The 92389-nt window shown below is 62.0% G+C and carries 73 protein-coding genes, 6 pseudogenes and 1 riboswitch (1 of these 80 only partly in view); of the genes and pseudogenes, 30 read left to right on the top strand and 49 right to left on the bottom strand.

The annotated features are described in order from the left end of the window. From K6M89_RS22305 to minE, 10 genes and pseudogenes are all read left to right on the top strand, one after another. Nucleotides 1-157 (top strand): annotated as a pseudogene (locus tag K6M89_RS22305) (bifunctional methylenetetrahydrofolate dehydrogenase/methenyltetrahydrofolate cyclohydrolase); the annotation flags it as partial. A 91-nt stretch (nucleotides 158-248) separates the two neighbouring features. Then, entirely contained in the window at nucleotides 249-1382 is a 1134-nt protein-coding gene (locus K6M89_RS22300) for an aminomethyl transferase family protein (RefSeq protein WP_222140999.1), read from the top strand. A gap of 11 nt (nucleotides 1383-1393) precedes the next feature. After that, a complete protein-coding gene (locus K6M89_RS22295) occupies nucleotides 1394-1999 on the top strand; it encodes a dimethylamine monooxygenase subunit DmmA family protein (RefSeq protein WP_222140998.1) in 606 nt (201 codons plus the stop codon). Continuing rightward, nucleotides 1996-2961, top strand: coding sequence for a PDR/VanB family oxidoreductase (locus tag K6M89_RS22290; RefSeq protein ID WP_222140997.1), 966 nt, complete (start codon nucleotides 1996-1998; stop codon nucleotides 2959-2961). The genes K6M89_RS22295 and K6M89_RS22290 overlap by 4 nt, the downstream gene beginning before the upstream one ends. Before the next feature lie 24 nt (nucleotides 2962-2985). Then, nucleotides 2986-4026: a heme-dependent oxidative N-demethylase family protein gene (locus K6M89_RS22285; RefSeq protein ID WP_222140996.1), complete on the top strand. Its 1041-nt coding sequence runs from the start codon at nucleotides 2986-2988 to the stop codon at nucleotides 4024-4026. A gap of 50 nt (nucleotides 4027-4076) precedes the next feature. Beyond that, entirely contained in the window at nucleotides 4077-5414 is a 1338-nt protein-coding gene (locus K6M89_RS22280) for a trimethylamine monooxygenase (protein WP_222140995.1), read from the top strand. 199 nt (nucleotides 5415-5613) lie between these two features. Then, nucleotides 5614-6186, top strand: a complete 573-nt coding sequence (locus K6M89_RS22275) for a methyl-accepting chemotaxis protein (RefSeq protein WP_222140994.1) — start codon at nucleotides 5614-5616, stop codon at nucleotides 6184-6186. A gap of 210 nt (nucleotides 6187-6396) precedes the next feature. Then, nucleotides 6397-7122 carry a septum site-determining protein MinC gene (minC, locus tag K6M89_RS22270; protein ID WP_097582330.1) on the top strand — a complete coding sequence of 242 codons (726 nt, stop codon included), beginning with the start codon at nucleotides 6397-6399 and terminating at the stop codon, nucleotides 7120-7122. Nucleotides 7123-7153: 31 nt separating this feature from the next. Then, nucleotides 7154-7969: a septum site-determining protein MinD gene (gene minD, locus K6M89_RS22265; protein ID WP_097582328.1), complete on the top strand. Its 816-nt coding sequence runs from the start codon at nucleotides 7154-7156 to the stop codon at nucleotides 7967-7969. Then, complete coding sequence (gene minE, locus K6M89_RS22260; protein ID WP_097582326.1) at nucleotides 7966-8226, top strand: cell division topological specificity factor MinE; 261 nt, start codon at nucleotides 7966-7968, stop codon at nucleotides 8224-8226. Before minD ends, minE begins: the two co-directional genes overlap by 4 nt. A 38-nt stretch (nucleotides 8227-8264) precedes the next feature. On the opposite strand, the gene K6M89_RS22255 is transcribed toward minE, so the two are convergent. Together K6M89_RS22255 and K6M89_RS22250 are read right to left on the bottom strand one after the other, a co-directional pair. After that, nucleotides 8265-8645: a DUF6481 family protein gene (locus K6M89_RS22255; protein WP_222141009.1), complete on the bottom strand. Its 381-nt coding sequence runs from the start codon at nucleotides 8643-8645 to the stop codon at nucleotides 8265-8267. A gap of 464 nt (nucleotides 8646-9109) precedes the next feature. Further along, the gene (locus tag K6M89_RS22250; protein WP_222140993.1) at nucleotides 9110-11479 is read right to left on the bottom strand and encodes a trimethylamine N-oxide demethylase; all 2370 of its coding nucleotides are present in this window, start codon (nucleotides 11477-11479) and stop codon (nucleotides 9110-9112) included. A 248-nt stretch (nucleotides 11480-11727) separates the two neighbouring features. Here K6M89_RS22250 and K6M89_RS22245 point away from each other — a divergent pair, with 248 nt between their 5' ends. Beyond that, nucleotides 11728-13512 carry a trimethylamine N-oxide permease gene (locus tag K6M89_RS22245; RefSeq protein ID WP_097582363.1) on the top strand — a complete coding sequence of 595 codons (1785 nt, stop codon included), beginning with the start codon at nucleotides 11728-11730 and terminating at the stop codon, nucleotides 13510-13512. 135 nt (nucleotides 13513-13647) lie between these two features. Here K6M89_RS22245 and K6M89_RS22240 read toward each other — a convergent pair whose 3' ends face one another. Beyond that, nucleotides 13648-14679 carry an aldo/keto reductase gene (locus K6M89_RS22240; RefSeq protein WP_222140992.1) on the bottom strand — a complete coding sequence of 344 codons (1032 nt, stop codon included), beginning with the start codon at nucleotides 14677-14679 and terminating at the stop codon, nucleotides 13648-13650. 225 nt (nucleotides 14680-14904) lie between these two features. Next, nucleotides 14905-16173 (bottom strand): flavin monoamine oxidase family protein, encoded by a 1269-nt coding sequence (locus K6M89_RS22235; RefSeq protein ID WP_222140991.1) that lies wholly within the window; start codon nucleotides 16171-16173, stop codon nucleotides 14905-14907. 115 nt (nucleotides 16174-16288) lie between these two features. Here K6M89_RS22235 and K6M89_RS22230 point away from each other — a divergent pair, with 115 nt between their 5' ends. The 5 genes from K6M89_RS22230 (at nucleotide 16289) to K6M89_RS22210 (ending at nucleotide 20631) form a co-directional block, all read left to right on the top strand. Further along, nucleotides 16289-17269 carry a 3'-5' exonuclease gene (locus K6M89_RS22230; RefSeq protein WP_222140990.1) on the top strand — a complete coding sequence of 327 codons (981 nt, stop codon included), beginning with the start codon at nucleotides 16289-16291 and terminating at the stop codon, nucleotides 17267-17269. Nucleotides 17270-17454: 185 nt separating this feature from the next. Beyond that, the gene (locus K6M89_RS22225; protein ID WP_010026285.1) at nucleotides 17455-17601 is read left to right on the top strand and encodes a DUF1127 domain-containing protein; all 147 of its coding nucleotides are present in this window, start codon (nucleotides 17455-17457) and stop codon (nucleotides 17599-17601) included. Between the two features lie 591 nt (nucleotides 17602-18192). Further along, nucleotides 18193-19029 (top strand): 5-dehydro-4-deoxy-D-glucuronate isomerase, encoded by an 837-nt coding sequence (gene kduI / locus K6M89_RS22220; RefSeq protein ID WP_222140989.1) that lies wholly within the window; start codon nucleotides 18193-18195, stop codon nucleotides 19027-19029. Beyond that, a complete protein-coding gene (kduD, locus tag K6M89_RS22215) occupies nucleotides 19026-19790 on the top strand; it encodes a 2-dehydro-3-deoxy-D-gluconate 5-dehydrogenase KduD (RefSeq protein WP_280953073.1) in 765 nt (254 codons plus the stop codon). The genes kduI and kduD overlap by 4 nt, the downstream gene beginning before the upstream one ends. A gap of 94 nt (nucleotides 19791-19884) precedes the next feature. Then, a complete protein-coding gene (locus tag K6M89_RS22210) occupies nucleotides 19885-20631 on the top strand; it encodes a FadR/GntR family transcriptional regulator (protein WP_097582313.1) in 747 nt (248 codons plus the stop codon). Nucleotides 20632-20633: 2 nt separating this feature from the next. Here the strand turns inward: K6M89_RS22210 and K6M89_RS22205 are convergent, their stop codons facing one another. The 3 genes and pseudogenes from K6M89_RS22205 to K6M89_RS22195 all read right to left on the bottom strand — a co-directional run. Next, complete coding sequence (locus tag K6M89_RS22205; RefSeq protein WP_222140988.1) at nucleotides 20634-23921, bottom strand: GH36-type glycosyl hydrolase domain-containing protein; 3288 nt, start codon at nucleotides 23919-23921, stop codon at nucleotides 20634-20636. A 105-nt stretch (nucleotides 23922-24026) separates the two neighbouring features. Beyond that, a pseudogene (locus tag K6M89_RS22200) lies at nucleotides 24027-25567 on the bottom strand (DHA2 family efflux MFS transporter permease subunit). Nucleotides 25568-25659: 92 nt separating this feature from the next. Further along, nucleotides 25660-25878 (bottom strand): annotated as a pseudogene (locus K6M89_RS22195) (flagellin N-terminal helical domain-containing protein); the annotation flags it as partial. 339 nt (nucleotides 25879-26217) lie between these two features. Here K6M89_RS22195 and K6M89_RS22190 point away from each other — a divergent pair. Beyond that, nucleotides 26218-28239, top strand: a complete 2022-nt coding sequence (locus tag K6M89_RS22190) for a beta-N-acetylhexosaminidase (RefSeq protein ID WP_222140987.1) — start codon at nucleotides 26218-26220, stop codon at nucleotides 28237-28239. On the opposite strand, the gene K6M89_RS22185 is transcribed toward K6M89_RS22190, so the two are convergent. Beyond that, on the bottom strand, nucleotides 28187-29107 hold the full coding sequence (locus tag K6M89_RS22185) for a helix-turn-helix domain-containing protein (protein ID WP_498072976.1): 921 nt from the start codon (nucleotides 29105-29107) through the stop codon (nucleotides 28187-28189). The genes K6M89_RS22190 and K6M89_RS22185 overlap by 53 nt on opposite strands. A gap of 154 nt (nucleotides 29108-29261) precedes the next feature. On the opposite strand from K6M89_RS22185, the gene K6M89_RS22180 reads away from it, so the two are divergent. Next, the gene (locus K6M89_RS22180) at nucleotides 29262-30176 is read left to right on the top strand and encodes a DMT family transporter (protein WP_222140986.1); all 915 of its coding nucleotides are present in this window, start codon (nucleotides 29262-29264) and stop codon (nucleotides 30174-30176) included. A 17-nt stretch (nucleotides 30177-30193) separates the two neighbouring features. Here the strand turns inward: K6M89_RS22180 and K6M89_RS22175 are convergent, their stop codons facing one another. From K6M89_RS22175 to K6M89_RS22155, 5 genes and pseudogenes are all read right to left on the bottom strand, one after another. Then, the gene (locus tag K6M89_RS22175) at nucleotides 30194-31396 is read right to left on the bottom strand and encodes an ROK family transcriptional regulator (RefSeq protein ID WP_222140985.1); all 1203 of its coding nucleotides are present in this window, start codon (nucleotides 31394-31396) and stop codon (nucleotides 30194-30196) included. Nucleotides 31397-31471: 75 nt separating this feature from the next. Beyond that, nucleotides 31472-32695: pseudogene (locus K6M89_RS22170) on the bottom strand (MFS transporter). A gap of 49 nt (nucleotides 32696-32744) precedes the next feature. After that, the gene (locus tag K6M89_RS22165; protein ID WP_222140984.1) at nucleotides 32745-33521 is read right to left on the bottom strand and encodes an SDR family oxidoreductase; all 777 of its coding nucleotides are present in this window, start codon (nucleotides 33519-33521) and stop codon (nucleotides 32745-32747) included. 25 nt (nucleotides 33522-33546) lie between these two features. Continuing rightward, nucleotides 33547-34410 carry a MurR/RpiR family transcriptional regulator gene (locus K6M89_RS22160; protein ID WP_222141007.1) on the bottom strand — a complete coding sequence of 288 codons (864 nt, stop codon included), beginning with the start codon at nucleotides 34408-34410 and terminating at the stop codon, nucleotides 33547-33549. Nucleotides 34411-34432: 22 nt separating this feature from the next. Further along, nucleotides 34433-34822 (bottom strand): RidA family protein, encoded by a 390-nt coding sequence (locus K6M89_RS22155; protein ID WP_004672940.1) that lies wholly within the window; start codon nucleotides 34820-34822, stop codon nucleotides 34433-34435. 111 nt (nucleotides 34823-34933) lie between these two features. Here K6M89_RS22155 and K6M89_RS22150 point away from each other — a divergent pair, with 111 nt between their 5' ends. Genes K6M89_RS22150 through K6M89_RS22140 form a run of 3 tightly spaced genes read left to right on the top strand, consistent with a single transcriptional unit; the run spans nucleotide 34934 to nucleotide 38024 of the window. Further along, nucleotides 34934-35416, top strand: coding sequence for a hypothetical protein (locus tag K6M89_RS22150; protein ID WP_222140983.1), 483 nt, complete (start codon nucleotides 34934-34936; stop codon nucleotides 35414-35416). 31 nt (nucleotides 35417-35447) lie between these two features. Then, nucleotides 35448-36923, top strand: coding sequence for a M81 family metallopeptidase (locus K6M89_RS22145; RefSeq protein WP_222140982.1), 1476 nt, complete (start codon nucleotides 35448-35450; stop codon nucleotides 36921-36923). Next, nucleotides 36924-38024, top strand: coding sequence for a D-TA family PLP-dependent enzyme (locus K6M89_RS22140; protein ID WP_222140981.1), 1101 nt, complete (start codon nucleotides 36924-36926; stop codon nucleotides 38022-38024). It begins immediately after the preceding gene. Between the two features lie 180 nt (nucleotides 38025-38204). On the opposite strand, the gene K6M89_RS22135 is transcribed toward K6M89_RS22140, so the two are convergent. Then, a complete protein-coding gene (locus K6M89_RS22135; protein ID WP_222140980.1) occupies nucleotides 38205-38963 on the bottom strand; it encodes an SDR family NAD(P)-dependent oxidoreductase in 759 nt (252 codons plus the stop codon). Between the two features lie 172 nt (nucleotides 38964-39135). Here K6M89_RS22135 and K6M89_RS22130 point away from each other — a divergent pair, with 172 nt between their 5' ends. Next, nucleotides 39136-40035, top strand: coding sequence for an AraC family transcriptional regulator (locus K6M89_RS22130; RefSeq protein WP_222140979.1), 900 nt, complete (start codon nucleotides 39136-39138; stop codon nucleotides 40033-40035). A 331-nt stretch (nucleotides 40036-40366) separates the two neighbouring features. Here the strand turns inward: K6M89_RS22130 and K6M89_RS22125 are convergent. After that, nucleotides 40367-40684: pseudogene (locus K6M89_RS22125) on the bottom strand (TOBE domain-containing protein); the annotation flags it as partial. Between the two features lie 55 nt (nucleotides 40685-40739). Next, complete coding sequence (locus K6M89_RS22120) at nucleotides 40740-41726, bottom strand: MBL fold metallo-hydrolase (protein WP_222140978.1); 987 nt, start codon at nucleotides 41724-41726, stop codon at nucleotides 40740-40742. 136 nt (nucleotides 41727-41862) lie between these two features. On the opposite strand from K6M89_RS22120, the gene K6M89_RS22115 reads away from it, so the two are divergent. After that, on the top strand, nucleotides 41863-42759 hold the full coding sequence (locus K6M89_RS22115) for a LysR family transcriptional regulator (protein ID WP_222140977.1): 897 nt from the start codon (nucleotides 41863-41865) through the stop codon (nucleotides 42757-42759). Between the two features lie 174 nt (nucleotides 42760-42933). On the opposite strand, the gene K6M89_RS22110 is transcribed toward K6M89_RS22115, so the two are convergent. The 5 genes from K6M89_RS22110 to K6M89_RS22090 form a co-directional block, all read right to left on the bottom strand. Beyond that, nucleotides 42934-44067, bottom strand: coding sequence for an ABC transporter ATP-binding protein (locus K6M89_RS22110; protein ID WP_222140976.1), 1134 nt, complete (start codon nucleotides 44065-44067; stop codon nucleotides 42934-42936). A gap of 83 nt (nucleotides 44068-44150) precedes the next feature. Next, nucleotides 44151-45356 carry an ABC transporter substrate-binding protein gene (locus K6M89_RS22105; protein WP_222141006.1) on the bottom strand — a complete coding sequence of 402 codons (1206 nt, stop codon included), beginning with the start codon at nucleotides 45354-45356 and terminating at the stop codon, nucleotides 44151-44153. A 71-nt stretch (nucleotides 45357-45427) separates the two neighbouring features. Next, nucleotides 45428-46285 (bottom strand): carbohydrate ABC transporter permease, encoded by an 858-nt coding sequence (locus K6M89_RS22100; protein WP_097582279.1) that lies wholly within the window; start codon nucleotides 46283-46285, stop codon nucleotides 45428-45430. Then, nucleotides 46282-47166, bottom strand: a complete 885-nt coding sequence (locus K6M89_RS22095; RefSeq protein ID WP_222140975.1) for a carbohydrate ABC transporter permease — start codon at nucleotides 47164-47166, stop codon at nucleotides 46282-46284. Before K6M89_RS22095 ends, K6M89_RS22100 begins: the two co-directional genes overlap by 4 nt. 13 nt (nucleotides 47167-47179) lie before the next feature. After that, nucleotides 47180-48337 carry a Gfo/Idh/MocA family protein gene (locus K6M89_RS22090; RefSeq protein ID WP_222140974.1) on the bottom strand — a complete coding sequence of 386 codons (1158 nt, stop codon included), beginning with the start codon at nucleotides 48335-48337 and terminating at the stop codon, nucleotides 47180-47182. Nucleotides 48338-48669: 332 nt separating this feature from the next. On the opposite strand from K6M89_RS22090, the gene yghX reads away from it, so the two are divergent. Further along, nucleotides 48670-49557, top strand: coding sequence for a YghX family hydrolase (gene yghX / locus K6M89_RS22085; RefSeq protein ID WP_222140973.1), 888 nt, complete (start codon nucleotides 48670-48672; stop codon nucleotides 49555-49557). Nucleotides 49558-49618: 61 nt separating this feature from the next. Here the strand turns inward: yghX and K6M89_RS22080 are convergent, their stop codons facing one another. Next, nucleotides 49619-50059 (bottom strand): DMT family transporter, encoded by a 441-nt coding sequence (locus K6M89_RS22080; protein ID WP_097582272.1) that lies wholly within the window; start codon nucleotides 50057-50059, stop codon nucleotides 49619-49621. Next, on the bottom strand, nucleotides 50056-50541 hold the full coding sequence (locus K6M89_RS22075) for a DMT family transporter (RefSeq protein ID WP_097582357.1): 486 nt from the start codon (nucleotides 50539-50541) through the stop codon (nucleotides 50056-50058). Before K6M89_RS22075 ends, K6M89_RS22080 begins: the two co-directional genes overlap by 4 nt. Nucleotides 50542-50742: 201 nt before the next feature. Between K6M89_RS22075 and K6M89_RS22070 the strand changes: the two genes are divergently transcribed. Both K6M89_RS22070 and K6M89_RS22065 read left to right on the top strand, forming a co-directional pair. Then, nucleotides 50743-51555, top strand: a complete 813-nt coding sequence (locus K6M89_RS22070) for a pirin family protein (RefSeq protein WP_222141005.1) — start codon at nucleotides 50743-50745, stop codon at nucleotides 51553-51555. Nucleotides 51556-51803: 248 nt separating this feature from the next. Continuing rightward, nucleotides 51804-52028, top strand: a complete 225-nt coding sequence (locus K6M89_RS22065; protein WP_064684578.1) for a hypothetical protein — start codon at nucleotides 51804-51806, stop codon at nucleotides 52026-52028. A gap of 314 nt (nucleotides 52029-52342) precedes the next feature. On the opposite strand, the gene K6M89_RS31655 is transcribed toward K6M89_RS22065, so the two are convergent. After that, complete coding sequence (locus tag K6M89_RS31655; protein ID WP_097582271.1) at nucleotides 52343-52543, bottom strand: hypothetical protein; 201 nt, start codon at nucleotides 52541-52543, stop codon at nucleotides 52343-52345. 664 nt (nucleotides 52544-53207) lie between these two features. On the opposite strand from K6M89_RS31655, the gene K6M89_RS22055 reads away from it, so the two are divergent. Continuing rightward, entirely contained in the window at nucleotides 53208-54350 is a 1143-nt protein-coding gene (locus K6M89_RS22055; protein ID WP_222141004.1) for a helix-turn-helix transcriptional regulator, read from the top strand. An 86-nt stretch (nucleotides 54351-54436) separates the two neighbouring features. Here the strand turns inward: K6M89_RS22055 and K6M89_RS22050 are convergent, their stop codons facing one another. Both K6M89_RS22050 and K6M89_RS22045 read right to left on the bottom strand, forming a co-directional pair. Next, on the bottom strand, nucleotides 54437-55561 hold the full coding sequence (locus K6M89_RS22050) for a Fic family protein (protein ID WP_222140972.1): 1125 nt from the start codon (nucleotides 55559-55561) through the stop codon (nucleotides 54437-54439). Nucleotides 55562-55779: 218 nt separating this feature from the next. Further along, a complete protein-coding gene (locus tag K6M89_RS22045; protein WP_222140971.1) occupies nucleotides 55780-56187 on the bottom strand; it encodes a carboxymuconolactone decarboxylase family protein in 408 nt (135 codons plus the stop codon). A 295-nt stretch (nucleotides 56188-56482) separates the two neighbouring features. On the opposite strand from K6M89_RS22045, the gene K6M89_RS22040 reads away from it, so the two are divergent. Further along, nucleotides 56483-57412: a TauD/TfdA dioxygenase family protein gene (locus tag K6M89_RS22040; RefSeq protein ID WP_222140970.1), complete on the top strand. Its 930-nt coding sequence runs from the start codon at nucleotides 56483-56485 to the stop codon at nucleotides 57410-57412. A gap of 46 nt (nucleotides 57413-57458) precedes the next feature. On the opposite strand, the gene aspA is transcribed toward K6M89_RS22040, so the two are convergent. The 12 genes from aspA to K6M89_RS21980 all read right to left on the bottom strand — a co-directional run bounded on the left by aspA (nucleotide 57459) and on the right by K6M89_RS21980 (nucleotide 71585). Next, a complete protein-coding gene (gene aspA, locus K6M89_RS22035; protein ID WP_222140969.1) occupies nucleotides 57459-58886 on the bottom strand; it encodes an aspartate ammonia-lyase in 1428 nt (475 codons plus the stop codon). Between the two features lie 101 nt (nucleotides 58887-58987). Further along, a complete protein-coding gene (locus K6M89_RS22030) occupies nucleotides 58988-60082 on the bottom strand; it encodes an asparaginase (protein ID WP_222140968.1) in 1095 nt (364 codons plus the stop codon). 71 nt (nucleotides 60083-60153) lie between these two features. Continuing rightward, nucleotides 60154-61626 carry an amino acid permease gene (locus K6M89_RS22025; protein ID WP_222140967.1) on the bottom strand — a complete coding sequence of 491 codons (1473 nt, stop codon included), beginning with the start codon at nucleotides 61624-61626 and terminating at the stop codon, nucleotides 60154-60156. Between the two features lie 238 nt (nucleotides 61627-61864). Then, nucleotides 61865-62572 carry a FadR/GntR family transcriptional regulator gene (locus K6M89_RS22020; protein WP_222140966.1) on the bottom strand — a complete coding sequence of 236 codons (708 nt, stop codon included), beginning with the start codon at nucleotides 62570-62572 and terminating at the stop codon, nucleotides 61865-61867. 52 nt (nucleotides 62573-62624) lie between these two features. Then, nucleotides 62625-63344 carry a FadR/GntR family transcriptional regulator gene (locus K6M89_RS22015; RefSeq protein WP_097582353.1) on the bottom strand — a complete coding sequence of 240 codons (720 nt, stop codon included), beginning with the start codon at nucleotides 63342-63344 and terminating at the stop codon, nucleotides 62625-62627. Between the two features lie 85 nt (nucleotides 63345-63429). Then, entirely contained in the window at nucleotides 63430-64251 is an 822-nt protein-coding gene (locus tag K6M89_RS22010) for a bifunctional allantoicase/(S)-ureidoglycine aminohydrolase (RefSeq protein ID WP_222140965.1), read from the bottom strand. Nucleotides 64252-64324: 73 nt separating this feature from the next. After that, nucleotides 64325-66160, bottom strand: a complete 1836-nt coding sequence (locus K6M89_RS22005) for an ABC transporter ATP-binding protein (RefSeq protein ID WP_222140964.1) — start codon at nucleotides 66158-66160, stop codon at nucleotides 64325-64327. A gap of 34 nt (nucleotides 66161-66194) precedes the next feature. Then, nucleotides 66195-67391, bottom strand: a complete 1197-nt coding sequence (locus tag K6M89_RS22000) for an aminotransferase class V-fold PLP-dependent enzyme (protein WP_222140963.1) — start codon at nucleotides 67389-67391, stop codon at nucleotides 66195-66197. Between the two features lie 70 nt (nucleotides 67392-67461). After that, complete coding sequence (locus K6M89_RS21995; protein WP_037144659.1) at nucleotides 67462-67974, bottom strand: RidA family protein; 513 nt, start codon at nucleotides 67972-67974, stop codon at nucleotides 67462-67464. Between the two features lie 54 nt (nucleotides 67975-68028). After that, complete coding sequence (locus K6M89_RS21990) at nucleotides 68029-68898, bottom strand: ABC transporter permease (protein ID WP_222140962.1); 870 nt, start codon at nucleotides 68896-68898, stop codon at nucleotides 68029-68031. Next, nucleotides 68898-69839: an ABC transporter permease gene (locus tag K6M89_RS21985; RefSeq protein ID WP_222140961.1), complete on the bottom strand. Its 942-nt coding sequence runs from the start codon at nucleotides 69837-69839 to the stop codon at nucleotides 68898-68900. Before K6M89_RS21985 ends, K6M89_RS21990 begins: the two co-directional genes overlap by 1 nt. A 219-nt stretch (nucleotides 69840-70058) precedes the next feature. Further along, entirely contained in the window at nucleotides 70059-71585 is a 1527-nt protein-coding gene (locus K6M89_RS21980; protein ID WP_222140960.1) for an ABC transporter substrate-binding protein, read from the bottom strand. A 227-nt stretch (nucleotides 71586-71812) separates the two neighbouring features. On the opposite strand from K6M89_RS21980, the gene K6M89_RS21975 reads away from it, so the two are divergent. Next, nucleotides 71813-72397 (top strand): DUF1349 domain-containing protein, encoded by a 585-nt coding sequence (locus tag K6M89_RS21975; protein WP_222140959.1) that lies wholly within the window; start codon nucleotides 71813-71815, stop codon nucleotides 72395-72397. Nucleotides 72398-72969: 572 nt separating this feature from the next. On the opposite strand, the gene K6M89_RS21970 is transcribed toward K6M89_RS21975, so the two are convergent. The 11 genes and pseudogenes from K6M89_RS21970 to K6M89_RS21925 form a co-directional block, all read right to left on the bottom strand. After that, nucleotides 72970-73707 carry a hypothetical protein gene (locus K6M89_RS21970; protein ID WP_222140958.1) on the bottom strand — a complete coding sequence of 246 codons (738 nt, stop codon included), beginning with the start codon at nucleotides 73705-73707 and terminating at the stop codon, nucleotides 72970-72972. A 29-nt stretch (nucleotides 73708-73736) separates the two neighbouring features. Then, nucleotides 73737-77117, bottom strand: a complete 3381-nt coding sequence (locus tag K6M89_RS31650) for a hemagglutinin repeat-containing protein (RefSeq protein WP_313141009.1) — start codon at nucleotides 77115-77117, stop codon at nucleotides 73737-73739. A 185-nt stretch (nucleotides 77118-77302) separates the two neighbouring features. Then, nucleotides 77303-77941 (bottom strand): hemagglutinin repeat-containing protein, encoded by a 639-nt coding sequence (locus K6M89_RS31645; protein WP_313141054.1) that lies wholly within the window; start codon nucleotides 77939-77941, stop codon nucleotides 77303-77305. A gap of 35 nt (nucleotides 77942-77976) precedes the next feature. Next, nucleotides 77977-78447, bottom strand: a complete 471-nt coding sequence (locus K6M89_RS31640; RefSeq protein ID WP_313141064.1) for a hypothetical protein — start codon at nucleotides 78445-78447, stop codon at nucleotides 77977-77979. After that, nucleotides 78413-78689 (bottom strand): annotated as a pseudogene (locus K6M89_RS21955) (transposase); the annotation flags it as partial. The pseudogene K6M89_RS21955 and the gene K6M89_RS31640, both read right to left, overlap by 35 nt. Nucleotides 78690-78873: 184 nt before the next feature. Further along, a complete protein-coding gene (locus K6M89_RS21950) occupies nucleotides 78874-79134 on the bottom strand; it encodes a hypothetical protein (RefSeq protein WP_222140957.1) in 261 nt (86 codons plus the stop codon). Continuing rightward, entirely contained in the window at nucleotides 79131-87284 is an 8154-nt protein-coding gene (locus K6M89_RS21945; RefSeq protein WP_222140956.1) for a hemagglutinin repeat-containing protein, read from the bottom strand. Before K6M89_RS21945 ends, K6M89_RS21950 begins: the two co-directional genes overlap by 4 nt. Before the next feature lie 91 nt (nucleotides 87285-87375). After that, the gene (locus tag K6M89_RS21940; protein WP_097628993.1) at nucleotides 87376-87930 is read right to left on the bottom strand and encodes a hypothetical protein; all 555 of its coding nucleotides are present in this window, start codon (nucleotides 87928-87930) and stop codon (nucleotides 87376-87378) included. A 44-nt stretch (nucleotides 87931-87974) separates the two neighbouring features. Beyond that, nucleotides 87975-88442: a hypothetical protein gene (locus K6M89_RS21935; RefSeq protein WP_097664060.1), complete on the bottom strand. Its 468-nt coding sequence runs from the start codon at nucleotides 88440-88442 to the stop codon at nucleotides 87975-87977. 13 nt (nucleotides 88443-88455) lie between these two features. After that, entirely contained in the window at nucleotides 88456-90177 is a 1722-nt protein-coding gene (locus K6M89_RS21930) for a ShlB/FhaC/HecB family hemolysin secretion/activation protein (RefSeq protein ID WP_222140955.1), read from the bottom strand. A gap of 13 nt (nucleotides 90178-90190) precedes the next feature. After that, nucleotides 90191-90784 carry an invasion associated locus B family protein gene (locus K6M89_RS21925; protein WP_222140954.1) on the bottom strand — a complete coding sequence of 198 codons (594 nt, stop codon included), beginning with the start codon at nucleotides 90782-90784 and terminating at the stop codon, nucleotides 90191-90193. Between the two features lie 677 nt (nucleotides 90785-91461). Further along, nucleotides 91462-91558: riboswitch (TPP riboswitch) on the top strand. Nucleotides 91559-91600: 42 nt separating this feature from the next. On the opposite strand from K6M89_RS21925, the gene thiM reads away from it, so the two are divergent. Beyond that, a protein-coding gene (gene thiM, locus K6M89_RS21920; protein WP_222140953.1) for a hydroxyethylthiazole kinase crosses the window boundary here: on the top strand, nucleotides 91601-92389 show its 5' portion. Its footprint extends 15 nt past the window's final position; only the first 789 of its 804 coding nucleotides appear in the window; the start codon lies at nucleotides 91601-91603; its stop codon lies beyond the right edge, outside the window.

The following is a 92389-nucleotide window of genomic DNA, read 5'->3' as shown; positions in this document are numbered from 1 at the left end:
GCTCGTCGGCGACGTCGCCTTTGCCGAGGTCTCTGCTGTCGCCAGCACCATCACCCCGGTTCCCGGCGGGGTCGGGCCGATGACCATCGCCATGCTGATGGCCAACACCGTCATCGCAGCCCACCGCACCGCCGGGCAGGTGCCGCCGAAGTTTTGAGTGGAATGCCGCCTGGCGGGCTTGTCATGGCGCGAAAGATTTATATAGTCAGGAAACAAATATTCCGTAGAGGAAATAAGAGGAAACGGAAATGACTCTATCATGGCGTTTCTCCGCCTTGGCGGATCGGCATCGCGCTCTGGGATCGAAGCTCGAAGACTGGAGCGGCATGGGAACCGCCTGGACCTACGAGAAGGACATGTCGGAAGAGCATGTCGCCGTCCGCACCAAAGCCGGCATCATGGATGTCTCAGGGCTGAAGAAGCTGCATCTGGTCGGCCCGCACGCCATCGCCGTACTCGACTACATCACCACCCGCGACCTGACGAAGATCTATCCCGGCCGCTCGGTCTACGCGACCATGCTGAACGACCGCGGCCACTTCACCGACGATTGCATCGTCTATCGCACCGGCCCGAATTCCTGGATGCTGGTGCATGGCTCCGGCTCCGGCCACGAGGAAGTCGTCAAACAAGCGGCGGGCCGCAATTGCGCGGTGCTTTTCGACGACGACCTGCATGACCTGTCGCTTCAGGGGCCGCTTGCGGTCGATTACCTCGCCAAATATGTGCCTGGCATCCGCGACCTCAAATATTTCCACCACATGCAGACGACGCTGTTTGGCGCGCCCGTGATGATCTCGCGCACCGGCTATACCGGCGAACGCGGCTATGAGATTTTTGTGCGCGGCCAGGACGCCGTCATGGTTTGGGACCGGATTGTCGATGACGGCAAGGAGTTGGGCATCATCCCCTGCTGCTTCTCGGTCCTCGACATGCTGCGCGTCGAAAGTTACCTGCTCTTCTATCCCTACGACAATTCGCAAATGTATCCCTTCGCCGACCAGCCGCCCGGCGACAGCCTCTGGGAACTCGGCCTCGACTTCACCGTCAGCCCCGGCAAGACGGGCTTCCGCGGTGCCGAGGAACATGCCCGCCTCAAGGGCAAGGAGCGCTTTAAGATCTTCGGCATGCTGATCGACGCCGACGGACCGGCCGATCTCGGCGACGAGGTCTTTGCCGACGGGAAAAAGGTCGGAGTCATCACCTGCCCGAGCTATTCCTCACTGACGAAGAAATCCATGGCGATCGCCCGCCTCGACGTTGACAAGGCGGTGCACGGGACGAAACTCGAAGTCCGCGGCAAGATCGTCAAGGCAGCCGCCACCGCCCATACGCTTCCCTTCGACGATCCGGAAAAGAAGAAGAGGACAGCCGTAGGTTAAGGAGCACGCCAATGCTCGTTGCAGGCATCAAGAGCCGACCAGTCTACAAGGGCCTGACCATCGAGCCGCGCGCCCAGCGGCACATTTTCGCACTCGAGGGGGAGGGCGCCAAGGCTCTCCTCGATCAGCAGCCAGCGCTTGACGAAACGGCTCTTTCCCGCAGCGAGATCCTCTATGTCGCCCGCGGTTCTCAAGGGTCCGGCCTCGATGAGTCCCTGCGCCGGCTCGGCGCCGACATGTTCTTCACGGCGCCGACGATCGCAACGCTACTGTTCCGGTTGAAGGGATCGCTCGCCACGGCCCATATGGGCACTCGGCTTTATATCTCCGGCACGGAGGGCTTCATCGGCCAGGCGATGCTCATGGCGCTTGACTACGGCATGGACCACGCCTCCATCATCACCGAGCATCGCGGCTCGCTGGCCAGGCGGGTGCAATGCGTCCATTGCAAGGGCATTACAGACGACGTCACCATCAGTCCCTTCGCCTGCAGCCATTGCGGGCTGACGCTTCTCGTCCGCGATCACTATTCGCGGCGGCTCGCCGCCTTCCAGGGCGTCAACATCGACGCGGAAGAACCCGGCAGCGCGCCTGAGCCAGAGGAGTTGTTCCTTTGAGCGGCGGCACCGAAATTCCCGTGCGCGTAGTGCGGATCACTCCGATCGCCGAGCGCGTCAAGCGTTTCCGCTTCGAGCGCCTCGATGGCGAGCCGATGCCCTATTTTTCCGGCGGCGCCCATATCATCGTCTCGATGAACGATGGCGGCCATATGCGCCGCAACGCCTATTCGCTGATGTCTCCCCCGCACGACTGCGCGGCCTACGAAATCAGCGTGCTGCATGTAGAGGATTCACGCGGCGGCTCCACCTTCATGCATCAGAAGGTCAACGAAGGTGACGAACTGAAGGTCAGCTATCCCGTCAACCTCTTCCAGCCCGACTGGCGCGGGCGCAAACATCTTCTGATCGCCGGCGGCATCGGCATTACCCCTTTCATTGCGATGATGGAGCAGTTTTCCCGCGAAGGCGCCGCCTTCGAGCTGCATTACGCTATCCGAACGCGCGACCGCGGCGCCTACTGGCGGGAACTCCTGGAGCGCTATGGTCCGCATCGCATCAAGATCCATTGCGACGCCGAAGGCAGTGCCATCCCGCTGACGCGCCTACTCGACTGCCAGCGGCTCGGGACGCATCTTTATGTCTGCGGTCCCTCCGGCATGATCGACGGCGTGATCAAGGCGGGGCTCGATGCCGGCTGGCCGGAGCAGAACCTGCATTCGGAACGATTTCTTTCCTCTTTGCCCGGAAAGCCCTTCACGATCGAGCTTCTACGTTCCGCCAAGACGGTGAAGGTCGGCCATCACGAAAGCATGCTGGAGGCGATCGAGGCGGCCGGCGTCGACGCCCCCTTCCTCTGTCGCGGCGGCGCCTGCGGTCAATGCGAAACGGCGGTCGCCGTCTGCGAGGGCAAACTGCTGCACAACGACGTCTATCTGACAAGCGAAGAAAAGGCATCCGGCAGCAAGGTGATGATCTGTGTTTCCCGCTTCGAGGGAAACACGCTGCATCTTGATCTCTGACGGCATCGAAAAAGGAGACCGGACATGGCAATCGCCTTCAAGCAAGAAACATTCCGGGACGATTTCAGCTACCGGAACAGCCCGGGGAATATCCGTCGTTTCCCGTTTCCCTTCGACCGCGACGAATACATGTATTCCGTCAATATGGAGCCGCATGTGCACGGCCGGGCGGGAACCGTCTACGAAAGCCTGATCGACGTCGACGAGCATTATGTCGCCGAGATGCACGACCGGGCGCTGGTGCTGAAGGAAGATCCGCTGCGCTACCAGGCGCTGCCGCATATGATGAGCGCGCAGTGGGACACGCTCGAACTGTTGATGGAACAGCAGGCGGCAGGGTACCCCGATCATTTCACGCTGATCCGCAACGGCGACCAATGGCGCTGGATCAACCGCCCGCTCGGCATCGACGACAGCTTCACCTTTGGCGATGCCTCGACGCTGCCCTATGAGCCCTTCGAATATATCACCCGCCAGGCCCAGGGCGACTTCTGCATCGTCGATCAACGCGACGGCAATCTCTGGATGGATGCCGGCATGGTGACGACGCAGGCCGACTGGTCGCTCGATTTCGATATCGGCATGAACTTCATGGAATGGCACGGGCCGGTGCCGCTCGCCCACCAGATCGGCGTCTTCGACAGGGCGCTGAAATTCCTGCTGAACCTGCAGCAAGGCAAGCCGACACGGCGCTTCAACTGGACGATGACGATCAATCCGCGGCTCGACACCAGCCCGGAGAACTATCACAAATGGGGTCCGGATCGCACGACGGTGACGCCTGACAATGTCGGCCAGAAGGTGCATCTGCGCGTCGAGCTGCAAAGCCTCTGGCGCCTGCCGCGCTCCAACGCCATCCTCTTCGTCATCCGCTGCTACCTGATGAACATGGAAGAGCTCGTCACCGTGCCGAAATGGGCGCGCCGCTTTCCGCGCGTGCTGAAAACGCTGCCGCCGGAGCTCATCGACTACAAAGGCCTCACCCGCTTCCGCGAGACGACGATCGACTGGCTTTCCAAATATGACGACGGGGCGCCGACCAGCCCCGGCATCTATCCGGACTGAGGTGCAGCGATGCACCCGATGAAACGATATAATCAAGAGGGGAATGCTTCATGACAAGAGTAGCCGTCATCGGCGCCGGTCCTTCCGGGCTGGCGCAGCTGCGCGCCTTTCAATCGGCCGCCCAGAAGGGCGCCGAAATCCCCGAAATTGTCTGCTTCGAAAAGCAGTCGGACTGGGGCGGGCTCTGGAACTATACCTGGCGCACCGGGCTCGACGAATATGGCGAGCCGGTCCACGGCAGCATGTATCGTTACCTCTGGTCGAACGGCCCGAAGGAATGCCTCGAATTCGCCGATTATTCTTTCGAGGAGCATTTCGGCAAGCCGATCGCTTCCTATCCGCCGCGCGCCGTGCTCTGGGATTATATCAAGGGCCGCGTCGAGAAGGCGAACGTCCGCCACTGGGTGCGCTTCAGCACGCCGGTGCGCATGGTTCGCTTCGACGATCAAACGAAGAAATTCACGGTGACGGCGCATAACCGCATCGAGGACCGCATGTATGACGAGGAATTCGATTATGTCGTCGTCGCCACCGGTCACTTCTCGACGCCTAATGTGCCCTATTTCGAGGGTGTGAAGACCTTCAACGGCCGCGTGCTGCACGCTCATGATTTCCGCGATGCGCTCGAGTTCAAGGGCAAGGACATTCTGATCGTCGGCCGCAGCTATTCGGCCGAAGATATCGGTTCGCAATGCTGGAAATACGGCGCGAAATCAGTGACGACGAGCTATCGCTCGAAGCCGATGGGCTTCAAATGGCCGGAGAATTTTGAAGAGCGGCCGCTGCTGACCAAGCTCGAAAACCGCACGGCGCATTTCCTCGACGGCTCGACCAAGGCGGTCGACGCCCTGATCCTGTGCACCGGATACCAGCACCATTTCCCCTTCCTGCCCGACGATCTCCGGCTGAAGACGGCCAACCGCCTGTGGGCCGACAGCCTCTACAAGGGGGTGATCTTCGACAAGAACCCGCAGCTTTTCTATATCGGCATGCAGGACCAGTTCTATACCTTCAACATGTTCGACGTTCAGGCCTGGTGGGCGCGCGACGTGATGATGGGCCGCATCACCCTGCCGCCGGAAGCGGAACTGAAGGCGAATTTCGACATGTGGAGGGCGCGCGAGGAGACGCTCGAAGATGCCGAGCAGATGATCTGGTATCAGGGCGATTACGTGAAGGAACTGCTCGCCGAGACCGATTATCCCTCCTTCGACATCGAAGGCACCAACCAGACCTTCATGGAATGGGAACATCACAAGGCCCACAACATCATGGGCTTTCGCGATCATGCCTACCGGTCGCTCATGACCGGCAACATGTCGCCGAAGCATCATACGCCGTGGGTCGAGGCGCTCGACGATTCCATGGAGGAATATCTGCGCAACTGATGGCGGGATGCCGCATAATTTATGAGATCCGAATCGATTTCTGGATAAATCATGCGGCAATTCAAAGTGCTACGGCCCCGCATGGCAGGAAGAGAGCCGTTCGTTGCGGCTCCTTCCAACCTTTAAAGTGAAGTGAGTAATCCAATTCGCAACTCCTCCTTTCGGCCTCACCGATTTTCAAACAAGCATTCTCGGGCGCATGAGCGGTTTTCTTTACCGCTGCCGCGCCGACGAAAACTACACGATGCTTGAGATGACCAACGGCATCGAGCGGATCTTCGGTTACCCCGCCGACGAAATCATCGGCAACAGGACACGGACTTTCACCTCGATCAGGTACGAGGAAGACGTGCCTTTGATGGACGATGTGGTGGGGCGGGCGCTCGAGGGGCGGACGGACTGGACGATGGAATACCGCATCCGCCACGCCAGGGACCATCTCATTTGGGCGACCGAGACCGGTGGCGGAATCTGGGACGAGAAGGGTGAACTTCTCTATCTCGAGGGCAGCATCATCAATATCGAATCGCTCTATCAGCGAATCGACGAACAGACCGCCGACATGCGCGTCACCGCCTCGAAGACCAACGAGATCCTGCAATCGCTGCGCTACCAGAAGCTGCTCGCCGTCAATGCCGGCATCGAGGCGGCCCGTGCCGGCACGGCTGGGTCAGGCTTTGCCGTGCTTGCCGCCGAGATGCGCACGCTCGCCAACTCCTCGGAAGAGGCCGCACGCGCCATTTCCGACGCCCAACGCAAGGCGCAAGGCTGAACGTTACCCAAGCGACGGTTGAATTTGCGGCTCGCGATGAAAGCTGTCCGGTTAACTGTGCCGAACATCTTATAATTGCGCTGCAATTCCAATCGCTTGCCATAATCCCGTCCACGAAAAACCTCCTGCCGTTGCTTGTAATATTCAGGCCGCGTTAACCTTTTGTTAACCATACCGGCGGTAGACATGGTCAACGATTTCTTCACATAGATGACCAAAGTGCTAACAGACGCTCGCTCTATCCGCATCAAGGGCCGCTCTTTCCTGGCGGTCATGCTGTCCCCAGATCTGCCGATTGATGATTGGCTGACCAGACTGGACGATCTGGCTGCCCGTTCGGCCGGCTTCTTCCTCGGACGGCCTGTCGTGCTCGATCTGACGGACCTGCAAATCGACCGGCCGCAGCTGAAGGACCTCATCGCCGAACTTGCCAAGCGCAATGTCAGCATTATGGGGATCGAGGGCGCCCGGCCGTCGATTCTGGGCGCGGGCATGCCTCCGGCGCTGAAAGGCGGCCGCTCCGCCTCCGACATCGAGGTTCAGCCGAATGAACCTGCCGATCCGGTCGGCAAGCCGGCAGCGACCGAGACCCGCCCAGCAACGACAACGCAATCGATCGTCATCAGGGAACCGGTGCGCTCGGGGCAGTCGGTGATCTTCCCGGAAGGCGACGTCACCATAGTTGGCTCGGTCGCCTCGGGCGCCGAGGTGATCGCCGGCGGCTCCGTCCATATCTACGGCGCGTTGCGCGGCCGGGCCATGGCGGGCTCCATCGGAAACGCATCGGCGCGGATCTTTTGCCGCAAGCTCGAGGCTGAGCTCGTCGCAATCGACGGCATCTACAAAATGGCGGAAGACATGGCCCCCAATCTTCGTGGACAGGCTGTTCAGCTCTGGCTCGAAGAGGACGCGATCATGGCGGAAAAACTGATCTGACCCGGCTGCGGCCACGGCAAAGGAGAGAGAAATGGGGAAAGTGATCGTCGTCACGTCAGGCAAGGGCGGGGTCGGAAAGACGACCTCGACCGCCGCTTTGGGAGCGGCGCTGGCGCAACGCAATGAAAAGGTCGTCGTCGTCGATTTCGACGTTGGCTTGCGCAATCTCGACCTCGTGATGGGCGCAGAGCGGAGGGTCGTCTACGACCTGATCAACGTCATCCAGGGCGACGCGAAGCTTACCCAGGCGCTGATCCGCGACAAGCGGCTGGAGACGCTGTTCCTGTTGCCGGCCTCCCAAACTCGCGACAAGGACAACCTGACGGCCGAGGGCGTCGAGCGCGTCATCAACGACCTGAAGCGCTATTTCGACTGGATCATCTGCGACAGCCCTGCCGGGATCGAGCGCGGCGCGACACTTGCCATGCGCCATGCCGACGTTGCCGTCGTCGTCACCAACCCGGAAGTCTCGTCGGTGCGCGATTCCGACCGCATCATCGGCCTGCTCGACGCCAAGACCGCCAAGGCCGAACGCGGCGAGCGGATGGAAAAGCATCTGCTTCTCACCCGCTACGACGCCAACCGCGCCGAACGCGGCGACATGCTCAAGGTCGACGACGTCCTGGAGATCCTTTCGATCCCGCTCCTCGGCATTGTGCCGGAAAGCATGGACGTGCTGCGCGCATCCAATATCGGTGCGCCGGTAACGCTGGCCGAGAGCCGCAGCCCGGCTGCTATGGCTTATTTCGATGCCGCCCGCCGGCTCGCCGGCGAGACACTGCCGATGGCGATCCCTGAGGAAAAGCGGAATATCTTCGGCAAACTCTTCGGACGGAGGGCAGCATGAATATTTTCCGTCTCTTCAACAAGCAAAGAACCGCCCCTGCCGCGCGCGAACGCCTGCAGGTACTTCTCGCCCATGAGCGCTCTTCGACGGGCTCGGACCTGGTCTCTCTGCTGCGCGAGGAAATCCTTGCAGTGATCGCCAAGCACGTGCAACTCGACCACGACAAGGTGCAGGTGACGATCGACCGCAACGAATTCGTCTCGACCCTGGAAATCGACGTGGAAATCCCGCTGAATGCAGCCGTACAGGCTGCTTGAAAGACGGCGCTGCCTGTTGTGACGGGCAGCGCCGGCAATTACGACTTTCTGGCTTTTCGATTGGCGTAACGCAGGTCTCGCGCGGCCTTTCGGGCGGCTTCATCCGCAATCACGCGAGCGATCCGGTCTTTGTCCGCCGCTTCGCGCGCGTCGACATCGGCTCGGGCCGCGGCCTCGGCAACAGCCTGGCGTTCTGCTTCCGCGGCTTGAGCCCGCGCCTGCTCCTCAAGCTTTACCCGTTCCCGCTCCGCGCGCCGTTCTTCCCTGGCAGCCGCTATGGCCTGACGCTCTGCCTGCTTTGCGAGCCGAGTGGGTTCGGCCGATTCCTTGGCGCTGCGATAGGCACTGAGAAGAGCCGCCTTGGCTTCGGCAGCTGCGCTGCGACGATCGGAAAGCTCGTTGTTTCTGCTGTTTTTCAAATCTGATTCCTGATTGTTTGACATCAAACCTGGACGATTTCAGGCCAATCCACGCGTAAAATCATCCGGATCCAGCGTCAGATATTCTTTTTTCGCTTCTCGGCAGGATCAGTGGCTGCCGCCAAGCGATCCTGCAACTCCTTGGCCTCAGGCGCTTGGCGTAACCTCGAGGTCTATTCCTCGCGCCGCCTGCTTGCGTGCCTTGCTGAGTGTCTCTGTCTATCCGTTCCAGGTTCCATGTGCTGCTTAGAGCATGACGCCGAAAAGCGTAAGCGCTTTTCGAACGACATTATCCTGTTCCAACTCTTCAATTCAGAACTGGTTTCCGGATGTTGTGCCGATCCGGCGGAAATCATCCCGTTTTAAAGCCTGTCGCGAAAAGCTGTGCAGCGATTTACGATCACGACATTCATAATAACAAAAACATAGGCGTGGCAAACGAATCTAAAAGCTTGCGATGCGCTTTAAGAGCGCGGCCGCGTCTTCTGCGGGTCGTAATGCGAAAGCGGCACGACCGTCGCCGGCAGGCGTTTCTGGTGGCCGTCGAGCTTGCCGATTTCGACCTCGGTGCCGGGACTTGCATGCGTCACGTCGATACGGGCGAGCGCGATCGTCTTGCCGAGAATAGGCGAGCGCATGGCGCTGGTCACGACGCCGACCTGGGCCCGGCCGATATGGATGCAATCGCCATGGCCGACGGCCTCGTTGGCCTGGATATCGAGGCCGACGAGCAGATGGCGCGGATGCTCCTTGCGCCGGATCAGCGCGTCGCGGCCGATGAAATCGTCCTGCTTGGATTTCAGCGGCACGGTGAAGCCGATACCGGCCTCGAACGGATCCGTCTGGTCGGTGAAGTCGTGATGGGCGAAAATCAGGCCCGCCTCGATGCGGACCATGTCGAGCGCTTCCAGCCCCATCGGCTTCAGCCCGTGCGGTTGGCCTGCCTGCCAGACGGCGTCGAACACCGTCAGCGCATCCTTCGGATGACAGAAGATCTCGTAGCCGAGCTCGCCGGTATAGCCCGTGCGCGAGATGACGACCGGGGCGCCCTCGAATCCGCCGATGCGGCCGACGCTGAAGCGGAACCACTCGAGCTCGCCGATCGCGGGCTGGCGCGGCGCCGTCCAGATGATCTCCTTCAGGATATCGCGGCTCCTGGGGCCTTGGAGGGCGATATTGTGCAGCTGATCGGTCGATGAGCGGACCCAGGCCTTGAAACCCTTCTTCTCGGCTTGCTGACGCAGCCATATGCCGCTGAAATCATCGCCGCCGATCCAGCGGAAGTTCTTGTCGCCGAGCCTGAAGAGCGTGCCGTCGTCGATCATGCCGCCATTTTCGTAGCACATGGCGGAATAGACGACCTGGCCGGTCGAGAGTTTTCGTACGTCGCGCGTCAGGCAGTATTGCAGCAGTTCCTCGGCGTCCGGGCCTGTCACCTCGAATTTTCGCAGGGGTGAAAGATCGATGACGGCGGCGCGCTCGCGGCAGGCCCAGTATTCCTCAACCGGACCCTCCGACGAGAAGCGGTTCGGCAGCCAATAGCCGCGATATTCCGTATAATCTCGCGTTAACGCCGAAAGGCGTGGATGGAAGGCTGTTTCGTGCGTCAGTTCTGCGTCGGCGTCTGGGGTCATGCGATAGGCTACCGCTCGTGAGAATTTCTCTTTTCCGGAAAAGGTGCGGACGTGAATATCCGTCGGATCCCAGCCGTTCGCCGCATCGATATCGTCAGGGCAGGACGAGGAGACGCAGACGAGATCGGTCAGCGCGCGCATCAGCACGTAATCGCCGGGGCGCGACCAGGGTTCGTCGAGATAGAGCTGGTTGTTGTGGTCGATATTGGTGTTGTAGAAATAGTTCAGCGCTTCCCAGCCTTTGCGCCCGGCAATGCCGTAAGGCGCCAGCGCTGCGTTGAAATTGTCCGTGCAGTTGACGTGGCCGGGATAACCCATGTCGTCGTAATAGCGCGAATTGCAGGCGGTCGCGAAAGCGTCGTGGCGGCCGACCGTATCCTGGACGATCTCGACCAGCGGCTCGAAGTCGCGGTCGAAAGCCTTGGAAGGCAGGCCGGGCGTAGGATAGCTGCGACCGAGCAGCGTGCGGGTGACGGTCGAATCGAGCGCGAGATCGAGGCCCTTATCGACCTTGCGGGCGGCAAAGGCCTGGAAATCGGTACACTGGCGCCCATAGACGTCGATGATCTGGATGAATTCGCCGGCGCGCACGAAATAGGCGGCGGCGCTCGCCGCCCGGATGCGGATATCCTCGATCGGATCGGCTGCCGGTTCGGGCAGGGCTGAGGCATAGTCGCGGATCAGCAGGCTGCGCTTGATCCGGATCTCGATCGGCGTAGCCGTGTCCTGTGCTTCCGGCGACATGGCGCCGGCGGGTGCCGTAACGATCAGCAGACCCTTCATGGCAATCGTGAACTCCGCCCGGCTGCCCGGGCTCGATCCCGCCCCGAAGACGCGGAGCGCTCCGGCCGCTGCGAGATCGGCGCCGCGCCGCTGAAGTGCCGCGCGCGTGCGGGCAGCACCCTCATCCTCGGCCTGAAGAATGGTCTTCAAACCATCCGCTGAATTGCTGAATGCCGTTCCGAGACCGGCTGCCTGGAAGCGACCTTTTTCGTCAAGGAAGGAGAGTTCGCAGATCTGCCCGCCTTCGCTGTCGATGACGCTCACGCGGTCACCCGCCTCGACGCGCACGACGACCGATCCGCCACCCTTTGCCCGGTAGCGTTCAGTGCCCTCTGGCAGAGCTGGAATACCGGGATAGTGGACGAGGCTCGGAACGACCGTTCGCAGGCCAGGCATGACAGGATGAAGTTCTCGCATTCTACCCTCATGGAGGATCGGCATGCCCTTGGGCACACACCCAGACAGGTTACAAAATGCCTGTCGAAAGTAAAGGGATGTTGACTAAAAAGAAAATATCTTCACTATGCATCAAGAGTTCAGACTCGGAGAATCCGTCGGGAGCGCGGATCGCCAAAATCATTCGAGCGGGCTTGAGACTGTCAGGGAGACACGTTCAGGGAGACGTACAGAGATACGTCCGGAACAATCGAATGGGGAATTCACCGATGACAGATGTTGTGGAGGCCGGAATTGCATCCGGCACCGAAGGTAAGCTTATACGCGCGCTCGACTGGAAGGGCGCATTCTGGGTGGCCGCGGGCGTGCCGCCGCTCGTTCTATTCTCCATCGGCGGCATCGCAGGCACGACGGGCAAACTCGCCTTCGTCGTCTGGATCATCTCGATGGTGATGGGTTTCCTGCAATCATTCACCTATGCCGAGATTGCCGGCATGTTCGCCAACAAATCCGGCGGCGCCTCGGTGTACGGCGCGACCGCCTGGCTGCGCTATTCGAAGTTCATCGCGCCCCTGTCGGTCTGGTGCAACTGGTTTGCCTGGTCGCCCGTGCTGTCGCTCGGCTGCGCCATCGCCGCCGGTTATATCCTCAATGCATTCTTCCCGATTCCGGCGGCGGATTCGCAGATCGTCCTCGACTGGATCGCCGCGCATGCCGCTTCCGTTACGGCCGACAGCCCCCGCGTCGCCGAATATATCGCAGCCCATGCCGGCACGACGCCTGATGATGCCGTCAAGGCCTTGCTCGGCACCGACGGTGTGGCCGCTTTGACGCCGGCGATCCGCAACTGGTCGCTCGCAAGTTTCAGCATCCCCTTTCTTGCTACCGCCAATATCAATGCCACCTTCTTTATCGGCGGCATCCTGATGCTGATCATCTTCGCGATCCAGCATCGCGGCATCTCCGAGACGGCAAGCGTGCAGAAGTGGCTGGCTATCATCGTGCTGGTGCCGCTACTCATCATCGGCCTCTATCCGATCGTCAGCGGCCAGATCGTTTCCGCAAACGTCACCGGCCTCGTGCCGCCAACGGCGGCCTATGCCGCCAGCGACGGCAGCTGGAGCAATGGCGGCTGGACGCTGTTTCTCGGCGGTCTCTACATCGCCGCCTGGTCGACCTACGGTTTCGAGACGGCGGTCTGCTACACTCGCGAACTGAAGAACCCGAAAACCGACACCTTCAAGGCGATCTTCTATTCCGGCCTGGCCTGCTGCCTGTTCTTCTTCCTGGTGCCCTTCGCATTCCAGGGCGTTCTAGGCCATGCCGGCATGCTGGCCCCCGGCATCGTCGACGGCACGGGCGTTGCCGAAGCGCTTGGCGGCCTGATCGGCGCCGGCCGGGTCATCACCCAGCTGCTCGTCATATTGATGATCCTGGCGCTCTTCCTCGCCATCATGACGGCGATGGCCGGTTCCTCACGCACGCTCTACCAGGGTTCGAGGGACGGCTGGCTGCCGAAATATCTCGACCACGTCAACGAGCATGGCGCCCCGACACGGGCGATGTGGACCGATTTCGCCTTCAATCTCTTCCTTCTGGCGATCGCATCGGACGTCGGCGGCTATTTCTTCGTGCTCGCCGTCTCGAATGTCGGCTACATCATCTTCAACTTCCTGAACCTCAATTCCGGCTGGATCCACCGGGTGGATTCCGGCCATATCGAACGCCCCTGGAAGGCGCCGAGCTGGCTGATCGGCCTCAACACCGTGCTCGCCTTCGTCAACGCGCTCTTCCTCGGCGCCGGCGCCAAGGTCTGGGGTTACTCCAACGCGCTCTGGGTCGGTTTCATCTTCGCCGCTCTGATCCTGCCGGTCTTCGCCTATCGCCACTATGTACGCGACGGCGGCAAGTTCCCGGCCGGCGCGATGGAGGATCTCGGCCTCATCGGCCAGGATCTCGGGGTCAGAAAAGCCGGCATGCTGCCCTATCTCGCACTCGCAGGGGGCCTCGCGATCGTCCTGATTGCCAACTGGTTCTTCCAGCTCCCGGCCTGAATAGCCTCCCAAGGCCGAAGAGTCGCCATGGAAACATGGCGGCTTTTTGCATTGATGAGGCCCTGACATCGGCGAATGATCCGTCCGCTTCGGCAGGAAGCGGACGGTGTCGCTGCAAAAACGAGGCCGAAAGGCTCAGCGGCCGCCCTCGATCTTGCGATGGCGCTGATTGATGCCGCCCTTGCCATAGGGATAGTCCTGAGGCTGGGGAGCGCTGACCTCGTTCAGCATGGCCATCTCTTCCTTGGAAAGCTCGAGCTTCATGGCGCTGAGATTGTCGGCGAGCTGCTCGGGCGTGCGAGCGCCGAGAATGACCGAGGTGACGGCCGGCTGCGCCGCCGTCCAGGCGAGCGCCACCTGCGCCATGCTGACGCCGCGCGCCCGGGCGATCTCCTCGACAGCGCCGATGATCGCCCAGGTGCGTTCCTGGGCATTGCGCGGCGCATAGGATTCGCTGCCGCGGTTGGGGTTCTCGCCGAGGCGAGTGGCGCCGGTCGGCATCTCGTCGCGCTTGTACTTGCCGGTCAGCCAGCCGCCGCCGAGCGGCGACCACGGCAAGAGGCCCATGCCGGCATCCTGGCAGGCGGCGACGATTTCGAGCTCGATGTCGCGGGCGAGCAGGCTGTATTGCGGCTGCAGCGTCACCGGCCGCGTATAACCGCGCGCCTTGGCGATCTCCGACGCCTTGGCGATGTGCCAGCCGACATAGTTGGAGAAGCCGTAATAGCCGATCTTGCCTGATGAAACCGCATCGTCGAGGAAGCGCAGCGTCTCTTCGATCGGCGTCAGCGCGTCCCAGGCATGCATCTGGTAGAGATCGATCTGTTCGAGGCCGAGGCGGCGCAGCGAATCGTCGAGCGCCTGGCCGAGATGCCGGCGCGACAGGCCGATATCATTGGGTCCGTTGCCCATCGGAAACCGGCCCTTGGTGGCGACGATCGCCTGGCGGGCCTCGGTCGGGCGCGCCTTCAGCCAGCGGCCGATGATCTCTTCCGACTTGCCGGCGCTGTAGACATCCGCCGTATCGATGAAATTGCCGCCCCAGGCGAAATAATCGTCGAGCAGCTTGTGCGAGGCCGTCTCGTCGGCCTCCGCGCCGAAGGTCATGGTACCCAGGCAATAGGCGGTGACGACGGCCCCGCTGGGACCGAGCTTGCGATAATCCATTTATTCCTCCTCATGCGGATACCCGCAGCCGACGCGCAAAATCGCCGGGGTAGAAGCCGGGGCTTCCGCAATCCAATGACAATATCGAGCTTGAGGCGGCCTCTGCCGCCGGATGACGTCTGGCGCCCTGGGCTCATCCAGCGCAGGGGCGAGGGCAGCATAACCAATCCCGCCCGTGCCACAAGTGGGAAAACATATTCCCGCCTGCCGCGCAGCCGGCGACGGTTACGCTTTACTCGAAAACGAGCCGGCGATCAGATCGGCTGCGGCGATACCGGTCTCGTAGGCACCGTGCGCCGTCGAATAACGCGAATGCGAGCAGGCTTCGCCGGCAAAGAAGATTCGCCCATCATGCGGTGCGGCGAGGACGCCGCGCAGATCCGAGGCGCCGGGCTCGGCATAGGAATAGGAGCCGCCAATATGGGGTGCAGCGGCCCAGGCCGAGATCGCCGCCACCGACAATTCCCGGCGGATATCCGCGCCGAATTCCGCCGCCAGCTCATCAGAGGCGAAGGAGAAGGCGGCGTCTCTGCCCTCCCGTTCCAGATCATGGGCGAGGTCGCCGGCAAAATAGGCTTCGACGACGCCAGCCCCCAACGGCCGGAGCTGATAGGTGCCGGTGGCGCCGCGGCTGATGGAACCGAGCATATGCGTATCGGCCGGCAGCGCCTGCGGATGCGCGAGCCCGAGGAAGAGTTTGTCGGCAAGCCCGAGCGGCAAACGGGCGGCCGCCTCGGTTTTGTCAGGCAAGGGCGGATCGAAGGCGATCTTTTCAGCGGCAAGCATATTCGTCGAAACGGTCACGAGCACGGCGCGGGCGCTCAGCACGCCTTGGTTCGTCTCGATGCCGATGCGGCCGGCATGGCGATGATCGATACGCCTGACCTCGACGCCGAGCCTTGCCGGAACCGGCCTGCCATAGAGCGAGATCAAGGTTCCATAGCCCTGGCGCACCCGCCAGTCGGGGCCAAGGCCCGGGTCATATCTGTTGTAGTCGACGACCGAAGACCGTTCCAGTTCGGCGCCGGTGATGTAGGTGCCGATTGCCCGGATCTGGCCGTTCCAGGCATTGCCGGGTTCGAGCATCGCGGCCAGATCGGTATCATCGCCTTCATGGCTGTCGAGGCGCTCGAAATAGCCGCCGATCGCCTCCTGCGCAGCATGGATGTCGACGCCATCCCGCTGAAGCCGCCGCCCGCCGTTCCAAGGCGCCGGCGTGCGGTCGACCGTCAGTCCCACCTCCTCGGCAATCGCCGTCCAGGCATTGGTCCGCGCCCCGTGCAGCCAGCCGCAGCCGAGATCGAGCGCGATGTCGGACGCTCCCGGCAGCCCGACCGTCCAGGCCCGGCCGCCAAGACGGTCGCCGGCTTCCAACAGAAGGATCGAAAGATCCGGACGGATTGCCTGCAGGCGGCGGGCAGCAGCAATGCCGGCAGCACCGGCGCCGATGATGACGACGTCCTCGTCGGCCCCCTTGCCGTTGTCACCAGACATGTCTTCTCCTTTGGCTGCGCATGCCCAGCTAAACTTTGATGTCCACAAAAGGCAAGGGCTGGGGATAGCGCCTCGCGCGGTGGATTAAACCGCGTTTGCGTGACATACAGGTCCGATGAGCGTGCAGAGAGATTCGCAACTCGACATGTTTGCCAAGGCATCGCCGGCGGTCGCCAAGGCGCGGGCTCCATCGCGCCGGCCGCCGTTGGAGCCGGCCGGCCGTTCCGACGAAGATATGGCGCGCACGCTCGAGGAGAGCGGCAACTATCGCATCCTGAGGAAATTGACGGCCCGGCCGATTGCCTCGGTCAGACGGCCGCAATTTTCGCGGCTCGGCGTCGTTCTCGACACGGAGACGACGGGCCTCAACCATCGCAGCGACGAGATCATCGAGATCGGCGCCGTCGCCTTTACCTTCGCCGACGACGGCACGGTCGGCGATATCGTCGGCATCTATGGCGGCCTGCAGCAGCCGTCGCGGCCGATCCCGCCCGAGGTCACCCGGCTGACGGGGATCACCGATTCGATGGTCGAGGGACAGGTGATCGACATCAGGTCGCTCAGCGATCTGATCGAACCGGCCGATCTGATCATCGCCCACAATGCCGGTTTCGACCGGCCGTTCTGCGAGGCCTTCTCGCCGCTCTTCACCGGCAAGGCCTGGGCATGTTCGGTGTCGGAAATCGACTGGAGCGCGCGCGGCTTCGAGGGCACCAAGCTCGGTTATCTCGTCGGCCAGGCCGGTTATTTCCATGAGGGCCATCGCGCGGTGGACGACTGTCACGCGCTCCTGGAAATCCTCGACCGGCAGCCAGGTGAAGGTGAAAGCCCGTTTGCCGAGCTCTACCGGGCCAGCCAGCGCTCGCGCATCCGCATCTTCGCCGAACACAGCCCGTTCGAAATGAAGGATCATCTGAAGGCGAGGGGCTATCGCTGGTCTGACGGAAGCGACGGCCGCCTGAAATCCTGGTGGATCGAAGTCGGCGAAAATGACCTCGGTGACGAACTCTCCTATCTGCGCTCGGAAATCTACCGATGGAGAGAGGCGGATCCGCCGACCGTGCGGCTGACGGCCTTCGATCGTTTCAAACTCTGACCGCGAAAGCGGTTCGGATCCTGAGCAAACCCTTCCTGGCACGACCCATGCAAAGACCGCATAGGTGCAGTGATGCATTGGCGCTGCAACAATCGCGCGTCTCATATTATATACGGCTCATCGAAGCGAACGAAGCGCCAAGGACTGGCAGCTAGGCTTCGAAAGCCCACGGAAAGGGGATCATCATGAACGTAGCACGCTCTTTCAACAATTGGCGCAAGTACCGTCAGACGGTCGCTGAACTGGGCCGTATGACCACGCGCGAACTGGACGACCTCGGCATCGGCCGCGGCGAAATCCGCAACATCGCCCGTGCAGCCATCGGCCGCTAACGGCCTGACAGACGACCATCTTCGAGCCTTGCCCAGCGCCTGCTTCTCCCGAGCGGGCGCTTTGCTTTTGCGGTGCCTGCCAGCCATGAGCATTTCGCATAATGCATGGCTGCCTTGCAAAGAAATGCCTATCAACTGGGCACAAAATAAGTATGATTATTTCTATCGAAGCGATGCATCTCCTCCCGCATCCCTTCGATATGCAGGCGCCTATCCTCCTCCCAAGGTCGCCTGCGGGAACGGCAGCACTCCTCCTCCCAGCTGTCGTTCGGTTCTTTTCGAAAAGCCTGCCGCACCTCCTCCCGCGGCAGGCTTTTTCGTTTTGGCCACCGGACCGCGCCGAGAGCGGCCGCTTGCGATGGGGATGTCGTCGTCAATCCCAGGCAATTTCTCCTGTCTGTTCTCAACTCTCTCGAATGCTCTTGCCGCCTCCCTCTCCTCGGGCAAGGCGCCGACAAAGCTGTTGACACCGAACTTGTCGTACAACTATGTAACCAGACGGATACCACCGCAGCGGAAAACCGTCTGATATGACCAGCTTTCCGCAATAGCGGTACCGCCTGACGACAATGAAGCTGAAGGAAAATTGACATGCAGATCGACGTGAGGCACGCCTCCCATCCCGAGGCCGTGCGCGGTTACGACACCGAAACGCTGCGGCGTCACTTTCTGGTGGAAACCATCTTCGAAGGCGGCGAGATCCGGCTGACCTATTCCCATTACGACCGCATGGTCATCGGCGGCGCCACTCCGCTCGGCACCGGGCTGACGCTGACGGCGCCGACGGCGATCGGACAGGAAACCTTCCTTGCCGAGCGTGAACTCGGCGCGCTGAACATCGGCGGCGCCGGCCGCATCATCGTCGACGGCACCAGCTACGATCTTGCCAAATATGATTGCCTCTATGCCGGCAAGGGTGCCAGGGACGTCAGGTTCGAGAGCGCGGATGCCGCCAATCCGGCCAAGTTCTATCTGGTCTCGACGCCGGCCCATCAGACGCATCCGACCGTGCTGCTCACCCGCGAAAAGGCCCGCCACCTGACGCCGGGCGAAGGCGCGACGGCCAACAAGCGGTCGATCTACCAGTTCATCCACCCGGAGGTCTGCCATTCCTGCCAGCTCACTTTGGGCTTCACCATGATCGAGCCGGGCAGCGTCTGGAACACCATGCCGGCCCACACGCATGACCGGCGCATGGAAGCCTATCTCTATTTCGATCTCGAAGCCGAGCAGCGCGTTTTCCACTTCATGGGCGAGCCGCAGCAGACCCGGCATATGCTCGTCGCCAACGAGCAGGCGGTCATCTCGCCGCCCTGGTCGATCCATTCGGGCGCCGGCACCAAGAATTACAGCTTCATCTGGGCGATGGCCGGCGACAACAAGAGCTTCATCGACATGGATCACATCGCCATTGCGGATCTGAGGTGAGCGCCGTGGCCAATCCCTTCGATCTTTCCGGCAAGACGGCCGTCGTCACCGGCGCCAATACCGGCATCGGCCAGGCCATCGCGGCCGCGCTAGCTGCGGCCGGCGCTTCGATCGTCGCCGTCGGGCGCTCCTCGATGGACGAAACCGAAGCATTGGTGAAGGAAGCGGGCAGCCGCTTCCATGTCATCAAGGCCGATCTCGGCACGATCGAACCGGTCAAGGGGATCGTCGCCGAGGCCATCCAGACCTTCGGCGGCCTCGACATCCTCGTCAACAATGCCGGCATCATCCGCCGTGCCGATGCGCTCGACTTTACCGAGGAAGACTGGGACGCAGTGATCGACGTCAACCTGAAGACGGCATTCTTCCTGTCGCAGGCGGCCGGCCGTCACATGGTCGACAAGGGCAGGGGCAAGATCATCAACATCGCCTCGCTGCTGTCCTTCCAGGGCGGCATCCGCATCCCCTCCTATACCGCCTCGAAAAGCGGGCTTGCCGGCCTGACCAAGCTGCTTGCCTGCGAATGGGCCGGCAAGGGCGTCAACGTCAATGCCATCGCGCCGGGTTACTTCGTCACCAACAATACGACGGCGCTGCGCGAGGATCCGGATCGCAATGCCGCTATCCTCGCCCGCATTCCGGCCGGGCGCTGGGGGAAGCCTGATGAACTCGGCGGTGCGGCCGTCTTCCTGGCATCGTCGGCATCCGACTATGTGCATGGGACGGTGCTGCCGGTCGATGGCGGCTGGCTGGCGCGGTGATCCTCGCGGGTCGTTTTTGCCTTTCCCGCCGGCATGCGTTAGCAAAGGGACAGCGGTCGGCGCAGCCGCGCCGACAGGCAGGATTTCGATCGGGATGATGGACAAGGACAACGCGCTCTTCAACACCATTCGCCAGCCGCCGAACCTGCGCAGCGGCCTTGCCGATACGCTGATGGCGCAGATCGAATCCGGCGACCTGAAGCCCGGCCAGCGCCTGCCGACCGAACAGGCGATCATGGCGGCGACCGGCGTCAGCCGGACGATCGTGCGCGAGGCGCTCGCCACCCTGCGCGCCAAAGGCCTGATCACCACGCATCAGGGCCTGGGGGCTTTCGTTTCGAACGATCCCAACCCGCGATCCTTCTCGATCATCCCCAACGACCTGCAGTCGATCGACGAGGTCCTGCGTGTGCTGGAGCTGCGCATCGGGGTCGAATACGAAGCCGCCGGTCTTGCCGCGCTGCGGCGCACGCCGGAGGACGTCGAGCGCATGCAGGACCGCCTCGATGCCCTCGACAAGGCGCTGGAGAAGGGCGGATACGGCGCGCAGGAGGATTACGCCTTCCACAGGTCGATCCTGGTCGCGACGCAGAATTCCTATTACAGCCGCCTCTTCGACACGTTCGGCGACATTATGGTGCCGCGCCAATGGGCGCGCCTCGACAAGATGACGAGCTTCGAGCGCAAGCGCCATGCTGCCCGCATGCGCAGGGAACACCACGCCATCTTCGCGGCGATCCGCGATGGCAACGAAGCGGCCGCGCGCCGCGCGATCCGCAGCCACCTGTCGAAGAGTGCGGCGCGTTTCGAAGAGCTGCGCGACGCGACCAACTTATCCTGAATTCATATTTGCGGCTTCGGCTTCATCAACCGCCACCAGGCTGCGTGATCCGTCCTCAGATCGACAGCGGCGTGCGCCGCCGGCAGAAGCGGTTTGCGGCTGCGCCGGCCGAAGCGTCGTTTGAAGCCCAGGATATTTTCCACGAAACTCCTGGTGTAGAGGCCGGGGCCGCTTGAATAGATGCGCCATCCGCCGTCGACGGCGATCTTGCCCGCCTTGACGCGCGCCCAATCATCCGCCGCCTGATAGCGGTCATGGAAGGCCGCGTCGCTGCTGCTGAAATAGGTATTGCGCTGGCGCAGCGATGCCTGCGGCAAGGCCGTCGTGACGGCGATCGGATTGACGACGGCGATCGCCTCCCAGAGCGCGTCCGCGGCAGCGTCCAGGGCAAGCGTTTCGCAATAACGCAGATGTGCATGCACATACATCAGCCCGATCTCGCGGCCAAAGAAGGAGGAGGATTCGGCCCGGCGGAACAGCGTTTCAGGCCCGCCGGCGTAGGTCGCGGGCTTTTCCATCAGCCGTACGCCGTCGGGGAAAAGCAGATGCTCCTCGATCAGCCGCATATGATCGCGCCGCTGCGCCGGCGTGAACAGCTTGCCGAGCATCGCCTGCGTCATCGCGATCAGCGAGAAGGAGAGGCCGGTGCGCGTGTCGCTCGGATGCAGCAGCAATTCGACGCCCTCATGGGCCGGATCGAAAATGCCATAGCCGGCGACGACGCCGTCCCGCACGAGATGGCGGTTGAAATCCCGGCGCATCGCCATGGCGATCTTCCTCAGGGCCTTGGCTCTCTCGCCAAGGCCGAGACGGCGCAGGATGGCGGAATAGCGGACGATCTGCTCGTAGAGCAGGGCGACGGTCCAGCTGCTGACCATCCAGTCGCGCAGATGCGGATCGGCCGGCTGCAGGGAATCGTTCCAGTCGCCCTCGCCATAACGGATCAGATGGGTTCCCGGGATGAAGCGTTCGCGGACGGAATCGAGCAGTTTCTCGACATGGACGGTGATGGTGTCGGCTTCCGGCGCCTTCTGCATGGTCTTTTCATCGCGCCAGGACACCTTCTCGTCGAGAATGGCGAGATCGCCGGTCGCTTCGATATAGTCGCACAGCGCCTTCAACGGCCAGACGATGATATCGCCATGGCAGTCACCCGCCCGGATGTTGGCATAGGGCTCCAGCATGAACCATTGCGGCCAGTCGCTTTTTTCCAGGTACTGTTCGCTGAAGACGGTTTTCAGCACTTGCCTGGCCTCGCGGTCATGTTCATAGGCGAGCAGGAATTCGATCGGCCCCTGGCAGGCGTCGCGCGTGCCCCAGGCCGCACCCGTATATTGCTCCAGCCCATGCGGCACGCTCAGATGCACGATGGCGTCATGTGCAAGCCAGGGCAGCAGGGTTGCCTGGGCGGCAAGATCGGGCGAAGCGCTGTCGATCCGCATGCCGCGCACGGCGTTGCGCCAGAATGCCGATGCCGGCGCGAGCATGGCCTCATCGCTGACCCCGGCCTCATAACGTTGCGCCAGCCGCTCGGCGTCTTCGGCATCGGTCATCGAGCCGACGACGGCGAAGGAGAGCGCCTGCGTCGGCTGCGAGCGCAGCGCCACGAAAGCGCCGTTGCGCGCGAGGCCATCGGTATAGAGCAGCTCGTCGCCGCCGATCTCGTCGATGGCATCAGGCGTCGAACTCACCAGCCAATAGACGGCATCGGGGTAACGCCCGCCCCAGAGCCAGGCGGGGTCGGGCCGGAAGGAGACGCGTTTGCGCGAGGGGTCGAAGTCGATCTGCCCGCCGGCGTCATATTCGCGCTCGCCGAGCACGACATGACCGAAGACCAGGAAGCGGCACGGCTTGCCCTCGACGGAGAGGCTCCATTGCATCGCCGCATCCTCGCCGGAGGCGACGGCCGTGACGATGATCGTCTGCTCCGGGCATTGATAGATCCAGCGGCAGTCGCTCAAACCCATCTCGAAAGCCGACGGCACCGCCAGAAGCTGCCAGCCCGCGCCGACATCCGCCATGATGCGCAGTCCGCTGGCGCGCGTCAGATTGTAGGGATCGCGCGAGACGGAAAAGAGCTTGTGGAAGGACGTGTTGCCGATCGTCAGCTGCGCGGCAAAAATGCCCTGCATCCAGCAGGTGGCGGCAAGCGTGGCATCATCCAGCAGCATGTTCTGGCCGCTTCGGACAATCGCGCCGTGGCGCCGCGCGACGACGAGCTCCTTGTCGCGCAGCACGACATGGCGGTTGAGAGCACCGTCCGGCACGAAAAAAGAAAGTAGTTTTCCGTGGCCGCGCTCTTCCAGGCTCCGCTCGGGATAGAGCCGGCCGATCGCCTTTTTATCCAGCGTCTCGACTTCCAGCAGAGGAGCGTCCTGGAGCAGGCTGCGAACCGGTGCTGCCGCCTCCTGACGAGCGGCCGCATCGTCCGGCTGCTTGATGCCGTCGAGCCGCGAAAGATCGGCATCGCTCGACGCCTCGGGATGATCGGCGGCGAACAGGGCAAAGAAAGTCGCCGTCGCGCCATCTGGTGTGACCGAGAGCGATCTCGATTGAACGGCCGGGCAGGCGGTCTCCTGCTGCCGCCGTTGGCTCGGCAGCGGCGTGCCGAAGGCGCCGACCAGCAGGTCGTCGAGCCGGCCCTTTGCCTGCACCAGCTGGATCGCATCGGTGGCATAGGCGACAGCCCCGTCGAGGCAGCCTTGCGCCAGCCAGGGATTGCGGCCGCCCGACTGCTTGAGATTTTGCCGGTTTATCACGACGCAACCATAGGTCTTGTGGTCGGCAATGTGGTGATCGACATATTGCGAGGCATAGGCCTCGCTGTTCATCAGAAAGCCGCGATCGCCGAGGCCGACATCCTGGATCAGCACCAGATCCGCCGGCAGCGTTCCCTCTCTCAGATGCCGGATCGAGGCATGCCAGAACCATGCCGTCTCGGAGGGATGAAGCGCGAGGCGGACGTCGTAGGCGATATCGCCTGTCTTGCCGCTCCAGCAGAAGCTCGTCGCATCATAGGCGAAACTGCCTTTGGCACGCGGCCCGACGATCTCGACGACATCGGGGCGGGCGCCGCCGGCGCGCAGATAAAGGCGGCCAATGCCACCGATGAGCGGCGAGCCCTGGATCTGGTTGATCTGCACGGATCCCTTGTCGTCGGCATAGTCGATGGCAAACAGCGTCCCGTTCGGCAGCGCCGATATCGACAGGCCGGAACCGTTGCTGATCGCAAAGAGCCCAAGCTCTTCGCGTCGTGGCATTTGCAAGCTGCGCGTCCGGTTGGGGGCCATGGAGATCTCGTCGATGAGTGCCAGAGGGGAATCAGAGGATGGCGCAAAAAGAGTGAGAGAAATCTTACCGGTGATCGGCAGATCGACAAGGTCTCGTGACGCTCGTCACCCCGGCGCCGGCCGCCTGGCGATGGGCACGCACAGCAGGGCGCAGCCGGTCAGGATGGCGACGACCATCCAGGCTTCGTTGATGGCCTGGACGCTTGCCGCCGTCTGGATCAGCGGATCGAGCAGCGCCGTGGTATCGGCATCGAAGCTGCCGGTATGTCCCGATATCGCCTGAAGTGGCGCGCCGACGAAGGCTGCCGCCTCGATGTCGCCGGCCTGAAGGCGCGCCACAGACCTTGGCCCAGCGGCTCCGAGCGGGTGTAGATGATGGTGTCGATCAGCGCGATGCCGATGGCACCGCCGAGATTGCGCATCAGATTGAAAAGCCCGCTGGCATCGGGAATGCGATCGGCCGGCAGCGTGCCGAGCGCCAGCCGCGTCGGCGGCAACAGGCAAAACATGATGGCGACGCCGCGGACGATCTGCGGCCAAAACATCGCATCGTAGTCCGAACGCGGATCCTGAAAGGCGCTCATGCCGACACCGATCGCAAACAGGGCAAAACCGGTAGCCGACAGCAGCCGCGCATCCATGCGCTTCTCCAGCGCGACCGCAACCGGCGCGGAGATCAGCTGGGCGATGCCGGTGACCAGCATGGTCACGCCGATTTCGAGGGCATCGTGGCCCCTGACGAAAGCGAGAAAAACCGGCATGAGATAGACCGAGCCGAAGAGGCCGATGCCAAGCACGAAGCTCAGGACCGAGCCGACGAGAAAGTTGCGATCGGCGAAATTGCCGAGATCGACGATCGGCCGGCGCCGACGCAGCGTCCGGCTGATGAACGCGCCTCCCGACACAAGACAGACCGCCAGCAGGCTCAGCACATAGGCCGAAGTCCAGCCGCTGGTCGGCGCCTCTTTCAGGCTGAGTTCCAGCGTCGTCAGCGCCGTCGCCATCAACAGCAGCGACAGGCCGTCGAGATGCCTGAGTTCGGACGGATCGGCCGCCTGCCTGGGCAGGAAGCGGGCCGCCAGGATCGCCGAGGCAATGCCCGGAAGGATGTTGATCAGGAACAGCCAGTGCCAGGAATAGGTTTCGGTCAGCCATCCGCCGACGATCGGCCCGACGGTCGGCGCCAGCACGGCCAGCACGCCGGCGATCGTCGTCGCAAGCGCCTGCCGCTCGTTCGGGAACAGGATGAAGACGGCCGAAAACACCGAGGGGATCAGGGTCCCGCCGGAAAAGCCCTGAAGCACCCGCCAGGCAACCAGCGTGCCGAAACTGCCGCTGGCGGCACAGCCGGCCGACGCGATCACGAACAGGGTGATGGCGGCAACGAACAGCCATCGCATCGTCAAGAGCCGCGTCAAGAGGCCGGTGAGCGGGATCGCGATCACCTCGGCGATGAGGTAGGCCGTCTGTATCCAGCTCATCTGATCCGGATCGATATCGAGCGCCGACTGGATGGTCGGCAGCGAAGTCGCCACCACCTGGACGTCGAGGATGGCCATGAACATGCCAACGCACATGGCCAGGAAGCCGAGCCAGACGATGGCGGGCGTTCCGTCAGGACGAGCAGCTTCAAGTCCTTCCGACATGCGATGATCCCGCCAGCACGGCATTTCTGCGGTGAGAATATCCAAGGCCGTCATGTTTGCGATCGAAACGATCGGCATGTCAATCGGCAAGCTTGAGCAGCGGCGGCACATGCCGAGGGGGAGACGGCCGAAAGGGCCTTGTTGTCGGAGCGCGTCGTGGTGGCGATCGACCAGTAGGCAGCATTGTCGGATGCGGTGTCGACGCGATAACCGGTGGAAACGCTGTTCTGCGTCGATTCGAGGTTGGAGTTGATGCTGCGCAGCGTCTGAAGGGCAGCCATTGCGGAATTGTTCGTATTGATGCTCGTCATTGGAAATTCGCCTGGTTCGGAAGTTGGATGGGTTGCATCCCGGGAACATCCGGGCCGTGGCGAGCAGCCTCATGCTTATCGACCCGTATCGAGCGGTCGGCGGCCGGCCGAAATTTTTTCCCGAAATGCGACACCTCGACCATGGGGAGCTTATCCGCCGATCGGCGGCCGGCATTGGCCCTGGAGGTCGGCCGCAGAAATTCCGCATCGCCGATTGACGCCGCGGCGAAAAACCGACTATCAATATTAAATCAATTTGATTGACTTCAACCGCCATGCCGATCCCGGCGCCTGCGGCGGAACGCTCAAAGACCTGTTTTCCCTCAAGGAAGAGTGATGATGTCGACACCGCGACCGAACGCCCTGCGGCTTGAAACCCTCTGGAACCCGCCCGCCGACGGCAAGGAATTCTCCTACGCCCTGCGCCTCAAGAACCTCGGCAGCGAACCGCTTTCGAATTTTTCTCTCTGCGTCAGCGGCCCAGGCCGTGTCGACCCCGCCGGCCGCGTCGAAGGCGCGACCGTTTCGCAACGGCTTTCGAATTTCACCGAGTTCCGGCCACCGGCCGATTTCGTGCTCGGCGCCGGCGAGACCTGGACAATCTCCGTCTATGCGCTGAGCTGGCAGTTCCGCCACTGGACGGACGGTGCGACGAGCGCCTATCTCGCGCTTTCCGATGGCAGCACCATCGTGCTCGGCATCGAGCCGACGCGCTCTTCGGTCAGCAACGCGGCCCTGAAGCGCGGCGCCGAGATCTATCCGGTTCCCGCCAACGCGCCCGTCCAGATTTCGGTCATCCCCTGGCCGAACCATGTCGCGGTCGCCTCGCGCCGTCCGCTGCCGGCCGGTTTTGCGCCGCAGGCGCAGAGCACCGAAGGGGAGGCGGCGGCGAAAGGCTTCGCGGCGCTGGTCGACCATCTCTTCGCCGTCGAAGGCATCGGGCGCACCGAGGCGGAAGGCGCAGTTCCCGTCATCCTGAGGGATGCCGCCGGCTTCGGCCCCGAAGCCTATCGGCTGAGCTTCGACGAGGAAAACCTGACGGTCGAGGCGAGCAGCCGAACCGGCTTTCTCTACGGCCTCGTCACGCTCGGCCAGATCTGGCGTGGCGCCAGGCTGCATCCCGGGGTCTTCCAGTTTCCTGGAGCCGGCGAGATCGTCGACGAACCGGCAATGGGCTGGCGCGGCCTGCATCTCGATGTCGCCCGCCAGTTTTACGGCGCCGCCGAGGTCAAGAAGCTGCTGGCAGTGCTGGCCTGGAACAAGCTCAACCGCTTCCACTGGCACCTTTCCGACGACGAGGCCTGGCGCGTCGAGATCGACGCCTATCCCGCCCTGACCGAGATCGGCGCCTGGCGCGGCCACGGCCTTGCCGTGCCGCCGCTGCTCGGATCAAGCCCGGCGCGGACGGGCGGCTACTATAGCAAAGCCGTCATCCGCGAGATCGTCGCCCAGGCAAAGAGCTTCGGCATCGAAATCGTGCCTGAAATTGACATGCCCGGCCACTGCTACGCCATGCAGCAGGCGATACCGGAGCTGCGCGATCCGGCCGAGAAGGGCAGCTATTACTCCGTCCAAGGCTTTCCCGACAATTGCATCAACCCGGTCCGCGAGCAGACCTACGAGATCGTCGAGACCATTCTTTCCGAACTGATCGAGCTCTTCCCGTTCAAGGTCATCCATCTCGGCGCCGACGAGGTGCCGCTCGGCGCATGGTCCGGCTCGCCGGCAGCGCTCGATCGCCTGCGCACTGTCGCCGGCGACGCGGTTGCCGATGCGCATGCCCAGCGGCTGAATGTCGTCACCAATACGCATGGCGCCGACGACATTCACGGCTCGGGCGCGGCGATCCTGCAGGCGGAGTTCCTGGAGCGCGTGCAGCGTTTCCTGGCGAGCAAGGGCTGCATCACCGGCGGCTGGGAAGAGGCGGCGCATGGCGACGTCATCGACAAGGAGAAGAGTTATCTCTGCAGCTGGCGCAATGTCGAGGTCTCGGCCGAACTCGCCGAACGCGGCTATCAAATGGTCGTCTGCCCCGGCCAGGTCTATTACCTCGACATGGCGCTGAGGCCGGATTGGGACGAGCCGGGCGCCAGCTGGGCGGGGAATTCGGACGCGGAAAAGCTCTACAACTTCGATCCGGTCGGCGGCTGGACGGCGGCGCAGAAACAGAAACTGCTCGGCATCCAGGCCTGCATCTGGTCGGAACCTATGACGGACCGCGCCGTTTTCGACCGTCTCGTCTTCCCGCGCATCTCAGGGCTTGCCGAAACCGGCTGGACGAAGCCGTCGGCCAAGTCCTGGGAGCGCTTCAAGGCGCTCGCAGGGCTGATGCCGCTGCTTTACGGGCTGCAACAGTCGTAAGGCCGGCCTTCACCTGCCGGTAGGCGGAGGGTGTGACGCCGGTGCCCAACTTGAAGGCCCGGGTCAGGTGGCTCTGGCTGCTGAAGCCGCATGCCGATGCGATCTGCGCGATCGGCTCCATGCCTGATAGCATCGATTTGGCGCGCTCGACACGCCGGTGCGCCACCCAGCCATGCGGCGACACACCGAAGCATGCCCGGAACATCCGCTGAAAATGAAAAGCGCTGAGCTGCCCGATATCAGCCAGATCCTGCAAGCGGATCGTCTCACCGAGATGGGCCTCGATATAATCCAGAGTTCGGCGCCGCACATGCGGCGCAAGCCCGCCGCTGATCGCGCAGGCGCGCATGCCTCCATAACACGGATCAACGAAGAGATCGTTGATCGCCTGCGTCATCGCTTCTTCGGCCAGCAGATGGCCGCCCGCCAACATCGCTTCCGTCATCTGCCGAAGCCTCAGCGCCAGGGCGGGCGCATCGGCGAAGGTCACCTCGGGAAGAGCCATCAGCCGCGCATCGCGGTCAAACGTCTCGGCAAACATCCGACGCATCTGATCGTCGGGAACATATAGATGGACGAATTCGAAGAAGTCGGTGATTTCCCATTCGGACGAATGCCCCTGCGGCATGATGCACAGCACCCCAGGACGGCCGCGCGCGTCGGGGCCGCCATCCAGCCGACGCGTTCCGGCGCCGCCGCTGAGATAAAGACTGAACGTATGACCGTCCGGCCGCTCATAGCTCATCCGGTCATGCGCATTGCTCCAGATGGCCGCCGATCGCCCGAAACCGAGATCGATCGACTGTGACATCCGCGCCTTGGGAGATGCGGACAAAAACCTGAATACCGAGAGGCGGCTATCTTTCACCAGTTCTTTCCCACAGCTGGCCACGCGTTCAGAATAATACGGAGAGACGCCTGACATGGCGAGGGGGAAGTCCGGGCACATCGATTTCATAGCAAGAATCTGCAAGAGACCTGCTGACCGTTTGCCTATTCGTGGAGAAAACGAGGATTACTCCATGGCAAATGCCGTTCTTTTCATCGCGACCGTCCTCATATGGGGGACGACCTGGATCGCCATTGCAATGCAGGTGGGTCCCGTGCCGGTCCTGGTCTCGGTCTTTTACCGATTTGCGCTGGCAGCGGTGATCCTCGTCGCCATCCTTGCTGTCATGGGCCGACTCAAGGTCCCTGCCTTGCGCGATCAACCTTTCATCCTTGCGCAAGCGCTCTGCCTGTTCAGCCTCAATTTCATCTGTTTCTACAACGCCGCCGCCTCGATTCCTTCAGGGCTGATCTCGGTGATCTTCTCGCTTGCGACGATCTACAATGCCGTCAATGCACGCCTCTTCTTCGGCGACCGCATAACAGGCCGCACGCTGCTCGCAGCGGCGCTCGGCGCCACCGGCCTTCTCCTGCTGTTCGGAGAGGAGGTTGTCGTCGATTTCGATATGGACACGTTGAAAGGGATCGGGCTCGCAGCGCTCGGCACGCTGTTCTTCTCGCTCGGCAATATGGCGTCGCGCCGCAACAGCGCCGCCGGAATCTCACCGCTGACCGCCAATGCCTGGGGCATGACCTATGGCACGATCATCCTCCTCGTCCTGATTGCCGTGACGCAGACGCCGATCGTGGCACCATCAGGCATCACCTATCTTGCCGCACTGCTCTATCTCTCGGCCATCGGATCGGTGATCGGCTTCACCACCTACCTGATGCTGGTGTCCCGCATCGGCTCCTCACGCGCAGCCTACGCCACCGTGCTGTTCCCGATCGTCGCCCTGTCGCTGTCGGCGGTCTTCGAGGGCTATCACTGGACCGGTCTCGGCCTGATCGGCCTGGCGCTGACGCTTCTCGGGAACGTGGTCATCTTTGCGCGACCTCTCGCCCGCCGCCCGCCGCAACCAGATGCCGGCCTGCCGGCACGCGGCTGAAGGACGCCCGACATGCGCTAGCCGACCGGCTTCTGCAGCACGTCGAAGCGCGGATTGGTTTCGGAGAAGATCGGCAGGGCGGCGGCGCCGAGGATGGCGGTATCCTTGCCGGTCATGCCAATCATCACACGCGGCACCGTCCGCTGCCGGCCGGGGTCGATCGGATCGTGCAGCGGCTCCAGCCGCTCGGCAAGCCGGCGCATCAGCGATGGCGGCAGGCTGCCGCCAAGCACGATGGTCTCAGGATCGAAGGCGAGCTCGAGGAAATCGACGGTCTGCCGCAGCGGCTGGACGGCCTGGTCGAGCCAGGCGTCCAGACCGTCGTTTCCCCTTTCGATCAGCGCGTCGAGCGCGCCGGGCGAAAGCGCGCCTGTATTGGCGATGCCCATGAATTCATAGGCGACCGACGCCGAGATGTAGCGATCGAGGCAGCCGCGCTTGCCGCAGCTGCAGAGCCTGCCATGCGGCTCGACGATGATATGGCCGATCTCGCCGGCATTGTTGCGGCTGCCCTTGTAGAGATGGCCGTCGAGGAACATGCCGGCGCCGATGCCGCCACCGCCGGCCAGAAACAGGTAGACGAAGCTGGCCAGACCGCGGGCGACACCATGAAGCCGCTCGCCGATCGCGGCTGCCGTCGCATCGTTCTCGACCAGCACCGGCACGTTGAGCCGCTGTTCCAGCTCGTGACCGACGGGAAAACCTTGCCAGCCGGGCAGGCTCTGGGGGCTGAGAGAGGTGGTGCCGCCCTCGGCATAGCGGCCGGGCAGGGCGAGGCCGACGCCGAGCAGCCGCTCCTGATCGAATGCGAAGGCCTGTTTGAGATGCTCGACGATCGACTGTAGGACCGGCATCGCCCCCTGCGGATCGGGATGTTCGACCTGGCGTTCGACGCGCGCGCAGACGGCGCCGGAGAGATCGGTCAGCACGCCGCTCGCCCGCTTGCGGCCAAGCTCGAGGCCGATCGAATAGGCGCCGGCCGGATTGATCGAATAGGGGATGATCGGCTGGCCGCGCGCCAGCTTCTGCGCCTCGGCGGCGACGAGCAGATGCGACTTCTCCAGCTCCTCGACAATGTTCGACACCGTCTGCGGCGTCAGCGCCGTCATCCGGGCGATAGCCGCCCGCGACAGGGAACCGTGCGTGCGGATCAACTCGATCACCACCCGCCGATTGTGAGACTTGGCCTGCTCGAGATTCGTGCCGGAGATCGCCTTCATGTCGCCTTCAGAGGAAATGCAGTCTCACCCTTGTCACAAGACGGGTAGCGATGAAAGCCAGATTTTTCGTCCGGCTTACTGAACCTCGGCGTCCGCAAGGGCAACGGCATTGCGCCGCTGCAGCAGCCCGAGGAGGGTGATGCCCGACAGGCCGGTGACGGCGCTCAGAATGGCGGTTCCGGAATAATTGCTCAGCCACGTGCCGGCGGCGAAGACCAGCGCACCGATCCCCGCACTTGCAAAGACATTGACGGAAATGAGCGCGCTGCCGAGCCCCGGCCGGTCGGCGATGAGATCCTGCAGATAGGTGATCGGAATGCTGATGATCGCCGCAGCACCTATGCCGGCGATCAGGGTCAGTGCATAAAGGTGCCACGGCGCGGAGGCAAAGCCGAGAAGGCCGAGGAACAGCGCATAGATGAAGGTGCCGGCGGCCAGCGCCGTCATCTACCCGGTCTTCCGCGCGATCCGCGACCAGACGATGATGAAGACGACCTCCAGCAAGGCGACGATGCCGACAAGAATGCCGACGTCGCTGAGCCGGCCATGCGCCGCGCCGGTGGCGATCAGCGGCAGCAGCGCGTCGTTCAGATGCAGCGTGCTGGTGATCAGCGCCACGCCTGCGATATGCGCGGAAATCCGCGGCGAAACCACCTGCCTGAGCGCGCCGAGATAGGTGAGATGATGAGCCGCCCCCATTTCCGTTCCGACCCGCTTCGGCAGGGCGAAGAGGATGATGCCCTGGCACAGCACGCAGGAGAGGCCGGCGAAGAGATAGGCCGGCAGCATGCTCGATGCACCCGAGAGCACAAGGCCTGTGATGCCGGGGATCAGCACCCAGGAGAGCGAGATCATCGCCCGCACGCCCGAGTTGGCCGTCACCATGTCATTCCGGCTCATGCCCTGCATTGCCGCGCGCGCATTGGCAAACAGCAGCGAATTCAGCGCCCCGTAGATCGGCATCGGCAGCAGCGCGCTGACGGCGAAGATCGCCGCGCTCGGAAAGGCATAGATCATGCCGTAGCCGACGATGCCGAAGAGGCAGGCGCCGATCATCGCCGAACGGTATTCGCCAAGCCGGTCGGCAAGATTGCCGAGCAGGACGCTGATCACCACGTTCACCGCCGCCGAGGCGAAGGCGAGGAAGGAATAGAGCCCGTCGCTCAAGCCCAATTCGCGAATGCCGACGATCGAACGATAGGGCGCGGTCATCGCCCCCGCCATGCCGAAGGTGAAAATGGCGATCATGCTGGCGCGGATCGCCGGATTGCGGAAGACATCAGGGAAGAGGCGGCTCATCGGGTCGTCAATCGTCAGGGAAATCGGCAGGCGCGGCCACGCCTGATAATCAATAATGCTCCGATTGGGAGAAGGTCCGCGCCAGCTCGGCCTGGCCTGCCGTCAGGCCGCAATCGACGGGCAGGCAGACGCCCGTAATGGCGGCGGCGAGCGGGCCGGCAAGGAAGGCCACGGCATTGGCGACATCGCTGGGATCGACGACGCGCTGCAGCGGATACCACCGGCGCGCTTCCTCGAAAACATTGGGATTGGCGGCGGCGCGCGCCTCCCAGGCCTGCGTCTTCACCGTGCCGGGCGCGACGGCATTGGAGCGGATGCCGAACTTGCCGTATTCCACGGCTACCAGCCGGGTGAAGTGCAGAAGGCCGGCCTTGGCGGCGCTATAGGCCGGGTGCCCGAAGACATGCATGCCGTTGACCGAGGCGATGTTGACGACTGACCCTTTGGACGCCTTCAGCATCGGCTCGAAGGCGCGGAAGCATAAGAAGGCGGCTTCAAGATTGAGCGCATTGTCCGCCCGCCAGATCTCCGGCGTCGTGTCGTGCAGGCTGGTCGCCCGCGCCGCGCCGGCATTGTTGACGAGGGTTCGAACCAGCCCGGCCTCGGCGGCGCGTCTTGCCAATTCTGATATGCTCGTCTCGCTGGTCACATCGCAGCCGACGGCCACGAAACGGCCGGCCGGCCCGAGCTTCGACGCGACGGCGGCCGCAGCCGCGGCATCGATATCGGCGAGCAGCACGATGTCGTGATCATCGGCAAGGCGTGCGGCGATTGCCGCGCCGATATCGCCCGCCGCACCCGTGACGATGGCTGCCGATTGGGTCATTTTCCCGCACTCCCGCTCACAAGTTTCAATCTCCAAGCAATTGCCGGTCGTCGCCGTCGCGGTGGATGACGAGTTGCTGCTTGATGCGCCGCAGCGTGGTCGTCGCCTTCGGCTGAACCGCATAGGCGACCAGGCTCGAGAGAATATCGACCGTGGCGATATAGGCGATGCGCGTCGAGGTCGGACGGTAGATATTGTTGCCTTCGGGAAGGTCGATCGGCACGACGATTTCGGCCGCCCTGGCAACCGGGCTGTCCGTCTGGGTCAGCGCGATCGTCTTCACCTTGGCCTGGCGGGCAAGCTCGAAGGCCCGCACCAGCTCCATATTCCGCCCCGAGAAGGACGAGCCGATCAGCACATCGCCCGGCCTGGCCGCCGCCGCCATCATCAGCTGCATGCTGTGATCGGAACTGGCGGTGATGCGAAGCCCGAGACGGAAGAGGCGGTTCTGCAGCTCGTCGGCGATCATCGACGAATTGCCGCCCGAGCCGAAGGCGTAGATCATGTCGGCCTTGGCGATATGGGAAACGGCCGCTTCGATCGCCGCCAGATCGAGCGAGCGGTGCAGGAGAAACAGCGCGTTCTGAGCCTTGGTGATGATATCCTGGGCGACATCGGCCGGATCGGTGCTTTTCGATTCCGGCTTCAGATAGCGCACGCCGATATGGGCGGTGCGGGCGAGCTGCACCTTGAAATCGGAAAAGCTCTCGCAGCCCAGCCGCCGGCAGAAGCGGGTGACGGTCGGCGGCGAAACCTCGGCCCGCTCGGCGAGCTCGATGATCGAAGCATTCACGGCAAACTCGAAATCGTTGACGATGATTTCCGCGATGCGGTTTTCCGAAGGAGAAAGCCGGCTCTTATCTTCCTGCAATGTCGAAAAGATATCCAAACCGACTCCCACCGATTTTTCCCTATGCGTCCTTCTTCTTATAGGCCACGCAGTCGATCTCAACCTTGCAATCGACCATCATCGACGATTGCACACAGGCGCGTGCCGGCGGATGCTCGCCGAAATACTCCTGGTAGATCTTGTTGAAGGTCCAGAAGTCGCGCGGATCGTCGAGCCAGACACCGACGCGCACGACATCTTCGACGCCGTAGCCGGCCTCCTCGAGAATCTCCAGCACATTGGCGATCGTCTTGTGGGTCTGGGCGATGATATTGCCGTCGATGATTTCGCCGTCTTCCATCGCAACCTGGCCGGAAACATAGAGCCATCCGTCGGCCTCGACCGCACGCGCGAATGGCAGCGTCTTGCCGCCGGCGCCCGTTTGAACCGTGCCATAGCGCTTGATGGGCATGCTGAAGTCCTTGCAAATTATTTTCTTGATACGTTGACAAATGACCATAGAAAGCAGAATTTGACCAGTGAAAAACGCGATTTATGAAAAGAATTTCAATCCTGGGCAGACATGCGCGATCCTTTTCAAAACCCTTTCCCCTCCGACCGCGCCCGGCACGCCATCTGGGAAATGCTCGTTTCCCGCGATATCGATGCTTTTCTCGCCGCCGACTGGTCGCTGGTCGAGCATGACTTCGTCGAAGAGGGCTTCATCGGCATCGACGGCCGCAAGGAGGTCAACCCCGACAATTGGCGGCTCGCCTTTCCCTCGCTGTCGGCCTATCGCGAGGAGTGGCTGAGGCAGGCAAGAGATTTTGCCGGGCAGAGCTTCGCCGAAGATCCGCGCACGGCGATCTTCACCACGACGACGCTCGAAGATATCGAGATCGAAGGCGACACGGCGCTGGTCCGCAAGAAATTCGACGGCGGCATTACCAAGGCCGACGGCACCCGCGATGTCCTGCAATGGCAGACGCTCTATTATTGCAGACTGCACGAGGGACGCTGGAAAATCTCAGGTTTCACCGGCTACCTGCCGAACCCGATGGGGTGAAGCGGGGGCCTGCAACACGAAGGCCACTTTCTTGCGCATATTCACGGCAGCACTGGCGACCGAGACCAACACCTTCTCCCCGATCTGCGTCGATCGTCGCGCATTCGAAGCCTCGCTTTACGCCCCGCCCGGCCAGCATCCCGAGACGCCGACGCTCTGCACCGCGCCGATCACCGTCGGCCGGCGCGTCACGAGGGAAAAGGGCTGGGAGCTGATCGAGGGAACCGCCACCTGGGCCGATCCGGCAGGCCTCGTCAACCGGACGACCTATGAGGACCTGCGCGACGAAATCCTCGACCAACTCAAGGCGGCCATGCCCGTTGATGCCGTCGTCATGGGCCTGCACGGCGCCATGGTCGCGGCCGGCTACGAGGACACGGAAGGCGATCTGCTCCAGCGCATGCGCGAGATCGTCGGGCCTGATGTCCTGATCTGCGCCGAGCTCGATCCGCACAGCCATCTCACCGCAAAACGCGTCGCGGCGCTTAATTTCGCCGTCTATTTCAAGGAATTTCCGCACACGGATTTCGTGGACCGCGCCGAGGATCTCTGGCGCATCGCCGTCGACACGCTCGAAGGCCGGGCCAAGCCCGTCATGTCGGTGTTCGACTGCCGCATGATCGACGTCTTCCCGACCTCGCGCGACCCGATGCGCTCCTTCGTCGACAAGATCATACGGATCGAAAAGGACGACCCCGAGATCCTGTCGATCTCGGTGATCCACGGCTTCATGGTGGGCGACGTTCCCGAGATGGGAACGAAGCTGCTCGTCGTCACCGACAACAAGCCGGAGAAGGGTGCGGCTCTAGCGCGCGACCTCGGCCTCGAGCTCTTTTCCAAGCGCGGCACCTTCATGGTCCCGCAGATCGACGAGAGGCAAGCCGTCTCGCGCGCGATTGCCGCCACCGCCTGGCCCGTGGTCATCGCCGATGTCTGGGACAATCCGGGCGGCGGCACGGCCGGCGATGCGACCGTCATCCTCGCCGAGCTGATGGCCCGCGGCGTTAGCAGTGCGGCGATCGGCACCATCTGGGATCCGATGGCGGTGCAGATCTGTTTTGCGGCAGGCGAGGGGGCGGAAATCCCGCTGCGCTTCGGCGCTAAGTCGGCGCCCGGCACCGGCAATCCGATCGACGGCATGGTGAAAGTCGTCAGGCTGGTCAGGAATGCCGAGATGCAGTTCGGCGAGAGCCTGGCCCCCTTCGGCGACGCCGCCCATATCGTGCTCGATGGCATCGACATCATCCTCAATTCGACGCGCGCCCAGAGCTTCGATCCGAGCCTGTTTTCGGTGATGGGCATCGATCCGACGAAGCAGAAGATCCTGGTCATCAAATCCACCAATCATTTCTTCGCCTCCTTTTCGAAGATCGCCGCGGAAATCCTTTACTGCTCCGCCGGAACGCCCTATCCCAATAATCCGGCGACGACGCCGTATCGGCGGGCGCCGAAGACGATTTGGCCGATCGTGGCCGATCCACATGGGTTAAAACGCGGAGCCGCCTGAATGCCTGATCGCAGCTTTGCCGTCGTCGCCAGGGCAGGAGACCGGATCGCCGATCTCTCGACGCCGCGCCCCGTGATCGACGAAGACCGACTGGCCGCCAATATCGCCCGCGTTCAATCCTATATGGATGAGCACGGGCTGAACTTCCGCCCGCATATCAAGACCCACAAGATCCCGGCGCTCGCTGTCGCCCAGGTCGCCGCCGGCGCCAAGGGCATCAATTGCCAGAAGGTCACGGAAGCCGAGGTTTTCGCCGCAGCCGGCTTCAACGACATCCTCATCACCTTCAACATCCTCGGACAGCAGAAGCTCGAGCGCCTCGCCAGGCTGAACGCGCGCATTTCGGCCCTCAAGGTCGTCGCCGACAGCGAAGTGACGGTCGACGGGCTCGCAGCGCATTTTTCCGGCCACAAGCCGCTGACCGTGCTGGTGGAATGCGACACCGGCGGCGGCCGCTGCGGCGTGCAGACACCTGATGAGGCGGCCTCGCTCGCCAGGCGCATCGCCGCCGCCGACGGCCTCACCTTCGGCGGCATCGTCACCTATCCGAAGCCGCAATCGGCCGCCGCCGTCGAAGCCTTCGCCGCCGAGACGCTGGACCGCCTGCAATCCGACGGCATTGCCTGCCCGATCGTCAGCAATGGCGGAACGCCGAGCCTGTTCGAGGCGCATCTCGTCCCCTCCGCCACCGAACACCGCGCCGGCACCTATATCTACAACGACCGCCAGATGGTGCGCATGGGCCATTGCACCGAGGATGATTGCGCCATGCACGTGCTCGCCACCGTCGTCTCCCGCCCGACCGCCGACCGCGCCGTCATCGATGCAGGCTCGAAGGCGCTGACCTCGGATCTCCAGGGCTTCAGCGATTACGGCCTGATCGTCGGTTATCCCCAGGCTCGGATCACCAGCCTCTCGGAAGAACACGGGGTGATCGATCTCTCAAATTGCACCGGCCCGCGGCCGCAGATCGGCGAAAAACTCTTCATCATCCCGAACCACACCTGCGTGGTGTCCAACCTGTTCGACACGATGGTGTTCCACCGTGGCGGCATCGTCACCCGCGTCGAGGACGTCGCCGCCCGCGGCCTCGTCTGGTAGGGGGCGGTTCCGGTTGAGGGCGAATGGCCTGCCGGCCAGTTGTGCGGCGCTGAGACCAGCCATTTGGACGTCGCTTGCAAGCCGTGCGACCGGCGTGGAGGCCCTCTCTTTATCGCGCGGCAATAAGCCTTGGCGCGCGACGAACGCTCCACGCCTCCCTCGCGCAGCCGGGGCAGCGGTTTACAGCATCTGGCCACCCGAAATATCGAAGCAAGTGCCGTTCGCCCAACCCATGTCGTCGGAGAGGATCGCGGCGACCGCGCTGCCGATATCGTCCGGCAGGCCGACGCGGCCGAGCGCGATGCCCTGCGCGACGAAGGCGTTAACGGCCTCGTTATCGCGTACCGCGCCGCCGCCAAAATCAGTCGCGATCGCGCCGGGGGCGATGGCATTCACCCGGATCCTGCGCTCACCCAGTTCGAGAGCCATGAAACGCGTCAATACCTCGGTCGCCGCCTTCATTGCCGCGTAGACGCTATAGCCGGGCAGAGTGAAACGGACGAAACCGGAAGAGACATTGAGGATACGGCCGCAGTCCTCGATCAGCGGCAATAGCTTTTGGGTGAGAAAGATCGGACCGCGCAGATGTGTCGCCACCAGGGCGTCGAACTGTTCTTCCGTCGTTTCCGCGAAATTGGCGAAGACGCGGATGCCGGCATTATTGACGAGATAGTCGAACTGCTGACAGCCAAAGGTGTCGTCCAGCGTCGTGGCCACTGCTTCGACAAAGAGCGGAAAGCCCGACGTGTCAGTCACCTCGAGCGGGATCATGGCGGCCTTGCCGCCCTTCGCTTCGATTTCGTGCTTCAGCGTATCGGCTTCGGTCGCGCCGGTGCGGTAGGTGCCGATGATGCCGACGCCACGGTCGGCGAGGTGAAGCGCCATGGCGCGACCGAGACCACGGCTGGCGCCGGTGATGAGAGCGATTCTGTCAGTCATGTTCTGCCTTTCAGAGAGAATATTGGCGAGCGGCAAATCGCGTGCGATGAGCGCCGCCTGCCTCTGCAAGGTAGCGACAAGCCTTCACCTAAACGCGCCTGATCGGATCAACATCTTGCCCAATTGTCTCAACTGGCTTGCCCGGCGCCAGAGGTGCTGACATAGTCCCGGAATGACCGAAGTCTTCGAACAGCATCTTGAAATCGCCTTACGCCACGCCAAGCCTGATACGCTGCTCACGCCGATCCCGCGCGTCGAGCTGCTGGTCGGAGATCGCCCGACCGGTGAGACGCCTTGCCTTTATCGGTCGATGGTCTGCTTCATCCTTCAGGGCTCCAAACGCGTCGCCTTCAACGACAGCGTTCTGAGCTACGACAGCTCGCAATATTTGATCAGTGCCCTCGATCTGCCGCTGATGGGCCAAGTTTTGGACGCCGGCCAGCATCGCCCTTATGTCGCCGTCTCATTGACACTCGATCCCGCCTTGCTGGCAGAACTGGCGGCTGCCATGCCGCCCAAGCGGGAAACCGATGGCGAGCAGATCGGGCTGTCGATCAACCCGATGACGGTCCAGCTTCGTGACGCGCTTCTCCGATTGCTTTCGCTGCTGGACAAGCCCGCCGAGATCCCAGTTCTCGCGCCCATGGTTGAGCGGGAATTGCTTTATCGTCTCCTGCAGGGCCCGCAGGGGCGCCTTCTCCGCCAGATCGCGCAGCCGGAGGGGCCGCTGGCCCGCATCCGCCGCGCCATCGCATGGATCAGGGACAATCACGACCAACAATTGCGGATCGATGCCCTGTGCGAGGCGAGCGGCATGAGCCGAGCGAGCCTGCACCGGCACTTTTCGGCGATCACGGGCTTCAGCCCGCTGCAATACCAGAAGCAACTTCGTCTGCAGGAGGCACGCCGGCTGCTGCTGGGAGGCGAGTATAGCGCATCGGGCGTCGCCTTCGCGGTCGGCTATGAGAGCGCATCCCAGTTCAGCCGCGAATACCTCCGGCAATTCGGCGCGCCGCCCGCCCGCGACATCCGCCAGATGCGGAAACATATCGACGCCGCATCGGCCAACTGATCGCCCCCTAAATGCCGCCGCCGTCGAAGCCTTCACAGCCTAAAGTTGGGGTGGCGGACGGCGTTTCCTGGATAATGCCAACTCGGCACTCTCAGCATGATCGCTTGCGGCTGCCAAATCCTTGTATTTCCAAGGCTCAAACTGTCCGTTCTCGTCCTTCTTCCGGATCGGTAGATCGAGCCACGCTGTTTCCTAGTAGGACCAATCTTTGGTCCAGTAGTCGTTCGCGCCCCATTACTCTTTCCGCAGCCGCGGCGGCGTAAATTGCTCGACCGGTAGGTTCCCATATGCTCGGCTGGACTACGTCTAGGTATGGGCCGTGGTGCGCGCTTCAAGCCGCCGTCGGGTTGATCACGTTCATATCGATTTCCGTCAGCTCCACACGCCGCTCGAAGGCGATGCCGGCCTCGTCGAAGAGATGGCAGTCGGCAGCATTGATGCCGGTTGACACAGGCGCGTCGGGGCGGATGCCGACGCTGCCGGGCAGCATGGCGCAGAAATTCTCGGCCTCGCCGTTGAGCGAGGCATAGGCGACCGTATTGGCGCCGAGGCGCTCGATGACGGTCGGGGTGACGGTGAAGACGATATCGCCGCCGTTCAGCTGGATATGCTCCGTCCGGATGCCGAGCGTTAGCGTCTTGCCGGTCATCCGTCGCGCGCGGAGGCGGTTACTGGTTACTACCTCGCGACCGCCGGAGCGGACGTCAGTTCTGCAAGGCCCAGTCCGCGATCTGCCAGCGCATCTGCCCACGGTCGGCAACGACACGGCCGAGCCCTGGGAAAGGCATGTGCGTGGCGGCGATGAGGGCGCCCTCCAAAGCGGCGCGAGGGAAAAACCGGTCGCGCATCGCTTTGGCCGCGGCAGGATCCTGCTCGAACAGGAAGAACACATCGGTCGCCCCGGGATGCACGACGGGAAAGATCATATCCGAAACCATGATGAGGCTCTGTCCGCCATCTTCGACCCGCACGCCGATATGGCCGGGTGTATGGCCGGTCAGATCGACGATCGAGACGCCCGGCACGATTTCCCGCTCTCCGTCGATCGCTTGAATTCTCGGGTAAAGGCGCACGACCTCCTCGGCCATCTTGAAGCTGGTCTGCAGATAATCGGGCGCACCATTGCGCTTGGCCGGATCGGTCCAATGGGCGACGTCGCGGCGATCTATGTAGAGTTCCGCCTTGGGATAGTTGTTCTTGCCTCCGAGAATCAGACCGCCCATGTGGTCCTGATGCATATGGGTCACGATCACCGCGTCGATCTGGTCGGGCCGCACGCCGAGCGTTGCGAGCGCCTGCGGCAATTGGCCGGTTTGCCCGATCGAGCCTGCCGCACCGGCGTCGATCAGGATGCGCCGTTCGCCATCCTCGACGAGATACTGGTTGAAGAGGAACCGCACGCCGCTCGGGCGGGCTGTGAACTGCGCGACTGCCGCCTGTTCAACCTCCGCAGCGGTGCGCCCGGGAAAATACTCATAGGGCATATCCGCATACCCATCCGTCAGCGCTGTCACCGTGAAACGGCCGATGCGGATCTGCGCGAGCGGCGTAACACTGACCGGCGCTTCTGCGGTATCCTGTGTCGCGGCAAGCGCAGACGCGCCTTCAATCATTCCTCCGCCGAGGAAGCTTCCCCCGAGGAGGCCGAGAGGGAGAGCGCTTGCAAAGGCACGACGCGAAAATTTGGGCATGATGTCCTTCCTGATCATTTGGCAAATACGGGGAACCGGGCAGCGCCCTTGAACGAAGGTGAAGCTATGACATCCACAAACAGTGGGGTATCCTGCCATTCTGGGAACTTTCCTCTCATATTGCGGAAGGATTTGGATGGACCGTTTTGACGCGATGTCGGTACTGCTGGCGGTGGTCGACGCCGGCAGCCTTTCTGCCGGGGCGCGGCGACTGCATGCACCTCTTGCCACGGTTAGCCGCAAGGTCGCGGATCTTGAAAAGCACCTCGGCGTGCCCTTGGTGCTGCGCACTCGCCGGGGCCTCTCGCTGACCGAGGAGGGGCGCGCCTTCGTCGCCGCCTCACGGCGTATCCTTGAGGAGCTGGACGCGGCGGAGCGGCAGGCGAGCGGCGAACATGGGGCGCTGCGTGGCGGGCTTCATGTGACCGCACCCGTTGCTTTCGGCGAGCGTCATCTGCTGCCAATCGCGCTGGAATTCTTGAAGGAGCAGCCCAATATCAATCTGCGCCTGACGCTGGTTGATCGGCAGATCAATCTGGCGGACGAGCAGGTTGACGTGGCTCTTAGAATTGGCCACCTGACGGACAGTGCACTGATCGCAACGCGCGTCGGCAGTGCCCGACGGGTGATCTGCGCTAGCCCCGACTACCTCGCCCGCCGAGGCGTCCCGCGTCGGCCGGAAGATCTTGTACGGCATGACGGCATCAGCTTCCAGGGCTTTGCGACCGCGCCGGAATGGCGCTATCGCCGGGACGGTCCAGCCTTCACCATCGAGCCGCGCCCCAAACTCGCTGTCAACACGACGGAGGCGGCCGTCCAGGCTGCACTCGCAGGAATCGGCATCATCCGCGTGCTGTCTTACCAGATTTCCGAGCAGCTGCGCTCCGGTGCTCTGCAGGAACTGCTGACGGAGTTCGCGCCGGAACCGCTGCCGGTGAACGTTATGCATGGACCGGCCGATCCCCTGTCGCAGAAGGTGCGGTGCTTCCTCGACTGGATCGTGCCCCGCCTCCGCGCGCAGATGGCGTACTAAAGCACCCATCGCCTCGGCTCGATTAATGACAGACAGGCGCCCCGGTCCGAATGATTCGGGGCGCGGCTGGCCTTACCAAGCTCGTAACATCTCGCTCTCCTGGAAAGAGCTGAACGAGCGGCGCACTGCAGCCATACTCCCGAAGCCCGAACCGCTGAAACAGAGCCAGTCGCCTCAAGCCGCCGTCGGGTTGATCACATTCATATCGATTTCGGTCAGCTCCACCCGCCGCTCGAAGGCAATGCCGGCCTCGTCGAAGAGATGGCAATCGGCGGCATTGATGCCGGTTGCTACAGGTGCATCGGGGCGGATGCCGACGCTGCCGGGGAGCATGGCGCAGAAATTTTCGGCCTCGCCATTGAGCGAGGCATAGGCGACCGTATTGGCGCCGAGGCGCTCGATGACCGTGGGCGTCACGGTAAAGACGATATCGCCGCCGTTGAGCTGGATATGCTCGGGGCGGATGCCGAGCGTCAGGGTCTTGCCGGCCATGCCGTCGCGCGGCGTCACCGGCAGAACGGCGGTCTGGCCGAGATAATCCACTTCGACGCCGGCGGCGCTGACGCCCGTGCAGGTCACGGGCAGAAAATTCATTTTCGGGTTGCCGATGAAGCCGGCGACGAACTGGTTGGCAGGCTTGTGATACAGCTCCAGCGGCGCGCCGGTCTGCGAGATATTGCCGGCGTCGAGCACGACGATGCGGTCGGCCATCGTCATGGCTTCGACCTGGTCATGCGTCACATAGATCATCGTCGCCTTCAGCTGCCGGTGCAGCTTGGCAAGTTCGATGCGCATGTCGGCGCGCAGCGCCGCGTCGAGGTTGGAGAGCGGCTCGTCGAACAGGAAGATCTTCGGTTCGCGCACGATGGCGCGGCCGATCGCGACGCGCTGGCGCTGGCCGCCGGAGAGCATGCCGGGTTTTTGCTGCAGCCGCTGGTCGAGGTGCAGGATGCGCGCGGCGTTTTCCACCTTGGCCTTGAGCTTTTGCTCTTCCATCTTCTCGACGCGCAGCGGGAAGGCGATGTTCTCGAATACCGTCATGTGCGGATAGAGCGCGTAGGACTGGAACACCATGGCGATGCCGCGCTTGACCGGCGGCAGGTCGTTGACCCTGACGCCATTGATGATGATGTCGCCCGCCGTCGTCGCGTCGAGGCCCGCGATCATCCGCAAGAGCGTGGACTTGCCGCAGCCCGACGGCCCGACGAAGACGACGAATTCGCCGTTCCGCACCTCGAGCTGCACGCCCTTCAGAACTTCGTAGTCGCCGTAGAATTTCTGAACATTGTTGAGAAGGAGCTGTCCCAAAAATCTGTCTCCGCCGGCGGCCTTCGTCGCACATTCGATAGAGGGGAGGGTCGCGGCATATGCCGCGACCCCAGGAAGAGAGTTTACTTGAAGGCTTCGATTTCGCCGGCAGCCTTCTTCAGCGCGGCTTCCGGTTCGGCCTTGCCCGTCACCACGGACTGGATCATCTCGATCATCGAGTTCTGGAAGCCCTTATAGTCGGTGAAGAGCGGCTCGGGACCACCATAGCTGATGCCCTCGATGAGCGGCTTCCAGTAAGGATCCTTGGCGACGAATTCGTCGACCTTTGCCGAGGGGCGCAGCGGGGTGAGGCCGGCGCCGCCCTGCAATTCGTATTCCGACTGAACATCCGGCGAGGTGATGAACTTGGCGAATTCGGTCGCCTTGTCCTCGACGCCCGAACCCTTGAAGATCGCCAGGCTGTCGGTGATCAGAAGCGTGCCCGGGCCCTTGGCGTTGGGACCGAGCGGCAGCGTGGTGATGCCCCAGTTGATCTTTGTCTCCTTCAGGCGGGAGGCCGCACCCGATCCGGCCTGGATCATAGCGACCTTGCCGTCGAGGAAGATGGCGCGGACTTCGTTCTGCTCATAGGCCGTCGGGCCTTCTTCGGAGTAGGGGACGATATCCTTATAGGCCTTCAGCGCGGCGAGGATCTCGGGGCTGTCGAGCGTGACCTTGCCGTCGGCGTCGATCACCTTACCGTTGTTGGTGTAAACCCAATGCATGAACTGGTGCATGGTGTTGTCGAAGGTCTTGGCGGAGAGACCGAAGCCCGGAATGCCGGTCTTTTCCTTGATGGTCTTTGCCATCTCGATTTCTTCGGCCCAGGTCTTCGGCGGCTTCTCGGGATCGAGGCCCGCCTGCTTGAACAGGTCCTTGTTCCAGTAGAGCGCCTTGGTGGAGAAGGCGATCGGAACGCCCCACTGGTTGCCCTCGAAGGTCACGGTGTCGACGATATTGGGATAATAGGACTTCTTCTCATCATCGGTCATCGGCACGGGGACGATGAGGTCGTTCTGGGCGAACTCCTTCAGGGTGCGCGAGCCGACATAGGCCATGGCAACCGGCGTGCCGGCGGCGGCCAACGTCGTCGCCTTGTCTTGGCACTGCGCCCAGCCGACGACCTCAGGCGTGACCTTCCAGCCGGCGTTCTTTTCTTCCCAGTGCTTGATGTATTTGGTGTGGACCGGGTCGATCGTGTCGCCGCAATAGATCCAGCTGATTTCCTTGTCGGCGGCTTGAGCAGTGACCGCGGTCAGTGCCGTCGAGCCGAGCAGGGCGAGCGCCATAAGGCCTGTCTTGATTGTTATGCTCACGTCGTGACTCCCATTCTTGGTTAGCTGTTCACTCGTTTTTGCTTTTATTGTTTCACCGCACCGGCGGTTAGGCCGCCGACAAGGTAACGCTGAAGGAAGAAGATGACGACCATCGCCGGCGCGATACCGACGAAGGAAGCCGCCATCAGTTCGTTCCAGATGACCTCCTGCTTGCCGAAGTAAGCAAAGAGCCCCACCGGCAAGGGCATGTATTCGGTCTTCGAGTTGAAGGTCAGCGCGAAGATGAATTGCTGGGCGTAAGCGCCGATGAAGGTGGTGATGGCGACGACGATGATTCCCGGCATCGCGATGGGCAGGATGACGCGACGAAGCGTGTAGAAGTGGCTGGCGCCATCCATATAGGCGGCTTCGTTGAGTTCCTGGGGAATGCGGATCATATAGGTGCGCAGCAGCCAGATCGCCGACGGGATGAGGAAGGCGACTCCCGGCACGATCATGGCGAGATAGGTGTTGAGCACGCCCATGCTGCGCATCAGCCGGAAGAGCGGGATCAAGAGCACCGCGCCGGAGAACATGTTCACCGTCAGGAAGGCGCCGAGCAGGATGCCCATGCCCCTGAATTCGAACTTGGCGAAGGCATAGGCGGCCGGAATGACGAGGCAGAGCACGATCAGCGTGACGATGATCGAGATGAAGAAGGAGTTGAAGATATAGCGCCCGAAACCCGGCACGCTGATCCACATCGTCCGGTAGGCTTCGAACGAGCCGTTCTCCGGCCAGAAGCGGTAGGGCGAGGAGAAAAGTTGGGCGAGCGGCTTCAGCGACACCAGGAAGCCCTCGACGAAGGGCGCCAGCACGAAGAACAGGAACAGCGCGATGCCGCAATAGATCAGGATGATCTCCCACCAGCGGTAACGGTCGATCATGGCAGCATTGCTCATGCGCGCTTCTCCGGGTTGAGGCGGCGGGTGACGCGGAAATAGGCGAAGCAGAAGAGCGACAGGAAGATGCAGATCAAGACGGCGCGCGCCGCCCCTTCCCCGTATTTCTTCGAGCCGATCGCGGTCTGGTAGGTATCGATGATCATCGTCGTCGTCTCGCCGCTCGGGCCGCCCTGCGTCAGGATCCAGATAATGTCGAAGGAGTTGAAGGTGGCGATCAAAGACAGCATCGACATGGTGATGATCGCTGGCACCATCAGCGGCAGGGTGATGCGGCGGAAGCGGTACCAGCGGCCGGCGCCGTCGGTCCAGGCGGCCTCGTAGAGATCCTTCGGGATCGACTGGATTGCGGCCAGAAAGTAGATCGTCACCAGCGGCACGCCGATCCAGACGTCGGTGATGATCGTTCCCCAGAAGGCGGTGCTGCCATAGGCGAGGAAGGCGACCGGCCCGTCGACGAGACCGAAGCGCTGCAGCAGGCCCGAAATCATCCCGAACTGGCCATTATACATCCAGCCCCACATGAAGATGCCGATCGCCATCGGCACGATCCATGGCGGCATGGTCAAAAGCCGAAACAGCGAGCGGCCGGGCACGGCGGCATTCAGCATGCAGGCGCCGAAGGTGCCGATCACCATTTTCAGGGCGACCGAGAAGAAGGTCCAGACGAAGGTGCGGAAGATGACCTCGGCAAAGGTGGCGTTGAAGATCTTCTCGTAGTTGACCCAGCCGACCCAATTGGTGGTCTTCTTCAACGACGCATCGGTGAAGGAGAGAATGAAGGTGTCGACCAGCGGATAGGCGACGATGGCGAGAACATAGAGAACGGCCGGAAGGAGAAGGATCCAGGCAAAGATGAAGGCGCTTCTTTGGACACTCATCTTGCCGCCGTCCTCAAGCCGCTCTTGCGTGAAGGGCTTCGTCGAAGCGGTCCCAAATGGGACGCAGGTCGACGACGGTTTTCTTCATCCTCGCTTCGTCCATCGCCAGCGCCAGGATGCCGGCTTCGAGCGCGTTCAGCGTGGACACCGGCAGCTCGAGCCCGGTGCGCACGCTTTCCAAGAGGTCGCTCGCCATCTGTTCATCGGCGCCGTAATGCTGCGAGAGTTCGGTGGCGGCATATTTGTTTTCGACGATCTTGTTGCCGGTCAGCTGCTCGTGCACGTCGAGATAGCCGCGCACGAAATCGCCTTCGGCCATGCCGCGCGAGCCCATGATGGCGAAGCGGCGGAACTGGTCGGGCACGTTCAGATTGGTGTGGAAGTTCATGCCGACGCCATTTTCATATTCGACGATCGCCACCTGGTAGTCGATGATATCGGCGTCGCTGTCGAAAACCTTGTCGGAGCCCATCCAGCCGCTCGGCTTGCGGTGGAAAAGCTCCAGGTCATTGATGCCCTCGCGGGCCGGGTCGTTGGCCGGAATGAAGCTCTTGCGGCCGCCGAAACTGGCCACCCGCTCCGGCCTTGCGCCGACGACGCCATTATAAAGGTCGAGGTCGTGGCAGCATTTCTCCAGCATGAAGCTGCCGGAATAGCGCTCGTAGCGGCGCCAGTCGCGCATGAAGAAGGCGCCGTGATAGGGCTCGATATGTTCGGAAGCCTCGATCGAGACGATCTGGCCGAGCTTGCCCTCGGCCTGGATGGCGCGCAGATCCTTGTAAAGCGGGGAATAGCGCAGCACGAGGCCGACCATCAGCCGCTCATGCCCGAACTTCGCCATCAGATGGGCAAGCTCAATGCTTTCGGCGATCGTCGTGACGATCGGCTTTTCGCAGAAGACCTTGAGGCCGGCTTGCAGCCCGAGCCTGATGTGATCGAGATGCATGTGATTGGGGGAGCCGATCATCAGCAGATCGAGCTTCTCGGAGGCGATGAGCTCTTCCGGCGAAGCATAGGCCTTGCCGGCGGAAATGCCCTTTTCCTTCAAACCGGGAAGGCCGGCGGGATCGGGATCCACATAGCCGACGATCTCGAAGCTGCTATCGATCGCTTTGAAGACATAGCCGAGATAGCCGAGCCGGAATCCGAGCCCGATGATTCCCACTTTCATGCCGATCAAGTTCCCAATTTAAGTAATTTATTTTCTTTAAGTTGGGACAAAAATCGGAAGGCGTCAATAGAAAACGGGCCGCAAGACGCGAGCATGAAATTAATTTTCATAAGTCGGTAGGCGGCTGCCGTTCAGGCGCTTCAATCGGCTCGGATGCGGAGGCGCCGGATACAGCAGACGTATTTTTGAAGCCCCGAAGCTCGAGGCCAGGCTTCATTGCAACTGACGGCAATCGCGCCGGCAAGCTCACGCGAATCTCGCGAAATGTTGAAAAGAGCCACGCGCTTACCTGTGTAGGATGCTGCGAGAAGCCGAGGCCAGGAGGAGCCATCATGACCCGCATGACAGCCAAGGATTTCCCACAGGAACTGCTCGAACTCTACGATTATTACGCGCATGGGAGGATCACCAAGCGCGAGTTTCTCGACCGCGCCGGCAAATTCGCCGTCGGCGGCGTGACCGCAGCCGCCATTCTGGCGTCGCTGAGCCCGAATTATGCGCTGGCGACCCAGGTCGAGGCCACCGATCCGGATATCTCCGCCGAATACATCACCTATCCCTCGCCGAAGGGAAACGGCGATGTCCGCGGCTATCTCGTCCGCCCCAAAAACGCCACCGGCAAGGTCGCCGCCGTCGTGGTCGTGCATGAGAACAGAGGCCTCAACCCCTATATCGAGGATGTCGCGCGGCGGGTGGCGAAAGCCGGCTTCATCGCGCTTGCGCCCGACGGCCTCACCTCGGTCGGCGGCTACCCCGGCAATGACGAAAAGGGGCGCGAGCTTCAGCAGAAGGTCGACCCGGAAAAGCTGATGAACGACTTCTTCGCGGCGGTCGAGTTTCTGATGAAGAGCGACCTCACCACCGGCAAGGTCGGCATCGTCGGCTTCTGCTACGGCGGCGGGGTCGCCAACGCCGCGGCGGTCGCCTATCCCGAGCTTGCCGCCGCCGTGCCGTTCTACGGCCGGCAGCCGCGCGCCGAGGACGTGCCGAAGATCAAGGCGCCGCTGCTGATCCACTATGCCGGGCTGGACAAGGGCATCAACGAAGGCTGGCCGGCCTACGAAGCGGCGCTGAAATCGGCCGGCAAAACCTATGAGGCCCATATCTATCCCGACGTCAATCACGGCTTCCACAATGATACCACGCCGCGCTACGACGAAGCGGCCGCCAAGCTCGCCTGGCAGCGGACGGTCGATTGGTTTACCAAATACCTTGTTTGAATATGCAGCGCCCTGACGCGGCGGGGAACGATCCCCGCCGACTGGCATACGTCGTGTCCGGCTATTGCGAACGGTCGACCTTGCCCCGTCCCCGGCTGACCATCATTCCGCCGACGATGAGGAGAATTCCGCCGGCGTTCGCCCAGAAGGAGGCCGGCACGGCACTGATATAATCAAACGCCACTCCCGTGACCATCTGCCCGCCGATGATCAGGAGAGCCGAATTGACCGCGCCGATCCGCGCAATCGCCCAGCTGCCGGCCGCCACGAAGACAACGCCGAGCGGACCGCCGAGATATGCATACCAGGGCGCCTCGGCGGCACCCGCAGGAAGCAGGCCGCCGACGAAGAGGCCGAGGCAGGTCAGTGCGGCAAAGCCGACGGCGTGATTCCAGAAGGATGCGATCAGCGGTGTCGTCGAGATGCTCAACCGCCCATTCAGCTGACGACTGAGGCCGACGAGCACGCCGCCGAGGCAAGCGAGGAGAACGAAGAACGTCACGCCGCACCTCGCCCGAACAATATGATCAGTGCCGCTCCCGTAACGACCAGGCCGAGCGCCGCGATATCACGTCTATCGGGATGGCGCTTTTGCAGGCCGAACAGCCCCCAGCTGTCGGCCGCGAGGCTGAAGACGACCTGGCCTGCCAGCCCCAAAGCCAGGGTTCCGGAGAGCCCGAGCGGGGAGTTGACCGTCGTCGAGGTCAGCATGACCGTTGCCGCGCCGGAGAGCCCGCCGAGGTAGGCCCATAGAGGCGCGCGCAGGCTTTGTTCCGGCGTCGGCCTGCGCCGCCGGGGAACCAGCAAGAGAAGAATGACGGCGGCGATGATGCCGGTGCCGTGCGCGGTCCAGGACGAAAACAGCGGATTCCCATAGCGTGCCAGCTCGCCGTTCAGGTGCACCATGAAAGTCAGGAGGCCACCCGTGGCAAAAGCGCCGGCAAAGTAGATCGGATGCGGATTTCGTGCGGCGTCGATGGTCATTGGAGCTCCCGTCAGCGAATCGTTGCGGCGGATGTTTTCAGATTGCCACTAAGGCCATTCATCGGCATCGTCAGCAAGACGATTACCGCCGTCTGCCTGTTGCCCCCCGGCGCAGATGTTCGATTGATGGCAGCAGGCGTTCTCACGCATCTTTCGGCGGAGAGTTGGGGTCGTCACAGCCTGGCAGGCATGGAGGACGCGATGCTGCTCAAGGGCGAACGAACATTCGTGGTGCGGGATGCGGGAGGCTTCGTCGCGCACGTCAACATGCCGGGATGGCTGAAGCCGAAACCGCGCGATCACGGCTACGGCCCTCTCGCCATGGTCGTCGAATCCCTCCTGGTCCCCGGCCGCCTGATCGCGATGCACGAGCACAGGGACGACGAGATCGTCTCCTGGGTGCCGGAAGGCGTGATGCGCCACGACGACAAGGCCACCGGCCGGCTGGTCGTCGACCGCAACCATCTGATGGTGATGAATGCCGGAACAGGCTTCTGGCATTCCGAGGAGACGCTGGCCTCCGATCCGCCGCTGCGCATGCTGCAGATCCTCATCCGTCCGCGAGCGGCCGGTCTCGATCCGAACATTCAATACGGCCCGATCCCCGCGGCCACAGCGAACGTCTGGCGACATCTGGTCGGCCCGCAAGGGGAGGGCGCGCCGTTTTATGTCCGCAGCGCCGTCGACATCTTCGATATCCGGCTGGACGCGGGCGCACGAGCGGAATTCCCGCACAGGCAAGGCAGGGATCTCTATTTCTACGTCTTCAGCGGCGCCGTCGTCGCCGACGGGCAGAGCTTTGCCGAAGGCGAGCAGGGACTGCATTTATCTGATGCCAGGCTCGAAGCGGAGGCGAAGAACTCAAGCCTCCTGGTCGCCTTTCTGCTCGACCCGAACGCGACGTTCGCCAGGCAGGGAACGGTCGGCGACCACAGGAAGATCCCGCCGGCCATCATCATTCGCGCCTTTCTGAAATGGAGGAAATTTCGCCAGATGGTGCGGCGCGCGTCATAGCGGCGACCTTTGTTCGATGATTACCGCAAGTCGCTTCCGCTTTCGGCAATTGTGCGGTAGCCTGTGCGTTCGTTCATCGCGCGAAGGTTTCGCTGCGACCCCAGAGACGCCGAGGACGGGCGAGTTGCGACCGTCCAGAGTTCGGAACAGTTTTCGTCAGCCGTGATAAGGCTGAAAATGCGATTGTGAACGGAACAAGCATGCCTGCAATTGGGTTTCGAACCTTAGTGTTCAAAAGGAGGAGCATTATGCCGACGGTTGCTGCGACACCCATCACTCCGCCCGACCAGCACGTTGTCACCGCCCGCGAAGCCATCGAGCCGCTTTATGAAAAGCTCGAGCTTCAAACGGAATCGCTCGTTCTCTCCGCAGCGCTGGAAGCAGGATGGTCTCCTGATGAGGCAACGGAAGCGCTGGCGGCGCTCAGACTGCAGGACGCACTCTCCATCCTCGACGAACGAACCGGTCAGTAAGTTCGAGACAAAATCGACGAGATCGGGTGGTCGATATCTTAGGATCGCGGCCGCTGCTTGGTCGATCTCATCTTTGCGGACGATCAATCCCGCTCGTGTACGATCCGACCGTCGCTATCCATCTCCGGCGCGGCGATTGATGTAATGGATATCGCGCGCCGCGCCTGACAGTGCTGCCGTCTCATTGAGACAGCTGCGATCACGATCATCTTTCTAAAGCGCGTCGCGTCAAATATGATTCATGCGACGCGCTTTAGCCCTTTATTTTGATGCATGTCGTTATCCCGGCTCTGCACACTTCCGGGCGGGATGCATTAATTCGGTCGAAGCTTTTTGGTCGCGATCAGCATGACGAGATCTTCGGAGGCATCTGCGAGCGCCAATGCCAATTCCGCAGCCGACCATCCATGTTTTTGCAAACTGACGAGCATCTCAACCATTGCGACTTCGACCTCTCGTCTGCAGCTCGAAAGCGGCTTCAATTCGATATGTTCCTCATCACATGCGGTAGTCATCTTAGCCTCCATTCTGCCACATGGGCAGCGTCGCAAAAATTCGCCAGTGGGTGGATATGGTAAGGGTTGCGTGCAAGCCTCGGGCTCATTACGCATCGACACAGACAGCCTCGGCCGCGCGCAACCCTTCGCGCGCCATCAATTGCCGATGTCCGGCCTCAGGAGCGTCTCGCATGAATGTGAGCAGGGGAAACCCGCACGATCGGCGATAGGAATTTTTCCTGGTGCCTGATGGTTGTGCGGATAAGAACTGCTGTCGTAAGGGTACGCTCGCGCAAAGCGCGCACGAATATTGCCCAGATAGCTCACGACCTATCCTCCTGTTCTCGCATTTTTTGTTTTGAATAAGTGTCGTTTCACGTTGAGGGTGCTTTGAAACTGCATTGCACCGGCAAGTGAGCTTTTTGGAATTTCCGAACGTTTTCGGAATTAACCATTGCTTAATTAGATACAGCAACAGGACGCAATTGTCGTTATCGCCGCATCCTGAAAATTATCGGTGCGTCCATTTCTGCTCGCATAGGAATATGATAATTAGCTTATGCACGTAGAGCTTCAGTCGATTCGGTTCCATCGGACGGGTTGCGCGGACGTTTCAGCCGCGAAAACGATTGCTTGCTTCAGTTTCAACAGCCCCGGATCGGCTATGCGCTGGAGGAATTGGATGGTTACGGAGTCTGGAGATGACCCCGCTGCTGGACGGGAGTGGCCGGCCCATTTGGAGCGGCGGCGCTGGCCGCGCGAACCGTCCCCGCAGAAAGAACATCGGGCGGACGTTCCGCCGGCACTGGTGCCGTTGCGATTTTCGACGCAAGACCTGCCGCCGAAAGAACAGTTCCAGTCCTGGCGATCCCACATGGCGCCGCTTGTGGATGTTCATCTGCCGGACGGAAAATCAGAGGACGACGGTTTTCTTGCGGAACAGACCGGCTGGCATCTCGGCGATATCCTCATCGTCCAGCAGCGCGTGCAGGCATGCAGCTATATTCGCGATCAGGCCATGCTGCGATCGAGCCCAATCGATCACTGGAATGTCGGCGTACTGCGCAGCGGCCGGGCCTGGACCGAGGCCAATCGCCATGTAACGGAGACCGGCCCGGGTGAGATATTTTTCAGGTCGCTTGGTTATCCGTACCGCGGGCGGATGACCGATTCGGTCGCTGTGCTCGTTTTCCTGCCCTATGAATTGTTGACCCATGATGCGAGCCTGCTGCAGAACGCCAACAACACCGTCCTCTCCGGCAGCCTGGCTGAATTGCTCGTCAGCTATATCAACGGCCTGGAAGCGAACCTCAGCAATTTGACGGTGGAGGAGGCGCCGCGGATCATACGGACGATCGGCGATATGGTCGTTGCATGCGCTGCATCGTCCACAAGTTTGGATCGCGCTCAGGATCAGGCCAATATGGGGCTGATGGAGCGGGCGCATCGCTATATTCACCTCAATCTTCATTCAGATAGCTTGACGCCTGAGGTCATGTGCCGTGCGCTGGGCATCTCGCGGACGCGGCTCTACCAATTGTTCGAAACGAGCGGGGGCGTCTTCAATTACATTCGCAAACGTCGATTGCTGCAGGCATATGCGGATCTTACCAACCCGACCGACAACAGGCCGATCTCGGAGATTGCCGAGGCCGCCGGCTTCGACGTTGCAGCCAATTTCACACGCGCCTTCAGCCATGAATTCGGGCTCAGCCCGCGTGAAGTCCGAAAGACCAACGCCACCGAGCGCCCGGCCATTCCCGCAACACGTTCCATGCGACATTTTGGGACAACGATCGGCGATTGGCTGACGCTCGCACGTTGACGCGGTGTATGGCGAAGCTTTCCTCGACTCAGTCCGAGACGCCGGACGAGCTTGGCCCGTTGCCTATGCAGTAGCCTCTCGTCGTTCTATTCCATTTTATGACTGGTTTCCGGCAGGTTCAGCGCATAACGCGTATACCGACGGTCGCCCGTACGCCTGAACGCGCCCTTCTCCACCAAATCATGGAGATCGCGCGTGGTCGTCGCTCGCGAGGTTCGCGTGATCGAAATATAATTTTCAGCGCTCAACCCGCCCTTGAAGCCTCCAGGGCCTTCGCGGAACATCCGCGCGATGGCCTTCTCCTGGCGCTCGTTGAATTGGCCGCGGAACTGACCGTAAAAACGCGCCTTGCTGATGTAAAAGGCCACACGGTTCAGAGTCGTCTGCTGCGCTTCAAGAATGGTTTCGGCGAAATAAACCATCCACTCCGTAATATCGAGCGTGCGTTGATGCCGCTCGAGCTGATCGTAATAGGTTCTGCGGCCATGTTCGATCGTGTAGGCAAGCGCAATCAGGCTGGGCTGCCCGATGTTCTGTGCGAGCGACTTTTCCGCAAGTGCGCGGCCAATTCGGCCATTCCCATCCTCAAATGGATGAATGCTTTCGAAATACAAATGACCTATGCCTGCTCGAGTGAGAGCGGGCAGGGGGACTTCCCCCTTGGGTGACGATCGATTGAACCAGCCTACATAAGCCGCCATTTCCGCCGGCACCTGCTTTGATGGCGGAGCTTCGTAATGAATCGTTGGACGATCGAGGCGACCGGATACGATCTGCATTGCATCCTCATGCGTCCTATACCCGCCGACCGTTCCAATATGGCGGTTTCCCGTCATCAACATGCCATGCCAACGAAACAGCGTTTCATGATCGAGCGGGGTTGACCAGGAGTCATAGACGTCGACCATCATCTCGGCGATTCCACGTTCTTGCGGCCTTATCGGCCGGTTGTCGGTGTCGAGGCCGAACTGCCGGCGCAATGAGGATTGCACGATCAAGCGATCGAGCATTTCGCCCTCGATCTCGGAGGTCTTCACCGCCTCGTCGCTTAGAAGCTCGATGCGCAACAATTTGCGGTCGTCATCACCGACATGCCGGATAGCGCCGATCACTTCCCCTGACGCCAGAAGAAATCGGTTTTCGAATTGCTCGAGCAGAGCAGCGTCATATTGGAATTGGGGCCAATCTCCGTGTGTCCAGTTCCATTTCATGAGCAATAGACATCCTTTCTATAACTCATATAGGCTGCTTCTGTGAGCGATACCAGCATATTCTATGGCTCATGGGTGCCGAGATTCTGTCTGTCATCGTGAGTTCCATAAGACAGATTACGCCACATTTACACGTCCCAGTTGTCCAAACTTCTCCTTAAGTTGCAGAGCCTGCCCTTCTCCGCATTCGATGACGCGGGCGCCGAGTCCGTTGTTTCCTATCGCACCTCGAATTCCGGATCGGGCGGAACCTGCATGGCGAGAGCGAGATGATTTGTCTGCGCGGCGAGCCCGATGATCGTCAGGAGTTCGCCATGCTGGGCATCGGTCATCCCCCGCGCTCGGGCGGCTGCGGTGTGGGATTGAATGCAGTACTGGCAGGCATTGGCAGTCGACACCGCTATGTAGATCATCTCGCGCGTCAGCGGATCGATGGCGCCTTCGACCGTCATGACCGACTTGAGCGTCTGCCACACCCGCTTGAGATTTGCGGGGTCGTTTGCAAGAGCACGCCAGAAATTGTTGATGAAGTCGGTCTTGCGTGTCGCCCTGATGTCATCGAACACGGCTTGCACGGCCAGAATGGCTGCGGCCTCTTGATCCGACAGAAGTTTCACTGTTGCCATCGAAAGTTCCTTCCGGGCGCCGATCTACGGCCTCAAGCATGATGTTGCTCGGCGATCCCACGCCGCTGGCGGAAGATACGGAGAAACGGCAGCGGCCGCCAGCCTCCCGCTGACGAGGAAATCGAAGCGGCTGTTTCACGAAAACAGGCAAATTTAGAAATTATTGTCTACAGATTTTGTAGATTATGCCGTTCCATAGCCCTGTCGACTTCAGCGTTGAATTTCGAACGCCCAATGGATGCATCCTTGGGTGCATGTGACCTGCCGACTTCTTCCAAATCAACAGGAGATTTCCATGAGCAATCCGGTTCTCGTCAATCAGATCATTCCCAAGTCCGATGTCGTCCCGCTGACCGGCCGTGTCGGAGCCGAAATCAAGGGTATCCGCCTCGGCGGAGAGCTTTCGGATGCAACGGTGGCAGCCATCAACCAGCTTCTCCTGAAGCACAAGGTCATCTTCTTCCGCGATCAGGGACATCTTGACGATCCCGAACAGGAAGCCTTCGCGCGCCGCCTCGGCGATCTCGTGCCGCATCCAACCCAGGGACCGGTCGCCGGCACGGCTTCCATCCTCAATCTCGATTCCAGCCGCGGCGGCGGCAGGGCGGACCAGTGGCACACCGACGTCACCTTCGTCGACGCCTATCCCAAATTCTCCGTCCTTCGCGGCGTCATCATCCCGGCGGCCGGCGGCGACACGATCTGGTCCAACACCCATGCCGCCTATGAAAGCCTGCCGGCGCCGCTGAAACTGCTGGCGGACAATTTATGGGCCATTCACAGCAATGCCTACGACTATGCTGCCGTGCGCCCTCGCGCCAGTGCCGAAGAGAAGAAGCATTTCGAGGAGGTTTTCACCTCGACCATCTACGAGACCGAGCATCCGGTCGTGCGTGTCCATCCGGAAACCGGCGAAAGATCGCTGCTGCTCGGCAACTTCGTTCAGCGCCTAGTCGGCCTGTCGAAGAGCGACTCCGTAAAACTCTACGAGGTGTTCCAGTCCTACGTCACCGCCCCGGAAAATACCGTGCGCTGGCGCTGGAGCGCCGGCGATGTCGCGATCTGGGACAACCGCGCCACCCAGCACTATGCCGTCAACGATTATGGCGACCAGCACCGGGTCGTTCGCCGGGCCACGGTTGATGGCGATGTTCCCGTCAGCATCGACGGCCGCCGCAGCATAACCCACGTCAAGGCCGCCAAGCCGCAAGCAAAGGCGGCCTGATCAGCTCCAGATGAATGTCGCCCGGAAACAAAATGGGCCGCAGGCCTTACGAGAAGGAAAGCTTCTCGCTCGGCCGGGTCAGCGTTTCCGGGCGCAGCACCGCATCGAGATGCTCCTTCTGCATCAGGCCGCGTTCGAGAAGGATTTCGTAGACCCCTCGTCCCGAATGATGCGCTTCCAGCGCAACCTCGGTGGCGTTGCGATAGCCGATATAAGGGTTGAGCGCCGTCACGATGCCGATCGATTGCTCGACCATCTGCCGCAGCCTTTCGCGGTTGGCGGTAATGCCTCGAATGCAATTCGCCTCGAGCGTCAGGCAGGCATTGGTCAGATGGCTCAGGCTGCGATAGAGGCTGTAGAAGATCACCGGCTCGAAGGCGTTCAGCTGCAGCTGGCCGGCCTCGGCGGCCATGGTGATCGTCACGTCATTGCCGATCACTTCGAAGGCGACCTGGTTGACGACCTCCGGGATAACAGGATTGACCTTGCCGGGCATGATCGAGGAGCCGGCTTGGCGCGCCGGCAAATTGATCTCGTTGAAGCCGGCGCGCGGCCCCGAGGACAGAAGCCGCAGATCGTTGCAGGTCTTGGAAAGCTTGACCGCCACACGCTTGAGAACGCCCGAAAGCTGGACGAAGGAGCCGCAATCCTGCGTCGCCTCCACCAGGTCAGGTGACGTCACCAGATCGACGCCGACGATATCGGACAGGCGCTCGCGCACCAGCGCCGCATAGCGAGGATGGGCGGTGATGCCGGTGCCGATCGCCGTCGCGCCGAGATTGATCTCGCGGATCAACGAGACCGCTTCGGAAAGGCGCGCCTCATCCTCCGCCAGCATCAGCGCGTAGGTTCCGAATTCCTGGCCGAGCGTCATCGGCACGGCGTCCTGCAATTGGGTGCGGCCCATCTTGAGGACGTCGGCGAACTCGACCGCCTTGGCCTCGAAGGCCCGGCGCAGGATCACCATGGCGTCGACGAGACGATGAACGCCGATCCATGCTGCAAGCTTCAACGCCGTCGGATAGACGTCGTTGGTGGATTGCGAGAGATTGACGTGCTCGTTCGGATGCAGGTGCTGGTACTCGCCGCGGCGATGGCCCAGGATTTCCAGCGCCCTGTTGGCAATCACCTCATTGGCGTTCATGTTGGTCGAGGTTCCCGCCCCGCCCTGGATCAGATCGACGACAAACTGGTCGTGCAGCGCGCCGTCGCGGATTTCGATGCAGGCCGCAATGATGGCGGCGGCCCGCTCCTGATCCAGAAGGCCGAGGCTCAGATTGGCCTGAGCCGCCGCTTGCTTGATCGCCGCCAGGGATGCGATCAGATCGGCCGATTCCTTCAGGGTCTGACCGGTTATCGGAAAATTCTCGACCGCGCGCAGCGTATGCACGCCGTAATAGGCCGAGGCCGGCACGTCGCGATCGCCGATCAGGTCGTGTTCGACGCGGATAGCAGTCATATCGGATGTCGTCATGGCGGGAACTTTCGAGAGGGGCGCACGCATTGCGGCGACAGGCTGAAGACAAGAATGGCTGGTGACGCGGCAGAATAGCCGTGTCCGCAGGCGTCATCGGGTCAGGCGGCAGGATGAGGATCGTCCCCGTCCGGCTTCGATCCGCGCAGCTTGAATGGGAAAAATACGCCGCCTGTTGTGACACCCATCGTGTTCACGCGCTGGGGATGATGGAACGGCGCGAGCTGGCTGCGGATATCAGGCGAGCCGATGCCGAGCCGCTCGAGGAGCTCCGTCACGACGGCGTACAGGATTTCAAGGTTGCCGTCCTCGATCTTGACGGAGATGCCAAGCGCACCGTCCGTCCCTAATCGCCGGGTTGCATCCGAGGCCCGCACGCCGATCGCGTAGCTCGCGTCGGCCCCGAGCTTGCCGATGAGGGCGCCGTCGAATGCGCACATCAGCAGCGTGCAGTAGCGCCCCTCGCCCGCGACCATGTCAGGGTGGCCGGCCATTGCATGGAAGATGCGGGCCAGTGCCGGCCCCCGCGTCGACGGCCTATCGCCCGCATCGTCGCCATCCGCGGCCGCGGCAAGCTTGGCATAGATGCGGGCCAGGCGGTCCAGCGGAAAAGCGGGAGTTGGGAGATTGCATCCGTCGATCCCCCATTCGACCTCCCGGGCGTCCAGATCGCAGAGTTCGGCGACGGTGCGTTTGACCGTCTCCTGCATCGGATGATCCGGCAGGTGGTAACCTTCCATGCCTGCCCCGATCGCCCGGGCGCCGGCAAGCATGCCGACGTGTTTGCCCGAGCAATTGCTGCAGACCGCCGTTGGGATAAAATCCTGCCTGATCCAGGAGCGGTTGACCGTTTCCGACAGGGAAGGATGGCCGCCGCAGCGAAGGTCGGCCTCCTCGGCCTTGACCTTCGACAGCATGGTTCGCGTGCGCGCGATATGCCGCTCTTCGCTGCTGTGGGACGCGCACATCAGCGCAATATCCGCATCATCGAAGCCGTAACCCGCGAAACCCTCCGTCTCCAGGATGGCAAGCGCCTGAGCCGGCTTGGCGGCGGAGCGGGCAAGCGTCAGGCGCGCCGGATTTCCGAGCGTGTAGAGCAGCCTGCCCTTGGCATCGACGACAGCCGCGTGGACGCGGTGACTGTTCTCGACGATGCCGCCACGATCGGTGACGACGAAATCCTCACTCGGGGTCATGTCTCTCTCCATTCATGCCGCACTCCGGCGGCGACTGCACCGCCGGAGCAAGCTCGGATTGTCGATCGATGTCAGGCGAGATCGAAACCGCCGCGATCCTCGCCCTGTTCGGCGGCGAGCATGTGGATGCGCTCCCGCATCAAGAGCCAGCCGACCACCAGCGCCGGAATGATCAGAGCCAGTGAGGCGACCGTGTAGGTTCCGACAGGATAGTCGAGGGCCATCAGGATCACGACGACGGCGAGGAAGCCCAGCGTCAGCACGCCGGTATAGGGCGCGCCGAACATCCGGAATTCAGGCCGCGCCAGCTTACCCTGCCGCGACAACTGCCACAGCTTGAGCTGGCAGAGCACGATCACGCCCCATGCGGCGATGATGCCGAGGGCGGCGACATTCAGGCCGATCTCGAAGGCTTCTGCCGGAACGACGGCATTCAGCACGACGCCGAAGGCGGTCACGACAGCCGTCACCGCAATGCCGACATAGGGCACGCCGGATCGGTTCATCTTCGCCAGTGCCGCCGGCGCCGAACCTGATATCGCCATGGAATGCAGGATGCGGCCGGTCGAATAGAGGCCGGCATTGAGCGACGACAGGACGGCGGTCAGCACCACGAGGTTCATGACGACATCGGCGCCCTGGATGCCGATCTTGCCGAAGAAGGTCACGAACGGGCTCTCGCCGCCCTTATAGGCGGTATAAGGCAGCAGCAGCGACAGCAGCAGGACCGAGCCGACATAGAAGACCACCAGGCGCAGCACGACCGTGCGGATCGCCCGCGGCATCACCTTGCGGGCATTTTCGGTTTCGCCGGCGGCGGTACCGATCAGCTCGATCGAGGCATAGGCGAAGACCACGCCCTGAATCACCACCAGCGCCGGCAGGACGCTGTTCGGGAACATGCCGCCGAAATCGGTGATCGTGTTCAGGCCCGGAACATGGCCGTCGATCGGCGTGCCGGTGACGACGAAGTAGACGGCGACGATCAGGAAGACGACGAGGGCGAGGACCTTGACGAGGCTGAACCAGAATTCCAGTTCACCGAAGACCTTCACCGACAGGAGGTTCATGGCGAGGACGAGGACCAGCGCCGCCAGCGCAAACACCCACTGATCGATCATCGCGATCCACGGGACATAGGCCTTGAAGAAATTCATGTAGAGGGCGACCGCGGTGACGTCGGCGACCGCCGTCATCGCCCAAGTCAGCCAATACATCCAGCCGACCGCGAAGGCGAGCTTTTCGCCGTAAAATTCGCGGGCATAGGAGACGAACGAGCCCGAGGTCGGGCGATGGACGATCAGCTCGCCGAGGGCTCTCAGAACTAGGAAAGCGAAAAAGCCGCACAGGGCGTAGACCAGCACAAGTGCCGGACCGGCAGCGGCAAGCCGGCCGCCGGCGCCGAGAAACAGCCCCGTGCCGATGGCGCCGCCGATGGCGATCATCTGGATCTGCCGCGGCTTCAGCGCCTTGTGGTAACCGAGGTCCTCCTCGGCAAAGACCTGGCCATCGGCCTCGCTTCTGTTGGATTGCATCACTGTCATTTCTCCTCCCTATCCATGGGTTCGGCAACCTCCCGGCCGCCCCTCCGCGCAGATGTCATAAAGATGTTAATCTGCTATGCGGTCTGACAGGTTTGGCGATTAAAGGAAAAACTACCCTGCAGTCAAGGATTTTCCCTTTGCTTTTTGTGGATGCGTAACCGACGGCCTGTGGAAAGGCGGTCTTTGGCGGCCGGATTACATCGATTCCCGAAGGCTTTTGTTGAAAGCGCCTCAGGCCTTAGCGCGGCTCGGCGCCGATGATACGGCTGACAGCCGCCTCGACTTTTTTGAGATGAATTTCCATCGCCGCCTGGGCCTCGGCCTCCGCCCCTTTGCGGATGGCTTCGACGATGCCGCGATGCTCTTCATTCGATTCCTGACGCCTCGGCCCCAAGGCGGTCAGCAGCCCGGATTGCTGCGCCATCGCCTCGCGGACGTCATCGACGATGTCGCGGAAGACGGCATTCTTCGATGCCGCGGCGATCAGCCCGTGAAAATCCGAATCCAGCCGCACCCAGGCCTCGGCATCTTCTTCCTGCTCCATCCGGTCGCAAAGATGAAGCAGCCGGGACAGCTCATCCTCGCTCCGGCGCAGCGCCGCCCAGCCGGCCGCGGAAACCTCGACGAAGGGGCGCGCCTCCATCAGATCGCGCGCCGAATAATTGCCGTAGCGGATATCTCCGTCGCCTCCGGCGGTAAGCACATAGGTCCCGCTCCCGGTCCGCGTCTCCGTCAGTCCCAAAATCTGCAGCGAGCGCAGCGCTTCCCGCACGATCGGACGGCTGACACCGTATTTTGCCGCGAGTTTCGCCTCCGACGGCAGCTTCGAACCGGCGGCAAAGCGGCCGGACAGAATGAGATTGCGCAACTCCTCGAACACCAGTTCCGAGGCGCTTTTTCGACTGAGGACCGCGGAGTCGGAAAGCCAGCTTTCTAGATCGTTCATCGCTTTGCATTCGATCGGCAACGACCCGGATATCCGGGCGCGACATTGGAAATCATATCTTCAGCGGCGCGCGCTCTTCACCGGCAATGCCGATGATGGACCGCTTGACCTCGAGCAGGTGCTCCGCCATGGCGGCGTGCGCATCCCGTTGGCTGCCTGCGGCGATGGCCTGCAGAATGCGGCGGTGCTCGGCGTTAGAGGCTTTGCGCCGGCCGCGAACATGCTCAACCAGTTCCGATTGCGTCGAAAGAGCGCCGCGGACATCGGCGACGACCTTCCGGAAGATCGCATTGCCCGAGGCTCCAGCGATCTCTCCATGGAACTCGGCGTCCATCCGCACCCATGTTTGAACGTCCTCCTCCTCGTCCATCCGGTCGCACAAGGATGAGAGCGACGCCAGCTGCGCGTTCGAGCGCCGCAATGCCGCCCAGCCCGCAGCCGGGATCTCGATGCAGGGGCGCGCCTCCATGAGATCGCGGGCGGAATAGGCGCCGCCGCCAAGCTGCCGCGCCGGGCTCTCCGAGACGACGAACGTGCCCCGCCCCGTCCTGGTTTGCGTGAACCCCAGCGTCTGCAGCGAGCGGAGCGCCTCACGCACGATCGCCCGGCTGATGCCGTAACGTTCGGCGAGCTGCACCTCCGCGGGAAGACGAGTACCGAGCGCCAGTTTCCGACTGACAATGGCCGTGCGGATATCTTCGAAGACCGCTTCGGCAGCGTTTCTCCGGCCTATCTCTTTCTTCTCCGACAGCCATGAATCCATATCCTGCATCAATGGACGATGCGGGCATTCGAAAGAGCTGTCAAGCAACCGGACAGGTGCGCGGAGACGCGCCGGCGGCATGCCGACGCGGGGCCTACCAGAGCTTCATGTGACGGTTGACGTCCTTGTAGAGCAGGTAGCGGAAGCGGCCGGGGCCGCCGGCGTAGCAGGCCTGCGGGCAGAAGGCGCGCAGCCACATGAAATCGCCGGCCTCGACCTCGACCCAATCCTGGTTGAGGCGATAGACCGCCTTGCCCTCCAGCACATAGAGCCCGTGCTCCATGACATGGGTTTCCATGAAGGGGATCACTGCGCCCGGCTCCAGCGTGACGATATTGACGTGCATGTCGTAGCGCACATCCGCAGGGTCGATGAAGCGGGTCGTGCCCCAGCGGCCGTCGGTGTCGGGCATGGCGCGGATCGGATGGTCGTCCTCATGGGTGACGATTGCCGGCGGCGGCTCCAGCCCCTCGACTTCCTGAAAGGCCTTTCGGACCCAGTGGAAGATCGCAGCAGCCGAACCATCGTTTTTCAGCCGCCAGGCCGAACCGGCGGGAATATAGACGAAGGAGCCAGCGCGCAACGCGTGGCTGACGCCCTCAAGCTCCACCGTCATGCCGCCTTCGACGACGAAGAGCACCGCTTCGGCCCGCTTGTCGGGCTCCGGCCGATCGCTTCCGCCGCCCGGCTGAACCTCCATCACATATTGCGAGAAGGTCTCGGAGAAGCCGGAGAGCGGACGGGAGAGAACCCATGCCCGCGTTCCCTCCCAATGCGGAAGCAGGCTGGTGACGATATCGCTCATGACGCCGCGCGGGATGACCGCGTAAGCCGTGGTGAAAACCGCCCTGCCGGAAAGCAGCTGGGTCTGCGGCGGCAAACCACCGAGCTTCGAAAAATAATCTGTCTTGTTCATCGGTCCGGGCTTCCAAGCATTTGTTTCTGCATCTGCTTTATGCGCCGCGGGCCGGTTAGGCAACTGCCAATGGTCAGCGTCCGTCCATGACCCGATGCCCCGGCCCGACCTCGCGATAGGTGGCGATTGGAGGATTATAGTCGACGGCCCGCATCGGGCTCTTGATCTCGTCATTCGCCACCATGCGTTTTTCGTGGCGCCGGTCGGGATCCGGCACCGGCACGGCGGCGATGAGTTTCTTCGTATAGGGGTGCTGCGGATTTTCGAAGACGGCGGCGCGCGGGCCGATTTCGACGATCTCGCCGAGATACATCACCGCCACGCGGTGACTGACGCGCTCGACCACCGCCATGTCGTGCGAGATGAACAGGAAGGCGAGGTTGAGGCTCTGCTGCAGGTCGAGCATCAGGTTGATCACCTGCGCCTTGATCGAAACATCGAGCGCCGACACGCTTTCGTCGGCGACGATGACCTTCGGCTGCAAGGCGAGCGCCCGGGCGATGCAGATGCGCTGGCGCTGGCCGCCGGAAAATTCATGCGGGTAGCGCGAAGCCATGTCCGGGGAGAGGCCGACCTTGACCAGGAGGTCCGCCACGACATCCCTCGCCTGCTGCGAATTGCCCATACTGTGTTCCAGATAGGGCTCGGCGATCGCCGCACCGACCGTCATGCGTGGATTGAGGCTGGCAAACGGATCCTGGAAGATCATCTGCACGGATTTGCGCATCTCGCGCAGATCCTTCCTGCCGAGGCCGAGCACTTCCCTGCCCTCGACGAGAACGGAACCCGCCTGCGGCTCGATGAGGCGCATGATGGCGCGGCCCGTCGTCGATTTGCCGCAGCCGGATTCACCGACGAGCGACAGGGTTTCGCCGGCATGCAGATCGAAGGAGACTTTTTCGACCGCGTGCACGCGGCTGGTCAGTCGGCCGAACAGGCCGGAATGAATGTCGAAACGCTTGGTAAGGTTCTTCACCTCAAGGACCGGCGTCGCGGCGACGGTATCGGGGGCCTCGGCCGGTATGTCCGATTCGCCTGTCGCCGTATTGACCACAGGAAAACGCAGCGGCCGCTGACGGCCCTGCATCGAGCCGAGCACCGGCACGGCCGACAGCAGCGCCCTGGTGTAAGGATGTTTGCCGCGGTGAAAAATATCGGCGGTGGGGCCGCTCTCGACCTGTTCGCCGCGATACATCACCACCGTCCTGTCGGCGATCTCGGCGACGACGCCCATGTCGTGGGTGATGAAGAGAACGGAGGTCCCCTCCTCTTCCTGCAGCATCTTGATGAGATCGAGGATCTGGCCCTGGATCGTCACGTCGAGCGCCGTCGTCGGCTCGTCGGCGATCAGGAGTTTCGGCCGGCTGGCGAGCGCCATGGCGATCATCACCCGCTGCCGCATGCCGCCGGAGAAACGATGCGGATATTCGTCGAAGCGCGAGGCCGCCGACGGGATGCGAACTTTCTCCAGCAGCCTGATCGTCTCGGCCCGGGCATCGGCCTTGCTGATATCGGAATGGCAGAGCAGCGCTTCGGAAATCTGATCGCCGATCGTGAAGAGCGGATTGAGCGATGTCATCGGCTCCTGGAAGATCATCGCCACCTCATTGCCCCGCACCTGCCGCATGGCCTGTTCCGGCAAGGCCAGCAGATCGCGGCCGCCGAGCATGACGCGGCCCTCGATGCGGCTCACCTCCGCCTGCAGCAGCCGCATGATCGACAGCGAGGTGACGCTCTTGCCCGAGCCGGATTCACCGACGATCGCCACGGTTTCGCCGGGCGCCACGGTGAAGGAAACGTCACGCACGACAGGCTTCCAGGCGCCGTCGACCAGAAAGGACGTCGTCAGCCCCTCGACGGAAAGAACGGGGATGGCGGTCTCGATCGATTGTGCTTGGACGCTGCCCATGTCGGCTCCTCTTGCGGCGGATGAGAACGGCGGATCAGTCCGGCCAACGCAGCAACCCGTCGAAGCGATGCCTGCTGCGGTTTTCGATCGGGGTTGCGATGATTTCGTTGGAAGCGCGCGCCTTGTCGAGTTCCTCGGCCAACCGGTTTGCGACGACGACCTCCTGGCCCGGATGCAGGTTGCACGGGTCGAGATAGAAGTAGCGGTGCTCCACTTCATGGTCGCGCACGATGATCGGCGGGTTGCCCCTTGCCAGCGCATCGGCGAGATCCCAGGCAGTGATATGCGCCTGTTCGGGATCGACGATCAGGCGCAGCCGGTCGAGCGGATTGTTGGTCGGGTCGGGTTCGATCAGCGCGGTGATGCCGGGGCGACCATCGAGCGTGCGTTTCCACAGGTTGAGATAGCCGGTCTCGCGTTCCCGGATGCCGGCATGGTCGCGGCGTTCCCAGGCTTCGAGTGCGGCCATCACGCCGAAGATGCTCTCCTTGCCGACCTTCATGCCGCGGCCGATGCCCATATTCTGCAGGAAGGCATGGCGCACCAATTCCTTCCGGCCGGCGACGATGCCCGAGGTCGGGCCGCCGAGGAACTTGTGGCCGGAATAGAGCGCGATATCGGCCCCCTGCTCCAGGAAAATCCCCAGATCATATTCCGACGCCGCATCGACGATAACAGGCACGCCCCTGGCATGGGCGATCTCGACGAATTCCTTGAGGTTCAGCAGGCCGTAATCGACGACATGATGGGAGACGACATAGACGGCGGCGGCGGTCTTGTCGGTGATCGCCTTCTCCATGTGGAAACGGTGGGTCGAGGTTGCCTGCCCCACCAGCACGACCTTGCCGCCGGCCAGCCGGATCGCCTGATCGACCGGGGCGCCATAGCTCACCACATGGCCCATCTGCACCAGCACCTCATTCTTCTCGGGCACCGCATCCGGCAGCTTCTCGATCGCCAGCAGATTGTCGCCGGTGATGGCGCCGGCGACGGCGAGCGAAATGCCGGCCGAGCAGGAGGCAGTGACGAAGCCGGCCTCGCCGCCGGTCAGCCGGGCGATGACGCTGCTTGCTTTGCGCTGCAGGTCGTTGATCTCGACGAAGTGCGGCAGGATGGATGCCATCGCTTCGATCGCCTCCGGCACGACGATCGAGGCGCCGAGGCTGGTCATCGTGCCGGATACGTTGATGACGGGGCGAAGGCCGAGCGAAGGTCTGATGTCATTGGGCATGAAGGTCTCCGGAAGTCTGGGGCGAGGAACGGGCCGTGGGTGGACGCTGCTCCAAATATGCAAGCTCTCGTCAGCCATTCAAGGCGACGATCGCCTCGATCTCGACGGTGATGTTGCCGGGCAGCGAGCCGAAGCCGACGGCCGAGCGGGCATGTTCGCCGGCCGCGCCGAAGACCGCGATCAACAGATCCGAGCAGCCGTTGATGACACTCGGATGATCCTCGAACTCAGGCACGGCATTGACCATGCCGAGCAGCTTGACCACCCGCTTGACGCGGGAGAGATCGCCGAGCGCCTCCTGCATGACGGCAAGCAGGTTGATGCCCGTCAGCCGCGCATGCCGGTAGGCCTCCTCGACGCCGACGCCGCCGCCGACCTTGCCCGCATGCAGGAAGCCATCGGCCTCGCGCGGCCCCTGGCCGGAGAGGTAGAGCATATTGCCCTCCACCACATGCGTCACGAAATTGGCGATCGGCGGCGGCGGCGGCGGCAGCTTGATGCCGAGGGCGGCTAACCGTTGGTAAGGCGAGTTCTCGACCTTGCCGGCGGCGTTGGGAAATTGATTCACGCAAACTCCTGTCATGCGAATTTTGGATTGGCGAATTTGGTTTTGGATTGGCCGATTTAGGTCGGCGGATTAAAGGTCCTTGCGAAGTCTTGGATCAAGCATGTCCCTCAGGCCATCGCCGACCATCTGCAGCGACAGCACCGAGAGGATGATGGCGACACCGGGAAACAGCGTCATCCAGTCGGCCTGGCCGATATATTGCCGGCCGGCGGCGATCATCGTTCCCCAGGTCGGGATTTCCGGACTGACGCCGAGGCCGAGGAAGGAGAGGCCGGCTTCGGCGAGCATGGCGCTGGCGAAAAGGAAGGTGGCCTGCACCAGGATCGGCGACAGCAGATTGCGCAGTACATGCCGCGTCATGATGTGGAAGGTCGATATGCCGAGCGCCTTGGCCGCCTCGACATAGGGCAGCTCGCGAATGACCAGTGTCGAGGCGCGGACGATGCGGGCAAGGCGCGGGGAATAGACGATCGACAGCGCGATGATGACTGTTGTCAAGGAGGGTCCGAGGGCAGCGACGAGGGCGATCGCCAGCAAAATATCCGGAAAGGCCATCATCGCGTCGATCAGCCGGGCGATCGGCGTATCGAGCTTCTGGAAGAAGCCGGCCAGCAGGCCGAGGGTGACGCCGATCACCGCCGACAGGCTGACGACCGTAGCCCCGACCAGCAGCGACAGCCGGCCGGCAAAGATCGTACGCGAGAAGACGTCGCGACCGAACTCGTCGGTGCCGAAGAAGAAGGTACCGCCTGGCGGCTTCAGCCGGTTGACGATCGAAAGCTTGGACGGCGAATAGGGCGCGACAACGGGCGCGAAGACCGCCAACAGCACGAAGATCGCCAAGATCAGCAGGCCGAAGGCCACCGTCCTGCGCTTCAGCAGGCGGCGGAGGAATTTGCTGCCCTCGCGCTCGGCGGGCTTGATTGCGATATCGGCCATCAGTAGCGCACCCTCGGATCGACCAGCAGATAGAGCATGTCGATGGCAAAATTGATCAGCACGTAGAGCGCGGCGATGACGAGCAGCGCGCCCTGGATGACGGGGTAGTCGCGGCGCAGCACTGCCGAGACGACAAGATTGCCGACGCCCGGCAGGCCGAAGACCGTCTCGGTGACGACGGCGCCCGAAATCAGCACCGCCGCCGTCAGGCCGAGCACGGTCAGGATCGGGATCAGCGCATTCTTCAGCGCGTGCTTGAGGATCACCTTGCGCTCGATCAGCCCCTTGGCGCGGGCCGTGCGGATATAATCGTCGCCGAGCACATCGAGCATCGAGGCCCGGGTGAAGCGCAGGATCAGCGCCGAGGAGACGATGCCGAGCGCAAAGGCCGGCAGCGTCAGATGATACATGCGGTCGAGGAAAGTCGAGCCCGGCCCGGCATAGCCCGAGACCGGGAAGAGATTGAGCCTGACGGCGAAGAACTGCATCAGGATGAGGCCGAGCCAGAAGCTCGGGATGCTGGCGGCAAACATGGCGAGCGTCGTTGCCGCCTGGTCGACGAAGGAGCCGCGCCGATAGGCGGCATAGATGCCGATCGGCAAGGCGATGACGCTGGCGATGGCAAGCGAAAACAGCGTCAGGAAAAAGGTCGGCTCGGCGCGATCGATCAGCGCCGACGTCACCGGCATGTTGAGGAAGATCGACTGGCCGAGATCGCCCTTCAGCAGCTGGCCGATATAATAGACATATTGCAGGCCGAGCGACTGATCGAGACCGAGCCGGGCTCTCAGATCGGCGACATCCTGCGGCGTCGCATCCGGCCCGAGCATGACGGCGGCCGGATCGCCTGGCGTCACGCGCACAATGACGAAGACGATCGTGACGACAAGAAACATCACGACGATCATGCCGAATAGGCGCTGGAGGATGTAGCGAATCATCCGAACTGCTCCCACCGTTGGTGCATGAAGCACCGTAGCGAATGCCGCCTCTCTCCCTCATTCCTGTGCTCGTCACAGGAATCCAGCGCGCCCAAGTCCTTGGGCGCAGAAGACTCTTCGACTGGATAAGGGTCAATCACGGCGCAGAAGCGCCGTGGCTGGATTCCTGTAACGAGCACAGGAATGAGGGAGCTAGTAGGGGGCACCGGAATCACTCCATCACTTCTTGATCGACGCGTTCCAGAAATACGGCCACGGAGCCGGATCGACGCCTTCGAGCTTGACCGATTTCGCCGAGACGGCGTTGAAATCGCCGATCTTCATGAAGGGCGCATCGGCATAGACGGCTTTCTGGACATCGGCCCAGAGTGCGACACGCTTCTTCGGATCGACTTCGGAGGTGAAGGCATCGACGGCGGCCTTGCGGGCCGGCGTGTCCCACCAGCCAGGCGAGCTGGTCGAGAGCGAGCCGATCAGCGCCGGCTCCGGCAGGAACGGGCTGTGGGTGATGTAGATATCCCAGAGCTTCGGATCGGTGCGGCGCTGCGTCAGCGTCGCCCAGTCCACCACCTGCATATCGACGGTGAAGCCGGCGAGCTTCAGATATTCGGCGGCGACCTGCGCCATCTTGTAGTGGAATTCGTACTGGCGGCTGGTCAGGATGCGGATCGGTTCGCCATTGTAGCCAGCCTTCTTGGCGGCAGCCGCCGCCCCTTCCGGATCGGCGACATTATAGGCGCCTTCGGCGCCGGCATCGGTCGACCAGGAGAAGGTCTTCGGATAGATGGCGCCGTCGAGCGCATAGAAATCCGTGCTGCCGAAGGCGGCGGCCAGCATGTCTTCCATGCTGAGCGCCTGGCGGATCGCCTTGCGAACCTCGACATTCCCGGCAACACCTTCCTTCGTGTTGAAGACGAAAACAGGATAACCGAAGGGCTTCAGCATGACCGGCTGCGAGGCGGTGGAGGCCTTCAGCTTGTCGTAGGACTCGACCGGGATCGAATCGACATAATCATACTGGCCGGAAACGGCGGCCTCGACGCGGGTGTTCGGATCCGGCACCGGCACGAAGCGGATTTCGTCGAGATATTGATGGCGGGCGCCGCCATAACCATTGCTGTCGCCTTCGCGCGACTTGTATCCGTCGAAGCGGACGAGCTGGATATACTGGTCGGCCTTGCGCTCCTTCAGCATATAGGGGCCGGTGCCGATGAACTCCTTCATCGGCTCGTCCTGCTTTTCCGACGGGATGATGATCGCCGCCGAATTGTTGAAGGCGAGCAGCGAGGTCAGCGGCGCATAGGGCTGCTTCAGCGTGATCGTCACGGTCGCGGGATCGGCAGCAGCGATCTTGTCGATGAAGCTCGCCACCTGCTTGCCGCGCGAGGCGATCTTCATCCAGCGGTTCAGCGAGGCGACGACATCGTCCGAGGTCATGTCGCTATTGTCGTGGAACTTGATGCCGGTCCTGAGCTTGATCGTATAGGTTTTGCCGTCGGGGCTGATCTCGGGCAGGCTTTCGGCCAGAAGCGGCGTGACGTTCCAGCTCTTGTCGAACGTATAGAGCGTTTCGAAAATATGCTGGGTGACGATGCCGACGAGATCGGCCGTCGACGACATCGGATCGAGCGTCGGCGGCTCGCCGATCGTCGCGACATTGATGACGCCGCCCTTCTCCTCAGCAAGCAGGGTCGAAGGCAGGGCGACGAGCGCAGTGCCGAGCAGGAATGCGACAAGCGGTTTCATATGAGAGTTCCCGGTTAAGTTCCACAATTATGTAATTCATGTTTTTGTAACAGAATAAGAGATGAAATGATCGTGTCAAGCGGAAGCCGTGGATTATGGCGTGAGACTAGGGTCGCAACGGCAAACAGCGCCGAACCGCGTGTGCGGCTAGCCGCCTGCCCGAAGCTCGCGCATTATGCGGGCGTGAAGAATCGGCAGCGCCACGGCTTCAATAGAGCGAGGATGGAATGAGCATCGATTTCAACGACGGAAAATGGCTGAACGAACCGGAAAGCTGGCAGGTCGACGCAACCGGCCTGACGCTGACAACAGGCGAGAAGACCGATTTCTGGCGGGAAACCTACTACGGCTTCACCCGCGACAGCGGCCACTTCCTCGCCTTCCCCACCGCCGATAGCTTCACCGCGCAGATCCGCGTACAGGGCGAATTCCGCACCCTCTACGACCAGGCCGGCCTGATGGTGCGCCTCGACGAAAACCGCTGGGTCAAGACGGGCGTCGAATTCACCGACGGCGAAGCCCTCCTCAGCACCGTCGTCACCGACGGGAAGTCCGACTGGTCGGTCTCGCAACCCTTCAAGGAATTGGAGGATTTCCGCATCCGTGTGACCGTCGCGAACGGCGCCCTGCGCATCCAGGCCTCGCGCGACGGGAGCTTCTGGCCGCTCTTGCGGCTAGCGCCCTTCCCGATCGCCGACAGATACCAGGTCGGGCCGACCGCCTGTACGCCGGAGCGGAATGGATTAACGGTACGCTTTTCGGAATTTTCGGTCGGGCCGGCGATTACGACGGATCTGCATGATTTGAGTTAGGGGAATTAGATAAGGCAATTTCCAATAGCGGGGCGGGCGCCTCTCCGTCCAGATTATGACTGTCAAGAATTGGCGCGCTTGAGGAAATCCCAATCACCCCTGTAAATTGATTTCTTTCGCCAGCTCCGCCATGACTTACAGAAAAAGAGTTTCATTTGTTGAACTTACATGCGCTAAGTCAAAATTTCTACGCCAATCAACCTACCATCCTACCCACAATCAAGAACAATGTCAGCCTCTCCGAACAACTGAAGTAACCAGCTCGATCGAGCTCGACAAGCAGTTCTCTCAGCCTTGGAGCATGAAGGTAGAGCTTTCCGGCTTCGTTCAGGGAGGCGAGCTGATTGCGCCTCTCTGTCGCGAACGACTTGTCCTTCCCGATAGGTTGGACCAAAACCACCCCGTTGCCGCCTCTGCGGAACCGCCAATCATCGCAGCCCTCTGCGCTGTCGTACCGGAGCGCAGAGGGTTGACTGCAGCTTTCGGAGTTTCGATTGGACGCGGCGATCGCGACGGAGCTGCACGGTTGCACCAGAAGCCCTGGCAACAACGTTATCACCAAACCACAGCAATTAAGCAGATATCGGCTCATCCTTAACGAGAAAGAAATCGCCAGGAAACAGCTTCTTGAGTTCGGCCCTCTGTTTCGAAAAACGGGGGTAGTTATCGGCCACGTCGTTGATATTGTCCGTTATTCTAACCAGATATCCGTCACCCACCGTTTCAACGGCGAATCCTGCTTCCGCAATCTGCCCTGCGGGGACGCCCTTGGCGAATTCCCCCCCTAAGAATGTGGCCCAGCCAATGTTAGGTATACGATCAGGCATGTCTTTGCTTGGGATTATACCTCCGCTAAAATAGCCCTCACCTGTTCCGGGCCTTCCCGTATCCTCGACAGGCGTGAAGTAATGCAGGAGGCCAAATGTGGATGTCATGGCATTGCACGCGCGCCGAAAAACGGGCAGCCAGTCGAGGGTCTTGTGTGGTGCAGCATAAACAGATAGGCCTCCACCAAGCCAACGCCCATGTACGGTAGTTTGGCTATGTCTGATTTCAGCCTGGTATCTGACTGCTTTTTTTCTTCTCCAACCTAGCCCGATCGGGAACTCAAGCAGTGATCCATTAATGCGCGAGCGCGCAATCCCTGCCCAATGGGGCTCACACTCCTCGATAGAATGAAACTCGCCAATGCGCGTCTCCCATTGATATATATTCTCGGGCACTAGGCGGGTGTCCGCTTCGCAGAAGGCCGACAACACCTCCTCGCCAATAGACCAATCAGTGGTCACGGCCTGGGTATTGACGAACATGCGTATCATGTGGTGTTGCATAAATGCCTCTAATAATCGGACATCATTCCAGTTGCAGGATCAAAACGGTAAATGCCCCCACCAAAGCGGCCGGCCACCTGTTTGATTGCTGCCTCAAGTGGCTTGGAAAGCTTAGTACCCGGAGCGATGACTAGGTTATACGGCTGCTCCAGTTTCTCAGCCATCTCAATTTGTGCACGCAGCTGGCTGGAATTAGTTAAGTATTTAACGTTCTTTGCCTCTACTATTCCCCCGACCGCTTTATCCCACAAATCGACGATAGTAGTAACCTCCTTCCCATTGGGAAGAGTTACCGTGTAGGATTCTCCATTCTTGACGGCGCCGACGTGAGCGAACGCCTCAACAAGCTGTCCCTCGAAAGAAGCGCCATTTTTGCTGTTAAAGCTGATCTGAGCTGACAAGGTCTGCTCAAGAGCTTCCATCTCATCGCCGGCGAGCTGAACAGTCCTTCCTGTCGTCTCATCAACGATGCCAATGATTTCATCGCCTTTGCGTAGAACCAACATTCCTGCAGCCACGCTGACGGTCGGTGCAAGCGTAGTGCCTGCGAGCGCATCGCCCGCACTTAACTCTGCCAAACCAATAAGGAGTTCATTACAGGCAGCTGGATTTAGGAGACATGCGGTGTAAGCCTCAGGCGCCACGGCGACGCCCACAACAGCAAGCAGCGCTAGCGCCACACCAGCATTCACATTCTGATTTGTTATCAGCGCCTGCTTGTATTGGTTAGCAATCTGATCAGAGGCCACCCGCCCAGCCACCACATCGTTGAGTACGCCTAGCAGCAAAGCATCGGAAGTGTTGACCGCGCTGATGCCCAGGACATGAGCCTGCAGTCCGTACTCCTCATCAACCGCGTTCTGGAGATCATTACGGCCATTGATACAGTCATAGCTGGTAAACGATGCGGCGCACGCTTGCACGAGCGCAGCATTGTTCGCATCTGAGAGCTGTCGGTAATGGGCCACGCTCAGCTGCAAGTCGTTTTCCAGATGAACTAACGTCTGTGCGGTGCAACCATTCTCGAGAGAGGCTTTGCAAGCGGCTATCTTTTCTTCAAGTTCGGCCTGCTCTTTGTTCGCCTTTTCCAGCTCCTTATGCGTTAGGTAATTGTACTTGAACGCATTCCCAGCATAGGCGGCGCCCTCACCACCCCCGACGCTTGCCGCGAGGCCCTGCACCAGGCTCGCGCTAATCATATCAATCAGTTGCTCCCCCTGCGCAGTGCCGGCAAGCGAGGTGCGGTTGACGATCTCGGCGACGAGGTCGCGGATATGCGGGCCGAGCAGTGACGACGTGGCTCCTCCAAGCGCGCCCCGGACAATCCCGGAGACATCCGTGACGCCGCCGAGCAGGCCGCCGGCCAGAGCATGAAGCGCCGCGCGGCCTGGACCGCCTTCGGCCCAGAAAGCTCGTTCCTCGTCAGTGGTTGCCGCCTGCTCCCGCCTAAGCGCGAAGTCGCCGATGAACTTGGCGGCCTTGGCGGCGGCGTCCTGGTAAAGTTCCTGAGTCTTCAGCTGCTCCCGCAGGATATCCTGTAGTTCGGGAATACCTGGCAGCGACGTGTTGGTGTTGCTCGTGTCGCGGCGCAGGCCATCGAGGTTCTGCGTCTGGTGGGCAGGATCGGTGATGATGATCTGGCCCGGAGAAACGGCGGACAGCGCCTGACCGGTCGCACTTTCGCCGTCATGCATGGGCGGCGCAAACAACGGCCCGGTCAGCGTCAGCCCGCCGCTATAGCTGTCGGCCTTCCACTTCGAATGAGTGTCGAGGTCGTTGAACACCAGCGTGCCGGTCTCGAGCGAATTCTGCGTTGCTGGCGCCTGAGAGGTGATCAGCCCGCCCGTCAACGCGGTCGTGTTGTCGACAGTGATATCGAAGCCGCCGGACCCGGCATGGATGCCGGACTGCTCGGAGACGATCGCCGCACTACCTGTGGCCTTCTGCAAGGAGCCGTTCATACCTGGAGTGGAGCTGCCGCCAAAGCTGCCGCTGATGCCGAACTGATTGGCCTTTTGTGATGTCGTATCGAGCTGGCTTTCGATGATCAGATCGTGACCGACATCCGCCGTGACGCTCTCGCCGCTGACGACAGCGCCCTGCAATTTGGTGTCATTGCCGGACTGGATGAAAATATCGCCTGAGCCGATGACATGGCTGTTGACCTGGGTAATTGAAGAACCGTTTGAAGAGCCCTTGCCATAGTTGAAGCTGAAGCCGGGATTGACGAGATCGACTTGAACGCCGCCGGAGCTGTTCTTCGTGGAGTTGTTGCTAGTCGCTTGAGCACTCTGCAGAACAACGTCTTGGCCCGCGATAAGCGCGATGTCGCCTGCCTTACCGTTCAGCGCACCGTCGGCATCATAACCGGAAACAATCTGGACGCCGTGGCCGAACAGATCCCCCGATGTCGCTTCGACCGTGACGGAATTGCCCCCACGGATCGCGGTGGAAACCGGGTCCGAGCTGGAGCCTTTCTCGCTGCCCTTGCTGTATTGGAAGCCGGCAGTAAGTGAGGCCGAAGCGAACACGCTCGACTGACCGTTCTGGAAATTGCTGAACTCTTTGGCAGCGTCCTGGTTGGTCAGGGCATCGAGGACCGAATAGGCCTCGATCCCGGCAATCGCCACATGAGCGATGGATCTGCTGGTGCTGCCATCGCCGACCTTGGAGGCGGCTGCCACCGCGTTGCTGGCCGCAGAAACTAGGCCTGAGGACACCGACAGCGTCACACCGGCAAAGAACTGCTCATGCACGCTCTCGTAATTCGACTTGTCCTCGGCGCTCAGCAGATTGACATCGCGATCGGCAGTGATCGCCACGTCGCGGTCGGCCGAGACGTCGGCGGCCTGGAGGTTGGCGTCGCGGCCGGCCTTGATGGTCAGGTCGTTACCGGCCGAAAGGGTGGCCATTGCGTTGGTCTGCGAGCCTTGCTTCGTCGTGTCGGCTACCGACGACACACCGATGCCGACCGAGAAGCCGCCGCTGCTCGTGCCAAAGGAAATGCCGAAGCCGGAACGTTTTTCCTTCTCTTCGGACGAGGCGCTTTCGGCGCCCGGGGTGATATTGACGTCGCGGGCGGCGTCGAGCGTGATGTTGTTGTCGGCGTAGATCTGCGAGCCGAGAATGTTGACATCGGTCTCGCGGGACTTCAGTGCCACGTCGGTTCCGGCCGACAGCACCGATGCCACGTTGAGCTCGGAAGCGTGCTTGCCGCTCTTCTGCTCCTTGCCCCAGAGCGATATGAAGCCGTCGCCGGAGCCGACGAAGAGGCCGGATTCCTTGCGGCTGATCTCAAGCTCATGTCGCTCGGCCGCACCGATCACCGAGACACTGTCACCTACCACATTGATCGAGCCATCCGCATTGGCCTTGGAGCCCGCGATCACCGCCGCACCGCCGGCGTTTAGGCTGATGTTGCCGGATGCGCCGAGTTCGGAGGCGACGGTCGTTTCGTCGTAGCTTTTGTGGCTGGACGAACCTTTGGACAGGAAGCCGCTGCGCGAGCCCTTGTCGTCCTTGGCGCTGGTGTCCTTGCCGGAGGCGATGACGAGGTCGCCGCCGGTGGTGATGTTCAGGTTCGCCGTGCTGTTCTCATTACCGGCGTCGATCTTCGAGGCGAGATGACCGTGTCCTTGCCGGATTCAATGTCGACGCCGCCGGCGCCTGAGATGGCGGAGCCGACGGCGGTCGTCGTTTCCAGATGCGTGGTCGTCTTCTCGCTGCTACCGAGGAAACCGCCCTTGAGGTTGAGCTTGGTGTCGAGGGTTGCGGTGTCGGTTGCTTCAGCGATCGTCACGTCGCCGGAGGCCTTGAGGCCGACCTTGCCGTCGGCGGCGAGCTGGCTGCCGACGATGTTGAGGTCGTGATCGCTGCTGCTGTTGCCCGCCGTCACCGAGAGGTCGCCGCCGGCCGATATTTCGGAGCCAACATGGGTGATCGACGAGGCGGACTTCTTGCCGAAGGTGGATGCCGATTGCTCCTGGGCGGCCGTGATGTTGATGTCGTCGCTGGCGCTCAGCGCGACATTGCCCCCGGCCTTGGCGGAGGAGCCGGAGAGCAGGATGTCGTCGCCGGCCTTGATGGTCGCATTCGTGCCGGCGGAAAGCTGCGATTGCTGCTGGTCGGTGGAGAGGGTCCTGGTGTAGCCGGATTGGTTGTTGCGGGCGACATCGGTCGAGACGACGGCCACAGAGCCGTTGTCGGCGGTCACGTCAAGCGTCGTTCCCGCCTTGGCGGAGCTGCCGATTACGTTGACATTGTCGGTGGCCTCGACAGGCTGCCGCCGCTGGCGATCTGGGTACCGGTGGCATTCTGCTGGCCTGCATTGTCGACCTTGGCTGCATCTAGCGTTACGTTTTTGCCAGTGAGCTCGGCGGAGCCGCCGGCATTGACCTTGACGCCCTCGAGGGCGAGATCGCCGCTGCCGCCGGCAAGCTGCAGATTGACGCCTGCCGTCACGCCTGCATTGGTATTGACGACGTCCTGGCCGCCGATCATCATCGTCTGGGCGGCGAGCGTGATGCCGTTGGTGGCGTTGAGTACCGTGTCGCCGCGCGACAGGAACGTGCCGCTGCCCTGGATGGAGCTGCCGGAGACGGTAAGGCCGCCAGCGGATGCGATCAGACCGGAATTGTCGAGATTGCCGACATTGCCGAGGTTCATATCGACCGAGCCGCCCCATGACGGGCCGGCGAACGGCAGGCCACAGCTCGGCATCGCCGGTTTTGGGCCCGCGAGGCTTTGCTTTGCCCTTTAGAAGTTCAGTGAGATTGGAGCGCGACACTCCTGAGCCAACGATAGAGAAGGTTTGGCGCAACTCCATGCCGCCGAGCCACAGAGGAAACGGTCTCCCCGGGGGCATAGCCCTCCTCGATGACCTGCAGTTTGCGTTCCGTTGTCCAGCGTCGCCGCCGGACGTCACCTGTCATCAAGTCAACCTGTCGAAACTCGTTAGACATAAGCTTATCCCCAAGCCTGTGCTTGAGTCTTCCTGCTTATGCTGAGTGTCCGGTCGAAAGTGGGGGCAGTTCACCTTCTTTCCCATAAAAAATAATGGTTCCGCGATGTCCTTTTAGAAGAGCCAACCGAAATAGCAAAAAACCGTATATTCGCATTCTGATCCACGAACCCTCAAATCGACTGTTAAGCGACCAAGCCAAAATTCTCAGCGAAATTTTTCAGAAATTCTTTTTTTTCTTTGTTTTTTTCCGCATCTGCAATCTGTTTTACTATAGCGAGAAGATCCGAGGCGGATTTTTCATCGATGTCCTGCAATTCAGCCCCAACAAACTCCATTAACTTCACCGAAAAATCGCTATTTATCATTTCCTCATCGGCTTTCTCTATTTGAAAGAGAAGCTCCGCGAAACAAGATGTTAGGGTTCTAATAAGCCTATCTGTCATTCTGGCACCACCTTTACAGTTAGGTTTTTCACGCCTAAATCTTTAAACATTTTAGTTGCCCGATCCGCTTGCGACTGGTTAGGAACCTCCCACCGCCCGGATAGACCATTTTGTTGAAGCGCTTCGGACTGCCGCAAGACTTGATCCCTAACTTTCTGCGTTGTAACGACAGATATTTTCCTGTCTATTAGCACATCCCCCTCTACACCATCAAATCGAACACTTGCCTTCTGTCCATCAGGAGACATTCGTGTCAAAGTTGGTGCTTGGCCTTTCTGCGTTTCAACATTCGAACGAGACCCGATTGCACCGTCATCATAGAGTCTAGCTCTGGGGCTCATGCTCGCCCCCTCATCGACCCAGGTGATCTTCGCGGAAGCTTGGCTACCTACGTTTACCTCTTTAGGAACGCTTGTCTCACCTCCCTCTGATCCCGCTTTGCCCCCCGGCTTCAACCCGCTCTGATACGCGCCGACCAAGGCGAACACAGCTGCGTTCACGGAATCGGACATATAGTGCAGTGCTTGCCCCTTGAGGAAGCAGCCTTCTGCTCCGCCGTGGTCCTGGCAATAGCCAACGCCGGCGGCGACATCCAGCAGACGCTGTTCGAAGACCGTCGCCTCGCTGGTGAGGTATCGCTCCATCACCTGATTGGCAAGCAGCCGCTGGGCCACCGCATCGTCGAGGCCGAGGGTCTGCAGTTCCAGCACCGTCATGTAGGCAATGCGCGGATCCTGGCTAAGGTCGCCCAGAGTATCCTGCATGCATTGCACTGTCCGGCAAGCGTCGAGCTTCTTTTCTTGCTCGAAATCGAGGTCGCTATAGCGTTTCGAAACCTCCGCCCTGCAGGCCGCGAGATCGCCCTGCTTTTCGCAACCGACCAGTGCTTCCTTAAGTTCATCCAGCTGTTTGTGCGTCAGGAAGTTATTTTGATACGCGTTCGTGGCATAAGCCGCACCGGTTGATCCGGCGATGCCGCCGATGCCAGCGAGGATGGAGCTGGTGACGGTGTTGACCATGAACTCGGCGGCCGAGCCGGTTAGCCCAGACTGCTTGACGAAGTCCTCGACCAGTTCCCGCACCTTCGGCGCAAGCAGCGAGGAGGTTGCTCCGCCAAGTGCGCCAGCCAGCACGCCCTGCCAGTCGGTGACGCCGCCGAGAAGGCCACCGGCGATGGCATGCAACGCCGCACGCCCGGAACCGCCCTCCTTCCAGAACTGGTACTCCGCCTTGCCCGCCTCGCCCTGTTCCAATGCCGCCCGCGCCAGCTCGCCGGCCTTGTCGCCAATCAGCTTGGCGGCGCGTGCTGCCGCGGCGTCGTAAAGCTGCTGCGTCTTCAGCTGTTCGGAAAGCTTCTTCTGCAGGTCGGGAATGCCCGGCAGCGAGGTGTTGGTGTCCGTCGTGTCGCGGCGCAGCTCGTCGAGGTTCTGCTGCTGGCGGCCGGGGTCGGTGATGACGATCCCGCCGGGCGAGACGGCGGAGAGCGCCTTTCCGGTCTCGCTCTCGCCTTCGCTCAGATGCGGCGAGACTGAAATGCCCGCGCCGGAGATGCCGCCGCCATACGTATCCGCCTTCCATTTCGAATGCGTGTCGACGTCGGAGAATTCCAGGGTGCCGGTTTCGAGGCGGTTGTTTCCGGATCCCGCTTTGCTGGTTATCAGGCCGCCTTCGAGCTTCGTCTTGCCCTCGACATCAATGTCGAAGCCGCCCTGGCCGGCATGGATGCCGGACTGCTCGGAAACGATTGCCGCATCGCCCTTGGCATTCTGGTATGAGCCGGAGATACCGCCCGCAACGCCGCCGGATGGGACCGCGCCGATGCTGCCGCCGTCGTTGAACTGCCGGGCCTTCTGCGAGGCGGTGTCCAGCTGGCTTTCGATGTTGAGATCGCCACCGACATCGGCAATCACCGTCTCTCCGGTGACCGTCGCACCCCGAAGGTTCGTGTCGCCGCCCGATTGGAGATAGACACCGCCGGTGCCGTCCACATGGGTGTTTAGGTTAGTCAGCGTCGAGCCATTGGCCTTGCCCTGACCGAAGTTGAAGCTGAGACCCGGATCAAGTAGCTCGATACCGACGCCGCCCGAAACATTCTTGCTGGAGTTCTGCGTCGCCGCCTGCGCACTCGTCAGATTGATCTCGTCACCGGCGGTTAGCGTAATATCGCCGCGCCCGCCCGACAGCGTGCCGTCGGCTTTAGACCCCGCACCGATCTGCGCGCCGACGGCGTTGATATCGCCCGTAACAGCCTCTATCACCGCCCTATCGCCGGCATTGATCGTGGTTGGAACCGGCGTCGAGGCCGCCCCTTGGGAACTGCTCTTCCGGTACTCGAACCCTACCGAGAGTGACGTGGAGAGAAGCGCGCCGTTCTTCAGTAGGTCTTCCGGGTTGGCTTTACTCAGCGCGTCATAGGCATAATAACCGTTGATGGCGGCGATTGCCCCCATTGCGATCGATTGGCTCGAACTCCCGTCGCCAATGTTCTTTGCCGCGTCAACCACGTCCTGCACGGCACCCACCACGCCCGACGACACCGTCGCCTTTACGCCTGCGAACAGTTCTTCGTGCATGGTGGCATAGTTGGTCTTGTTCTGCGCCGACAGAAGATTGACGTCGCGCTCCGCCAGAATGTCGACCGTCGAACCGGCCTCGACCCGCGCCGCCTGGAAATTGGCGTCGCGCCCGGCGGTGACGATGACGTCGCGGCCGCCCGACAATGTGGAAGTCGCGTTGGTCTCGGCTGACTGCGCGGTCTTGTCGACCGATTTGCCATACCCGATGCCGATCGACGCGCTGCCATTGCCCGCTGAGAAGGCGAGGCCGAAGCCGGAGCGCTTGTCCTCCTTCGACTGCGAGAAGCTTTCGGCCCCCGGCGTGACGTTGACGTCGCGGGCGGCGTCGAGCGTGATATTGTTGTCGGCGTAGATCTGCGAGCCGAGAATGTTGACATCGGTCTCGCGGGACTTCAGCGCCACGTCCGTTCCCGCGGAGAGTACTGATGCCACATTCAGCTCGGAAGCCTGCTTGCCGCTCTTCTGCTCCGCACCCCAGAGCGATATGAAGCCGTCGCCGGAACCGACGAAGAGGCCGGATTTCTTGCGGGTGATCTCAAGCTGATGCTGTTCGGCAGCACCGATGACCGAGACGCTGTCGCCCACCACGTTGATCGCGCCGTCGGCATCCACGTTGGAGCCAGCAATCACCGCCGCGCCGCCGGCGCTGAGGCTGATATTGCCGGATGCGCCGAGTTCGGAGGCGACGGTCGTTTCGTCGTAGCTCTTGTGGCTGGACGAACCTTTGGACAGGAAGCCGCTGCGCGAGCCCTTGTCGTCCTTGGCGCTGGTGTCCTTGCCGGAGGCGATGACGAGGTCGCCGCCGGTGGTGATGTTCAGGTTCGCCGTGCTGTTCTCATTACCGGCGTCGATCTTCGAGGCGGAGATGACCGTATCCTTGCCGGATTCAATGTCGACGCCGCCACCGCCTGTGATGGCGGAACCGACGGCCGTCGTCGTTTCCAGATGCGTGGTCGTCTTCTCGCTGCTACCGAGGAAACCGCCCTTGGTGCTGAGCTTGGTGTCGAGGGTTGCGGTGTCGGTGGCTTCGGCGATTGTCACGTCGCCGTCCGCCTTGAGAGCGACCTTGCCGTCGGCGGCGAGCTTGCTGCCGACGATATTGAGGTCATGATCGCCAGTGCTGTTGCCCGCCGCCACCGAGAGGTCGCCGCCGGCTGATATTTCCGAGCCGGCATGGGTGATCGACGAGGCGGACTTCTTGCCGAAGGTGGATGCCGATTGCTCCTGCGCGGCAGTGATGTTGATATCGTCACCGGCGCTCAGCGCGACATTACCCTTCGCCTTGACGGAGGAGCCGGAGAGCAGGATGTCGTCACCGGCCTTGATCGTCGCGTTCGTGCCGGCAGAAAGCTGCGATTGCTGCTGGTCGGTGGAGAGGGTCCTCGTGTAGCCGGACTGGTTGTCGCGGGCGACATCGGTCGAGACTACGGCCACCGAGCCGTTGTCGGCGGTCACGTCAAGCGCCGTGCCCGCCTTGGCAGAACTGCCGATGACGTTGACATTGTCGGTGGCCTTGATCGACAGGCTGCCGCCGCTGGCGACCTGGCTGCCGGTGGCATTTTGTTGACCTGAGTTGTCGACCTTGGCGGCATCGAGCGTCACATTCTTGCCGGTGAGCGAAGCGTTGCCTGTGGCATTGACGGCAGCACCCTTCAGCGTCAGGTCGGTCGCAGCAGCAAGCGTGGCGTTGCCGCCGGCGGTGACGGCGGCGTTCGGGTTGACCATCGCCTGGCCGCCGAGATCCATGGATTGCGCGCTCAGCGTCAGCGCGCCGGAAGAGGAGAGCGACACGTCCTTGCCTGATTTGAAGCTGCCGCCGTTCGACGCAATCGAGGAACCGGAAACGGAGAGGTCGTTGGCCGCGACCATGGCGCCGGAATTGTTGATCGCGCCGCCGCCAACGGTGACCGATGAGCCGGACATCAGCGCGCCGGAGGCGGTCAGTTGCGCCGTTGCCGTGCTCGGGAGATAGACTACCGGCGCCCACACCTCTATGCCATTGACCACCTGCTTCTGATAGAGGACGACCGGCTCCGTCAGCTTGGCGACCGCTTCGGGAGTAAGCGTCTGGCCAACCTGCAGATGATTGTCGTTGGCGTACTTGATGCCATTGTCGAGCAGCTTCTTGACCTGCTCGGTGGCATCGCTGCCGGGAATGAAGGAGCCCGGCCCCAGGCCCTGGCCGGCAAGCTGCTGGATCTGCTTGGCGATCAGCTGGTTCTCGAAATAGGCGTCGCCCAAGAAAGGAACCGCGGTATCCGGCTGATAGCCGATGCGGTCCATGAAATAGTTGGAGCCGTAGAATTTGCTGACATCGAGGAAGTCGGCGCGGGTTTCGAACAGGAAGGTCTGTCCCGGGATCCGCTTACCGAAACCGCCCGACTGCGGATTGGTCGAGGCGACAAGGGTGGTGCCGAGGCCCGAATTGACGTTGAAGAGGGCGCCGCCGGCCGTCAGGCCGCTGAGAGCCGACAACGGATCGCCGGGATTGCTTGCGGCCGCGACGCTGGCGCCGCCGGCCACCGAGCCGGCTGCCGACGTATTGTTGACGCTGCCGAAATTGACGGAGAGCGCGCCACCGGCTTTGATATTGGCCGATACGCCGCCGATCGCCTGGACGGAGCTGACGATCGTCGTGCCGTTGGCAATGTTCTTCGAAGGATTGGTGTTGCCGTTGGCATCATAGGCGGTGCAGGCGCCCTGGGCGCTGCAGGTCGTCGTCGTCGTGCGGAACAGGGTTACGCCGGTGTTGGTCAGCGTCGAGCCCTTCAGCGTCGCGTCGCCGCCGGCCTCGATCGAGCTGTAGGCATTGGTGAGATTGGTGGCGTCGATGGTGAGATTGCGGCTCGCCCGGATCGTCGCTTCGGGGCTCAGCGCGCCGTTCAGCCGGTCCTCATAGACCGACTGGCTGAGATGGGACGACCAATCCCATGTATAGGTGGTGCTTTCGTCCGAGCCACTGAAATTGACCTCGTCGACGATGAAATAGCGCGACGGATTGTTGGCATCGGCAACCGGATTGCCGTTGGCGTCCCGCGGCACCCGGGCCCTGATCCAGTCGATGATCGGCGTGACCTTCTCCGGTCCGTCGGCCGAAATCCAGGTCCAGGCACGATAAGTCGTGCCGTCGGCGAGCGTCGCCTTCGACCAGAGCAGTGGCTGATAATCCTGCCACAGCCCCGGATCGACGCCGGCATAGAGCTGGTACATGTTCTGATCGGCGGTCTCGAGGTAGCCGAAAGGCAGCCCGGCGGCGACGGGGTTCAGCGTGAAGCCGCTGACGACGCCCGAGGAAACCAGCGTCCCGGCCGTCCATTGCGGTGTGACGGCCCGCCGGTTGGTCAGATTGGCCGTCAGGATGGACATGTCGTTTCCAGCCTGGATCAGGCCGGAAATATTGGTGACTTCAGTGTTTCTTAGTCCCGATGTCGTCCCGGCAATCTCAAGATCGTTGCCGGCGAGGATGGCGCCTTGATTGTTGGTGAGCACCCCGCCGATGAACAGGCCCGCGTCGTGGCCGGCATAGGCAAGGCCCGTGGCGCTGTTGGTGAAATTGCCGGATATGTTGAGCGTCAGATCGTCGCCGGCGGCCAATTGGCCGGCATTGGTGAGAGACGGCAGCGTCAGGGTCAGGTCGTGGGCGGCGAGCAGCGCCGTGCCGGCCGAGGTGGAGAGGCCGCCGGCGTTGATGGCGATGTCGCCCGAACCGCCGGCATTGGTGACGGCATTGATCCTGGTGCCGCTGAGATCGGCAGCATCTGATAGATTGAGGGTGAGCCCTCCGAGAGTGAGGCTGTTATTGCTGAGATTGGCGCTATCGGCGTTGAGCATCAGCGTGCCGCCGGCGGCGATGTTGCCTGCGCCGCCATTGGAGAGATCGATAGTGGTGGTGGTGAGCGTCAGGTTTCCCTTGGCGCTGGTGGGATTGCCGTAGCTGATCTGGCCGGAAGCGGAGAGATCGGCGCTGCCGAGGCTCTGCAGCTTGCTATAGGCGAGATTCTGGCTCGCGGCGGCCGAAAGATTGCCGCTGCTCAGCATCGCGTCGCCGACGACGATCGAACCGTTTGCGGCGGCAAGGCTCATGTCGCCCGCCTGCTGCAGCACCAATGTGCCGTTGGCGGATTGGGCGGTGGCGGCGAAATCGACGCCGGAGGCGACGGTCGCCGCCGCAATCGAGCGGCCGGTTGCCGTGACGTTGCCCTGCGCCAGGACATCGCCCGATATGCCGATGTCGGCGCCGGCGGAAAGGGTGAGATCACTGCCGCTGACAAGCGACGCTGCGGAGATCGAGCCTGACGTCGCAGCGATCGTCAGCGTATCGCCGCTCTTGACCGCCCCTGCAATCTGGATGCCGCCGGATGTGGCGGAGAGATCGAGCGCATTGCCGGCGACGACGCTGCCGGCGGCAATGCCAGCCGCGGAGGAGATCTCGACGTTGGTGGCGCTGTTGACCTCGCCGCCGACGCTCAACAGGCCGCTGCCGCTCGACAGCACGATGTCGCCATCCGCAGCGATCGTATCGAGGGTGATGCCATTGTCGGCCTCGATGGCGGCTTTCGCTTTCGAGGTGACCTTGGCGGCCGTCACTTTCGCCTTCGAGGAGATCGAAACGCCCTGCTCACCGGAGACGTTGCCGAGCGAGATTTTGCCGTCGGCCGACAAGGACAACTCGTTGGTGTTGGCGGCAAGATTGCCGCTCATGCGCACGCCGGCGCCCTGTTCGGTGACGACGATCTTGATGCGGTCTGCCTGCATGGCGCCAAGTGCGGTGCCGTCGATCGCATATTCCGGCGTGCCGGAGATCGGCGCGAGCGCCTGGGAATCGCCCGTCGCATAGTCGAAATTGGACGCACCCGCCGTCACGCGCAGCGACTTGCCGTAGACCGGGCCGTTGACATGGACGGTGCGCGAGACGATGTCGAAGAGGTCGACCGCGCCGGGGCCGGTGGCGAAGTTGCCACCGTTCGGTCCGATGGTGACGTCGCCGCCATTGACGGTAAAGCCGGTGAGCCTGCCATCGGCACCGATATCGGGAACGCCCGTCGTCAGCGTCGCATGCGGCGTGTTGATGAAGCCGCAGCCATCGCAGGTGATGCCGTTCGGGTTGGCGATGATGACATCGGCCCGCCCGCCGAACACCTCGGTCGGCCCGTTCAAGGCCGAGCGGTTGCCGCTGGTGACTTCGTTGAGGATGACCGTTGCCGGCCCTGATGTATTGAGATTGGCATTGCCCGGCGTGAGGCCGCCGAGATTGGAATTGCCGATCTCACCCTGGAAATTGTTGAGGATGAGGCCCGGCGTGCCGACGTTGAAGTTGTCGTATTTGTTGTGCGACAGGCCCTGGCTGTTCGGCGTGACGATGTCGATGAGCGGCACACCGTTCGGGGCCGTGCCGACGCCCGGCTGATTGGCGGCGGGCGCTGTAGTGCTTGCCGAGACCGACTGGGCGTTGGCCAGCATCGGCTGAAAGACCAGCAGCGCGCTGAGCACGATCGCAAGCGAGCGATGGGCAAGCCTGCCGAGCCGGCAGCCAAGACCCTTGCCATTCGAACCAAGGCCGGTTTTTTCACGCATCGTTTCGTCTTTCCAAACGCACAACTGGTTTTTGTCTCGACATCAATCACGGCCCGGCGCTGCCTTGTCGGCAGCGCCTCGCCTCGTCTCGTTATTTCTGGGTGAGCCAGGTCTTCACATTGCGGGTGAAGGACTTGGACAGGCGCTGTGCCATGACATCAGGCGCGCCGGACGTTGTCGCCGCATTGACCGCGACTGCGATGATTACGCCGTAACCGCTTCCGCGCATGGAGAGGTCTTCGCCATGGATGTTTTGCGCTTGGGCAATCAGTTGCCCGGTCTTGGCATCCTCCAGCCGAACGGTCCCGTCGATCATGCTGTCGTGACCACCGATAATGCGGGCCTGCTTTGTGGTAACGTCGAACACATGCAGCGTCACGACCAACCTGCCCCTGTTCGGGCCGCCCGGCACGCCGATCAGTTCCTTGGACATCGTGGCTTGGAGGGTACGAACCGCGTCGGAGACCTGCTGGTCGGGCTTATCGCCAAAACCGAATGTCTTGACGTCGGGAGCCAGCTCGATCCGGATCTCGCGCACAGACGTGCGCTGCAGGGCCGCAATCAGCCGAGGATCTGTCCTGGTGGTGACGCAGGACGCCAGTGTCGCCGCCAGCAGGAGAAGGGTTAGAAAACGCACGATACGCATACGGAACTCCGAATTCATGGATAAGATTCAAGGACCTGCTGAACTCAGTCCCGGTTGTCCGACGACGAGGCAGGCTTTGGCTTACTGTCCAGATGCTTGTAGAGCTCGGTCAGCTGGGACTTCGGCGCCGGGCACCCCTTCGATTTGGCGATGCTGGTCAGGACATTGTTCCTGTTGCGCAAGGCATCGATCTCGACCTTCTCAGGTGATTTCGGGTCCATGAAAAACAGCGCCGGCAGAAACAGAAGCACACCGGTCGCCCCAAGCACGATGTTCTTGCCCTGCGCATCGGTGCGCTCCTTCACCGTCGAGGTGATCTGCCGTTCGTTCGCCTCGAATTCGCGGGTGATGCCGGCGCAGTCGAAGGCGCTGTCGGTCGGATTGGTCGAAGCGACCGGACGGGCCTCGCGTCCGGCGCAGCCGGCAAGAGCGATGGAAAGGGAAAGGATCAGCGCCGTCGGCCGCGAAAGGCTTTTGCCGCGCTTGATCGTCGAAGTGTCGTGGGTGGTCATTGTCTTGCTTTCGTTACCAATGCGCCGATGCGCTGAAATAAAAGAGCCCGCCGTCGACATGGTCGACGCTGCTGGCAAGGATGTCGGAATAGCCGAGGTCGGCGCTGATCGTGCCGCCGACGGCGCGGATACCGGCCGTCCAGCCAGCAAGATCGCCACCTGTCATGTCGAAGCGCTTTTGCGCGTAGACGTGGCCGTAATCGAAGCCGAGATAGGGGCGCAGTTCGCCGAACGCCTTGGCGGCGGCGCCGCCGCTTTCGTTGGATTTCGTTCGCCAGACGATCTCGTTGTGGCTGAACACGCCGTTATTGCCGAAGAGCACGCTTTCGCGGGTGCCGCGGACATTGCTGTAGCTGCCGAGGGACATCTGCTCGGCGCCGAGAAGATTATCCGGGGAATATTGGCCGCTGACGAGCGACGTCAGCTCGAACTGGCGGCCGATGGCCTGGAAGGGCTGGGTGACTGTGATGGTGGCGTTGAATTTCGAAAATCGCGGATCGGCATTTCCCGCGCCGGGCTCTCCTGCCTTGACGGCATCGAAAAGACCGAGCCCCCGGTCGTAGCTGGCATCAAAGACCCAGATACCGCCGAACATCCGCCGGGAATGGGAAATGCCGATCTCGCCGACCGTATAGCGGCGGCTGCCGACCTCGATCAGGTTGCCGAGCAGGAAGTTGTTCGTCTGCTTGTAGGTGAGGTTGCTGCGGACTGTCGTGATCGAATCCTTGTCGCGCATGACGACGCGATCAATGCCGAGGCCGGCCTGCCCCGAATTGCCGGAGGTTTCGAGCGTGCTGAAGTTGCCTTCGACGGCGCTTTCATATTGGTACCAGGAGCCGTTCAGCGAAACGGTGGAATAACCGTAAGGGACGCTGACGCTGCCGGAATAGCTGTTGCCATAGCCGTTTCCGTCATTCTCCCACTGATAGTCCGGACCGCTGTGCTCGTATGAGAAATTCCACTGGTCGTTGATGCCGAGCAGATCGTCGTAGCCGAGCGATGCCGAGCTGCGGGAAAGGCCGGTGCTCTCCTGCCCCATATTGTTGTTGCCGAGCGAGACATGCCATGGCCGGCCCGGACGGTTTTCGATATTGAGGATGGAGGTTCCGTCCTTGGGGCCGGGCAGCATGGCCGACTTGGCGTCGTTGGCCTGCAGCCGGTTCATCTGATCGAGCCCCTGCTCGATGTCGCGGATATTGACGACCCGGCCGATCAGGCCGGGAAAGGCGCTCGCCAGCGACCCGTTGCCGGCCGCTTTCTTGCCGTTGAGATAGATGTCGGACAGCGTGCCTTCGACGAGGAGCAGGCGCAGGATCCTGGTCTTGCGGATATCCTGCTGCGGCACATAGGCCCGCGAGGTCACATAGCCGTGGTCGATATAGAGATGGGTGACATCCCTGAGCACCGCATTGATCTCGGCAAGCCCGACGCAGCGGTTGCCGTAAGGCGCCGTCACCTTGCCGATCTCTGCCGCCGAGAGCAGGTTCGCCCCGTCGATTTCGACCCTGGTGATGTCGAAACAGGCACCATTCCCCTGGCCGGCGGGCAAAGTCCGGTCTTCCGCGTCCGCGCCGCCGCCCGGTGTCGCGCGCCGCAGGGCGTCCAGCCGCTGCGTCTGCGACTGCTGCTCCTGACGGCGGTTGAAGTCGTCGGCCGGCGATTGCGCATAGGTAGGTGCGACAGCCGTCACGAGGACGGCGCCGGCGAGCAGGCAGTATCGAATTTCTGTGGTCATGGGTGAAATTCGGCTACTTCGCGGCAGTGGATTGGAGTTCGTCGAGGGCCGGGCTCAGCCCTTTGAGCGAAAAGCGGATATTGACGTCCTGGCCGTTCATCAGCCGCACCAGCCCTTCGGCCGTCGAGCCCTTGCGCAGCGCTGCCGTCGTCTTCGCATCCAGGGCCTGCTGCGCCCAGCATCCGGCCTCGTTGCAATTGCGATAATCGAGTTTTGCGAGGGGCTTGCCGTCCGCCTTGATCGACAGGCCGGAGGGCAGGAAGACGTTGAGCGGCAGAAGCGCGGTCAGCATCAGCCGCGGCTTGCCCTTGCTCTTGCCTTGAGACGCGGCCGGCGCTGTGGCGATCGCCAGCGTCAGGACATTGACGTTCTTGCCGTCCTTGGCGACTTGCGCCACCTGCGCGACTTCGCAGGCTGCCGTGTCGCCGGAGCCCGTGCAGCGATAGTACCAGTCGTCGAATTTCTGCGATTTGATGGCCGGCGCCTGGCCTTGAACCACCGCATCAGGAGATTGCGAAAGGGACGGGCTGGAACAACCGAGGAATATCAGGAGGGAGGCGACGGTCCGGAGACCTCCCTTCATGCGGCTTATCGAAAACTTGCTCATCAAAAATGCAACTTCAGGAGGATTTTATTTGCGTGCAATGCCATGTCGCTACAATCGCTCTCGCCGTCAACCTGAACGTGTCAGAACGGTAAAGTTTCGGTTAGATATTTACGTCGCGTTTCCAGCAGATAAATCCCTGTATTCGCCGGGATCTTGACAGAAACTTACCGGCAAATCCGAGACTCAACAGTACTGAAATAACGAAAACGATAAGACAACACGCAACTTACGCGGAGCTGTCCAAATGCTCGTCTGCATTGAAAATGTGAGCAGACAAACGCGAGGGATGAATAGAATAATACAATCTGAAATTAAGAGAAGCCGCGATCAGAAGAGTGTCCGTTCTCCGAAGAAGATTGCTGACCGCTCGCCAAACCCTTCCCCGAATAAACACTGCAACTGCGGCAGATCACGCAGGTATTGCGTCACCATCAAATATAAAAGTGTATTCACATGAATTGCACCCATGGTTGCCGCCGTTATTCCTGACCAAAGGGAGGCAAAGGCCGGGCCCGGGAGCGCCTTCGCGCAATGCTCTGGTCGCAACCCGAATCATTGGGGCTCTCCGGCTGGCAAGATCCGCTGATCATCCGACTATATAAGTGGCTCAGCCGCCCTCGATCGCGGAATGTCATTTTCGGGATGACAGCCGCGTCCTTCTCTGCGAAAAAGAGCGCGATGAGAGACAGGGGCGTTCGTCGACAGACGGGCTGAGAAGAACCCTTCGAACCTGAACCGGATAATGCCGGCGGAGGGAGTCGCTCGGGGCATCGCCGTAGACGCCGCCCCGCGCCTGCCCCGCCTGAAAGGGGCGCCATGCAGAGCAAGACCACTTCGGGAGCCATGCTGGAGGCGATGCGCGAAAAGCCGCCGCTCGTCCACTGCATCACCAATTACGTCGCCATGAACATCGCCGCCAACGTCCTGCTTGCATCCGGCGCTTCGCCCGCCATGGTGCATGCGGCTGAGGAAGCCGGCGAATTCGCCGGTATCGCGAGCGCGCTGACCGTCAATATCGGCACGCTGTCGACGCAATGGCTCGACGGCATGCAGGCGGCGGCCAAGGCCGCGACCTCAGCTGGAAAACCCTGGGTGCTCGATCCGGTGGCGCATTACGCGACGGGCTTTCGCCGCCAAGCGGTCGCCGATCTGCTGGCGCTCAGGCCCACGATCATCCGCGGCAATGCTTCCGAGATCATCGCGCTTGCCGGCGGAGAGAGCCGCGGTCAGGGCGTCGACAGCCGCGATCCGGTCGAGCAGGCGGAAGAATCGGCCCGCCGCCTCGCTGAGCGGCAGCAGGCTATCGTCGCCGTCACCGGCGCCGTCGATTTCGTGACCGATGGCGCCAGGTCGGTGCGCATCAAGGGCGGATCGGTGCTGATGCCGCAGGTGACCGCGCTCGGCTGCTCGCTCACCTGCCTCGTTGGCGCCTTTGCCGCCACAGTGCCCGAGGATCTGTTCGGCGCGACGGTCGCGGCGCTCGCAACCTTTGCCGTCGCCGGCGAAGATGCCGCACTCGGGGCGGCCGGTCCCGGCTCGTTCGCCTGGCGCTTCCTCGATGCGCTGGCGGCGCTCGACGGCGAAGCGCTGGATGCGAGGGCCAGG

Origin of the sequence: Rhizobium croatiense, assembly GCF_019793465.1 — a bacterium.
Classification (GTDB): Bacteria; Pseudomonadota; Alphaproteobacteria; order Rhizobiales; family Rhizobiaceae; genus Rhizobium; species Rhizobium croatiense.
The sequence above is the reverse complement of the archived record's forward strand: the minus strand, read 5'-3'. Positions and strand labels throughout refer to the sequence as shown.

What these genes read in the sequence shown, in the direction of transcription:
- K6M89_RS22165 (WP_222140984.1), bottom strand. Translation starts at nt 33,521, where the DNA reads ATGACCCAATCGGCAGCCATCGTCACGGGTGCGGCGGGCGATATCGGC.
- K6M89_RS21940 (WP_097628993.1), bottom strand. Translation starts at nt 87,930, where the DNA reads ATGCGTATCGTGCGTTTTCTAACCCTTCTCCTGCTGGCGGCGACACTG.
- K6M89_RS22130 (WP_222140979.1), top strand. Translation starts at nt 39,136, where the DNA reads ATGACCGAAGTCTTCGAACAGCATCTTGAAATCGCCTTACGCCACGCC.
- K6M89_RS22075 (WP_097582357.1), bottom strand. Translation starts at nt 50,541, where the DNA reads ATGACCATCGACGCCGCACGAAATCCGCATCCGATCTACTTTGCCGGC.
- K6M89_RS21975 (WP_222140959.1), top strand. Translation starts at nt 71,813, where the DNA reads ATGAGCATCGATTTCAACGACGGAAAATGGCTGAACGAACCGGAAAGC.
- K6M89_RS22285 (WP_222140996.1), top strand. Translation starts at nt 2,986, where the DNA reads ATGGCAATCGCCTTCAAGCAAGAAACATTCCGGGACGATTTCAGCTAC.
- K6M89_RS22295 (WP_222140998.1), top strand. Translation starts at nt 1,394, where the DNA reads ATGCTCGTTGCAGGCATCAAGAGCCGACCAGTCTACAAGGGCCTGACC.
- minC (WP_097582330.1), top strand. Translation starts at nt 6,397, where the DNA reads ATGACCAAAGTGCTAACAGACGCTCGCTCTATCCGCATCAAGGGCCGC.
- minE (WP_097582326.1), top strand. Translation starts at nt 7,966, where the DNA reads ATGAATATTTTCCGTCTCTTCAACAAGCAAAGAACCGCCCCTGCCGCG.
- K6M89_RS22280 (WP_222140995.1), top strand. Translation starts at nt 4,077, where the DNA reads ATGACAAGAGTAGCCGTCATCGGCGCCGGTCCTTCCGGGCTGGCGCAG.
- K6M89_RS22190 (WP_222140987.1), top strand. Translation starts at nt 26,218, where the DNA reads ATGTCGACACCGCGACCGAACGCCCTGCGGCTTGAAACCCTCTGGAAC.
- K6M89_RS22010 (WP_222140965.1), bottom strand. Translation starts at nt 64,251, where the DNA reads ATGAACAAGACAGATTATTTTTCGAAGCTCGGTGGTTTGCCGCCGCAG.
- K6M89_RS22140 (WP_222140981.1), top strand. Translation starts at nt 36,924, where the DNA reads ATGCCTGATCGCAGCTTTGCCGTCGTCGCCAGGGCAGGAGACCGGATC.
- K6M89_RS21930 (WP_222140955.1), bottom strand. Translation starts at nt 90,177, where the DNA reads ATGACCACAGAAATTCGATACTGCCTGCTCGCCGGCGCCGTCCTCGTG.
- minD (WP_097582328.1), top strand. Translation starts at nt 7,154, where the DNA reads ATGGGGAAAGTGATCGTCGTCACGTCAGGCAAGGGCGGGGTCGGAAAG.
- K6M89_RS22275 (WP_222140994.1), top strand. Translation starts at nt 5,614, where the DNA reads ATGAGCGGTTTTCTTTACCGCTGCCGCGCCGACGAAAACTACACGATG.
- K6M89_RS21925 (WP_222140954.1), bottom strand. Translation starts at nt 90,784, where the DNA reads ATGAGCAAGTTTTCGATAAGCCGCATGAAGGGAGGTCTCCGGACCGTC.
- K6M89_RS31640 (WP_313141064.1), bottom strand. Translation starts at nt 78,447, where the DNA reads ATGCCGAGCTGTGGCCTGCCGTTCGCCGGCCCGTCATGGGGCGGCTCG.
- K6M89_RS21945 (WP_222140956.1), bottom strand. Translation starts at nt 87,284, where the DNA reads ATGCGTGAAAAAACCGGCCTTGGTTCGAATGGCAAGGGTCTTGGCTGC.
- K6M89_RS21935 (WP_097664060.1), bottom strand. Translation starts at nt 88,442, where the DNA reads ATGACCACCCACGACACTTCGACGATCAAGCGCGGCAAAAGCCTTTCG.
- K6M89_RS22045 (WP_222140971.1), bottom strand. Translation starts at nt 56,187, where the DNA reads ATGGCAACAGTGAAACTTCTGTCGGATCAAGAGGCCGCAGCCATTCTG.
- K6M89_RS22055 (WP_222141004.1), top strand. Translation starts at nt 53,208, where the DNA reads ATGGTTACGGAGTCTGGAGATGACCCCGCTGCTGGACGGGAGTGGCCG.
- K6M89_RS22015 (WP_097582353.1), bottom strand. Translation starts at nt 63,344, where the DNA reads ATGCAGGATATGGATTCATGGCTGTCGGAGAAGAAAGAGATAGGCCGG.
- K6M89_RS21970 (WP_222140958.1), bottom strand. Translation starts at nt 73,707, where the DNA reads ATGTTCGTCAATACCCAGGCCGTGACCACTGATTGGTCTATTGGCGAG.
- K6M89_RS22210 (WP_097582313.1), top strand. Translation starts at nt 19,885, where the DNA reads ATGATGGACAAGGACAACGCGCTCTTCAACACCATTCGCCAGCCGCCG.
- K6M89_RS22020 (WP_222140966.1), bottom strand. Translation starts at nt 62,572, where the DNA reads ATGAACGATCTAGAAAGCTGGCTTTCCGACTCCGCGGTCCTCAGTCGA.
- K6M89_RS21950 (WP_222140957.1), bottom strand. Translation starts at nt 79,134, where the DNA reads ATGACAGATAGGCTTATTAGAACCCTAACATCTTGTTTCGCGGAGCTT.
- K6M89_RS22250 (WP_222140993.1), bottom strand. Translation starts at nt 11,479, where the DNA reads ATGCGAGAACTTCATCCTGTCATGCCTGGCCTGCGAACGGTCGTTCCG.
- K6M89_RS22105 (WP_222141006.1), bottom strand. Translation starts at nt 45,356, where the DNA reads ATGGCGCTCGCCCTGCTCGGCTCGACGGCACTGACCGCGGTCACTGCT.
- yghX (WP_222140973.1), top strand. Translation starts at nt 48,670, where the DNA reads ATGACCCGCATGACAGCCAAGGATTTCCCACAGGAACTGCTCGAACTC.
- K6M89_RS22175 (WP_222140985.1), bottom strand. Translation starts at nt 31,396, where the DNA reads ATGAAGGCGATCTCCGGCACGAATCTCGAGCAGGCCAAGTCTCACAAT.
- K6M89_RS21990 (WP_222140962.1), bottom strand. Translation starts at nt 68,898, where the DNA reads ATGGCCGATATCGCAATCAAGCCCGCCGAGCGCGAGGGCAGCAAATTC.
- K6M89_RS22155 (WP_004672940.1), bottom strand. Translation starts at nt 34,822, where the DNA reads ATGCCCATCAAGCGCTATGGCACGGTTCAAACGGGCGCCGGCGGCAAG.
- K6M89_RS22180 (WP_222140986.1), top strand. Translation starts at nt 29,262, where the DNA reads ATGGCAAATGCCGTTCTTTTCATCGCGACCGTCCTCATATGGGGGACG.
- K6M89_RS21985 (WP_222140961.1), bottom strand. Translation starts at nt 69,839, where the DNA reads ATGATTCGCTACATCCTCCAGCGCCTATTCGGCATGATCGTCGTGATG.
- kduI (WP_222140989.1), top strand. Translation starts at nt 18,193, where the DNA reads ATGCAGATCGACGTGAGGCACGCCTCCCATCCCGAGGCCGTGCGCGGT.
- K6M89_RS22120 (WP_222140978.1), bottom strand. Translation starts at nt 41,726, where the DNA reads ATGCCCAAATTTTCGCGTCGTGCCTTTGCAAGCGCTCTCCCTCTCGGC.
- K6M89_RS22225 (WP_010026285.1), top strand. Translation starts at nt 17,455, where the DNA reads ATGAACGTAGCACGCTCTTTCAACAATTGGCGCAAGTACCGTCAGACG.
- K6M89_RS22065 (WP_064684578.1), top strand. Translation starts at nt 51,804, where the DNA reads ATGCCGACGGTTGCTGCGACACCCATCACTCCGCCCGACCAGCACGTT.
- K6M89_RS22300 (WP_222140999.1), top strand. Translation starts at nt 249, where the DNA reads ATGACTCTATCATGGCGTTTCTCCGCCTTGGCGGATCGGCATCGCGCT.
- K6M89_RS31655 (WP_097582271.1), bottom strand. Translation starts at nt 52,543, where the DNA reads ATGACTACCGCATGTGATGAGGAACATATCGAATTGAAGCCGCTTTCG.
- K6M89_RS22040 (WP_222140970.1), top strand. Translation starts at nt 56,483, where the DNA reads ATGAGCAATCCGGTTCTCGTCAATCAGATCATTCCCAAGTCCGATGTC.
- K6M89_RS22235 (WP_222140991.1), bottom strand. Translation starts at nt 16,173, where the DNA reads ATGTCTGGTGACAACGGCAAGGGGGCCGACGAGGACGTCGTCATCATC.
- K6M89_RS22245 (WP_097582363.1), top strand. Translation starts at nt 11,728, where the DNA reads ATGACAGATGTTGTGGAGGCCGGAATTGCATCCGGCACCGAAGGTAAG.
- K6M89_RS22090 (WP_222140974.1), bottom strand. Translation starts at nt 48,337, where the DNA reads ATGAAAGTGGGAATCATCGGGCTCGGATTCCGGCTCGGCTATCTCGGC.
- K6M89_RS22005 (WP_222140964.1), bottom strand. Translation starts at nt 66,160, where the DNA reads ATGGGCAGCGTCCAAGCACAATCGATCGAGACCGCCATCCCCGTTCTT.
- K6M89_RS22000 (WP_222140963.1), bottom strand. Translation starts at nt 67,391, where the DNA reads ATGCCCAATGACATCAGACCTTCGCTCGGCCTTCGCCCCGTCATCAAC.
- K6M89_RS22070 (WP_222141005.1), top strand. Translation starts at nt 50,743, where the DNA reads ATGCTGCTCAAGGGCGAACGAACATTCGTGGTGCGGGATGCGGGAGGC.
- K6M89_RS22150 (WP_222140983.1), top strand. Translation starts at nt 34,934, where the DNA reads ATGCGCGATCCTTTTCAAAACCCTTTCCCCTCCGACCGCGCCCGGCAC.
- K6M89_RS22025 (WP_222140967.1), bottom strand. Translation starts at nt 61,626, where the DNA reads ATGACAGTGATGCAATCCAACAGAAGCGAGGCCGATGGCCAGGTCTTT.
- K6M89_RS22230 (WP_222140990.1), top strand. Translation starts at nt 16,289, where the DNA reads ATGAGCGTGCAGAGAGATTCGCAACTCGACATGTTTGCCAAGGCATCG.
- K6M89_RS22240 (WP_222140992.1), bottom strand. Translation starts at nt 14,679, where the DNA reads ATGGATTATCGCAAGCTCGGTCCCAGCGGGGCCGTCGTCACCGCCTAT.
- K6M89_RS22095 (WP_222140975.1), bottom strand. Translation starts at nt 47,166, where the DNA reads ATGAGTGTCCAAAGAAGCGCCTTCATCTTTGCCTGGATCCTTCTCCTT.
- K6M89_RS22135 (WP_222140980.1), bottom strand. Translation starts at nt 38,963, where the DNA reads ATGACTGACAGAATCGCTCTCATCACCGGCGCCAGCCGTGGTCTCGGT.
- K6M89_RS22100 (WP_097582279.1), bottom strand. Translation starts at nt 46,285, where the DNA reads ATGAGCAATGCTGCCATGATCGACCGTTACCGCTGGTGGGAGATCATC.
- K6M89_RS21995 (WP_037144659.1), bottom strand. Translation starts at nt 67,974, where the DNA reads ATGACAGGAGTTTGCGTGAATCAATTTCCCAACGCCGCCGGCAAGGTC.
- K6M89_RS22115 (WP_222140977.1), top strand. Translation starts at nt 41,863, where the DNA reads ATGGACCGTTTTGACGCGATGTCGGTACTGCTGGCGGTGGTCGACGCC.
- aspA (WP_222140969.1), bottom strand. Translation starts at nt 58,886, where the DNA reads ATGACGACATCCGATATGACTGCTATCCGCGTCGAACACGACCTGATC.
- K6M89_RS22205 (WP_222140988.1), bottom strand. Translation starts at nt 23,921, where the DNA reads ATGGCCCCCAACCGGACGCGCAGCTTGCAAATGCCACGACGCGAAGAG.
- K6M89_RS21980 (WP_222140960.1), bottom strand. Translation starts at nt 71,585, where the DNA reads ATGAAACCGCTTGTCGCATTCCTGCTCGGCACTGCGCTCGTCGCCCTG.
- K6M89_RS22030 (WP_222140968.1), bottom strand. Translation starts at nt 60,082, where the DNA reads ATGACCCCGAGTGAGGATTTCGTCGTCACCGATCGTGGCGGCATCGTC.
- K6M89_RS22050 (WP_222140972.1), bottom strand. Translation starts at nt 55,561, where the DNA reads ATGAAATGGAACTGGACACACGGAGATTGGCCCCAATTCCAATATGAC.